This window comes from Acetobacter conturbans, assembly GCF_011516755.1.
GTDB classification, from domain to species: Bacteria; Pseudomonadota; Alphaproteobacteria; order Acetobacterales; family Acetobacteraceae; genus Acetobacter; species Acetobacter conturbans.
The window spans coordinates 112,399-225,360 of sequence record NZ_WOSY01000003.1 but is presented as its reverse complement, the minus strand read 5'-3'; the positions used below and the strand labels follow the sequence as shown (position 1 = coordinate 225,360).

General features: G+C 59.9%; 113 protein-coding genes, 1 tRNA gene and 1 riboswitch (1 of these 115 only partly in view). Of the genes, 82 read left to right on the top strand and 32 right to left on the bottom strand.

Features of this window, described 5'->3' with window-relative positions; genetic code table 11:
- Positions 1–514 carry the final stretch of a tetratricopeptide repeat protein gene (locus GOB81_RS04635; protein WP_173569191.1) on the top strand. The gene continues 1,907 nt to the left of window position 1, outside the view, so 514 of the gene's 2,421 nt are visible here — the last part of the coding sequence; its start codon lies beyond the left edge, outside the window; its stop codon occupies positions 512–514.
- 172 nt (positions 515–686) lie between these two features.
- Complete coding sequence (locus tag GOB81_RS04630; RefSeq protein WP_242010046.1) at positions 687–1,334, top strand: TetR/AcrR family transcriptional regulator; 648 nt, start codon at positions 687–689, stop codon at positions 1,332–1,334.
- 15 nt (positions 1,335–1,349) lie between these two features.
- On the opposite strand, the gene GOB81_RS04625 is transcribed toward GOB81_RS04630, so the two are convergent.
- On the bottom strand, positions 1,350–2,633 hold the full coding sequence (locus GOB81_RS04625; protein ID WP_173569189.1) for an NAD(P)/FAD-dependent oxidoreductase: 1,284 nt from the start codon (positions 2,631–2,633) through the stop codon (positions 1,350–1,352).
- Positions 2,634–2,711: 78 nt separating this feature from the next.
- Entirely contained in the window at positions 2,712–4,217 is a 1,506-nt protein-coding gene (locus tag GOB81_RS04620) for an aldehyde dehydrogenase family protein (RefSeq protein WP_242010045.1), read from the bottom strand.
- A 734-nt stretch (positions 4,218–4,951) separates the two neighbouring features.
- On the opposite strand from GOB81_RS04620, the gene GOB81_RS04615 reads away from it, so the two are divergent.
- The gene (locus GOB81_RS04615; RefSeq protein ID WP_173569187.1) at positions 4,952–5,107 is read left to right on the top strand and encodes a hypothetical protein; all 156 of its coding nucleotides are present in this window, start codon (positions 4,952–4,954) and stop codon (positions 5,105–5,107) included.
- A gap of 722 nt (positions 5,108–5,829) precedes the next feature.
- Here GOB81_RS04615 and speE read toward each other — a convergent pair.
- Positions 5,830–6,699 (bottom strand): polyamine aminopropyltransferase, encoded by an 870-nt coding sequence (speE, locus tag GOB81_RS04610; RefSeq protein WP_173569186.1) that lies wholly within the window; start codon positions 6,697–6,699, stop codon positions 5,830–5,832.
- A gap of 93 nt (positions 6,700–6,792) precedes the next feature.
- Positions 6,793–7,257 (bottom strand): adenosylmethionine decarboxylase, encoded by a 465-nt coding sequence (gene speD / locus GOB81_RS04605; protein ID WP_173569185.1) that lies wholly within the window; start codon positions 7,255–7,257, stop codon positions 6,793–6,795.
- A 301-nt stretch (positions 7,258–7,558) separates the two neighbouring features.
- Positions 7,559–7,647, top strand: a riboswitch (glycine riboswitch).
- A gap of 156 nt (positions 7,648–7,803) precedes the next feature.
- Between speD and gcvT the strand changes: the two genes are divergently transcribed.
- The 4 genes from gcvT (at position 7,804) to GOB81_RS04585 (ending at position 12,766) form a co-directional block, all read left to right on the top strand.
- A complete protein-coding gene (gene gcvT, locus GOB81_RS04600; RefSeq protein ID WP_173569184.1) occupies positions 7,804–8,937 on the top strand; it encodes a glycine cleavage system aminomethyltransferase GcvT in 1,134 nt (377 codons plus the stop codon).
- Between the two features lie 89 nt (positions 8,938–9,026).
- Complete coding sequence (gcvH, locus tag GOB81_RS04595; protein WP_173569183.1) at positions 9,027–9,392, top strand: glycine cleavage system protein GcvH; 366 nt, start codon at positions 9,027–9,029, stop codon at positions 9,390–9,392.
- A gap of 63 nt (positions 9,393–9,455) precedes the next feature.
- Positions 9,456–12,323: an aminomethyl-transferring glycine dehydrogenase gene (gene gcvP, locus GOB81_RS04590; RefSeq protein ID WP_173569182.1), complete on the top strand. Its 2,868-nt coding sequence runs from the start codon at positions 9,456–9,458 to the stop codon at positions 12,321–12,323.
- A gap of 50 nt (positions 12,324–12,373) precedes the next feature.
- Complete coding sequence (locus GOB81_RS04585) at positions 12,374–12,766, top strand: helix-turn-helix transcriptional regulator (protein WP_173569181.1); 393 nt, start codon at positions 12,374–12,376, stop codon at positions 12,764–12,766.
- 141 nt (positions 12,767–12,907) lie between these two features.
- Here the strand turns inward: GOB81_RS04585 and GOB81_RS04580 are convergent, their stop codons facing one another.
- Entirely contained in the window at positions 12,908–14,980 is a 2,073-nt protein-coding gene (locus tag GOB81_RS04580; RefSeq protein ID WP_173569180.1) for a glycosyltransferase, read from the bottom strand.
- The gene (locus GOB81_RS04575; RefSeq protein ID WP_173569179.1) at positions 14,934–15,995 is read right to left on the bottom strand and encodes a class I SAM-dependent methyltransferase; all 1,062 of its coding nucleotides are present in this window, start codon (positions 15,993–15,995) and stop codon (positions 14,934–14,936) included. Before GOB81_RS04575 ends, GOB81_RS04580 begins: the two co-directional genes overlap by 47 nt.
- Before the next feature lie 303 nt (positions 15,996–16,298).
- Between GOB81_RS04575 and GOB81_RS04570 the strand changes: the two genes are divergently transcribed.
- From GOB81_RS04570 to GOB81_RS04560, 3 genes are all read left to right on the top strand, one after another.
- On the top strand, positions 16,299–17,690 hold the full coding sequence (locus GOB81_RS04570) for a beta strand repeat-containing protein (RefSeq protein ID WP_173569178.1): 1,392 nt from the start codon (positions 16,299–16,301) through the stop codon (positions 17,688–17,690).
- Between the two features lie 853 nt (positions 17,691–18,543).
- A complete protein-coding gene (locus GOB81_RS04565; protein ID WP_242010067.1) occupies positions 18,544–20,703 on the top strand; it encodes a glycosyltransferase in 2,160 nt (719 codons plus the stop codon).
- A gap of 158 nt (positions 20,704–20,861) precedes the next feature.
- Positions 20,862–22,079 (top strand): ATP-grasp domain-containing protein, encoded by a 1,218-nt coding sequence (locus tag GOB81_RS04560; protein ID WP_173569177.1) that lies wholly within the window; start codon positions 20,862–20,864, stop codon positions 22,077–22,079.
- On the opposite strand, the gene GOB81_RS04555 is transcribed toward GOB81_RS04560, so the two are convergent.
- Positions 22,043–22,897, bottom strand: coding sequence for a rhamnan synthesis F family protein (locus GOB81_RS04555; RefSeq protein WP_173569176.1), 855 nt, complete (start codon positions 22,895–22,897; stop codon positions 22,043–22,045). The genes GOB81_RS04560 and GOB81_RS04555 overlap by 37 nt on opposite strands.
- 247 nt (positions 22,898–23,144) lie before the next feature.
- On the opposite strand from GOB81_RS04555, the gene GOB81_RS04550 reads away from it, so the two are divergent.
- Positions 23,145–23,414, top strand: coding sequence for an HU family DNA-binding protein (locus GOB81_RS04550; RefSeq protein ID WP_173569175.1), 270 nt, complete (start codon positions 23,145–23,147; stop codon positions 23,412–23,414).
- 51 nt (positions 23,415–23,465) lie between these two features.
- Here GOB81_RS04550 and GOB81_RS04545 read toward each other — a convergent pair.
- From GOB81_RS04545 to GOB81_RS04525, 5 genes are all read right to left on the bottom strand, one after another.
- Positions 23,466–23,540: transfer RNA gene (locus GOB81_RS04545), tRNA-Gln, on the bottom strand.
- Positions 23,541–23,602: 62 nt separating this feature from the next.
- Complete coding sequence (locus tag GOB81_RS04540) at positions 23,603–24,265, bottom strand: TetR/AcrR family transcriptional regulator (RefSeq protein ID WP_173569281.1); 663 nt, start codon at positions 24,263–24,265, stop codon at positions 23,603–23,605.
- A gap of 33 nt (positions 24,266–24,298) precedes the next feature.
- The gene (gene proC, locus GOB81_RS04535; protein ID WP_173569174.1) at positions 24,299–25,126 is read right to left on the bottom strand and encodes a pyrroline-5-carboxylate reductase; all 828 of its coding nucleotides are present in this window, start codon (positions 25,124–25,126) and stop codon (positions 24,299–24,301) included.
- A complete protein-coding gene (locus GOB81_RS04530) occupies positions 25,126–25,629 on the bottom strand; it encodes a type III secretion system chaperone family protein (protein ID WP_173569173.1) in 504 nt (167 codons plus the stop codon). The genes proC and GOB81_RS04530 overlap by 1 nt, the downstream gene beginning before the upstream one ends.
- A 163-nt stretch (positions 25,630–25,792) precedes the next feature.
- The gene (locus GOB81_RS04525) at positions 25,793–26,125 is read right to left on the bottom strand and encodes an accessory factor UbiK family protein (RefSeq protein ID WP_173569172.1); all 333 of its coding nucleotides are present in this window, start codon (positions 26,123–26,125) and stop codon (positions 25,793–25,795) included.
- 134 nt (positions 26,126–26,259) lie between these two features.
- Here GOB81_RS04525 and rfaD point away from each other — a divergent pair, with 134 nt between their 5' ends.
- The 8 genes from rfaD to GOB81_RS04485 all read left to right on the top strand — a co-directional run bounded on the left by rfaD (position 26,260) and on the right by GOB81_RS04485 (position 33,096).
- Complete coding sequence (gene rfaD, locus GOB81_RS04520) at positions 26,260–27,246, top strand: ADP-glyceromanno-heptose 6-epimerase (protein ID WP_173569171.1); 987 nt, start codon at positions 26,260–26,262, stop codon at positions 27,244–27,246.
- A gap of 30 nt (positions 27,247–27,276) precedes the next feature.
- Complete coding sequence (gene lgt / locus GOB81_RS04515; RefSeq protein WP_173569170.1) at positions 27,277–28,116, top strand: prolipoprotein diacylglyceryl transferase; 840 nt, start codon at positions 27,277–27,279, stop codon at positions 28,114–28,116.
- Positions 28,113–29,159, top strand: coding sequence for a class I SAM-dependent methyltransferase (locus tag GOB81_RS04510; protein WP_408736900.1), 1,047 nt, complete (start codon positions 28,113–28,115; stop codon positions 29,157–29,159). Before lgt ends, GOB81_RS04510 begins: the two co-directional genes overlap by 4 nt.
- A complete protein-coding gene (gene pgeF / locus GOB81_RS04505; RefSeq protein WP_408736899.1) occupies positions 29,156–29,962 on the top strand; it encodes a peptidoglycan editing factor PgeF in 807 nt (268 codons plus the stop codon). The genes GOB81_RS04510 and pgeF overlap by 4 nt, the downstream gene beginning before the upstream one ends.
- On the top strand, positions 29,962–30,900 hold the full coding sequence (locus tag GOB81_RS04500) for a hypothetical protein (RefSeq protein WP_173569169.1): 939 nt from the start codon (positions 29,962–29,964) through the stop codon (positions 30,898–30,900). Before pgeF ends, GOB81_RS04500 begins: the two co-directional genes overlap by 1 nt.
- 140 nt (positions 30,901–31,040) lie before the next feature.
- On the top strand, positions 31,041–31,622 hold the full coding sequence (locus tag GOB81_RS04495; protein WP_173569168.1) for a cob(I)yrinic acid a,c-diamide adenosyltransferase: 582 nt from the start codon (positions 31,041–31,043) through the stop codon (positions 31,620–31,622).
- A 311-nt stretch (positions 31,623–31,933) separates the two neighbouring features.
- Entirely contained in the window at positions 31,934–32,587 is a 654-nt protein-coding gene (locus tag GOB81_RS04490) for a hypothetical protein (protein WP_242010043.1), read from the top strand.
- Positions 32,572–33,096: a hypothetical protein gene (locus GOB81_RS04485; RefSeq protein WP_242010042.1), complete on the top strand. Its 525-nt coding sequence runs from the start codon at positions 32,572–32,574 to the stop codon at positions 33,094–33,096. Before GOB81_RS04490 ends, GOB81_RS04485 begins: the two co-directional genes overlap by 16 nt.
- A gap of 1,320 nt (positions 33,097–34,416) precedes the next feature.
- Here the strand turns inward: GOB81_RS04485 and GOB81_RS04480 are convergent.
- Positions 34,417–34,998 carry a DUF4142 domain-containing protein gene (locus tag GOB81_RS04480; RefSeq protein ID WP_242010041.1) on the bottom strand — a complete coding sequence of 194 codons (582 nt, stop codon included), beginning with the start codon at positions 34,996–34,998 and terminating at the stop codon, positions 34,417–34,419.
- 181 nt (positions 34,999–35,179) lie between these two features.
- On the opposite strand from GOB81_RS04480, the gene GOB81_RS04475 reads away from it, so the two are divergent.
- The 3 genes from GOB81_RS04475 (at position 35,180) to GOB81_RS04465 (ending at position 37,082) form a co-directional block, all read left to right on the top strand.
- Positions 35,180–35,557: a DUF423 domain-containing protein gene (locus GOB81_RS04475; protein WP_173569166.1), complete on the top strand. Its 378-nt coding sequence runs from the start codon at positions 35,180–35,182 to the stop codon at positions 35,555–35,557.
- Positions 35,550–36,482 (top strand): SAM-dependent methyltransferase, encoded by a 933-nt coding sequence (locus GOB81_RS04470; RefSeq protein WP_173569165.1) that lies wholly within the window; start codon positions 35,550–35,552, stop codon positions 36,480–36,482. The genes GOB81_RS04475 and GOB81_RS04470 overlap by 8 nt, the downstream gene beginning before the upstream one ends.
- A gap of 78 nt (positions 36,483–36,560) precedes the next feature.
- A complete protein-coding gene (locus GOB81_RS04465; RefSeq protein WP_173569164.1) occupies positions 36,561–37,082 on the top strand; it encodes a thioredoxin family protein in 522 nt (173 codons plus the stop codon).
- 266 nt (positions 37,083–37,348) lie between these two features.
- On the opposite strand, the gene GOB81_RS04460 is transcribed toward GOB81_RS04465, so the two are convergent.
- Complete coding sequence (locus GOB81_RS04460) at positions 37,349–37,957, bottom strand: superoxide dismutase (RefSeq protein WP_173569163.1); 609 nt, start codon at positions 37,955–37,957, stop codon at positions 37,349–37,351.
- Between the two features lie 135 nt (positions 37,958–38,092).
- Here GOB81_RS04460 and GOB81_RS04455 point away from each other — a divergent pair, with 135 nt between their 5' ends.
- Entirely contained in the window at positions 38,093–38,932 is an 840-nt protein-coding gene (locus tag GOB81_RS04455; protein WP_338421305.1) for a squalene/phytoene synthase family protein, read from the top strand.
- Between the two features lie 191 nt (positions 38,933–39,123).
- Here the strand turns inward: GOB81_RS04455 and GOB81_RS04450 are convergent, their stop codons facing one another.
- The 3 genes from GOB81_RS04450 to GOB81_RS04440 form a co-directional block, all read right to left on the bottom strand.
- The gene (locus GOB81_RS04450; RefSeq protein ID WP_173569276.1) at positions 39,124–40,005 is read right to left on the bottom strand and encodes an NAD(P)-dependent oxidoreductase; all 882 of its coding nucleotides are present in this window, start codon (positions 40,003–40,005) and stop codon (positions 39,124–39,126) included.
- A gap of 251 nt (positions 40,006–40,256) precedes the next feature.
- Positions 40,257–40,910 (bottom strand): uracil-DNA glycosylase family protein, encoded by a 654-nt coding sequence (locus GOB81_RS04445; protein ID WP_173569162.1) that lies wholly within the window; start codon positions 40,908–40,910, stop codon positions 40,257–40,259.
- A gap of 68 nt (positions 40,911–40,978) precedes the next feature.
- Entirely contained in the window at positions 40,979–41,572 is a 594-nt protein-coding gene (locus GOB81_RS04440; RefSeq protein WP_173569161.1) for a LabA-like NYN domain-containing protein, read from the bottom strand.
- 135 nt (positions 41,573–41,707) lie between these two features.
- Here GOB81_RS04440 and folK point away from each other — a divergent pair, with 135 nt between their 5' ends.
- From folK to gloA, 20 genes are all read left to right on the top strand, one after another.
- Positions 41,708–42,214 carry a 2-amino-4-hydroxy-6-hydroxymethyldihydropteridine diphosphokinase gene (gene folK / locus GOB81_RS04435; RefSeq protein WP_173569160.1) on the top strand — a complete coding sequence of 169 codons (507 nt, stop codon included), beginning with the start codon at positions 41,708–41,710 and terminating at the stop codon, positions 42,212–42,214.
- Positions 42,215–42,334: 120 nt separating this feature from the next.
- Positions 42,335–42,721, top strand: a complete 387-nt coding sequence (gene rpoZ, locus GOB81_RS04430) for a DNA-directed RNA polymerase subunit omega (RefSeq protein WP_173569159.1) — start codon at positions 42,335–42,337, stop codon at positions 42,719–42,721.
- A 182-nt stretch (positions 42,722–42,903) separates the two neighbouring features.
- The gene (locus GOB81_RS04425) at positions 42,904–45,132 is read left to right on the top strand and encodes a RelA/SpoT family protein (protein ID WP_242010066.1); all 2,229 of its coding nucleotides are present in this window, start codon (positions 42,904–42,906) and stop codon (positions 45,130–45,132) included.
- A 13-nt stretch (positions 45,133–45,145) separates the two neighbouring features.
- A complete protein-coding gene (acpS, locus tag GOB81_RS04420) occupies positions 45,146–45,553 on the top strand; it encodes a holo-ACP synthase (protein WP_173569158.1) in 408 nt (135 codons plus the stop codon).
- 113 nt (positions 45,554–45,666) lie between these two features.
- Entirely contained in the window at positions 45,667–46,467 is an 801-nt protein-coding gene (gene lepB / locus GOB81_RS04415) for a signal peptidase I (RefSeq protein ID WP_173569274.1), read from the top strand.
- A gap of 39 nt (positions 46,468–46,506) precedes the next feature.
- The gene (gene rnc, locus GOB81_RS04410) at positions 46,507–47,220 is read left to right on the top strand and encodes a ribonuclease III (protein ID WP_194299805.1); all 714 of its coding nucleotides are present in this window, start codon (positions 46,507–46,509) and stop codon (positions 47,218–47,220) included.
- Positions 47,217–48,116, top strand: coding sequence for a GTPase Era (era, locus tag GOB81_RS04405; protein ID WP_173569157.1), 900 nt, complete (start codon positions 47,217–47,219; stop codon positions 48,114–48,116). Before rnc ends, era begins: the two co-directional genes overlap by 4 nt.
- A gap of 208 nt (positions 48,117–48,324) precedes the next feature.
- Positions 48,325–49,062 (top strand): UMP kinase, encoded by a 738-nt coding sequence (gene pyrH, locus GOB81_RS04400; RefSeq protein ID WP_173569156.1) that lies wholly within the window; start codon positions 48,325–48,327, stop codon positions 49,060–49,062.
- Positions 49,063–49,186: 124 nt separating this feature from the next.
- The gene (gene frr / locus GOB81_RS04395; RefSeq protein WP_242010065.1) at positions 49,187–49,708 is read left to right on the top strand and encodes a ribosome recycling factor; all 522 of its coding nucleotides are present in this window, start codon (positions 49,187–49,189) and stop codon (positions 49,706–49,708) included.
- 8 nt (positions 49,709–49,716) lie between these two features.
- Positions 49,717–50,481 carry a polyprenyl diphosphate synthase gene (uppS, locus tag GOB81_RS04390; protein WP_173569154.1) on the top strand — a complete coding sequence of 255 codons (765 nt, stop codon included), beginning with the start codon at positions 49,717–49,719 and terminating at the stop codon, positions 50,479–50,481.
- Positions 50,478–51,362 carry a phosphatidate cytidylyltransferase gene (locus GOB81_RS04385; protein ID WP_173569153.1) on the top strand — a complete coding sequence of 295 codons (885 nt, stop codon included), beginning with the start codon at positions 50,478–50,480 and terminating at the stop codon, positions 51,360–51,362. The genes uppS and GOB81_RS04385 overlap by 4 nt, the downstream gene beginning before the upstream one ends.
- 47 nt (positions 51,363–51,409) lie before the next feature.
- Entirely contained in the window at positions 51,410–52,570 is a 1,161-nt protein-coding gene (gene dxr / locus GOB81_RS04380; protein WP_173569152.1) for a 1-deoxy-D-xylulose-5-phosphate reductoisomerase, read from the top strand.
- Between the two features lie 50 nt (positions 52,571–52,620).
- On the top strand, positions 52,621–53,727 hold the full coding sequence (gene rseP, locus GOB81_RS04375; protein ID WP_173569151.1) for an RIP metalloprotease RseP: 1,107 nt from the start codon (positions 52,621–52,623) through the stop codon (positions 53,725–53,727).
- A 224-nt stretch (positions 53,728–53,951) separates the two neighbouring features.
- Positions 53,952–56,399, top strand: a complete 2,448-nt coding sequence (gene bamA / locus GOB81_RS04370; RefSeq protein WP_173569150.1) for an outer membrane protein assembly factor BamA — start codon at positions 53,952–53,954, stop codon at positions 56,397–56,399.
- 7 nt (positions 56,400–56,406) lie between these two features.
- Positions 56,407–57,309, top strand: coding sequence for an OmpH family outer membrane protein (locus tag GOB81_RS04365; RefSeq protein WP_173569272.1), 903 nt, complete (start codon positions 56,407–56,409; stop codon positions 57,307–57,309).
- Between the two features lie 16 nt (positions 57,310–57,325).
- Positions 57,326–58,438 carry a UDP-3-O-(3-hydroxymyristoyl)glucosamine N-acyltransferase gene (lpxD, locus tag GOB81_RS04360; protein ID WP_173569149.1) on the top strand — a complete coding sequence of 371 codons (1,113 nt, stop codon included), beginning with the start codon at positions 57,326–57,328 and terminating at the stop codon, positions 58,436–58,438.
- A gap of 79 nt (positions 58,439–58,517) precedes the next feature.
- Positions 58,518–58,970: a 3-hydroxyacyl-ACP dehydratase FabZ gene (gene fabZ / locus GOB81_RS04355; RefSeq protein WP_173569271.1), complete on the top strand. Its 453-nt coding sequence runs from the start codon at positions 58,518–58,520 to the stop codon at positions 58,968–58,970.
- Between the two features lie 152 nt (positions 58,971–59,122).
- Positions 59,123–59,998, top strand: a complete 876-nt coding sequence (lpxA, locus tag GOB81_RS04350) for an acyl-ACP--UDP-N-acetylglucosamine O-acyltransferase (RefSeq protein WP_242010063.1) — start codon at positions 59,123–59,125, stop codon at positions 59,996–59,998.
- Between the two features lie 6 nt (positions 59,999–60,004).
- Positions 60,005–60,868 (top strand): UDP-2,3-diacylglucosamine diphosphatase LpxI domain-containing protein, encoded by an 864-nt coding sequence (locus GOB81_RS04345; protein WP_173569148.1) that lies wholly within the window; start codon positions 60,005–60,007, stop codon positions 60,866–60,868.
- Positions 60,869–60,965: 97 nt separating this feature from the next.
- On the top strand, positions 60,966–61,355 hold the full coding sequence (gene gloA / locus GOB81_RS04340) for a lactoylglutathione lyase (protein ID WP_173569147.1): 390 nt from the start codon (positions 60,966–60,968) through the stop codon (positions 61,353–61,355).
- Positions 61,356–61,357: 2 nt separating this feature from the next.
- Here the strand turns inward: gloA and GOB81_RS04335 are convergent, their stop codons facing one another.
- The gene (locus tag GOB81_RS04335; protein WP_173569146.1) at positions 61,358–61,747 is read right to left on the bottom strand and encodes a hypothetical protein; all 390 of its coding nucleotides are present in this window, start codon (positions 61,745–61,747) and stop codon (positions 61,358–61,360) included.
- A 165-nt stretch (positions 61,748–61,912) separates the two neighbouring features.
- Between GOB81_RS04335 and rpmH the strand changes: the two genes are divergently transcribed.
- From rpmH to argB, 6 genes are all read left to right on the top strand, one after another.
- The gene (gene rpmH, locus GOB81_RS04330; protein WP_173569145.1) at positions 61,913–62,047 is read left to right on the top strand and encodes a 50S ribosomal protein L34; all 135 of its coding nucleotides are present in this window, start codon (positions 61,913–61,915) and stop codon (positions 62,045–62,047) included.
- Positions 62,048–62,094: 47 nt separating this feature from the next.
- Complete coding sequence (gene rnpA / locus GOB81_RS04325) at positions 62,095–62,439, top strand: ribonuclease P protein component (RefSeq protein ID WP_173569144.1); 345 nt, start codon at positions 62,095–62,097, stop codon at positions 62,437–62,439.
- A gap of 38 nt (positions 62,440–62,477) precedes the next feature.
- The gene (gene yidD / locus GOB81_RS04320) at positions 62,478–62,699 is read left to right on the top strand and encodes a membrane protein insertion efficiency factor YidD (RefSeq protein WP_173569269.1); all 222 of its coding nucleotides are present in this window, start codon (positions 62,478–62,480) and stop codon (positions 62,697–62,699) included.
- Positions 62,700–62,816: 117 nt separating this feature from the next.
- A complete protein-coding gene (gene yidC, locus GOB81_RS04315; protein WP_173569143.1) occupies positions 62,817–64,556 on the top strand; it encodes a membrane protein insertase YidC in 1,740 nt (579 codons plus the stop codon).
- A gap of 4 nt (positions 64,557–64,560) precedes the next feature.
- A complete protein-coding gene (yihA, locus tag GOB81_RS04310; protein ID WP_173569142.1) occupies positions 64,561–65,232 on the top strand; it encodes a ribosome biogenesis GTP-binding protein YihA/YsxC in 672 nt (223 codons plus the stop codon).
- A 57-nt stretch (positions 65,233–65,289) separates the two neighbouring features.
- Positions 65,290–66,195 (top strand): acetylglutamate kinase, encoded by a 906-nt coding sequence (gene argB, locus GOB81_RS04305; RefSeq protein ID WP_173569141.1) that lies wholly within the window; start codon positions 65,290–65,292, stop codon positions 66,193–66,195.
- 400 nt (positions 66,196–66,595) lie between these two features.
- Here argB and GOB81_RS04300 read toward each other — a convergent pair whose 3' ends face one another.
- A complete protein-coding gene (locus GOB81_RS04300; RefSeq protein WP_242010059.1) occupies positions 66,596–68,026 on the bottom strand; it encodes a cytochrome c in 1,431 nt (476 codons plus the stop codon).
- Positions 68,027–68,081: 55 nt separating this feature from the next.
- Entirely contained in the window at positions 68,082–70,313 is a 2,232-nt protein-coding gene (locus tag GOB81_RS04295) for a PQQ-dependent dehydrogenase, methanol/ethanol family (protein WP_173569139.1), read from the bottom strand.
- A gap of 596 nt (positions 70,314–70,909) precedes the next feature.
- Here GOB81_RS04295 and GOB81_RS04290 point away from each other — a divergent pair.
- From GOB81_RS04290 to cyoD, 5 genes are all read left to right on the top strand, one after another.
- The gene (locus tag GOB81_RS04290) at positions 70,910–71,671 is read left to right on the top strand and encodes a Bax inhibitor-1/YccA family protein (RefSeq protein ID WP_173569138.1); all 762 of its coding nucleotides are present in this window, start codon (positions 70,910–70,912) and stop codon (positions 71,669–71,671) included.
- Between the two features lie 480 nt (positions 71,672–72,151).
- On the top strand, positions 72,152–73,075 hold the full coding sequence (gene cyoA, locus GOB81_RS04285) for a ubiquinol oxidase subunit II (protein ID WP_173569137.1): 924 nt from the start codon (positions 72,152–72,154) through the stop codon (positions 73,073–73,075).
- Positions 73,076–73,081: 6 nt separating this feature from the next.
- Positions 73,082–75,073 (top strand): cytochrome o ubiquinol oxidase subunit I, encoded by a 1,992-nt coding sequence (cyoB, locus tag GOB81_RS04280; RefSeq protein ID WP_173569136.1) that lies wholly within the window; start codon positions 73,082–73,084, stop codon positions 75,071–75,073.
- Positions 75,073–75,678, top strand: a complete 606-nt coding sequence (gene cyoC, locus GOB81_RS04275) for a cytochrome o ubiquinol oxidase subunit III (protein WP_173569135.1) — start codon at positions 75,073–75,075, stop codon at positions 75,676–75,678. The genes cyoB and cyoC overlap by 1 nt, the downstream gene beginning before the upstream one ends.
- Positions 75,678–76,010, top strand: coding sequence for a cytochrome o ubiquinol oxidase subunit IV (cyoD, locus tag GOB81_RS04270; RefSeq protein WP_173569134.1), 333 nt, complete (start codon positions 75,678–75,680; stop codon positions 76,008–76,010). The genes cyoC and cyoD overlap by 1 nt, the downstream gene beginning before the upstream one ends.
- A 449-nt stretch (positions 76,011–76,459) precedes the next feature.
- Here cyoD and fdxA read toward each other — a convergent pair whose 3' ends face one another.
- Both fdxA and GOB81_RS04260 read right to left on the bottom strand, forming a co-directional pair.
- Entirely contained in the window at positions 76,460–76,792 is a 333-nt protein-coding gene (gene fdxA / locus GOB81_RS04265) for a ferredoxin FdxA (protein WP_173569133.1), read from the bottom strand.
- Between the two features lie 171 nt (positions 76,793–76,963).
- Positions 76,964–79,549: a helicase-related protein gene (locus GOB81_RS04260; RefSeq protein ID WP_173569132.1), complete on the bottom strand. Its 2,586-nt coding sequence runs from the start codon at positions 79,547–79,549 to the stop codon at positions 76,964–76,966.
- Positions 79,550–79,691: 142 nt separating this feature from the next.
- Between GOB81_RS04260 and GOB81_RS04255 the strand changes: the two genes are divergently transcribed.
- From GOB81_RS04255 to GOB81_RS04245, 3 genes are all read left to right on the top strand, one after another.
- A complete protein-coding gene (locus GOB81_RS04255) occupies positions 79,692–81,104 on the top strand; it encodes a leucyl aminopeptidase family protein (protein ID WP_173569131.1) in 1,413 nt (470 codons plus the stop codon).
- A gap of 262 nt (positions 81,105–81,366) precedes the next feature.
- A complete protein-coding gene (locus GOB81_RS04250; protein WP_242010058.1) occupies positions 81,367–81,708 on the top strand; it encodes a MarR family transcriptional regulator in 342 nt (113 codons plus the stop codon).
- Positions 81,709–81,923: 215 nt separating this feature from the next.
- Positions 81,924–82,370 (top strand): hypothetical protein, encoded by a 447-nt coding sequence (locus GOB81_RS04245; protein ID WP_173569129.1) that lies wholly within the window; start codon positions 81,924–81,926, stop codon positions 82,368–82,370.
- A gap of 65 nt (positions 82,371–82,435) precedes the next feature.
- On the opposite strand, the gene GOB81_RS04240 is transcribed toward GOB81_RS04245, so the two are convergent.
- A complete protein-coding gene (locus GOB81_RS04240; protein ID WP_173569128.1) occupies positions 82,436–83,479 on the bottom strand; it encodes an MraY family glycosyltransferase in 1,044 nt (347 codons plus the stop codon).
- Between the two features lie 82 nt (positions 83,480–83,561).
- On the opposite strand from GOB81_RS04240, the gene GOB81_RS04235 reads away from it, so the two are divergent.
- The 5 genes from GOB81_RS04235 to GOB81_RS04215 all read left to right on the top strand — a co-directional run bounded on the left by GOB81_RS04235 (position 83,562) and on the right by GOB81_RS04215 (position 89,186).
- Positions 83,562–85,577: a polysaccharide biosynthesis protein gene (locus tag GOB81_RS04235; protein WP_173569127.1), complete on the top strand. Its 2,016-nt coding sequence runs from the start codon at positions 83,562–83,564 to the stop codon at positions 85,575–85,577.
- Positions 85,574–86,713 carry a DegT/DnrJ/EryC1/StrS family aminotransferase gene (locus GOB81_RS04230; protein WP_173569126.1) on the top strand — a complete coding sequence of 380 codons (1,140 nt, stop codon included), beginning with the start codon at positions 85,574–85,576 and terminating at the stop codon, positions 86,711–86,713. Before GOB81_RS04235 ends, GOB81_RS04230 begins: the two co-directional genes overlap by 4 nt.
- A 14-nt stretch (positions 86,714–86,727) precedes the next feature.
- Complete coding sequence (locus tag GOB81_RS04225) at positions 86,728–87,198, top strand: hypothetical protein (protein ID WP_173569125.1); 471 nt, start codon at positions 86,728–86,730, stop codon at positions 87,196–87,198.
- A complete protein-coding gene (locus tag GOB81_RS04220; protein ID WP_173569124.1) occupies positions 87,198–87,794 on the top strand; it encodes an HAD family hydrolase in 597 nt (198 codons plus the stop codon). The genes GOB81_RS04225 and GOB81_RS04220 overlap by 1 nt, the downstream gene beginning before the upstream one ends.
- 291 nt (positions 87,795–88,085) lie before the next feature.
- Positions 88,086–89,186, top strand: a complete 1,101-nt coding sequence (locus tag GOB81_RS04215; protein ID WP_173569123.1) for a glycosyltransferase — start codon at positions 88,086–88,088, stop codon at positions 89,184–89,186.
- A 28-nt stretch (positions 89,187–89,214) separates the two neighbouring features.
- On the opposite strand, the gene GOB81_RS04210 is transcribed toward GOB81_RS04215, so the two are convergent.
- On the bottom strand, positions 89,215–89,457 hold the full coding sequence (locus GOB81_RS04210; RefSeq protein ID WP_173569268.1) for a sulfurtransferase TusA family protein: 243 nt from the start codon (positions 89,455–89,457) through the stop codon (positions 89,215–89,217).
- A 231-nt stretch (positions 89,458–89,688) separates the two neighbouring features.
- On the opposite strand from GOB81_RS04210, the gene GOB81_RS04205 reads away from it, so the two are divergent.
- The 4 genes from GOB81_RS04205 to GOB81_RS04190 all read left to right on the top strand — a co-directional run bounded on the left by GOB81_RS04205 (position 89,689) and on the right by GOB81_RS04190 (position 93,157).
- Positions 89,689–90,147, top strand: a complete 459-nt coding sequence (locus GOB81_RS04205) for a Fur family transcriptional regulator (protein WP_338421309.1) — start codon at positions 89,689–89,691, stop codon at positions 90,145–90,147.
- A complete protein-coding gene (locus GOB81_RS04200) occupies positions 90,144–90,992 on the top strand; it encodes a GNAT family N-acetyltransferase (RefSeq protein ID WP_173569122.1) in 849 nt (282 codons plus the stop codon). Before GOB81_RS04205 ends, GOB81_RS04200 begins: the two co-directional genes overlap by 4 nt.
- Positions 90,976–92,601, top strand: a complete 1,626-nt coding sequence (lnt, locus tag GOB81_RS04195; RefSeq protein WP_338421304.1) for an apolipoprotein N-acyltransferase — start codon at positions 90,976–90,978, stop codon at positions 92,599–92,601. The genes GOB81_RS04200 and lnt overlap by 17 nt, the downstream gene beginning before the upstream one ends.
- 67 nt (positions 92,602–92,668) lie before the next feature.
- Positions 92,669–93,157 carry a helix-turn-helix domain-containing protein gene (locus GOB81_RS04190; protein ID WP_173569121.1) on the top strand — a complete coding sequence of 163 codons (489 nt, stop codon included), beginning with the start codon at positions 92,669–92,671 and terminating at the stop codon, positions 93,155–93,157.
- 101 nt (positions 93,158–93,258) lie between these two features.
- Here GOB81_RS04190 and GOB81_RS04185 read toward each other — a convergent pair whose 3' ends face one another.
- On the bottom strand, positions 93,259–93,669 hold the full coding sequence (locus GOB81_RS04185) for a hypothetical protein (RefSeq protein ID WP_173569120.1): 411 nt from the start codon (positions 93,667–93,669) through the stop codon (positions 93,259–93,261).
- Positions 93,670–93,871: 202 nt separating this feature from the next.
- On the opposite strand from GOB81_RS04185, the gene ssb reads away from it, so the two are divergent.
- Entirely contained in the window at positions 93,872–94,435 is a 564-nt protein-coding gene (ssb, locus tag GOB81_RS04180) for a single-stranded DNA-binding protein (protein WP_173569119.1), read from the top strand.
- A gap of 30 nt (positions 94,436–94,465) precedes the next feature.
- On the opposite strand, the gene GOB81_RS04175 is transcribed toward ssb, so the two are convergent.
- Positions 94,466–94,618, bottom strand: coding sequence for a hypothetical protein (locus GOB81_RS04175; RefSeq protein WP_173569118.1), 153 nt, complete (start codon positions 94,616–94,618; stop codon positions 94,466–94,468).
- Between the two features lie 126 nt (positions 94,619–94,744).
- Between GOB81_RS04175 and GOB81_RS04170 the strand changes: the two genes are divergently transcribed.
- The 10 genes from GOB81_RS04170 (at position 94,745) to GOB81_RS04125 (ending at position 102,454) form a co-directional block, all read left to right on the top strand.
- The gene (locus GOB81_RS04170; RefSeq protein ID WP_173569117.1) at positions 94,745–95,743 is read left to right on the top strand and encodes an aldo/keto reductase; all 999 of its coding nucleotides are present in this window, start codon (positions 94,745–94,747) and stop codon (positions 95,741–95,743) included.
- Positions 95,744–95,907: 164 nt separating this feature from the next.
- A complete protein-coding gene (gene atpD / locus GOB81_RS04165) occupies positions 95,908–97,371 on the top strand; it encodes a F0F1 ATP synthase subunit beta (protein ID WP_173569265.1) in 1,464 nt (487 codons plus the stop codon).
- Positions 97,368–97,784 carry a F0F1 ATP synthase subunit epsilon gene (locus tag GOB81_RS04160; protein WP_173569116.1) on the top strand — a complete coding sequence of 139 codons (417 nt, stop codon included), beginning with the start codon at positions 97,368–97,370 and terminating at the stop codon, positions 97,782–97,784. The genes atpD and GOB81_RS04160 overlap by 4 nt, the downstream gene beginning before the upstream one ends.
- The gene (locus tag GOB81_RS04155; RefSeq protein ID WP_198912101.1) at positions 97,784–98,068 is read left to right on the top strand and encodes an AtpZ/AtpI family protein; all 285 of its coding nucleotides are present in this window, start codon (positions 97,784–97,786) and stop codon (positions 98,066–98,068) included. The genes GOB81_RS04160 and GOB81_RS04155 overlap by 1 nt, the downstream gene beginning before the upstream one ends.
- Positions 98,061–98,378, top strand: a complete 318-nt coding sequence (locus GOB81_RS04150; RefSeq protein ID WP_173569115.1) for an N-ATPase subunit AtpR — start codon at positions 98,061–98,063, stop codon at positions 98,376–98,378. The genes GOB81_RS04155 and GOB81_RS04150 overlap by 8 nt, the downstream gene beginning before the upstream one ends.
- A complete protein-coding gene (locus GOB81_RS04145; RefSeq protein WP_173569114.1) occupies positions 98,375–99,091 on the top strand; it encodes a F0F1 ATP synthase subunit A in 717 nt (238 codons plus the stop codon). The genes GOB81_RS04150 and GOB81_RS04145 overlap by 4 nt, the downstream gene beginning before the upstream one ends.
- Positions 99,088–99,333, top strand: a complete 246-nt coding sequence (locus GOB81_RS04140) for a F0F1 ATP synthase subunit C (RefSeq protein WP_173569113.1) — start codon at positions 99,088–99,090, stop codon at positions 99,331–99,333. Before GOB81_RS04145 ends, GOB81_RS04140 begins: the two co-directional genes overlap by 4 nt.
- Before the next feature lie 4 nt (positions 99,334–99,337).
- Positions 99,338–100,075: a F0F1 ATP synthase subunit B family protein gene (locus GOB81_RS04135; RefSeq protein WP_173569112.1), complete on the top strand. Its 738-nt coding sequence runs from the start codon at positions 99,338–99,340 to the stop codon at positions 100,073–100,075.
- A complete protein-coding gene (locus GOB81_RS04130; protein WP_173569111.1) occupies positions 100,062–101,594 on the top strand; it encodes a F0F1 ATP synthase subunit alpha in 1,533 nt (510 codons plus the stop codon). Before GOB81_RS04135 ends, GOB81_RS04130 begins: the two co-directional genes overlap by 14 nt.
- The gene (locus tag GOB81_RS04125) at positions 101,552–102,454 is read left to right on the top strand and encodes a F0F1 ATP synthase subunit gamma (protein ID WP_198912100.1); all 903 of its coding nucleotides are present in this window, start codon (positions 101,552–101,554) and stop codon (positions 102,452–102,454) included. The genes GOB81_RS04130 and GOB81_RS04125 overlap by 43 nt, the downstream gene beginning before the upstream one ends.
- Before the next feature lie 265 nt (positions 102,455–102,719).
- Here GOB81_RS04125 and GOB81_RS04120 read toward each other — a convergent pair whose 3' ends face one another.
- Positions 102,720–104,126, bottom strand: a complete 1,407-nt coding sequence (locus GOB81_RS04120; protein ID WP_194299790.1) for an autotransporter strand-loop-strand O-heptosyltransferase — start codon at positions 104,124–104,126, stop codon at positions 102,720–102,722.
- Between the two features lie 107 nt (positions 104,127–104,233).
- Complete coding sequence (locus GOB81_RS04115) at positions 104,234–104,779, bottom strand: hypothetical protein (RefSeq protein WP_242010040.1); 546 nt, start codon at positions 104,777–104,779, stop codon at positions 104,234–104,236.
- A 138-nt stretch (positions 104,780–104,917) separates the two neighbouring features.
- Between GOB81_RS04115 and GOB81_RS04110 the strand changes: the two genes are divergently transcribed.
- Complete coding sequence (locus tag GOB81_RS04110; protein ID WP_173569110.1) at positions 104,918–105,772, top strand: EcsC family protein; 855 nt, start codon at positions 104,918–104,920, stop codon at positions 105,770–105,772.
- A gap of 14 nt (positions 105,773–105,786) precedes the next feature.
- Here the strand turns inward: GOB81_RS04110 and GOB81_RS04105 are convergent, their stop codons facing one another.
- Positions 105,787–105,942: a hypothetical protein gene (locus tag GOB81_RS04105; protein ID WP_173569109.1), complete on the bottom strand. Its 156-nt coding sequence runs from the start codon at positions 105,940–105,942 to the stop codon at positions 105,787–105,789.
- 78 nt (positions 105,943–106,020) lie between these two features.
- Positions 106,021–106,491: a manganese-binding transcriptional regulator MntR gene (gene mntR, locus GOB81_RS04100; protein WP_173569108.1), complete on the bottom strand. Its 471-nt coding sequence runs from the start codon at positions 106,489–106,491 to the stop codon at positions 106,021–106,023.
- 588 nt (positions 106,492–107,079) lie between these two features.
- Here mntR and GOB81_RS04095 point away from each other — a divergent pair.
- Positions 107,080–108,852, top strand: coding sequence for a putative bifunctional diguanylate cyclase/phosphodiesterase (locus GOB81_RS04095; protein WP_173569107.1), 1,773 nt, complete (start codon positions 107,080–107,082; stop codon positions 108,850–108,852).
- Positions 108,853–108,857: 5 nt separating this feature from the next.
- Here the strand turns inward: GOB81_RS04095 and GOB81_RS04090 are convergent, their stop codons facing one another.
- On the bottom strand, positions 108,858–109,832 hold the full coding sequence (locus GOB81_RS04090; protein WP_173569106.1) for a 2-hydroxyacid dehydrogenase: 975 nt from the start codon (positions 109,830–109,832) through the stop codon (positions 108,858–108,860).
- 267 nt (positions 109,833–110,099) lie between these two features.
- Between GOB81_RS04090 and aat the strand changes: the two genes are divergently transcribed.
- From aat to GOB81_RS04075, 3 genes are all read left to right on the top strand, one after another.
- Positions 110,100–110,771 (top strand): leucyl/phenylalanyl-tRNA--protein transferase, encoded by a 672-nt coding sequence (aat, locus tag GOB81_RS04085; protein ID WP_173569105.1) that lies wholly within the window; start codon positions 110,100–110,102, stop codon positions 110,769–110,771.
- A gap of 76 nt (positions 110,772–110,847) precedes the next feature.
- Entirely contained in the window at positions 110,848–111,534 is a 687-nt protein-coding gene (locus tag GOB81_RS04080; RefSeq protein ID WP_173569104.1) for a DUF4412 domain-containing protein, read from the top strand.
- A gap of 49 nt (positions 111,535–111,583) precedes the next feature.
- The gene (locus GOB81_RS04075; protein ID WP_242010039.1) at positions 111,584–112,183 is read left to right on the top strand and encodes a hypothetical protein; all 600 of its coding nucleotides are present in this window, start codon (positions 111,584–111,586) and stop codon (positions 112,181–112,183) included.
- On the opposite strand, the gene GOB81_RS04070 is transcribed toward GOB81_RS04075, so the two are convergent.
- Positions 112,156–112,755, bottom strand: a complete 600-nt coding sequence (locus GOB81_RS04070) for an acyltransferase (protein ID WP_173569103.1) — start codon at positions 112,753–112,755, stop codon at positions 112,156–112,158. The two genes, GOB81_RS04075 and GOB81_RS04070, sit on opposite strands and share 28 nt — an antisense overlap.
- Between the last annotated feature and the right edge of the window lie 207 nt (positions 112,756–112,962).

Sequence of the window (112,962 nt, the reverse complement as noted above, 5' to 3'; positions counted from 1 at the left end):
TGACGCCAGCAGGGCAGGGTGGGGCGCTGAACTGGCGCAGGCCGATATGGATGCGCACCGGTTGGGACAGGCTCGTCGTGCTCTTGAAGAAACACAGGATCCGGGCGCGGATTCGACGCTTGCTTCCCGGCGCCGGGTTATCGAGGCGAGCTTGCTTGCCCGTGAAGGAAGCCGCGATCAGGCTCTTCAGCTTCTGGCGCAGGATGAAAGCGAAGCCGCTCTGGATCTTCGGGGCAGGATTCTCGAGGAACAGCGGAAATGGCCAGACGCTGTTCTGATCGTGGGTCGTCTTGCCACAAAGCAGATCCCGGAATCGGGTGCCCTCAATCTCGATCAGCAGGAACTCACCGTGAGGCTTGCAACAGATGCGGCACGTGCAAACGACTGGGGAACGCTCGATCGTCTGCGGGAATGGATCGGTGGTCGGCGGATGACGACGGAGCGGCAGCATGTCTTTGATCTGCTCGTGACCTCTCCACAAGAAGATCTGCGTAAACGCGCCCTGAATCAATAAGACTGTTTTTTAAACAGCAACAGGCTTCCCGTTCGGTGGCTGCCCACGTCATGGTATCAGGTAAAATTGAGCCTGCGGTCCTGCTGATGAACATGTTAAGGCATGTTCAATTGACTGATCGCGTATCTGACGCTGGTGAAGATCCGTCCTTATAGAGCGAATGGGAGTTTTTTTGTCTGTTTCCACACCGCCCCTTCGCGCCCGTCGCGCTGTTCCTGCCGATGACCGGGGTAATCTCTCGCGGCGCGAGGCCCGAAGACTGGAAACTCAGGAAGCTCTGATTGAAGCGGCCATGCGGCTGCTTTCTGAAAAAGGCTTCGAAGAAACAACCGTCGATGAGATTGCCGCAGCGGCCGGTATTTCCCGTCGTACGCTGTTTCGTCATTTTCCGACGAAGGCTGATATCGTGACGGCCTGGACGCAGAAAATGACGGATATCCTGACATCGCATGTCGATGAAGGTCGTCCGGATCTGTGTGTACAGGATGTTATCTGCGCCGCCCTGGAAGCCGTCGTCCCGCATATGGCAAAGACTCGGGCAGAGGCACTGGCTTTCGTGCGGCTGATCGAGCGCACACCGGGTCTACGGTCCGTCAGCCTGCAGAAATATGCGCAGTGGGAGGAAAGCCTCGCCAGCGTGATTCTCGATCACCTGCCGCTTTCCGATGACCGGCCTCTTGCAGCCAGAGTGGCCGCAAGGTCAGGCATCGCGGCTTTCAGAACCGCTGTCGATGAGTGGATTCGCGTAAAGGGCCGGATCGGGCTGGTGTCCATCCTGCGGCATGTTTTTGCCTTGCAGAGAGACTGTTTTCGGTCCTGATCCGGCTTTCCCTTATCAGTCGAGACGCACTGACGGACGCACCAGCGTATCGATCCAGTCGGCGAGACACGACATAAGTCCGCGATACCAGCCATAAAGTTCGATCTGGTGCTGCCGGTAGAGCATCTCGTGCCCAAGACGGGCCGTGAGGCCCTTTAGCGCTCCACCGCCGAACACGGTTCCCCCCGGCAGCGTGCCCCATCCATTATAGTCGCCAAGCGCGATAATGGCGCCCTTGTTGCGGAACACACAGCTCGGGATTTCTCGCTGGTTGAGCAACCAGCCGGGAAGATGTCGCGCCAGATGGTGAGCCTGCTGCCGTGCGACCTGCGCCGTGGGCGGCAACGGTTCCGACGCGATATAGCTACAGTCACCCACAGCGAAGATAGCCGGATCATCGACCGACTGTAGGGTGGGATGCACGAGAATCTGCCCCGAGCGGCTGAGGGACAGCCCCCCAAAACCGGTCGTGACCTCAGGCGCCTTCACACCTGCGGCCCACACGCGCAGCCTCGCGGGAATGTGGGTGCCGTCTTTCAGGCTGAAGCCCGTTTCGTCGGCCCCTGACACCATTGCCGATGTCCGCACGTCGACCTTGATGTTTTCGAGCTGCTTTTTCGCCGCCTCCGACACCGCTTCTGGAAATGCAGGAAGAATGCGCGGTCCGGCTTCGAGCAGAGTCACCTTCAGGGATGGTGGTGTCTGAGCGAAGGAGTGCAGCCCGACAATCTCGAGCGCCTTGTGGAGTTCCGCCGCAAGCTGCGTGCCGGTTGCACCGCCTCCGACAATGGCGATATCGAGTTCGTTACCACCGTCATAGGCGCGGAGCAGCTCCATGCGGAACTTCTCATTGAAGCCGTTCGCCTCCACCAGATTGTCGATGAAGAGACAATGTTCCGCGACACCCGGCGTACGGAAATCATTGGCGCAACTGCCGATCGAGAGGATCAGCGCATCATAATTGACAGTCCGGCCTTCGAGAACCAGAGCGCCATCGGATGCGTGAAAGGGACCAAGAACAGCCTGCCGTTTCTCCCGGTCGAGGCCGATGACCTCACCCGGCCAGAACTCAAAATGATGGCGGCTGGCCTGAGCCATGAAGCTGATACGATCGTTTTCGTTCTGTGCCGTGCCGGCCGCGAAACAGTGCAGCATCGGCTTCCACACATGGGAAAAGCTCTTGTCGATCAGCGTGATTCGGGCCTGTCCCAGGCGACCCATGGTTTGTCCAAGGCGAGTGGCGAGGGCTAGGCCCGCGACGCCACCACCAACGATCAGGATTTCGGATTTTTTGTTCATGTCCCTTCCTGGGGTCGTCATGGAAACGTCGGCTCAAGATATGATGGGCGGGATATAAAACGGTCCCGCCCGGCCACATCAAAAGAAACCGAGCTTCTTTTCAGAGTAGCTCGTCAGAATGTTCTTGGTCTGCTGATAATGTTCAAGGACCATTTTGTGGGTTTCACGCCCGATGCCGGACTTTTTATAACCGCCGAAGGCCGCTCCCGCCGGATAGACATGATAGCAGTTCACCCACACGCGACCAGCTTCAAGGCCCTTGGCAACGCGGTGACAGATGTTGCCGTTGCGCGACCAGACGCCTGATCCTAGACCGAATTCGGTGTCGTTGGCGATGGCAAGCGCTTCGGCTTCGTTCTTGAAGGTCGTGACGGTCAGGACGGGTCCAAAAATTTCCTCGCGGAAAATACGCATGGTGTTGTCACCACGGAACACGGTCGGCTGGACATAGAAACCATCATTGAAGGGAGCGCCCAGATCTGGCCTGGCGCCACCGGAAAGCAACTGGGCTTTGTCTTCGTTGCGACCGATGTCGATATATTCCAGAATCTTGTTCTGCTGCATGAGCGAGTTCTGGGCGCCCATCATCGTCTCGGGGTCGAGCGGGTTGCCCTGCCTGATGGCCTTCACACGCGGAATGACGCGTTCGATGAACTTGTCATAGATGGATTCGTGAACCAGCGCGCGGCTCGGGCAGGAGCAGATCTGGCCCTGATTGAGCGCGAACAGGGTGAAACCTTCCAGCGCCTTGTCGAGATAGTCGTCATCATGGTCCATGACGTCGGCGAAGAAGATGTTCGGAGACTTGCCGCCCAGTTCGAGCGTGGCAGGGATCAGATTTTCCGCTGCCGCATGCGCGATCATCTTGCCGGTCGGCGTGGAACCGGTGAAGGCGATCTTGGCGATGCGCGTGCTGTTGGACAGAGCCGCACCAACATCACGCCCGAGGCCGTTGACGATGTTCAGCGTGCCAGCCGGGAACAGGTCGCCGATGATTTCCATCAGCACCAGCATGCTGGCGGGAGTCGTCTCGGCAGGTTTCATCACGACGCAGTTGCCTGCCGCCAGAGCAGGTGCCAGCTTCCATGAGCCCATCAGCAACGGGAAATTCCACGGAATGATCTGACCGACCACACCGAGAGGTTCGTGGAAATGGTAGGCGACCGTATCGTCATTGATATCGGTAATGCCGCCTTCTTGAGCCCGGAGACAGCCAGCGAAATAGCGGAAATGGTCGATGGCCAGCGGGATGTCGGCGTTGAGCGTTTCGCGGATCGGCTTGCCGTTGTCCCACGTCTCGGCGCGCGCCAGAAGGTCGAGATTGGCCTCCATACGGTCGGCGGCCTTGAGGAGAATGTTGGACCGGTCGGTGATGGAGGTATGCGCCCAGCCCTTGAACGCCTTGTGGGCGGCATCCAGCGCCAGTTCGACATCTTCCTTGGTGGACTGCGGAACTTCGCAAAGCGTGCGACCGTCCACCGGCGAGATGTTCTTCATGTATTCGCCCTTTACGGGCGCTTTCCACTCACCACCGATATAATTGCCGTAACGGGGTTTGAAGGGAGGTTCCTGGGTGACCGACATGGGTGACTCCATATGTCTGGTTTTCGGGTCGTCCTGGGACGCGAGGGACTCTAATCAGGACCGATATGGTCTGCTATAACTATATCGTCGGATATATGGTCATGCGGAAAACAGCAACTAAATCGTCGGTCACATGATTGTGAATATGGCACTTGGTGTCATTTAATTAAAAATAAAATGTATATTTATTAGTTAGTTACGTTTATTTTGTCAGAATAAATGTTCTGCGTAACGTGGGTTGCTCAGTCGGGGAATGACTCGATGCATGGCGTTGTAGAGGCCATCGCAAGCTGGGATGTTCAAGTTTCAGGGAGGTTGATAGCTCAGGATCGCCAGCGCAGCCTGCCGGTCAGACACCCCTGACTATGCATGTGCTGGGGTGCCGGAGACTGGCTATCCGCTCCTGCCGGTATTTCGGTCGGCACAGATGGACTGAAGGATCTGTGCCGCAGTCCTTTGTCGAAGCCGAAAGAACCTTGTTGCGGCAGAAGCCGCGTTGTCCGCATGGAGGGGAATCCTGACGGTGAAGAAACGCGGAAGTGAACCCATCACCATCATCTCCGTGTTTGTCATGGACGGAGCCAGCGGTCCCCTCCGTCCAGTTTCACCGCTCTTCCGAAAACTCAACCTACTCAACTTATCCGGACGTGGGACATGATGGGGCTGATCGGTCATTGTCTGCCCTTTGAAGAGGCGAGTGCCGCATTTCCATCCTTCGGTAACAGCATGTTCTGATGAAGCAGAAGATCGACCACCCATGGATCAAGGTCCGTCGTTTTTGCCGAAAGCTGGTGGAAAATTTAATGAACTTTGGCCCATACGCCTCAAAGCCTGCGGCGGTCTCAATGGATGCAATCAACGCGGTGGTGGCGCTTGATCTCTCGCTGTGAACGTTGTGAGGGAAGAGAGGGAAGAGAGGGAAGAGAGGGAAGAGAGGGAAGAGAGGGAAGAGAGGGAAGAGAGGGAAGGGTGCAGTCTTAGAGGCTGTTTCAAAAGCTCTCTGCGGGCGATCCGACGCGCGTTTTTCGCGCTCCGATGCTCACGGTCCGCATGACTGTTTCGCTTCAGTGCTCAACACCCCATACCGGCGCGCGCATCCTCAGAGCGGTCATGCTCACCAGAGAGCTTTTGAAACAGCCTTTTGGTGTCATTCCCCATTGGATGGGGTGAAGCACACCCTTCCATTTTTCGGAGGTTATTTCATGTCCGCGCGCTTGTTCCGCTCGGGGCAAGCTGGAAATTGATTTTCCCGAAGCAGGGAAGCGGGCGTCATGAAGGCGCTTTCGTCAGCATTCGCGCGGAGAGCCGTTCCACTCTTTCGGAATTTCGCCACGCAGCGTTCTGTAAAAGCGATTTATGAATTCAGGGGGCGGCGGACCGCTGGTTGCTGCATACAGAAGGCAGAAAAGCCGATGATGATTCTGATGCGGGAAGCCCCGGTGAAGGCAGACCGGAATTCGGTCGCCTGTCGCCGGGTGTTGCATGTGGGGAAACGTTCTTCACATCGTGAAAATCGTATCCCATCCTTCCGACGCACGCTTTGCCTTTTCTGCCAGAGGAACGTGTTCCCGGCTGGAAAAAGGCAAAGCAGCGTGAAGTCGTGTGTACAGCGTCAGCCTTTTGCGGGCAGATGCTTCGCGATGTAGGGCGGCAGATTGAAGGAGCCGATGTGGATCTCCGGCGTCCAGTATTGCGTATTGCCGAGAATACCGGCTTTTTCCGCCCGTGCCCGCACTTGAGCGACGTCCTGGTGGGTCGGATCTTCGCCCTTGGAGGCAATGCCCAGAGTCATGAAGCCGCCGACATAAGTCGGGACAGCCGCGACATAGGCTGAAACCTGCGGGAAGAATTTTGCCCGACGCACACTTGTCTCATGCAATTCATCGGCCTGCATGAACGGAACACCGCACTGGTTCACAATCAGGCCGTTGGGGCCAAGAATGCGGGCGCAGTGCTCGTAGAACGAGTCCGTGAAGAGAACTTCACCCACACCGATCGGATCGGTGCTGTCGACGATGATGACATCGAACGATGCGTCCGGCGCTTCGGCAACATAGGCGATGCCATCACCGACAATGACGTCGGCGCGTGCGTCGTTCCATGCATCGCCCGCAATTTTCGGGAGGTGCGTCTTGGAAAGTTCGATGACAGCTCCGTCGATTTCCACCATGACGGCTTTCTCGACAGCCTTGTGTTCCAGCACCCGCCGCAGCACGCCACCATCGCCAGCGCCGATGATCAGCACGCGGCGCGGATCGGGGTGCGTGAAGAGCGGGACGTGCGTCAGCATCTCCTGATAGACGAACTCGTCCGCCTCGGTGATCTGCACGACACCGTCGAGCATAAGCACACGACCATGTGAGTCGCTTTCAAAAACGACGATGTCCTGAAAAGGACTTTTGACGCGGGCCAGTTCCTTGCGAACACGGAAACGTTGGCCCCAGCTGTCGTACAGCCCTTCGTTCAGCCATTCTGCAGACATGGCAGCTCTCCACATATCAGCAACGGCAACAGGGCTGGCTCATAACCAAGCCATTCCTGCTGCCGAATACTGGTCAGACCTGAAAGATTTGAGTCAGACCGCAGTCCGACCGCGACGTTGCTCGTCGACGAGCACGCGCTGTGCCTGGAACAGGCGCTGCATCACCGGAATCGACAGATGCGGGTCACATGCACCGCACATGAAGATGTCCACAGCTGCGAAGTCACGCTCCGGCCATGTGTGGATGGAGATGTGGCTTTCGGCCAGCACCACAACACCCGAAACGCCACCATTCGGAGAAAAATGGTGGAAATGGCTATGCAGGATCGTAGCGCCTGCGGCCACGGCTGCTTCGCACAGCGTTGCGTCGATCTTTGCCGGATCATCAAGATTCACGGCTTCCCACAGATCGATGAGAAGATGCGTTCCGGCAAATCTCTCGCCGTCCCGCTCGACGAAATAGTCCGTGCGCTCTTCCTCGTGAGAAGGAGCGATGGCAGAAGTCTGGTTATTGCTCGGGAGTTCCGAGACCATCCCCAGTTGAGCAAGTGCGTTCACGACGTACCCCCAAACCAGTAGACAGCCTGTTGGGCGAAACCGCCCCCTAGGGCCAAGAAGCGCGGTGGATAGGTCGTTTATTGATGAGGTGCAAGAAAATTTTTGGCATTGAAATGTTATATTTTGATGATCGCGGTCTAACCGGCTGAAAACATTTCGGATCAGGAATCATCCAATGACACCCCGAAAAGGGTGCATACAGTAAAGTATTACTGGGAATGACGGCCTGCACTGTCGAAAAACGGTCATTTATGGCCGAAAGATTTATTTGACAGCGACATGTCGGAATGCGAGACAAATAAGTGTCACAGTGGGAGAGACCGGTCCTGAACCGGCGCCGAAGGAGCAACCGCCCTTGGAAACTCTCAGGCAAAAGGACCCTGTGACAGGACATTCTGGAGAGTGGCGCCCTGAGCGCCCGCCGACGGGATAGCGATCTCAGGCAAACGGACAGAAGGGGCGCTGGGCTAAACCGGGTTATCCGGAATTGGAGAGCGTTCTTATGATGTGTGTGCCGTGTATCCTTAGTTCTGTCGAGGCTTGCCGATGAGCGAGCCTCTTCTCCACACCCCCCTCTTTTCCCTGCATGAAGAACGTGGCGCCCGAATGGTGCCTTTCGCCGGTTATGCCATGCCGCTGCACTATGCCGACGGCATCATGACCGAGCACCAGCACACCCGGACATCTGCGGGTCTGTTCGATGTCTCCCACATGGGGCAGGTCGCTCTGCGTCCGATCGATGGCGACATGGCCCGTGTGGCTCTCGCGCTGGAACGGATCGTGCCGGTTGACGTGCTGGGCCTGAAAGCCGGTCGCCAGCGCTACGGGTTCCTGACGAACGACGCAGGCGGCATTCTCGATGACCTGATGATCGTCAACATGGGGCAGTGGTTCCTTGTGGTCATCAATGCTGCCTGCAAGGCGCAGGACATTGCCCGGATGCAGGCCGAGCTTTCTGGCGACTGCACGGTGGAGCCGCTGGAAGACCGGGCGTTGCTTGCACTGCAGGGACCGGCAGCCGAGACCGCGCTGGGGCGTCTGATGCCGGACGTCGCGACCATGAAATTCATGGATGCCAGAAGCGGCACGCTTGAGGGTGCCGATGCGATCGTCACGCGCTCCGGCTATACGGGCGAGGACGGGTTCGAGATCAGCGTTCCGGTGGCGGATGCGGAGCATGTCGCCAGAGCCCTGCTGGATCAGCCGGAAGTGAAGCCGATCGGCCTGGGCGCCCGTGACAGTCTCCGGCTCGAAGCCGGTCTTTGCCTCTACGGTTCCGATCTCGACGAGACGACTTCGCCTGTCGAAGGCGCGCTGGAATGGGCGATACAGAAAGTGCGTCGCAATGGCGGCGCGCGCGCCGGTGGTTTCCCCGGTTCCGACCTTATTCTGACCCAACTGGACAAGGGCGCGAGCCGCCGTCGTGTCGGATTGCTGGCGGAGGGACGCGCCCCGGTGCGGCATGGCGCTGAACTGTTCGCCACGAACGAGGGCGGCTCCCCGATCGGCGTGGTGACGTCCGGTGCGTTTGGCCCGACCCTCCAGTCGCCCGTCGCGATGGGGTATGTCGAAACGGCTTATGTCCCGGTGGGCACGAAAGTTTTCGCGGAACTGCGCGGTCGTCGTATCCCGGTGACGGTGGCATCGATGCCGTTCGTGCCTGCGGGTTTCAAACGCTGATACTGGCTGTATCCGGTGCAGGACTCTCCTGACTGGAAAACATTTTTACACCGAAGCAACAGGCTTCCGGACATTGCGGAGAGAGCGGGATGACGCTTTATTTCACGAAAGAACATGAGTGGCTGCGCGTCGAGGGGGATGTCGCGGTCGTCGGGATCACGAAGCATGCCGCCGAAGAACTGGGCGAGATCGTGTTTTTCGAACTGAATGTCTCGGCGAATGATGTGCAACTTGGTGATTCCATCGCCGTCGTCGAATCCGTCAAGGCGGCATCTGACGTGTATGCGCCAGTCGATGGTGTGATCGTCGAGGGGAATCCGGATCTGGCGAGCAATCCTGAACTCATTAGCAGCGATCCGGAAGGCAAAGGCTGGATGCTGAAGATGAAGCTGACGAAGGAAGCACAACTGGCGGACCTACTGGACGCAAACGCCTACGCCGCGCTGATCGGCTGATCCGGGGGGTATTCCCGATGGTCACTGAACTTTGAAACCTTCTTTCTGATACGGGGAATATCCGTGCCTTCCTGGTCCAGCCTCCTGCCACCGTCCGATGCTTTTGCTTCCCGTCATATTGGTCCGCGCGAGGCTGAAATCGCGGCCATGCTGGAAGCCGTCGGCGTTTCCAGCGAGGAAGCGTTGCGTGAGGAAACGGTGCCTGCATCCATCCGTTCGAAAGAGCCGATGGGGATCGGGCGCGGCTGGTCCGAGGTCGAGGTGCTGGCACGTCTGCGCGAGATTGCCGGACGCAACCGGGTCATGACCTCGCTGATCGGTCAGGGCTATTACGGCACGGTCCTTCCCGGCGTGATCCAGCGGAACATTCTGGAAAATCCTGCGTGGTACACGGCCTATACCCCATATCAGCCGGAAATCAGTCAGGGTCGCCTTGAGGCGCTGCTGAACTTCCAGACGCTGGTGGTGGAACTGACCGGCCTCGATATCGCCAACGCCTCCCTGCTGGACGAGGCGACGGCGGCAGCGGAAGCGATGGCGCTGGCCAAACGTGTGGCGAAAAACAAGTCGAACCTGTTCTTTGTCGATGCCGACACACATCCGCAGACGCTGGCCGTTCTGCGGACCCGCGCCGAACCGTTCGGGTTCGAGATCGTTGTTGGTGATCCGGAGCAGGATCTGGACGCATCCCGCGTGTTCGGCGCGCTTTTCTCCTACCCCGGCAGTTCTGGGGCGGTGCGTGATCCGCGCGAAGAGATCGAAGCCCTGCATGAAGCGGGTGCGATTGCGGTCATGGGAGCGGACCCGCTGGCGCTCACCCTGCTGAAATCTCCCGGCGAACTCGGGGCGGATATCGCCATTGGGTCCATGCAGCGTTTCGGCGTGCCGATGGGTTTTGGCGGCCCTCACGCGGCCTACATGGCCGTGCGTGACGCCTACAAGCGCAGCATGCCGGGCCGTCTGGTCGGTGTGTCAGTGGATTCCGCCGGGCAGCCCGCCTACCGTCTGGCGCTCCAGACGCGCGAGCAGCATATCCGGCGCGAGAAGGCGACATCGAACATCTGCACGGCGCAGGTGCTTCTGGCGGTCATTGCCGGAATGTATGCGGTCTATCATGGCCCGGAGGGTTTGCAGGCCATCGCGGCGCGTATCGCGGGCCTGACGGCGGCTCTGGCGTCCGGCCTGCGGTCGCTTGGCGTGACGATCGAGACGGAAGCGGTGTTCGATACGCTGACCGTGCGTGTCCCGCCCCAAGATGCAGAGGCGATTCACGAACGTGCCGTTGCGGCGGGCATGAATTTCCGGCACGCCGCAGAGGGTGTGATCGGTCTTTCGCTCGACGAAACCACGACACCGGACGTGATCGAGACGATCTGGGGCTGCTTCGATCCCGCCTGTCCGATCGATGCGCTGGCCGCCGCCGCCGATCCCATGCCGGGTCTGTCCTCCGCTGTGCCCGATGGCCTTTGCCGGGAAAAACCGTTTCTGCAACAGGCGGTCTTCTCCTCCTATCGGTCCGAGACGGACATGCTGCGTTACCTGCGTCGTCTTGCCGATAAGGATCTGGCGCTGGATCGCACGATGATTCCGCTCGGCTCCTGCACGATGAAGCTGAACGCCACGGTCGAGATGACGCCCATCACATGGCCGGGCTTCTGCGACCTGCACCCGTTCGCGCCAGCCGATCAGACAGAGGGCTATGCGGAACTGTTCCGTGATCTTCAGTCCTGGCTCTGCGCGATCAGTGGTTACGACGCGGTCTCGCTCCAGCCGAACTCCGGCGCGCAGGGCGAATATGCGGGACTGCTGGCCATTCGTGGCTGGCACCGCTCTCGTGGCCAGCCGCAGCGTGATGTGTGCCTGATTCCGGCCTCTGCCCACGGCACCAATCCGGCCTCTGCCCAGATGGCGGGTATGAAAGTCGTCGTGGTGAAATGCGACGATGAGGGCAACGTGGATATGGCCGACCTGAAGGCGAAGGTTGCGCAGCACGCCGACACACTGGCGGCGATCATGATCACTTATCCTTCCACACATGGTGTGTTCGAGGAATCAGTGCGCGACATCTGCTCGCTGGTGCATGAGGCCGGCGGTCAGGTCTATCTCGACGGCGCGAACATGAACGCACAGGTTGGGCTGTCGCAGCCCGGAAAATACGGTGCGGATGTCAGCCACTTCAACCTGCACAAGACCTTCTGCATCCCGCATGGCGGCGGTGGTCCGGGCATGGGACCCATCGGGGTGCGCGAGCATCTTGCGCCCTTCCTGCCGGGGCGTCCGGAACGCGGCGAGAATCATGCTGTCTCCGCCGCACCGTTTGGCTCCGCGTCGATCCTGCCGATTTCGTGGGCCTATATCCGTCTGATGGGCGACGAAGGACTGGCCCGTGCGACGACGATGGCCATCCTGAACTCGAACTACATCGTGGCACGCCTCGCCAATGCCTATCCGATCCTCTATCGCGGGGCGAACGGTCGTGTCGCTCATGAATGCATCGTCGATCTGCGCCCGATCAAGGATGCGACGGGCGTGAGTGTCGACGACATCGCCAAGCGTCTGGTGGATTTCGGCTTCCATGCACCGACGGTCAGTTTCCCGGTGGCGGGCACGTTCATGATCGAGCCGACGGAATCCGAGGGCAAGCGCGAGCTTGACCGGTTCTGTGACGCGATGCTGGCGATCCGCGAGGAAATCCGGGCAATCGAGAATGGCAAAATCGCTGTCGAGGGATCGGCTTTGCATCATGCACCGCATACGGCGCGCGATCTGGTCGTGGCGGAGTGGGATCGTCCTTATGCCCGGACAGAAGGTTGCTTCCCGTCCGGTGTGGAGCCATTCACGAAATACTGGCCGCCTGTCGGCCGGATCGATAACGCCCACGGTGACCGGAATTTGATCTGCTCCTGTCCGGAACTTTCTGCATATATCTAAGTTTTACCCCGACGGGTGCATAATGATGCGTCTTTCGGGATGGAGATATAATGGCAACACAAGCGCCTTCGGATCTTGGCGCAAGTCTGGGTAGTCACGACACGCTGGGACAACGTATTCGCGCGTTACGGCAGTACGCGGGGATGACACAGGTTGAGCTGGCACGCACTTTGGGATTGTCCCGCAGTGCGATCGCTCACTGGGAGACTGACCGCGACGGTCGCGTGCGGGAGTATCTGCCGCGGCTTGCGGAATTATTCCAGGTGCCGCCAGAAGTTTTTCTGACCGGGATGGCCACGCAGGAAGCTGTGGTTCAGCTTGCGATCGATGAAGTCGATCTCCTGCGGCTTTACCGAAGTCTTGATGTAGGCGAGCGACTGTCGGTTCAGCGTTCGATCGTGCGTTTGCTGAAGCGGCGCAGGCGGCCGAAAAACGAGCCGTAAGAGGTTTCCGGGGCATTTGCTCCGTAGCTTCGTGCCTGCCGTCAGTTCACGCCGACATAGGCAGAACGGAAACCGGACGGCAGGCTTTTCCGTCAGTCGCATGATGGAAAAGCCGTCATCGCTTTCAAAGATTGTGGATCTTTAGAAGCGTCCGCGTGCTTCCGGATGAACCGTGAGCCAGGGGTGACGATTTTTCACGCAAGTCACCACCCGTTTCTTGTGGGCCTGACGTTCAGTGACATTGTTCGTCATGGAATTGCTGTGAATGCGATATTCCGCGACGGGTCTTGCGAGATGCACGCCGGTCAGACCCAGTTCGGTCAGGCTGCACCAGAGATCGTAATCCTCCCAGCCCATTGCATCGCGTTTCACATAATAGCCGCCTGCAGCGGACCAGGCCCACTTGGCGACCAGCGCCATGGCATCGATGGTGTTGGCATTTTTCAGACGCATGGGCGGTGTGGACCGCTCGCCCATCAGGTCATGAGCTGCTCCGAATTGCCGGATGGTCGGATAGACGTAGGCGGTCAGAGGTGTGCTGGCTGCCAGCAGCGATGTGCAGGCCTCGGGCGTCAGCCGGTTGTCGGCATCAAGCGACAGGAACCACGGCGTCTCACTCGCCGAGATGCCGATGTTACGGGCGCCTCCAAGTCCGGCATTGGTATCGGCGGCAAGAATCTGCAGGCGGTTAAAGCGCGCATGATGTTTGCGGGCCCAGTCCACGATGAGATCCTGGGAATTGTCGGTGGAGGCATCGTCCACCACGATCAGATCGAGCGTGAGCAGGGTCTGATTGCGGACCGATTCCAGCGCCTCCAGAATGACATCGCTGTAATTGTGGGAGGTGATGATGACCGTGACCTCGGCCGTCCCGAGGGCGTCATGAGCGAACAGGGTTGTGCTGTCCGGCACCACCGGAACGCCACGTCCCTGATAATGGCCGCGCGCTATGATCTGTTCGGTAGCGCGGGCTGAGGCTGCTGGTTTCCCGAAAGACATGACGATGCTCTCGAAGAGCATGGCCTGACGCTCGGCACCGAATGTCCACAGGACCTGATTCAGAGCATCGCGGGCCATGCGTTTCCGGAGGGCGGGATCGGTGACGAGGCGCGTGAGAGCTTCCTCCCATTCGTCTTCGGTTCCGGCGAGGAAGCCAGTAACCCCGTCCCGGATGCACGCACGATAGGGAGCCGTTGGCGAAACAACAGAGGGAACGCCCGCGAGGGCGGCCTCCAGGTATTTGATCTCGCTTTTGGCCTCACAGAACACATTGCCGACTTCCAGCGGGGCGATGGAGATGTCGAACCGGGCAAACTCGTCAGGCAGTTCTTCGAGCGGCACCTTGTCGCGCCATTCGATCTGATCCGCAACGGAGGCCAGCGCGGGAAACTCGTCCATCAGCAGGATCGGTCGCTTGTTTTCCGCCTCCCGGAACAGGACGAGGCGAACGTGCGGATGGGCCTGCATCACACGGGCAAGGACGTCGGCAACGGCGGCGAAGTCGCGCTGATGCGTGCGCGTCCCGGAGGCATAGCCGATCCGGACAAGATCGTCCTGAGGTCCGGCTGCAAGGATGCGAACGGCACGACGGCTTCTGCGCAGGCAGGCGGCATCGAAAATATTGGGCAGCGTAAAGGCCGGTGAGCGGATTCGGCCCATTTCGAACGCCATCACGTCGGTGGTGCCGAAACACGCATCGGCCCGGTCCATCGTGCCACGCATGTTCTGGAACAGGATGTGCGTCAGGGACTCGGTCGCGGAGTCCACCGTGCGGATGCCGTCGATAATCGTGACGCTGGCGAGAGCCGGGATGAATACCAGATCGTCGGCGTCAAAAATGACGGTCGCCTCTTTTTCTTTGGCCAGACGGATCAGGATAGAGACATGGGCACTGTATTCGACACGCCAGAGAACAATGATATCCGCCCAGTCGACGTCATCGGGTCCGACGGCGGGGCAGGGGAGCACGCGCGTCTGGTGGCCGGTAAAAGCGCAGGCGGCGGCATTGCGGTCGCAGCGATAGAGGGTGCCCGGTGTCGTGGGTTCCCCGCTCACGAAGAGGATATTGCGGCGCAGGGCGCTGGAGGGAACGGTGGCGGTGACAGGGTGCGGCGTGACAATTTCGCTCAGAGCGGGAGGAGCGGAAAGGTTAAGGGCGAGCGGCGCATCATCTAGAAGAGAGGAAGGGCTTCGGCTGCTGCCCTGCTGGCGCATCCGGAGAAAATGCCGGAAAGGACTCGCCCCGAGTGGCCGAATGTGGACCGATGGTCTGCGTTTCTTCGTTCTGGCTGGCCAGTTCCTGACGGAAGGTTGTCAGGTGCTGATTGTGCTCATCAATGGTGCGGGTCGTCGTTGCGATCCAGTCGCGCGTTGCCGACAGATTCTGCTGCACCGTCGCAATGTGGCTATTGGCCAGAGCCAGTTCCACCTTCAGCCGGGCGATCTCCGGGGAGGCATCCGTATGAGCGGCGGCGGCATGATGGGTGCCCAGGGCGGCGCGCTCTTCCGTGTTGGAAAGGGCCAGCCGGGTTTCCGTCAATGATAATTCGAGGGCATGCTGCTGCTGCCTCAGAGCCGTCTGTTGTGCGTCGTTTGCATTCAGACGGGCGGTTTTTGCCCAGAACAGGCCCAGTTGCGCGCATCGGGCGCGCAGCCGACCGAGAGCCGACGGATCAAGCCGGATGCCTTCTGGGCCAAGCAGAGGATGAAGTGCTGGCGGCGTGCTGAGGGGCGCGACGATCCCCAGACCCTCCTCATGAGGGAACAGAAAATGAACGCCCTTTGCGGTAAGGCTCTTCCAGAGGGGGCTACCTGCTGCTGTTTCGGTTCCGTGCAGGAGAAGGACGGCATCCGGTGCAAGATGGGGCTTCAGCCATTCCAGGACGGAGGCGCTGTCTTCAATCCGCGTTGCGTCGAGGTGAAGCAGATCGATCGGTTCAGCAGAGGGCGGAAAGGGAGCTGTGCCGTCCAGAATCAGGACGCGGGTGTCGAGATCCTGCGTGGCGATAAGAGTATGTACGTGCGCGAGGACGCTCGGGGCTGTGGCGATAAAGGCGGCGCAGCGGGGCTTGCGTGCGAGAAAGACGGTCGCCAGCAGGGGAAGGTGGGCATATGTGGCCAGATCTTCCCCCGCGGGAGAGGGAGGGAGGAAGGCAGCATTGAGATCGGGGGTCGAAAGAACAGAGAAAGAACAGGATGCCGTTGATGTTTGGTTGCTGCCTGCATTCATTTAATTGGCCTGTCCTTTAGTAACTTGCTGCACCATAAGTTTATGGCGCGTTAAGCCTTTTGATATTTCTTATCTGCGCTACGTCATCCGTGTAACAAAATGCAAGGTCGGATGATGAGTGCTGCGGATGCGATTTCGCGGGAAGAATGATCCAGATCAGTCGATTGTCACGCTTTTTTTTTGATAGCAGGGTTGTTTTTAGTTGCTTGGATGACGTGCATTTAATACAACTTCCAGTAACTGAATGCTGCCCGCGTGAGTTGCTGCGACGGATCGTGTGGGTGCAACAAGGGAACTGACGAAATGGTATTAGTTACCGTTCAGGGCGCGTCTTCGGGAGCCCAGGTCGTCGTCACGGTTGACGGCGCATTAAGTGATCAGCTCGGACAGCTGGTCACTACTTTTAGCAACACGCTCCAAGGCGAAATTGGCGGCGTGAACGGCATCAATCTGGTGCCGGGATCCACCGCTTTCAGCGGCAACTCAATCGGTTATGGCGTCGCCACTGTGGCCGGCTCCTATTCCGTGACCGGTGGCGTGGACGCCGTCGTTTTCGGTGGGGCCACGGACGCAAAGGCTGTGCCGAGCGTTCACACACAGATCGATCTGACGGGCGTGACGTCCAGCTACGTCAGTGTCGAAGGCGGCACGACGCAGGGCGTTCAGCTTCAGGTCGGTAGCGCATCGGGCACGTTTGTCGCCGGAACAGGCAACAACGCGTTCACCGGCGACCAGATGTCTAACGCAAGCGACTGGTATGTGTTCACCGGCGCCGGAAATGACACTGTCATCGCCGGTGCAGGTCAGAACACGATCAATGCGGGCACGGGTGATAACTTCATCAACGTCAGCAACGGCACCAATACGATCTACTCGTATGGTAACGACACGATCTACGGTACCAGCTGCTCCGCAGACCAGACGGTGTCACTGTATGGTGGCAGCTCCTTCGTGACAGTGGGTCAGGAGTCGTACATCGACGATCTGTCCGGTGGTAACAACGCGGTCACGGTTGGCAGCGGTTCCACGGTCATGGGCGGCGCGGCTGACAAGATCTCCCTGAACGGTGGTACGTCCACGGTTCTCGGCGGATCTTCCGATACGATTTCGGCAAGCGAAAACGCACTTGTGGCGCGTTCCGATAATGCCGATGTCAGCGTCTCCGGCTCGCTGACCTTCATCGGCGGCACGGGCACCAGCACCATTACAGCGGCGCAGAGCACGATCTATGGCGCCAGTGGTCTGGATGCTGTGGTCAACGGCACGGGTACGGGTGAAACGCTTTTCGTTGCCACTACGGGCAATGAAACGCTGGATGCCTCCGGGTCGGTTATGGGCGTTCACGTCTTCGGTAATAACGTGGGCGTGAGTGGTTCGCAGGTTTTCATCGGTGGCACGGGTGCTGACACCCTTGTTGCCGGTGTGGGTGATGCCACGATGACCGGTGGGTCAGGCGCGGCTAACACCTTTGCGTTCCGCGATGGCCTCGCTGGTGGCAACTACGTCATCACTGATTTCAGCTCTTCCGTGGGGAACACTGTCGGTCTTCTGAATTATTCGTCCAGCAGCCTGCAGGCTTCTCTGACGAGCCAGACCACCGCCAACGGCAACACCACGATCACGCTGGACGACAAGACCACGATCACGTTCGATAACGTGTCGAGCCTTAACTCCGGTGACTTCCAGATCTGGTAAGATCTGGCTCAAACAAGTGAAGAAAACCGGGCCTGAAAATGGCTCGGTTTTTTTTTGTCTCGGCTCTTTTTGATAGAAGGGGCGGAGTATTCTATTCACTCAGCAGGTATTCGCTTGTAACCCCCTGTGAGCCTGGAATATCGATTCTCTTCGTTGTTGGACAGATTTTTGCTGGTTGCATATGACCAGACTGTAATGGCCTGTCTTTTACGATAGGATTTTTTTTTCATGAAGATGACAACACATCGGACCTGTCGTGACTGATCCATTGCCGCCAAAAACTCAGGAAGAACGCCTCCGGCACGCCGAATCCCTGCTTGAGGGTTATCGGGTCACTTCCATCCTGCATAGCATGCGGGCCGAGGCTCACGCAGCGGAGGCCGACCGTATCCGGCATCTTATGTTCGAGTGGAACCAGAGTGGTTTTTCACGCCTCGGTCGTGTGGTCCGTGCGGTGTGGATGCTGCGACGCGGGCATATTGGTGGTGGTTTGACTGTCCGGACAGCGGTGCATCGGGCACGGGACATTATTGCCCAGGACGGAGTCGGTAGTCTTTATCGTCGTGTACAGAGAAGGGTCGATCCGGGTCTTGCGCGCTGGCGCAGGAAAAAGCCGTCTCCCGTGAGCCAGCCAGTTGCTCCGGTGCCGGAAGAAAATACTGTCGCTCTTTATCGTCGAAAAGTCCTGACAGCACGGGAAGCGGGCCTCACCCCTAAAATATTGATTGTCGCAGAACTCAGTATTCCGCAATGCGCGAAATATAGAGTCTGGCAAAAGAAAGAAGAACTCGAACTTCTGGGGTGGGAAGTCGAGGTTCTGAACTGGCACGATCCGCAGTCAGCATTGTCGGCCATGCAAACCGCGTGGGAAGTCATCTTCTATCGTGTTCCAGCCGTGCCGGTCGTAAAGACCATCATCGATGAAGCCCAGAGATTCGGCATTTCTCCCTGGTGGGAGGTGGATGACCTGATTTTCGATATCGAGCTTTACAGTCAGAACAGCAATCTTCTTTCACTGAGCAAAAGTGAGCAGGAAGGACTGCTGCACGGCGCGCAGCTTTATCGGGACTGTCTGCAACTGTGTGGTCGCGGAATCGCCTCTACCCGCACGCTTGCGGACATCATGCAGCGTGCGGGCGTGCGGGACGTCTGTGTGATCGAAAATGCCCTGGATGGCGAGACGCTGAAGATCGCCGACAGACTTCTCCAGAGCGCCCCTCACTCTTCTGCTGAAAAAACCGATATTGTCATTGTCTACGGCTCCGGCACGCGGACCCATGACAAGGATTTCGTCGAATGTGCCGTCGGGCTGGCAGAGGCAATGGAAGCCGAACCTCGCCTGAAACTACGGATCATCGGTGAGCTGACCCTCCCTGAGGCATTCGAGCAGTTTGGCGCGCGCGTCGAGTATCTCGAAGGGCGGGATTATGCAGGCTATATGGCGGTTCTGGCCGCTGCGGACCTGACGATCGCACCGCTTGAACCGTCGATCTTCAATGACGCCAAGAGCAACATCAAGTTTCTTGAAGCGGCCATCCTGACGGTGCCGTCCGTATGTTCGCCCTGCGACACGTTCCGCGAAATTGTCGCAGAAGGTCGCAACGGCTTTCTGGCCGATAGTGCAATGGAATGGCGGGATGCCCTGCTCGCCCTCGCGCGCGATCCGGCACTGCGCACGCGGATCGGAACGCAGGCTCGGGAGGATGTGCTGGAGCGTTATCGTCCGGAAGCGATCGCCCGCAATCAGGCCGCGCAGTATTTTCCGCCGCCGCCCCGCCCAGACAGAGACGACCGTCTGCGCGTGATGGCCGTGAATATCTTCTTCGTGCCGCGTTCCTTTGGCGGCGCGACGCTGGTGGCGGAGGAAATGGCGCGTCACCTTTCCAAAGACCATGCAGACGTCGCGATTTTCACGACCTGCTCTCATGTGAACGGCCTCTTCTCCTCCTCCGTGCGTTACGAGGTGGAGGGTATGCAGGTCGTTGCGTCGCCTCTGTCGATGCACATCGACCCCGTCGGCGGTCTGGACAATCCGCGGTGCACGGCCCAGTTCGTGTCATGGCTTCATGCCTATCGCCCGGATGTCGTGCATTTTCATTCCGTGCAGGGCCTGGGGATCGGCATGTTGCAAGCCTGCGTGGAGCAGCGCGTGCCGTTCGTGGTGACGCTGCATGATGCGTGGTGGCTGTGCGAGCGGCAGTTCATGGTGAAGGCGAATGGGCGCTACTGTTTCCAGCGTCAGATCGACCTGAAAGTCTGCCGTTCCTGTATGCCGGGCGCGCTGCATCTGGAAATGCGTCGCGACATGATGAAAGCCGTCTTGCAGGAAGCAGCGCTTTTGCTGTCCCCGAGCGAGTCGCACAGGGCTTTGTATCTCGCCAATGGCTTCGGACCCGACAAGGTAAAGGTGAATCGTAACGGTTTCAGCTGGCCGAAAAAGGCGCGTGGTGTCAGGCAGTCGGATGCGCCGTTGCGCTTCGGATTTGTCGGCGGACAGGAAGCCGTGAAAGGCTTTCCGCTGATGCGCGAAGCGTTCGAGACGCTGGAGAGGGACGACTGGGAGCTCGTGCTGATCGATAACACGATCAATCTCGGTTATGCCTCGATGGATGTTTCCGGATGGAAGGTGAAAGGCAAGATTTCCATTCAGCCGGCCTATGGAGACGCCACACGGGATGCATTCTTCGAATCGATTGATGTGTTGGTGTTCCCCTCACAGTGGATGGAAAGCTACGGGCTGACCGTGCGTGAGGCGCTGGCGCGGGATGTGTGGGTCATTTCCACGGCCCCCGGTGGTCAGGCCGAAGATATCGTCGATGGTGTGAATGGAACGCTCATCCCCCTCGATGGTCGCGTTGAGCCGCTGAAATCAGCGGTGGAGGCACTCTTGGATCGTCAGGATATGTTCCATGCTTATACCAATCCGCTGAAGGATGGGTTGCCGACGTTCGAAGGGCAGGCTGAGGAACTCGCACTGTTCCTCGGCTCCGTCGTGACGAAGGGAAAAGGATGATCGCCGCATCCTGCGTCTGAAAGCGTTCTCTGGATTTTCCAGTAGATGTCTTCAGGTCGGGGGTAAGTTGTTCCGGCCTGAAACAATGCAGGCAGGGTGAGGTTCAAAGGCATGGGCGGTTTACCGGACATTCAACCGTTCGGCGTTAGGCTCCGCTCATGCTTGATCTTGCTGAATTTTCCAATGACCCGTTTCTGGCCCGCGAAACACTGTCGGCCAGACTGAAAAACACAGGCAGCGCGAGCGAGCGGGCCACCCTGCATTATCGCCTCTGGGAAATGTGCCAGGCTTGTGGGGATGAGCCGGCAGCTCTGAAACATCTCGATACAGCGATGACACTGGACCCCGTGCAGCACCCTCGTTGCTCGAATGAGACGGCGAAGCGCCGTGTGGTTGTGCTGAACGTACCGGGCTCGTTCCAGGCGAATGCACCGATTGCCATGTTGATGGATGGCGAAACAGATCTCTATACAATGTGGGTATCCGGCGATCCGGCTAAACGCGCGATGCTGACAGCGACTCTGAAAAAGCTGTGTCCTGAGGCTGTCATTCTGGCAATGGGCGAGGATGAGCGGCAAATGCCTGCCATTCTTGAGGCTGAGGCGATCGCACGTGGCAGTGGTGTGCCGGTCATCAACCGGGCTGGCCCCATCATGGGGGTAGGCAGGTCGCTGGTGCCCAAATTGCTGGCGAGCATTCCAGATGTCATGGTGCCGTCCTGTCATACCATCACGGCGCCATTTACTGATCTTCCTCCATTTCCTTTGCTCGTGCGGCCCGTGTCCTCACATGCAGGAAATGCTTTGGCAAAAATTGACGATCAGATAATTTTTGACCGGTACATGCAGGAAAACGTTACGCATGGGCAGTATTACGTAACACAATTTGTGGATTATGCCAGCGCCGATGGTCTTTATCGAAAGTACCGTGTCGTATTCATTGATGGAGTTCCGTATCCCGTCCATCTTGCCATTCATGCGGATTGGGCAATCTGGTATTATAATGCCAGAATGGAAGTCTTTCCTGAGAGACGCTCAGAAGAATCCCGGTTCATGCAGGATATGACATCCTATTTTCCAGCGACTGTTGTAAAAGGTCTGGAAGAAATCGGTCAAAAAGTAGGTTTGGATTACTTCGGTCTGGATTTTGGCGTTTTGCAGAACGGGACGCTGGTAGTGTTTGAAGTCGAAACTGCCATGATCGTCCACGACAGGGATCCAGCCGATATTTTTCCGTATAAAAAAGCCTGCATTGCGAGAATTCGACAGGCCTTTGAGGACATGATCGATCAGCGGGCGCAGGCATGGGCCATGAACGCAGAGAGGGCTGTTTCCAGCACTCACGATTTGTCGGTGATGCCTTCAACAAGTTTGTAAAGCAATCGGCCTTTCCAGTTCGAGCGTGTCTTCTGGGGGCGTTGTGGCTGCGTCTGAAGGTATTCCACGATCCATTCAGGATTGAAGCCGCTGCTGGCAGGTAAGTTTTCCTTCCAGTGCGTGGCGCTGGAGAGGCCGAAAGGATTGTCTCGTAATAGTTCAGTCTTGATGAAGGGAATGGCGCCAGTACGGAGCATTCTCTGCCAGTTGGAATGCATGGCATTGGTTTTGAAGACGCGATTGACCGGGTGATGGCGGTCGCTCCAGATTGCCTGTGTCGTGAGACCTTCAGCCCGGCAGGCAATCGACAGACCGAGTTCTCCATGCCAGATGAGCTCCTCGCGGCTCATGTGGTCGAACTCCTGCAAAAGCGTTCGCTGAATGGCAGGCGTCTGAAAACTGCTGTGCTCAAAACAGACGAACCAGGATTGCAGATGGGGTGTGACAGAAAGGGATTCCAGTAATCCCCAGACGTCAGCGTCTCTGTTCGCCATACGGTTGAATAGAGGCTTCAGAGAAGTAAAGGGGCCAAAGACGCTGTCATTGGCAAGTAGAATTCGTGATGCTTTCTCTGCGTAGCCATGTAAAATCAGGTCTTTCCACGCTCCGAAATCATGTCCGATATTGGGGCGTGTCCATGGAATTATTTTATTTATAGTGCAGAAATCGAGTGTGCTATTTGCGATATCATCGCATCCTGAGAGCGCTAGGTGGATAGTAAAGCCACATTGAATCAGTTCGGATAAATAATAAACGGTATGAGGCGCTAATTCGCCCTTGGGCGTGTAGGCGGCAAAGAGGCAGACAGAATCAGGCATGAACGTTATCCGGTTGCGATCATGGTAGCTTAGTCCTTGCGAAACGAATGATTTTTCGTGGCAATCGTACAGCACAGTAAGGTTTTTGAGGGATTTTTTATGATGATTTTGCGTTTCTGAGTATTTTTTTCTGGTTTCTTTAGAGGTGGCACGTTAAAAGCCGCATCATTGGCCAGTGGTTTCTTGTGGGCGGCAGCGGTCCGAGAGGCCCTGGTCGCGTGAGGCATTCCAGGAGTGTGAGTAGTCCATGAGTAAAGCTTTTATTGCTGCGGTCATCCAAGATTCCATCAATTGCACAGGGGTGGCTGCCAATCAGGCAGCGGCAGATCTTATGGATGCGATTGTAAAGGAATTGAAGCGTGAAGGTGGTTTCACCCTTCCGTCTTTCGGCACATTCACCGTCAAGAAGACCAAGGCTCGTAAGGCCCTGAACCCGCGGACCGGCGAGCCAGTGAAGGTGAAGGCAGGTAAAACCGTCCGCTTCAAGGCGAGCCCCAACCTGAAAAAAGCTGTCTGAATAAAGGCTGACTTCAAGGTGTGGCGGGCTACGAACCGTCATGCCGAAGTCTGGCTGGGGTGGGAGGGATCGAACCTCCGCATGGCGGAATCAAAATCCGCTGCCTTACCGCTTGGCTACACCCCAGTAGCAGCATGTGCCTGCCGTTCTAATCTGGCTCCACCGCTGCGTAAAGGGGGATTTTCCTATTATTCCCCGTCCGAGAAATCGCTAAAGCTTGCGTCGGCAGCTTCCGGAGCAGGCAGGCTGGACTGTGCGTCAGACGACGTTACTGGCGACTGTTCTGCTGCGTTACGAAAAAGTCCCAGTCTCTCGGCGCGATCAAGGCCGTTTTCCAGCGCCACCATCGTAGTGCCGAGATCTTCGCTTTCGTCCTTTTCCCAAGCCCGAAGAGCGTAGGTCCAGAGCGCGACGACCCCCTGAACACGCAGGATACCCTCAAGGCCAGTCGTCTGCACGTTCGCGGCGCCAGCAATCCAGCGCATGCTGTCCACCGTTGCAGCGCCAAGTATAAGCGTCGTGCCGGGATCAAATGGCAGCGTCCGAAGAACGGCAAGGATGCCAGCGCGGTATTGCTGGAAGACGTCAAAACGCCGCATCAGCAAATCGAAAAGCGTTTCCCGCGGCGTGCCCAGAGAGCCGTCGTCAACCAGAGCCGAACGGTCGGCAAGTCGGCCGAGAAGCAGAAGAATCGACGTCTTGAAAGGATAGCGTCGACGCACCTCTCCAAGATCAAGGCGGGCATGGCGCGCAATCTCCGGCATCGAGATGTTGTGCCATCCCTTGCTGGCCGCGAGCACCATGGCGGCGTCGAGCAGGGTGGAATCGAACTGGTCGTCTTCGTCGTCCATCGGCATGGGAAGTGGCTCTTGGTTGCGGAAAGGTCAGGAGGCCAGTTCGCGGGCCCGGTGACGGGCGGCCGCGACGGCGTCGGGGATATTGGATGGCCAGTTTGCAGGAGCGTTCAGCACCGCGATGGCTGCTGCGGTCGTACCACCGGGGCTTGTGACCCGGCGACGCAGTTCAGCTGCATCCTCGGGGCTCTGCTCCAGCAGTTCGCCTGCGCCGGAAACGGTCTTGCGTGCCAGAAGACGGGCTACTTCATCTGGCAGACCCAGTCCGCAGGCAGCTTTTTCCAGCAGTTCCGCCAGCAGAAAGATATAAGCCGGGCCACTGCCGGAAATGGCGGTGACGGCATTGATCTGATCTTCCTCGTCAACCCAGACAGTCGCGCCGACGGCGGAGAGAAGCGTGTCACACAGGGCTTTCTGCGCCTCGGTCACATTCGGGGCGCGATACAGTCCCGTCATGCCACGTCCGATGGAAGAGGGCGTGTTCGGCATGGCCCGCACAATGGCGGGTGTGGCGTCAGGGGCCTGTGAACGCAGGGTCTCAGCGATTGAAGCGGTGGTGAGGCCCGCCATCACGGAAACGATCACGGCGGAGGACGCTATGTCGGGACGGTGTGCCGCAAGTTCTTCCATGACGGGCTGCGCTTTTTGCGGTTTGACCGCAAGGATGACAGCCGCGGGCACAAAATCAGCCGGTATGTTTTCCAGCGACGACACCACGCGATGGGGGGCGGGAAGGGTCTCGCGATGCCGGTCGATGACGACCGACGGCGCAAGACCTCTCCCAATCCAGGCTTCGAGAAGAGCCCCTCCCATCTGGCCACAGCCGATCAGCAGGAGCGAAGGGAGAGACTCACTCATCAGGCTTCGCCGAGGCAGTCGAGCATGGCGGCTTCAAGCGCCTCACCCGGTGCCTTGCCGCCCCACAGCACGAACTGGAACGCCGGATAGAAGCGCTCGCATTCGGTGATGGCGATGTCCACCATGTCTTCAAGGCTTTCCATGGAGGCGCCCGGTGCGCCCCGCAGCAGAACCGCGTGACGGAACATGGGTGTGCCGCTGTCGATATCGATGGCGAAATGACCGATCCACAGGCGTTCGTTGGCCAGGGCGATCAGTTCGAACAACGCTTTGCGCTGCGCTTCCGGCACTTTCAGGTCGAACGTGCAGGTGAAGTGCATGGCGCTGAGTTCTGACGACCACGAAAAATACAGGCCGTAATCGCACCATTTTCCGGGGGCCTCGGCGGCCATTTCGGAAGAGTTGCGGCGGTCGAATGCCCATTCATAACCGCAGACGATCTGTTCCATCAGATCGAGTGGGTTGGAGTTGGGAGTGGAGGTGGTCATCGTCAGAGCTGGCATGCTGGCCTCCCAAGCCATGAAACCATTCCCGCCAAAGGATGGTTCCGTCTGCGAATCAGAGACGGATCAGGCAACGATTCGTCTCCGGGTTCAGCCTATGGACCCGCGCCGGTCACGGCAAGACAGGGTCATGACTGTTTTTATGACGCCCTCGCCCCTGCTCTCAGTTCGGGAAGGCGCCGCTGTCTCCGCTCCAGCCGAAATTCTGGGTGCCGCCGTTGTTGGTCGGCGCCGTCTGGACGTTTTCAAGATCGGTGACCCGCTGCTCCAGTGCAGCGATGCGCTTCTCGGCTTCCTCGCCTGCCATGCGGGCGTTGGCGGCCAGTTCCTTCACGACCTCGAACTCCTCGCGGCGGACGACCTGCAACTGGCCGAGAACTTCATCAACGCGAGAGCGCACCAGCGCGTTGATTTCTTCCTTCATTCCGGCCAGAGCCGAGATCGCGCCCCCGGCGACACCGGCAAGGTCATCAAAAATACGCGGTCTGTCAGCCATTCCGGTGCTCCTCGGTGTGGCAGGATGGCTTGCGCGATCCTGTTGTGAAGTTTTGCTTATAAGCGTTGAAATGGGATTAATCCAACCCGTCGCCCCTGTCCGGGGGGCAGGCTCGTCGTTATAAGGCTCATCCCATGATTATCGTCACCGGCGGCGCCGGATTCATCGGTTCGTGTCTCGTGGCCGCGCTCTGCGCCCGCGGGTTGGATGTCGTGGTCGTGGATCGCCTCCGCGACAGCGGGAAATGGCGCAACCTCCGGAGGCATGTGCCGGTCCGGCTCGTCGCGCCCGAAGATCTGGACGCCTTTCTGGCCGACGGCACGCAGCCCAAGGTCGAGGCCGTGTTCCATATGGGCGCGATCAGCGCGACGACCGCGCGTGACGGCGATCTCGTGTGGCGCACGAATGTCACCCTTTCGGAGCGCCTGTGGGCCTGGTGTTCACAGCGTGGCGTGCGATTCATTTACGCTTCTTCAGCCGCGACTTACGGAGCGGCCGACAAGCCGGACCTTTTCTCCGACGATCCCGCCCGTCTCGCGGCGCTGGAACCCCTCAACCTCTACGGCTGGTCGAAGAATGTGTTCGATCTGCATGTGAAGCGTCACCTCGAACGCGGTGAGGACCGGCCGCCACAGTGGGCCGGTCTGAAATTCTTCAATGTCTATGGGCCGAACGAATACCATAAAGGCAGCATGATCTCCGTCGTGAAGGTGAAATACGACGACGTGAAGGCCGGACGCCCGGCGCGGCTGTTCCGTTCGGACCGGCCCGATATCGCAGACGGCCAGCAGATGCGTGATTTCATCTGGGTCGGCGACGTGGTGAAGGTGATGCTCTGGTTCTACGATCATCCCGATGCCAGCGGTCTGTTCAACTGCGGTACCGGCGAGGCCCGGACCTATCTCGATCTGGCCTATGCCGTCTGCGATGCGGCCGGCGTGAAGCGCGCGGTCGAGTTCGTCGACATGCCGGAGAGTCTCCGGGGGCAGTATCAGTCCTTCACGCAGGCAGATATGTCGCGGTTGCGAGCGGCAGGCTATGCGGAGCCCTTCACGAGTCTTGAGGAGGGGATCCGGCGCTATGTCCGCGATCACCTCTCGAAGGCCGATCCTTACCTCTGATTGTCCGGCTCCGGCCAGGAAAGGTTCTTCATGCTGCCCGTGCTCATGTTTCCGCAGTTCGACCCGGTGCTGATCCATCTGGGGCCGCTGGCGATCCGCTGGTACGCGCTGGCCTATATCGCGGGCATCGTCATCGGGATTCAGCTTCTCAAGAAACTGGTGAGATGGACGCCCCGTGTCGCAACCGTCGAACAGGCCGACGACTTTCTCGTCTGGGTGACGCTCGGCGTCGTGTTCGGCGGACGGCTCGGATACGTGCTGTTTTACCAGCCGGAGAGTTTTCTGGCCCACCCGTTACAGATTTTCGCCGTCTGGCAGGGCGGCATGTCGTTCCACGGTGGCGCGATTGGCGTCATTCTGGCGATGATTCTGTTTGCGCGCCGGTACCATCTCAGCTTTCTGGCTTTTTCCGATCGTGTGACAACGCTGGTGCCGATCGGGCTGGGCTTCGGGCGTATCGCCAATTTCATCAACGGTGAACTCTGGGGACGCTATGCCGACCCGAGCCTGCCGTGGGCCATGGTGTTTCCCGGAACGGACGGTTATCCGCGTCATCCTTCGCAAATCTATGAGGCGCTGACAGAAGGTCTGCTGCTCTTCCTCGTGATGCTGATGGCCGCGCGAAATCATGGCCTGCGCGAGCGCCCCGGATTTCTGGCGGGCCTGTTTCTCGCGGGCTATGGCTGCGCCCGTATTTTCTGTGAATTTTTTCGCGAACCGGACGCTTTTCTCGGTTACTTCTCCTTCGGCATCACGATGGGGCAGATCCTGAGTATTCCAATGATTCTCGCAGGTGTGGCGCTGATGATCCACGCGTTTCGCGCCCCGGTTTATGCAGGCCTTCCCGATGGAAAACAGGAAAGCGCGTGACGGTGCCGGAACCGAGCGGAATCGAACGGCTGGATGTATTCATGGGGCGCGCCAACGCAGCCTATTACGCCAGCCGAGATCCGTTCGCCGATTTTGTAACCGCTCCTGAAATATCGCAGATCTTTGGTGAGCTCCTCGGCGCATGGTGTGCCGTGGTCATGCAGAATCTGGGGGAAGAGGTGCGGCTGGTTGAGGCCGGACCGGGGCGCGGCACTCTGATGGCGGACATGCTGCGTGTCCTCTCCCGCATCACCCCGGACAGAATGCCCGGTTTGTCGGTGCATCTCATCGAGACGTCACGGCGGCTGCGGGACGTGCAGTGCAAGGCGCTGGATGGAAAAAACGTTCCTGTAAGCTGGCACGACACGCTCGCCGATGTGCCGCCGGGACCGATGGTTCTGGTCGCCAACGAGTTTCTGGATGCCTTGCCGATCCGTCAGTTCGTGCGCGCCGAAACACGCTGGCAGGAGCGGTTCGTGCAGGAAGGCCTCACGCAGCCGAGACAATGGGTATTGTGTGAGTGTGACGACGTCCCGCCAGATGTCGCGGTGCGGCATGTGACGGTGGGAGACGTTGTCGAGACATCGCCCGCATCGACAGCATTCATACGGCAGGTGGCGCAGCGGTTCGAGCAGGCGCCGGGCGTGGCGCTGTTCATCGATTACGGAACATCTGTTTCATGCACTGGAGAGTCCCTTCAGGCGCTGCGTGATGGACGTCCGGTCTCGGCGCTGGCGGAGCCGGGGACGGCGGACCTGACCGCACATGTCGATTTCGCCGCCATGGCGCGGGCCGCGACGGCTGCGGGCGGTGTGTGCTATGGTCCGGTCGAGCAGGGCGCATTGTTGCGAGGGCTGGGCGCACTCCAGCGGGCTGAGGCGCTGTGCGCAGCAGCCCCGGAGCAGGCCGGTACGATCCGCGCCGGACTTGACCGGCTGATCGGGCCGGATCGCATGGGGCGTCTTTTCAAGGCGCTTGCGGTAACGTCACCGAAGATTGGTGGATTGCCGGGATTTCCAGAACAAGCGTGGGGAGACACATGATGAGTGCACGACTGGTGCCGGACTCCGTAGTCCAGAGTCCCTATCTTTCCTTTGTGCGGCATGGGTTCTTCACACGCATCGGTGGCGTGTCGGAAGGGCCTTATGCCAGCCTGAACTGTTCGACCCGTTCAGGAGACGATCCGGCTGCCATCACGGAAAACCGTGCGCGCGTCGCCGGATTTTTCGGACTGCCCGGCGACGCGCTTCTTGGCGTGACCCAGGTGCATGGCGACGGGGTAATCACGGTCATGGAACCGTGGAAGCCCGGCGAAGGCCAATCTGCAGATGCGATGGTCACCACACGCGAAGACGTTGCGCTGGGTGTCATCACGGCGGATTGCGGGCCAGTGCTGTTTGCCTCGAAGGATGGACGAGTGGTCGGCGCGGCTCATGCGGGCTGGCGCGGCGCTGTTGGTGGCGTGCTGGAAGCCACACTATCCGCGATGGAAGCACTTGGCGCGGCGGCGGCGGATGTGGTGGCAGTGGTCGGTCCCTGCATCGCGCAGAAGAGTTACGAAGTCGGTGCCGATATGCGGGACGCGGCACTGGCTGCGGACGGTGAAGCTGGCGCCTTCTTCGCGCCGGGGATCAGAGAGGCACATTTCCAGTTCGATCTTGCCGGTTACTGCATGAATCGTCTGGCGCGCACGGGAGTGACGGCGCTGGCATCGGTCGGACTGGACACGCTCCCTGATGAAAGACGTTTTTTCAGCCATCGACGGCGTACGCTGGCAGGTGGCGGCCAGATCGGTCACCAGATTTCGGTGATCGCGGCAGGAACCGGAGCGGGATTTCAGAACTGATGAAACGGGTTTTTTCGAATTTTCTTTCCTTCTCCACGGTCTGTCTGCTGTCGGGCTGCCTTTCGGTGCCGCATCCTTTCGAGAATCGCGGCAAAGGTGGCAACGGAGGAATCGCAACCGCTCCGACCTCCCGCCTTGATGTCCCAGTGCCTTCGGACAGTGCTCTGACTCCGGAAGGAGATAAGCTCTGGGCTTCTCAGGTGACGCAGGCTCTCCTCGATCAGTCGGTTCCGGCCATCACGCAACCGGTGCGTCGCGGCGACTGGTGGCTCAGGCTCCATACGGAACGGCGCGGCGACATGATCGTGCCGCTTTACTCGGTGATGACGCCGCAGGGTGAGGTCAGGGCGACACAGGAAGGTCCGGCTGTTCCGGCCTCCTCGTGGGCGATGACCAGTCCTGAAGTCCTTAGGGATGCGTCACAGCAGGGGGCCGGACAGGTGGTGAGCATCCTGACCGGCATCATGGCGCAGGATATGGAAGAAGACCCCCACAGTCTGAAGCACCGGGGCGCGAGGATCTGGTTTCAGGGCGTGACGGGCGCTCCGGGCGACGGGGATGTGTCTCTGGCCCGTGCTTTCACGGTCATGTTCCGTGAGATGAAGGACACGATCCAGACCTCGGGAAGCGACGCGGATTTCGTGGTGCACACGACGGTTCACATGACGGACGGGCCTCCCGGCACCCGCAACCATCCCCAGCAGAATATCCGCATCGAGTGGCGGGTGACCGACAAGGCAGGCAATGAAGTCGGCATCGCGACCCAGTTGCACGAGATCCCGGCGCATTCGCTGGATGGGATGTGGGGCGATATCGCTGTGGCGGCAGCAGGGGAAGCGGCCGGTGCCGTCGAGGAGATGATCACGCGCTATTCGAGCCGCGATGCCAAGCCGTTGCCGGATGCGGCGAAGAGCGCGGCAAAGAACAAGAAAAAGTGACGGCAGCCTGAGAGGTTGACAGAAAAGGCGTGCCGTTCTCCATGATCGGCGTCGGATGAGGATTTCTGGCCACCTGTCCTCCTCGCGTGCGGCGGTGTCAGGTGTTTGTTTCCGGGACAATAACGAAGACAGGACGGAATATGGCTGTCAGAATCGATCGGATTGTCACGCGTGGCGGTGACAAGGGAGAGACATCTCTCGGGGACGGCACGCGCCTCAGCAAAGCCGATCTCCATATCGAAGCTATCGGGGTTCTGGACGAAACGAACGCCACGATCGGCGTGCTGCGCAGTCATGTCGATCCGGGCGATCCGATCCTCTCAGACCGCCTGATGGCGGTGCAGAACCTGCTGTTCGACATGGGCGGCGATCTCTGCATGCCGGAGGGATCTGCCCGTGCGAAACGGGTGAGCACGGATATTCTTCCCGCGCTGGAAGCTGAAATCGAGCGGCTTCGTGCGTGTCAGGCACCCCTGAAAAGTTTCGTGCTGCCCGGCGGAACCGTCGCTGCGGCGTGGGCGCATGTCGCGCGGACAGCCGTGCGGAAGGCGGAACGGACGATTATCGCCCTGTCGCAGGAAAAGACGATCAACCCCGCCATGGGCCCGATTTTGAACAGATTGTCTGATTACTTCTTTGTGCTGAGCAGGCATCTCAACGAAGACGGTCGGGCAGACGTTCTGTGGCAGCCGGGCGCGTCCCTGTTTTCCGGTGGCGCGTGAGCAAGGCAGCCCCGGCAGTCGTCATGGTATTTACATATTGTTCATGTCAGTCGATCCGGTCGCTATTCAATAAAAAGTCGCGCTTTGTTTCTTGATGTCTGTATGGCTTCATGTTACGTGCTGGCCTAATCCAATCGAAAGATGAAGTCGGTGCATGGCGCCGACGAGAGGGGCGCCGCAAATTGCGGTGCTCTTATTCAAGCTCCATCTGATGATTTTCATGTTCGCATTGCTTCGGGGCTTTTGCGGAACAGTGACGTCGGGATGGGCAATATTTTGAAAGAATGCTGGTGGAAAGCAGATTATTGAAAATGACTCATCAGAGGCAGGATTCCGTGCAGGATGAGCCTGTCGATCATGATGTGGAACAGGCAGCGCTGCGGGCGCTGAATCGGATGGGTTCCCATAAGGCGAAACCCTCTTCTTCTCCTTCATCATCGGGTGAGCGTCCGAAAGCGAATGATCAGCTTCGCCTCTCGCCGCGTCCCGCTCAGGACAGTTCAGGACAGTTCCGCAAGCGTCGTTTTGTGCGGGATGGCGATATTCCCGTTGAGCACAACCCGTTTTCACGGGCTCCGGCGCGCGCCACATTGTCCGTTTCCGGCGACAGCGATACGAAGGTTGCAAACCGCGCGCTGGAAAATGAAAAGCGGGCGAGAGCTGAAGCCGAGCGTCTGGTTCACGAACTGGAAATGAGCCACCGGTCTCTGGAAACGCGCCTCGGTCATGCGGAAGTTCTGGTTTCGGAACTGAAACAGGCTCTGGCCACGCGGGACATGGAACTCGCAGAACGGACTGTCGAACTCGAGAATGAGCGCGCTGCGGTAAAGCTGGCTCACGCCGAGATCAAGGCATTCCGGCAGCAGACCAAATCAACGTCGGTAAAGCCTAAATCCGGCTCCAACGATGCAGAGATCGCTGTGGACGAAGACGGACAGCAGCCTATCAAATGGTGGAAGGACTGAAGGTCCTTCCTTCTACCTCTTCTGGTTCCCGAGCGGTGGAGGGCGCGCGACTTCTTAAGGCCGTCGTTGCGATATCGTGCGCCTGTACACTCGCTGTTCTTCTGGTTCCAGACCTGCTCTCAGGCTTTCTGTTTCTGCTCCAGAGTGTTCTGGAAGCGCTTTTTCTCCCTTTCAGGCTTCTGTTCGATCTCGCCCTGTGGCTGACCACCGGCCGTCAGATCGGAGATGCTGTCGCGGGGGTGGGACATGCCGTGGGTGCCCGGCCATTTTCCCATACGGTTATTTTCCGGTATGCGCCGGCTTTTCTTGCTGTATGCGGCTTGCTGAGTTTCATTGCTGCGGTTGATGGCAGGACAAAATCGTTTCTATGGTTATCGTTTGCCCTGCATGGCATCGCCGGTGTCGTCATAGGTCTGCCGATGGCCAGTTGCCTTTTTCCTGCACTCATCTCTGAACTTGTAGCGGTCCGGCGTTTTTCGGTGATCACCGCAGATGACACGCAGGTTTGAAAATTGCCTGACATATCAAAGAGACTCAGGGTTGCCCTTCAAAAGTTAAACTGACAGCTCCTTTGTGGTGCAGAAGAAGCGTTATTCTTTGTATTACTTGCGGTTGTGATGTTTAAACTGTAAATCGATAGCAAGCAGCACTTATGAGTGACGTTTTTTACGTCGCAATTTAACGCTCATGGCACGAGCGAAGGGTAACGCATGTCCATGTTGTATTCTCCATAAAAACTAGCCTTACGTCATATTGTAAATACTGGCTGTACGACGCCTGATATCATGAACATTATCAAATTTCTCGACATTGTAAGCCTGTTGTGGAAACGGCATTCAGGCCATTCATGCGTATATTGAGATAAAATCTGATTCGAAGCTGCGGGAGTGCAGCCAACTGGTATTTGCATTGCCAAGCGTTTCGCAGGGCATGCCGATTGGTAAAACATCATGCCTGTTGGTTGACGCGGACGTCCTGAAGAACGCGCATGATTAAAAAGAGGCCATCAGGAATATTCATTATTCCGAAAGATCACGGATTAGAAATATGATTTTCTGATGCGCGCGTTGCTTCATATCGGGTGACGAACACATTCTGATGGGCGGCGACCATGATGCTTTACCGGCAGGATGGGTGACCGGAATGGTAAGAGTCTTTTTGGAAATTCCTGTTTCAGACTGGAAGCCCCCACGTGGTGCAGAGGTGAAACATGGAACCGGCCGGAAACAGTCAATCTGGCGGTTAAGCGCCTTGCGGACAGCTTGCCTTTGAAAGCGAACAGCAATTTCCAAAAGGGCTCTAAAGCCTGTGGCGTGATTGTCGCTGTCTGAATGTGGTGGGTGGTCCAGCATAGCATGAAGGGTTGCTCACTAGGGGAGGCGCACCATAAGGCGAAAACCCGCGGTAGTCTGGATGAGATCCCGTTTTTCTCAACAAGAACGTCAGTTCATGCGGCAGAGACATCAGACATGTGCCCGCTATCAGCTCTCTCTGCGGATGTATTTCGGCCGATGCAGATGCCGTAAGTAAGAAAACCATACTTATTACGAAAAACAGCACCAGAACAGATGACGTTCGATTGGTTTTAGAAAAAAATTCGTGAAGAATTCGAGTTGAATAAAGAGCTGAGATAAACAGTTCATATCCCGAATTATCATGTAGCACCGGAGGAGGCGGTAACAGGGTGTTCCGGTGGAGGCGTATTGGCTCGGACGTGCAGAAATGACCTTGCTGCGTAAAGGACTCTGTCAGAGCACATCATCAGGCAGGAGCGTATCCTGCGAAAACGGTTTCGGGAGCGGTCATAGCTCCCGAAACGGCTTTTGGACTCAGTGCGTGTGCGCGTGGCGATGCCCGCGATAGACACCTGTATGACCACGATGGTTCTTGAGAGCTTCGGCAGCTTCAAGATGCGCCTGTGCCGTCTTCTGGAAAGACTGTGCAAAGGACTTCAGGTCCGCATCCGTTGTGGAAGCGGCTTCGTCGCTGGCGAGCTTGACCGCCTTGGTGTGGCCGGTGATGGCGTTGGCGACATAGGCACGATCAAAGGTGGCGCCTTTTTCGGCTCCCAGTGTCTTGATCGTCTTCTGATCGTCAGCATTCGGATCGGTGGGAAGCGTGACACCATGACCCGATGCGATGGTCGTCAGCTGATCTTCGGCTGCGGTGTGATCGGTCACCATGTGCTGTGCGTAGTTTTTGACGCCAGCCGTGCCGGCATTAGTGGCTGCAAGCTTGCCCAGCGCCGTTTCGGCAAGGTTGATCTGGGCGACAGTCTGCACGAACGTCGCGTCCGTGTCGGACAGGGCAGCCGGCGGCGGCGGAGCGGGAGGAGCAGGCGGCGGAGTGGTGGCGCAGGCGGCAAGGCCAGTCAGGGCGGCGACAGCTGCAATCTTGCTGAATGTTTTCATGGTCATACTCTTTGTTGCGGGTATTTCCCGTGGAAACCGTGTCACGCCATTGATTGGTTTTCTTGCCGGTTTCCTTTCTCGCGGTTACCACGAGGAAGAGTATCGGCACAATCGGCAAGCGCTCCGGGGCACGGATATGACGCCTCTTTGACGGGGGCGGTTCCACGAAAGAAGGATCACTATGAACATCGCGCGAATTTGGCGGCTTCTGGGCGCCTGGATGGCAGCGGCCGCCGTCGTGATGGGAGCGGTGGCAGCTCACCTTCCGGCTGAGCGGTTCGGGTTGCCGGAAGGGCGGGATATTGTGCGCGAAGCCGTGCAGATGCAGATGTGGCACGCTCTGGCTTTGCTCGCGCTGGGTGTGGGCCTGCGCAAGCCATCACGGGTGCAGGCGCTGGCGGGAAGCATGATGCTTCCGGGCACAGCCCTCTTCTGCGGTGCGCTCTATGCGACGGCTTTTTCAGGCCACCATTTCGGTGCGGTCGCTCCCACGGGGGGATCCTTGCTGATCCTGTCATGGGTTGTTCTTGGAGTGGGGTTCCTGTTCGATCATGACTGAGACAACGATCGGCAGCGTATACGTCGCACCTCCCGGCTATGAAGTCGTGCTCCATAGAGAGCTTGAGCGGCTCGGTGCACCTGCCGTTTCATGGTGGGGACGACTGGCCCTTTGCGCTGCGCCACCCGTTCAGAGCGTATGGGCGCTGGACGTATGGACCGCCCCCGAGACACAGACGATCGCATCGATCGGGGAGGCCGCGCGTCTCCTGAAAAGCCGCCAGCGGAACTGGGCCGCCGTGCCGGTGGATTTTTTCCGCCGCGCTTCGCTGATCTCCGAAAAATTGCCGCCGGTGAAAGCAGCACCACTGGCCTTTCCGCAACAGCCTCCTGCCAGTCCCTTAGGGGCGTGGACGCTGCTGGCGCCGGACAGGCTGCTTTTTTCGCAGTCCAAGACAAGTCCGTTTCCGATGGGCGAACCGAAATTCGTCGAGGATCGGGAAGGTCCACCGTCACGGGCCTATCTGAAGCTCTGGGAGGCCTGCACCCGGCTGGGGCGCTGGCCTCACCCCGGCGAAACCTGTTTCGACCTGGGAGCCACGCCGGGCGGCTGGACATGGGCCATTGCGGCCCTTGGAGCCTCGGTGACGGCCGTGGATCGTGCGCCGCTGGCACCTTCCGTCGCAGCGATGCCGGGTGTGTCCTTCCGGCAGGAGAGCGCCTTTGGTCTTGATCCTCAGAACGAACCTCGTGTGGACTGGCTCTTTTCCGATGTGATCGCTTATCCGGAGCGGCTTCTGGCACTTGTCAGACGGTGGATCGAAGCAAACCGAACGGCGCGGATTGTGATGAGCATAAAGTTTCAGGGCGAAACCGATTTTGCCATTCTGGATGAGTTCGCCGCCATTCCGGGAGCGCACATCGCCCATCTGTACCACAACAAGCATGAGGTGACGTTCTTCTGGGCAGAAGACGGAATGTTCTGAAAGAAACATTCTGTTGTTGCGGATGTCCGTTGTGACAGAGAAAAGACGACATCACGGTCCATGGAGAGAGGAGCTGTGATGCGTTTGAATACACTGATGTTGCGGGCGATGATGGGCATCGTCGCGGGGGGGCTGACCTGTTCCGTTGCCCTGGCCCGAACCATGACGCCAACCCCGACTTTGACGAATGAGCCTGTGCGGCCGGTTGTGGTGCCTTACGCAGCCTCGCAGGGGGCGTCCGCTGCTGTTGCCGGGGCATTCAGTCGGGCGAAGGTGAGTGGCCGTCCCGTCCTGCTGATTTTTGGTGGGAACTGGTCTCCGGACTGCTGGGCTGTGTCCGGTGTGCTGGCTCTTCCTTCGGTCTCTGCCTGGGTCGCCCAGAACTTCGAGGTTGCGCTTGTCAACGTTGCCCGTCGCAATGAGAACATGGATATTTCGCGACAGTATGGGGCGGAAGTCGAAGCCGTGCCAGCCGTTCTGGTTCTGTCCGCAGATGGCAAACTGCTGAATGGGGGAGCGGTGCTCGCTTTGTCACATGCGCGACAGATGACCTCACAGGCGATCGTCGATTTGCTCGCCGCGTGGGGAAGCAAAGGCTGACCTGATCATTTGAAGAAAGTATTTCGCGCCATTCATTGGCAATGAAGATGCCGGGATGTGCGCTTTCCATTTAAGAAAAAGATATTTCTGTACTTTATTTTGATTCTGTCATTTTCAGAATCATGAAATATATTGAAACTGGAAGTATATATTCCTGATTTATTGAAAACTACTTTATTGCAAGCCGACATTGTGTCGGGTGTTTTGCCTGCTGAATTGACATCATGAAAAGGGCCGGAAATTACTCCGGCCCTTTTTTTGTCTGCTCAGGCAGCCTTCAGCTGAGCTTCGGCAAACTCGTAATTGGCAAGCTTGTCGAGATAGTTGGTGATGTAGTCCGGACGACGGTTGCGGAAGTCGAGGTAGTAAGCGTGCTCCCACACGTCGAGGCCCAGCAGGGTGGTGCCCTGACCTTCGGCCAGCGGGTTCGAGCCGTTGGCGGTCTTGGTCACGGCGAGCTTGCCGCTCGGAGAAAGAACCAGCCACGCCCAGCCGGAGCCGAACTGTGAGATGGCGGCTTTCTTGAATTCTTCCTTGAACGCCTCGACGCTGCCCAGATCTTCCTTGATCTTGGCTTCAAGGGCCGGCGGAATAGCGCCACCGTTCGAGGACAGGTTCTGCCAGAACAGGATGTGGTTCCAATGCTGACCGGCATTGTTGAACACGGGAGCCTGTGCTGCGTCACCCTTGACGGCAAGGATGATCTCGTCGAGCGACTTGCCCTGAAGTTCCGGCTTCGCCGCGACGAAGTTGTTCAGAGCCGTCACATAAGCCTGATGATGCTTGTCGTGATGGAGTTCCAGCGTCTCCTGGCACATGCCTTTCGAGGCAAGCGCGTTATAGGAGTAGGGAAGGGCAGGCAGTTCAAACGCCATGATAATCTCCTTGGAATGCAATCACGATTGCAGGGCGAGACGATGTCGCCCTCAACAGCTATGTGCCGTCAGGATGGTCGTCAAGAGACCCTTCCGTGATAGGCGGCGTGTAGCTTCTCTAAAAGGTTCAACGGTGTGAGCGCGCAAAAGGATCCCACGCATTCCGTAGAAAAGTCATGCGGGTCGATCGCACAACTCTGTGATCCGGACCGCTTTTTCTGCGCGATGTTCCTCCCTCCAGCCACGCGGGAGGCCGTCTTTGCGATCATTGCCCTGAATTGTGAGCTGTCGAAAGCACTGGTGCTGCCGGTTTCGGCGTCGGTGACAGGCCCGATGGCGGGCCTCATCCGTCTGCAATGGTGGCGGGATGTGGTGGAGAACCCCAATGTCGGGCGACAGGCGCGTCATGATGTGGCGATCGCGCTGGCGGATCTGCTGGAAAGTGGAAGAATCGCCCCTTCTTCCCTGCTGACGCTCATCGACGCACGGGAGGCCGAACTCTGTCGGCTGCCGGACTGGACGGCATGGCGAAAGGCGATGCGCGACGGTGCCGGTGAGATGCAGCGGATCGTAGGGCATCTGCTGGGCATTCAGGACAAGACCCTGCTTGATGCGGTCAGTCAGGCTGGTGCCGCGTTTGGTGTGGGGTCGCTCATCCGCCATCTGCCGCAGGTGCTGCTGAGCGGACGTATGCCCCTTCCCGAAGAAGCCCTTCAGGATGCGGGGTTGCCTCATGACTCCGATGGAGTGGCGTTGCTGAACGATGATCGCCTTGGCGCTCTGCTAAAACGGCTTTCCATTGAGGGAGAAGCATTCCTGCCCGACCGGTCCCTGATTCGACGAGCACGGCTGGCGACGCTGCCCGTCGTGCTGGCCATGCGGGATTTGAAGCGTGGTCCTGTGGGGCCGGACACGCCCGGTCGGGGGAGTGGCGACCGACTTGCGGTCATGATCTCCGGTCTGCGCGGGCGATGAACCCTTTATAAGAAGCGTGTTCAAAGTTCCCTACTGGCGATGCGACGTGCGTTGTCCGCTCTTCGATGCGCACGACCTGCATGACTGTTTCGCTTCAATACTCAAGAACCCCCGCCGGTCGCGCGCACCCTGAGGGGCGGTCGCGCTCAGCAGAGAGCTTTTGAAACAGCCTCTAAAATGCCGACTCTGCCTCAGTCGTCATTCGCGACGATTTTTTCCATGACACGAATAAGCGAGGAGTAGTCCTCATTCGGCGAAAGGCGGCGTGCCAGTGAAAGTTGTTGCGTCGCGGCGGCAAGCGTCGGAACGGGCACGACTTCCCGTGCTGCCGCGTCAAGGAGCAGCCGCATATCTTTCTGCATGAGACGCGCCGGAAACTGCGATGCGAAATCGCCTTCCTTTGCGGCCCGGAGCTTGCGTTTGTGATGCGGGGAAATGACCGCCACCTGATCCAGTGCGTCGAAAAGCGTGGAACGGTCGAGGCCCGAAGCCAGTCCGTAACCGACGGCTTCAGCAAGGGTCGTCAGGCCAGCGCCCATGATGCCGTTGATGACCAGCTTCAGGCGCGTGCCGCTTCCGGGCGGACCTGCATGAAGGGTCAGCTTGCCGATCGCGTCGAAGATCGGCGCCGCCTCGGCAACATTTTCGGGGTCGCCACCCACGAGAATCACCAGATTGGCGGTCTCCGCTTCTGGCGTGCTCCCCGATACGGGAGAATCCAGAACGATGACGCCCGCCTTCCTGCCCGACGCGAAGAGTTCCGTACTGGCCTCAGGTGAGACGGAGGATGTGTTGAGGAGCATCGTGCCGGGTTTCATCCCGGCCAGCGCGCCGTTGTCGCCATACATGGACGCGGCAAGCGCCTCGTCATCAGGAACACAGACCAGAATGGCGTCTGCCTGCTGTGCAAGTGCGCGCGGCGTCGCCAGCATGCTGACGGTGGGGTCGGGACTTCTCCCGGAAGGCGTATAGGCGCTGATGGTGTAACCGGCCGCACGAAGGTGATCGCCCATGCGGCTGGCCATCGCACCGTAGCCGATGAAGCCGATTCGGGGCGTATTTTCAGGTGTCAGGTGGGGCATGGCTGTGGTCTCCGGGCCGGGATGGGAGCGTGTCTCTGAGTCTTAATGCCTCATACGCACGGAGGGTTTCCCATCCGGCACCGCTCGTCCAGTCACAAGGAAATAACCATCAGATTTGGGGATCGTTTCTTTCATTCCTGTTTGTGGCAGGCCGAAAGAAGAAGGGATCTGCTGTCAGGCAGATCTTCTGGTCAAAGTTTCGCTATTGACCGGAGGATTGCGGGTGCGACGGCGCAGAGCAATCAGGACGCGTTGTCGAGTTCCTGGCGGACAGCCGTCATGAGATTGCGAAAATGTGCGGGGCTGACCTGCCCGGTGTTCAGGGTATGGCGGGAAAGGTAGTAGCTGTTCGCGATCTTGAGGCCATCGGGCATGCCGGTGATCTGCCCGTTCTGGAAACTCACGCGGGAAAGCGGCACGCCGCAGGCCGCCAGTGTGGCATTATGAGCAAGAACGCCAAGGGTCACGACGATCCGCAGATTGGGCATGGTTTGCAGTTCTGAACGCAGGAACTGGTTGCATGTCGCCACTTCGGAGGGCTGAGGCACGCCAGCCGGAGCAGGGCATCGTATGGCACTGACGATACGGCTTTCGACAGGGATGACGGTTGCCTCTCCATTGTCGTTGACGCGGGTTTCGGCAAACCCCAATTCGGTCAATGTTGCGTAAAGAAGGGCTTCAGCCTCGCTGTCGAGAAACGACAATTGCGGTCCGCGCTCATGATCGGGCGCTAGGCTGACAATCAGAACACGTGCGTGGCTCGGGCCAAGGGGAGTGGCTGGTAGCGCGATATCTGTCTGCGACCGGCACAGTACAAGACGCGGGCATAATGAGCAGTTGTCGACAGGCTCACTGGCATGGGGAGCATCAATAACGGGCGAAAGTGCGACTCCCATGCTGTGGGTGCTCCTGTGGCAATCTCGTGCTCGCCCTCCTGATGAAGAGCGAGCAAAATGCAAAGAATTTATTCCGGCTCGCTCAGTTGATCGGCGGGATGACGGATGGGTGTCTGGCGCGGGCGCGGCTCGGCCTGACGGCGGGTGATTTCATCGGCAATATCGGCCAGATCAACGAACTGGTCAGCCTGACGGCGGAGTTCATCGCCGATCAGGGGCGGAGAAGAGCGCATGGATGACACGACGGAAACGCGGACGCCCTGCCGCTGCACGGCCTCCACAACCCGGCGGAAATCTGAATCGCCCGTGAAGAGAATTGCGTGATCAATGCGAGGCGCTGCTTCCATCATGTCCACCGCGATTTCGATGTCCATATTGCCCTTGATGCGACGGCGGCCGTTCTGGTCAGTGTATTCCCGGGCTGTTTTCGTAACCAGAAAGTAACCGTTATAGGACAGCCAGTCTGTCAGCGGCTTGATCGGAGAATATTCTTCCGTATCGAGGATCGCGGCATAATAATGAGCCCGCAGAAGATTGCATCGATTTGAGAAAAAATCGAGCAATTTGCGGTAATCGACATCGAAATTGAGACCCCGCGAAGCTGAATAAAGGCTTGATCCGTCAATAAAGAGGCAGGTTCGTTCTGTCTTGTGGATAATCATTAAGTCTGGTTTCCTTTAATGCTGGCGAGTATATGGCAGAGTAGTTAAGGCTTGGTTATGCATCGTCGAAAAAGTCATGCTGAATTTCCGGCCGGACGGCATGGGGACAAGATAGGGTCGGGCGGGGATGAAGCAATGTTCGTCGTGATTGCTGTCGGTGCCAATCTGGCTGGCCGCGATCCGGTGTCCGGCCACGCGCTGGAACCTGCCGCAACCTGCAACGCAGCCGTCGAGGCGCTGAGCGGCCTTGTCGGGTTGCATGTGGATGCCGTTTCCCCCTGGTACGAGAGCGAGCCTGTTCCGCCCTCTGGTCAGCCTCCCTACATAAACGGTGTCGTGGTGGGCAAGTCTTCTTTATCGCCGGAAATGCTTCTTGGTGCACTGCATGGCATCGAGGCGGCATTCGGACGTGAGCGCGGCGTTCCCAACGCGGCCCGCACCCTCGATCTCGACCTTATTGATATGGGGGGTCTGATCCGCCAGCAACAGGCCCCGCTTCTTCCCCATCCCAGGGCTGCGGAGCGGGCTTTCGTCCTGCTTCCCCTGCGCGATGTGGCCCCGCAGTGGAAGGATGCCGTCTCGGGACACAGTGTGGACGAGCTGATCGTCGCTCTCCCCCCCCAGACAATCCGGCGGTTGTGATGGGCATGTGCGATGCGGAAGCGTGCCGCCTGATGTGTGGAGCAGTGAGACACGTCTTCCCAATGTAGGCGGCTGATGCTATAAAACTTCTTTAATCAGAATTTCGGGAGGCCATGGGCCATGGCACGCGTCACAGTTGAGGATTGCGTTGAGAAAGTACCGAACCGTTTCGAGCTGGTTCTGCTTGCGGCTCAGCGGGCGCGCAATCTTTCGCGCGGCGAGGAACTGACAGTCGACCGCGACAACGACAAGAACCCCGTCGTTGCCCTGCGTGAAATCGCTGACGAAACGATCCAGCTCGAGCCCCTGCGCACCGACCTGATCCGCTCGCTGGCGCGTGCGCCTGAGCCTGAGCCTGCGGATGAAGAGGTCATGGATCTTATCCCGACCGAGCAGAATATCTTTGGCCTGCAGGAAAGCTCGGCTGAAGAAGAAGTGACGGATCTTTCCCCCGAGGAAATGAAGGCCGCTTTCGAAGCCGAAATGTCGGGTCGCGGTAAGCGCTGATCCATGTGCTCCTGTCCGGCGGTGCTTAAGCCGGACAGATACAGTGTCACCGCCAGCCGTGGAGACGTTGCTATCCCCGTGTCTCTTTCCGTCATGCCGCCCGGCTGTTCCGGAGTGCTGGAGAGGCGGGCATGAGTATGGGGCAGGATCCCCGCATCCTTTCTCCGCACGGGGGCGCGGTGATGCGGGATACAGATGATGAGAGTATCGAGATTTCGCCGGATCGCCTGATTCAGCGCATTCTCCGATACAATCCGGACGCGGATGTCGATCTGGTCCGGCGTGCCTTCACCGTCGCGCGTGATGCCCACGAAGGGCAGCTCCGCGATGCGGGCGACCCCTATATCACCCACCCGCTGGCCGTCGCGCTGATTCTGGCGCGTTTCCGAATGGACGTTCCGTCCATCGCGACCGCCCTCCTTCACGACACGATCGAAGATACCGGCATCACCGTCGAGGTGCTGCGGGAGCAGTTCGGCCCGACCGTTGCCGAACTGGTCGATGGCGTCACCAAGCTGACACGGCTGGAACTCCAGTCCGACCGCACCAAGCAGGCCGAAAACTTCCGCAAGCTCGTGCTGGCGATGTCGCGCGACATCCGTGTGCTCATCGTCAAGCTGGCGGACCGGCTGCACAACATGCGCACGCTGCATTTCGTGCAGCGCGAGGACCGCCGCCGTATCGCCCGCGAGACGATGGATATCTATGCCCCCCTCGCCGGGCGCATCGGTATGGACCGCGTCAAGACGGAGCTCCAGAACCTCGCCTTCGCGCAGCTTGAGCCTGAAGCCGACGCGACGATCCGGGCACGGCTGAACTATCTGCGTGGACAGGGCGCGGACGTCATTGAGGACGTGAAGAAGGACCTGATCCGGCTCTGTCTTGAAGCCGGCATTACCCATGTCGAGGTGAAGGGGCGCGAGAAGTCACCTTATTCCATCTGGGAAAAGATGCAGCGTCGCAACGTGGCGTTCGAGCAGTTGTCCGACATCATGGCATTCCGCATCATCGTGGAGTCCCGTGAGTCCTGTTACGCGGCGCTGGGCGCCATTCACGGCGCGTTCCCGATGATTGTCGGACGCTTCAAGGACTATATCTCCACGCCGAAGGCCAACGGATATCAGAGCCTGCATACCGGCGTGACGCTGCGGCACCCGCGTAACCAGAAGATCGAAGTGCAGATCCGTACGGCGGACATGAACGACATCGCCGAGAACGGTGTCGCGGCGCACTGGGCCTACAAGCAGCTCCCTCCCGGCAGCGCCCCGGGCGAGGCTGTCGGCAGGATGAAGCGCCCGCGCTGGGTGCAGGATCTGCTGGAAATCCTCGAAGATTCTTCCGCACCGGATGAGTTCCTCGAAAATACCAAGCTCGAACTCTATCAGGATCAGGTCTTCTGCTTCACGCCGAAAGGGCAGCTGATCCCGCTTCCAGCCGGGGCGACGCCCGTTGATTTCGCCTATGCCGTCCACAGTCAGGTCGGTGATTCCTGCGTCGGCGCAAAGGTGAACGGGCGGCTGGTGCCGCTGCGCTACGAACTTCAGAACGGCGATCAGGTCGAGATCATGACCGCGCGCGGCGGAGCGCCGTCGCCATCATGGGAACGATTCGTCGTCACCGGCAAGGCGCGGGCGCGTATCCGCCGTTACGTGGCGCAGCAGCAGCGACAGGTCTCGCTCGATTCCGGCAAGGCGACGCTGGCGAAGGCATTCCGTCAGGAAGGCGTGGATGGCTCCGAAAAGGTGCTGGAGACGCTGCTCAAAGACCTCAAGCAGTCTTCCGTCGAGGATCTCTACGTTGCTGTCGGCACCAGCAGTATCGGCCCGCGCGACGTGGTGCATGCCGCCTACCCCGAACTTCGGAGGACGGCGCGCGGTCCGCGCATGATCCCCGGTCTGGTCGCACGGCCCCCGATGCCGAAGCCGAAGACCAGCGGTGGCGCAACGCCTCTTGTCGGGCTGGGCAGCGGTATCGCCGTGCACTTTGCCGGCTGCTGTCACCCTCTGCCGGGCGATCGGATCGTCGGTGTCGTGGCGACCGGCAAGGGCGTCACAATCCATACCGCGACGTGCCAGACCCTAGAGTCCTTCGCCGCCACCCCGGAGCGTTTTCTGGATGTGGACTGGGATTATGCCGCTCTGGGAAAAACAGGCAGCAGCGTGGCCAGCGAGCCTTTCGTGGGCCGTGTGACCGTGATCGCCGCCAATGAACCGACCATGCTGGCCACGATCACCAACGCGGTTTCAAGGCAGGACGGGTCGATCGTCAACCTGAAGATCGTGCACAGGCAGCTCGATTTCATGGAAGTGCTGGTGGATGTGGAAGTCCGCGACCTCAAGCATCTTTCCAGTGTGATCGGGGGATTGCGTTCGGCTGAAGGGATCTCGCAGGTCGAGCGGGCGCGGTCGTGACAGAGACCATGTCATGATCATCGGCACCGGGATGGACCTGTGCGACATGCGGCGCATCGAGCGCGCCATCGAACGGTTTGGCGACCGGTTTCTTCTGCGCGTCTTTACCGAAACCGAGCGCGCCCGCGCCGACCGGCGCAACGGTCAGGCGCGGATCGGTGCCTACGCGAAGCGCTGGGCAGCCAAGGAAGCCTGCGCCAAGGCGTTGGGGACGGGATTTGCCGACGGCGTGTTCCACAGCACCATCGGCGTGCAGAATCTCCCTTCCGGTCAGCCGACCCTCACGCTCGTCGGCGGAGCCGCGGCGCGGCTGGCGACGATGGTGCCTGAAGGCATGACGGGTCGCCTCCATTTGTCGATGACAGACGACGAACCCTACGCTCTGGCGCAGGTCATGATCGAAGCTATTCCCGCCGTCTGAGGCGGTTTGTCTTGACAGGGACCTGCCTCCCCGGCTTCATCCGCCGTCGTCCGATCAGGGGCGAAGGATAATCCGCCCGGAAATACCGGGCGATGAAGAAGACAGGGAACGGAATGAAGCGGACGGACGAAACAGCACGGGACCAGCAGCCTGCGCCGAAGAAAGAGGGCCTGTTCGATTTCGTCCGCTGGCTTGTCAGTGTCGTTCTGCTGGTTCTGGTCGTGCGCACGTTTCTCTATGAACCGTTCAATATTCCCTCCGGTTCGATGATCCCGACCCTGCAGGTGGGCGATTATCTGTGGGTCTCGAAATACAGCTACGGATATTCGAAATATTCCTTCCCGCTGTCGCCCAACCTGTTCGAAGGCCGTATCTGGGGCGCCGAGCCTCATCGCGGTGACGTGGCCGTCTTCCGCTTCACCAAAGATCCTTCCATTGATTACGTGAAGCGCATCGTCGGGCTGCCCGGCGATCATGTGCAGGTGCGTGGTGGCCAGTTGTATCTGAACGGTGGCGCCGTGAGTTGCGTCCCGGAAGGCGATTACACGGAAGAAGACGAGAACCACCTGAACCGGGCCGGTCACCGGTGCCTGGAAACCCTGCCGGGCAGCGAAGGCGCATCGCCGGTGGAGCATCAGGTGCTGCGTTTCCCCGAGGACGGCCTGCGCAATGACACCCCCGACTATGTCGTGCCGCCGGGCTATTTCTTCGCGATGGGCGATAACCGCGATCACAGCGCGGACAGTCGCTTCATGGGCGAAGGCGACGAGGATCTCGGCTTCGTGCCGATGGAGAATCTCGTCGGACGGGCTGGTATGATCTTCTTCTCGGTGGATATGCGCCATCCGTTCTGGCAGTTCTGGGCATGGCCGACGGAAATCCGGTGGGCCCGGCTTTTCCATGTCGTGCACTGAACGATTGTGACGAACGGACATCTCGTGGACCAGACGGCGTTGGATAACCTCCAGAAGCGGATCGGATATCGCTTCAGCAAGGTGAAAATCCTTGAAGAGGCGCTGACGCATCGCTCGGCCGCGCATCAGCGGAGTTCCGGGCGCGGTCGGCGGCAGGCCAAGGGCGCGGGGTCCAACGAGCGGCTGGAATTTATCGGCGACCGCGTGCTCGGGCTGCTCATGGCGGAATTGCTGCTCGAACGCTATCCGGACGAGCAGGAGGGCGCGCTGGGTTCACGTCATGCCCATCTCGTGTCCCGCAATGCTCTGGCCACGGTTGCCGAGGATGTCGGGCTGCCGGAAGCTCTGGATGTCGCGGAGCACGAAGATCGGGCTGGCATCCGTGGCACGGCCAATGTTCTGGCGGATGCGCTGGAAGCCGTTCTGGGCGCCCTGTACCTTGATGGAGGTCTGGACCCGGCACGCAAGCTGGTGCGGCAGTGGTGGGGCAGCGCGATCATCGCTCAGGCCAAGCCACCGAAAGACCCGAAAACGGCATTGCAGGAATGGGTGCTGGGGCGTGGTCTCGCCCTGCCGGTTTACGAGACGGTCAGCGCGGATGGTCCATCCCATGCGCCCTGTTTCGTCATTGCAGTCCACGCCGCGGGCATGGTGGGCGAGGGCGAGGCAGGCAGCAAACGCGCCGCTGAAAGTGCCGCCGCCGCCAATTTACTGATGAGATTTAACGCCGCACCGGGAGCAGGACGGAAATGACTGAACAGACACGGTGCGGGTTCGCGGCCCTTGTGGGTGCGCCGAACGCCGGAAAATCGACACTTCTCAACCGGATGGCGGGCGCGAAACTCTCCATCGTCAGTCCGAAAGCCCAGACGACACGTTTCCGCGTGCTGGGTATTCTGGTCCGGCACGTGACGCAGATCATGATCGTGGATACGCCGGGTATTTTCCGCCCAAAGCGCAAGCTGGACCGGGCAATGGTCGCCGCCGCGTGGACAGGCTCCCAGGATGCCGACATCACATTGCTGCTGGTTGACGCAAAATCCGGCCTCAATGATGCGACAGTGGCCGTCGTCGAACAGCTGGCCAAGGCTGGTCGCCGCGTGTGGCTCGTGCTGAACAAGACCGATCTCGTGACGCCGCAGTCGCTCCTGCCGCTGACCGCATCCATCGCCGAGATGATTCCCGTCGAGCATGTTTTCATGATCAGCGCCAAAAGCGGCAACGGCGTCGAGGACCTCCTCGACCGTCTTGCCGAGACGCTCCCCGTCGGGCCGTATCTTTATCCCGAAGACGACATGACCGATCTGCCTGATCGGCTGCTGGCGGCAGAACTGGTCCGCGAGCAGATCTTCCTGCAGACTCACGAAGAAGTGCCTTATGGCGCGACCGTCGAGACGGAAAGCTTCGTCGAGCGGCCTGACGGATCGGTTCGCATCGATGTGACGGTTTACGTTTCCCGCGCCAGCCACAAGGCGATTCTGATCGGGGAGCGGGGGCGCCGTATCCGTGAGATCGGGCTGAAGGCGCGCCTTCAGCTTGCTTCGCTGCTGGAACGCCCCTGCCACCTGTTTCTCAATGTGAAAGAGCGGGCTGGCTGGGACGAGGAGCGGGCGCGTCTGCGCGCGATCGGGCTGGACGACACGCTCTGAAACGGAGCGCCGGGCCTGCCTGCCGTTCTTTCGGGGAAATATCGCTCTCGTTTGCCAGCATCGCGGAATCCGCACTCATGTGCGGGTCTCTTCTTGTGATACACGCCGGTGAACGATAAGAGATTGCCTCGGGTTCCGTGTCCGACGGTCCGAGAGGGCAAGGGAGGGCGCGGACAGACATCCGATCACCCGCTCTCATTGAGGTACCATGAATACCACCGCTGAAGGCTCCGTCGCACCTCGTCGCGCACTCCTCAAAATTTCCGGGGAAGCGCTGATGGGCACCGGTCAGTACGGTGTCGACGCCAATACGGTCGATCGTATTGCCTCGGATGTCGCCGCCGTGGCGCAGAGTGGGGTGCAGGTCTGCCTCGTGGTCGGTGGCGGCAACATCTTCCGTGGCCTGACCGCGGCCGCTCGCGGCATGGATCGCGCTCAGGGCGACTACGCGGGTATGCTCGCGACCGTCATCAACGCCCTCATGGTGCAGAATGCACTGGAGCGCGAACAGGTGCCGACCCGGGTGATGTCTGCCATTCACATGTCGTCAATTGCCGAGCCCTATATTCGTCGGCGCGCCGTGCGCCATATGGAAAAAGGCCGGGTGGTGATTTTCGCGGCGGGCACAGGCAATCCGTTCTTCACGACGGATACGGCCGCGGCCCTGCGTGCGGCGGAAATGGATTGCGACATCCTGCTCAAAGGCACGCAGGTCGATGGCGTCTATTGCTCGGACCCGCGCAAGAATCCGGATGCGAAGCGTTACGATCATCTGACCTATCTTGAAGTCCTCTCCCGTGATCTCAATGTCATGGATGCGGCGGCTATCAGCCTTGCGCGTGAAAACAGGCTCCCGATCGTGGTCTTCAACATTCACGAGGCCGGGGCGTTCCAGCGTGTCATGCGCGGTGAGGGACTGTTTACCCGTATCGAAGAAGCCAGTTGATACAGCGCAAGGACGCGCACTGAACATCTATGGTTAACCCGGCAGGGAACGCGCCTGCCGGTTTTGTTGTAGGAGAGCCACTGTGGCTGAACTGAACACGCTTACTGAGGATCTGACCCGCCGCATGGATGGCGCGCTGGAAAGTCTGCGCCGGGATTTCGCCGGCCTGCGCTCTGGCCGGGCCAATGCAGCGCTGCTGGAGCCGGTCCGCGTTGAGGCCTATGGCGGCGAAGTCCCGCTGTCACAGGTCGCTACCGTCGCAGCGCCTGAAGCGCGGATGCTGACCGTGCAGGTCTGGGATCGTTCGCTGGCCGGACTGGTCGAAAAAGCGATTCGCGATTCGGGTCTGGGACTGAACCCCGCCGGCGAAGGGCAGATGATTCGCGTGCCGATTCCGCAGTTGACGGAAGAGCGCCGCAATGAACTCGCCAAGGCAGCCGGACGCTATTCGGAAGGCGCTAAGATCGCCATTCGCGGCGTGCGGCGCGACGGTATGGACAAGACAAAGACGCTGGAAAAGAAGAGCGAGATCGGTGAGGACGACGTGAAGACGTGGTCCGAGGTGATCCAGAAGCTTACCGACCAGTACGTCAAGAAAATCGATGAGATGCTCGCGGAGAAAGAACGCGAGATCAAGCAGGTCTGAGTTCCGCGATGCCCCTTCCCCTGGCAGCGGCTACCGCGGGTGCGAACCCGGTCGGCACGTCCTCGGGCGGATCCGTTCCACGGCATGTCGCCATCATCATGGACGGAAACGGACGCTGGGCGGCCTCCCGGGGTTTGCCGCGCATTGCCGGTCACCGGGCAGGGGCCGAGGCCGTCACGCGTTGTCTGAAGGCGGCGCGTGCCAGCGGGCTTGAATATCTGACGCTGTATACGTTTTCTTCGGAAAACTGGCGGCGTGGTCCTGCCGAAGTGGCGGACCTGACCGGATTGCTGCGGTTCTATCTGCGCCACAAGGTTGCCGAACTGCACAGCCAGCAGATCCGGATTCTCTTCGTGGGTGAAATCCACCGCTTCGGACCCGATCTCTGCGCGGAACTCGCGCGGGCCGAACGGCTTACGGCGAACAATACCGGCCTCACGCTGCTACTCGCCCTGTCTTACGGTGGCCGAAGCGAGATCGTGCAGGCGACGAAGGCCATCGCGCGCGCCGTCATGCGGGGTGAACTCGATCCGGACGCCATCGACGAAAACGTGGTGTCACGGCATCTGCTCACGGCGGGCATCCCTGATCCGGACGTGATCGTCCGTACGAGTGGCGAGCACCGCCTGTCCAATTTTCTGCTGTGGCAAAGCGCTTACGCCGAACTGGTTTTCCTCGAGGAACTCTGGCCCGATTTCAGTGAGGCCAGTTTCAATCATGTGCTTGAGATTTATGGTCGTCGCGAGCGTCGCTTCGGTGCCCGTCCGGCGTGAACGGTCAGGTTTCCAAGCCCTCATCGTCGGGTTCCGGGTCCAACTGGCAGGACCTGCGTCCGCGCCTGACCTCGGCGGCTGTCCTGGTCGTCGTCGCGGCCACGGCGATCGGGCTCGGTGGCTCCGTCTATAAGGTCCTCATCACCCTAACGATGACCGGCCTCGCCATGGAAATGGCGGATATGTTCGGCCTCGCCAGAAAAACCTGGCGTCACATCCTCTATCTGCTCTGGGCTGCCTGTGCCGGAATCGTGGCGTCGCAGGGACACTGGACCCAGCTTCCGATCTTCCCGATGAGCGCCTTCGTGTTCGGACCTGCACTGTGGTGTGGCAACGCGGTAATCGTGGCGGCGGGGGCGGCCCTTCTGTGGCTGCGGCTGGGCACGGAAACCGGCATCTGGTCGGTTGTGTTTGTCATCGCTGTCGTGGTGTCGAGCGATTCCTCCGCCTACATGGTGGGACGCCTGATCGGCGGCCCGAAGCTGGCTCCGAGCATATCTCCCGGTAAAACCCGGTCTGGTGCAGCAGGCGGCCTCGTCGGCGCTGTACTGGCGGGCGTGGTCGTAGCGGTGTTCGCTGATGCCGACGGTGGCCTTTCGACATCGACCCTGCTGCTCCGTAGTGCCTTCTGGGCTGCGCTGCTGGGTGTCGTGGCCCAGACAGGCGATCTGATTGAAAGCGCGGTGAAGCGCAGGCGAGGCGTGAAGGATTCCGGGACATTGCTGCCCGGACATGGCGGCCTGCTCGACCGGTTCGACGCACTGCTGGCGGTTGCGCCACTGGCGGCTCTCATTTCGCTGGCGGCCGGGCAGGGAGCAGGATTCTGGGCAGTCGGCCCCGACGATATCATGGCGGCTTTGTCGCGGTGGATCGGGCGCTGAAGAGTGGGTTCGTTTTCCTGACGAAATGCGGGTAGGATAGGGCAAGAATGAAAACGGTGACGGTTCTGGGCTGCACAGGCAGCATTGGGTGTTCGACGGTCGATCTGCTGCATCAGGCGGGCGAAGACGTTTCGACCCGTGTTCTGGTCGGTGGCCGGAACGTGATGCTGCTGGCCGAGCAGGCGCGAGCCCTGCGCGCGGAACAGGCCGTGATCGCGGATGAGACGCTCGTTCCCGAACTGAAATCCCTTCTTGCCGGAACCGATGTGCGCATCAGTGGCGGCCGGTCCGCCGTCATCGAGGCAGCGGGTGTTCCTGCTGACTGGACGATGGCCGCCATCACGGGCGCCGCCGGTCTGGAGCCGACGCTGGCAGCCGTTCGCAACGGTCGCACGATTGCGCTGGCCAACAAGGAAGCGCTGGTCTGCGCGGGCGACGTCATGCTGCGCGCCGTCAGGGATGCCAAGGCCACGCTCCTCCCTGTCGATTCTGAGCATAACGCCGTGTTTCAGGCGATGGCTGACCGACAGGAAGATCAGGTCGAGAAGATCATCCTGACGGCATCCGGCGGACCGTTCCGCACAGCGACAGCCGAGCAGATGGAAGCCGCCACGCCAGCGCAGGCTCTCAAGCATCCGACATGGAGCATGGGGGCGAAAATCAGCATCGATTCCGCATCCATGTTCAATAAAGGGCTGGAAGTGATCGAGGCCGCCCGCATCTTCGGTCTGACCGAAGACCGGATCGATGTGCTGGTGCATCCCCAGTCTGTCGTGCATGGCATGGTGCAGTACACGGATGGCAGTCTGATCGCCCAGATGGGCTCTGCCGACATGCGTATTCCCATCGCGCACTGTCTCGCGTGGCCGAAGCGCATGGCGACCACCTCGCCCCGGCTCGATCTGGCCACGTTCGGCACGCTGGTGTTCGAGAAGCCGGACCCTGTTCGTTTTCCGGCCCTGCGTCTGGCCCGGCAGGCGCTGCGCGAAGGCGGTGCGGCCTCCACGATCCTGTCCGCCGCCAATGAAGTCGCCGTCGAGGCGTTCCTGAACAACAGGATCGGCTTTGTTGATATTTCACGCATCGTCGAGTGGGTGATGGAGGCGCTTGGTGCCCCTCCGATCGACACTCTGGATGCCGTGCTGCACTGGGACGCCGAGTCCCGCCGCGCTGCGGAAGAGCGTGTTCTGAAGCGGGCCGCCGCCTGAAGGTGGTCCGGAATTTCACGCTGTGACAGGCGTGCAGGAGGAGTTTGACCATGCATGACCTGATCCGGACGATTCTGGCTTTCTGCGTCGTGCTCGGGGTGCTGGTCTTCATCCACGAGCTTGGCCACTACCTTGCCGCCCGCTGGCGCGGAGTGAAGGTGGAAACCTTTTCCATAGGCTTCGGGCCACCGCTGCTGCGCTGGACTGACAGGGCCGGAACCGAGTGGCGTATCGGACCGATTCCGCTCGGTGGCTTCGTGAAGCCGCATGGTTTCGAAGGGCCCGATGAAGCGACAGAGGAGCAGAAGGCAGCGTGGGAGCCGGGGCGGACGTTCCACGACAAGCCGGTGCTGTCGCGGGCAATCATCATCCTCGCAGGGCCTGTCTTCAATTTTGTGCTGGCCTTCGTGCTGTTCGTGCTGCTGTTCGCGACCTGTGGCCAGCCCATCGTCCGCAACGAGGTTTCTTCCGTAAAGGCGGGAAGTGCGGCTGATACGGCCGGTCTGAAACCTGGCGACACTATTCTTGATCTCGGCGGCAAGACGACCCCGGACGCTGCATCCGTCCAGAAACTGGTGGCGTCAGAGCCGGGCGAAAAGACGACCATTCACGTGAAACGTGCCGGAGAAGATATGACACTTCCGGTTACGCTGGATCGCGTGACGCCGTCTGTCCATGTGGCCCCGATCGGTCAGCTCGGCATCGAATTCGCAACGTCGGCGGGTTCTCCCCAGTCGTTGCCGAAGGCGGTGGTAAGCGGAGCGCAGGCGACCTGGGTGACGACCGTGCAGACGCTGGATGGCCTGTGGCAGATCCTGACGGGGCGTCATACGGCGAAGGATCTTGGCGGTCCGCTGCGGATTGCGCAGATGTCCGGGCAGGTCGCGCAGTATGGATTTGCCAGCCTGCTGTCTTTCATGGCGCTCCTGTCGGTCAATCTGGGACTGATCAATCTTTTCCCCGTGCCGATTCTCGATGGTGGTCGGCTGGTTTTTTATCTTGCTGAGGCGATTCGTGGCCGACCTGTGCCGAAGAAGATTCAAGAGGTGGGTTTTCAGGCAGGGTTTGCGCTTCTGGCCGGGCTTTTCCTGTTTTCCACGTTCAACGATCTTTCCAATTTCGGCCTGTTCAAGTGGCTCGCAGCCCTCGGTGGTTGAGGGGCATCGGTCGATCTGGCCCGGATATTGATGAAAAACCGTTTGCATGACGCGGAAAAACCGTCGGCATGACTTGCGGGAGGGCCGCTAGTTCGGATAGTTCCCCAAGATGGGATAAGAAGCTGCGTTTGTGGCGGTCATCCATGCTGGCAGCCTCCGTTCAGGCTTCTGGCGATGACGGTTCGGAAAGGCTGCCTTGATGGCGACGCTTCAGGACGGAAAGGGTGCTGGTGTTGAAGAGTAAACGTTTGGCTCTGCTTGCATCGGCTTGCGCGCTGCCGGCCCTGTGCGCCCAACCGACTTTTGCCCAGTTCACGCCTCATCGTCAGCATGTGACTCCCGTCCGCAGCACTGCGGATGACACGGCGCTGGAACGCGGGCAGCGGATCGAGGACATTGAAGTCCATGGCAATGACCGCATCGAGACCAGTACGGTGCTGTCGTATATGGTGGTCCGTCCCGGAGACAGCTTCAATCAGGACGATCTCGATCGTTCTCTGAAGACGTTGTACGCAACGGGGCTGTTCAAGGACGTGACGCTTCACCGCACGGGCAACACGCTTCAGGTGCAGGTCGTCGAGAATCCGATCGTCAACCGGATCGTCTTCGAAGGAAACAGCGCCGCGAAGGATGAGGACCTGCACAAGGTCATCTCCCTCCGTCCGCGCGCCGTGTTCTCGGCTGACACCGTGGCGGCCGACCGCCAGAAAATTCTGGAAGTCTACGCGCAGAAAGCCCGTTACGGCGCTGAAGTGACGCCGCAGCTGATCAAGCTGGCGCATAACCGTGTGGACGTGGTCTTCCAGATCAATGAAGGCCCGCAGACGCTGATCAAGCGCATCGCCTTCGTGGGCAACAAGTTTTACAGCGAAGCCCAGCTCGCGAGCGTCGTCTCCTCCAAGGAGACGGCCTGGTATCGGTTCTTCTCTTCGGCGGATCAGTACAACCCCGAGCGGCTGCGCTATGACGGCGAACTGCTGCGGCGTTTCTATCTGGCGAACGGTTTCGTCGATTTCCAGATGGTGAACGCGACGGGCGAGATGTCGCCGGACCGCAAGTCGTTCTTCGTGACCTTCACCATCAAGGAAGGGCCGCGTTACCGACTGGGTAAAATCGATCTCCGTTCCAGCCTGCGGCACATGCCGGCGCTGAAGCTGCGTAAATATATCGAGCTCTATCCGAACCAGTGGTACGACGGGAACGCCGTGCAGCAGAACGCGACCAACATGGAGGAGACCCTTCAGTCGGAAGGCATTCCCTTCGTGATGGTGCGGCCTGAAATCGCCCGTAATCCTGAGAAGCGGATCGTCAACCTTCTGTTCGATGTCAGCGAAGGGCCGCGCATGTATGTCGAGCGCCTCGACATCAACGGCAACACGGTCACGCGGGACAACGTGATCCGTCGTCAGTTGCCGATGTCAGAGGGCGACCCGTACACGCCGGTTCTCAAGAAGTATGCCAAGCAGTCGATCGAGGATCTGGGCTACTTCAAGTCCGTCTCGATCTCGCAGGGACAGGGTTCAGCAGCGGACAAGGTCAATGTTTCGACCAACGTGGTTGAGAAGCCCACTGGCGAGTTCTCGCTGGGTGGTGGTTATTCGACGGACGTCGGCATCATCGGCAATATCGGGCTGAAGCAGCACAACCTGCTCGGCACGGGCGTGGATGCCGGTATTTCGGGCACCATGGCGTATTATGAACGTCAGGTGGATGCTTCGATCACCGACCCGTACTTCCTGAACAGGAACCTCGTGGTCGGCGCGGACATCTTCTACATCAATAACCGTTACCAGACGTACCAGAACTATTCCGAAGGCCGTTACGGTATTTCGCTGCGTATGGGCTATGCCTATACCAACCATCTGTCGCAGTCCTTCAACTACTCGCTGATGGAACGTCATATCGGCGGCGTCTGGGAATATGCGTCGCAGTACGTGCAGGACAACGTCGGTCATTCGTTGCTGTCCCAGATCGGCACCGTGCTGCAGTATGATACGCGAGATCGCCGTCTCATGCCGCACAAGGGCTTCATCATTCGCCTCGGCGGTGACTTCGCCGGTATCGGTGGCGATGCGAAATATGTGCGCGGCAAGTTCGATGCGGCCTACTACCTGCCTCTCGACGACCTCATGGGCAACCATGACTGGACCGTCGAGTTCAAGGCGGGCACAGGCTTCATGAGTGACTGGGGCCACGGCAAGGACTGGATCATCGATAACTTCTATCTCGGTGGTAACAACCTGCGTGGCTTCCTCGACGGCGGTGCCGGTCCGCGTGCCGTGGCTGATCCGAGCCCCAGCTATGTCGGCCCGGACGGTCATGCCCGTGCAGGTGAGGATCTGCTCGGTGGCCGGTTCATCTACACCGGGTCCGCGACAGTTCACTTCCCGATCCCCTACGGATCCGCGATGGGGCTTCGGGGACGCGCCTTTGTCGACACCGGCAGTCTCGCCGGACTCCGTGTGGCGCGTCGCTTTACGAACAAGGCAAAAGACGGTGCCTATTATGAAGCTGTGAGTGGTGATTCCATATCGCCACGTATCAGCGCCGGTGCCGGTTTTTCATGGAAAAGTCCTTTTGGCCTGCTGAATATCGATGCGGGCATTCCGATCCGTCGCAGCTGGAACGACCGTACGCAGGTTCTGCGCTTTGGCTTTGGTCAGCAATTCTGAGGTGATGATGTTTCGTTTTTCGCGGGCCGCTGTTCTGGCCTCTTCAATGTTGCTCTGCGGTAGTGTCCTGACTTCCGGTAATGCCTTCGCTCAAGCGGCCGGTGGTGGCAGCGGCTGGTTCGTGCCCAAGGCCTCCCATCCGGTCGCCCCGCCGCCAGCTCATGCACCGGCTCATTCCAGCCGCCCTGCAGAGGCGCCGGCACAGATGGCGGATGAGGGCGGAGAAGGCGCAGAGGAGGGCGAAGGTTCCTCGCGTCCGCCACCGGTCCTGCCCCAGCCAGCCATCCCGCCCGCTACGCCGCTGCCGAAAGGCTCGGCGCCTCCGACAGCCGTCATTGGCATGATTAGCGTTGCTGATGTCATGCGCCAGTCGCTGGCCGGACAGCAGGTTGAGCGTGAACTCGGTGGTCGTCGCGATGAACTGGCCCGGGACGCTCAGCGCGCCCAGTCAGGTTGGCGCGAAGAGCAGCAGAAGCTGCAGGCCAACGCCAAGAGCATGACGGCGGAGCAGATCCAGTCGCAGGAGCGTGCGCTTCAGTCCAAGGTGATGAAGGCGCAGCGTCAGTTCCGTGACCGCAACCGCATCATTCAGGAAGCAGCGCAGGTTGCTCTCGGACAGATCGAGCGCGAGCTTGTTCAGGTGATCCAGCAGGTCGCTGGCAGCCACGGCATGAATCTCGTGCTGCATAGTGAGCAGGTCGCGCTGCATGTGGACGGTCAGGATGTCACCAACGAGGTGGCGAAACAGCTGAATCTCGTGCTGCCGAAAGTCTATATCCCCGCAGCAAACGAAGATCCGGAATTGCTCGCGAAGTCCGGGAAAATGCCGACAACGGCCTCGCCGCCGCCGGGCCCGGCTCCGACGGTCAGCCAGGCTGCCGCGCCTGCTGCCGCACCCGCACATAACTGACGCCGGGAGAGGCTGAATGGCTCGCAGTCAGGAAACAGCAGTTTCCGGCGATAAGCCGGGTGCGGTGGCGGATGCACGCTTCTTCACCCGGAGTGGGCCATTTACCGGTGAGGCGCTGGCGGAAGCGGCTGGCGGGGAGTTTCTGCCACCTCGTGAAAAAGCGGAAGCTGGCCGGGAATATGTCGGTATCGGGCCTTTGCAGGCGGCTGGACCGACAGAGGTCAGTTTTCTTGATAACCGGCGTTATGCTCCCCTGCTGGATGCGACGCGCGCCGGTTTGATCATCCTTGCCCCGGCATTCGCCAAACGTGTGCCGCCGACGACTGCCGCCATCGTCTCATCGACACCCTATCTGGCATGGTCCCGCATCGCGCGGATGTTCCATCCAGCACCCCCGGCGAAACCGGGCGTGCACCCGATGGCGGTCATCGGGGAAGGGACAATCGTTCCCTCGTCCTGCGAAATCGGACCGTTCGCAGTCATCGGAAATGGCGTGGAGATCGGCGCGGGCACCATCATCGGGCCTCACGCCGTGATCGGGGATGCCGTTTCGATCGGCTCTGGCTGCCGTATCGGGGCGCATGTTGTCGTGTCGCACGCGACGCTGGGCGACAGGGTGACGCTCTTCCCGGGAGCCAAGATCGGGCAGGACGGGTTCGGTTTTGCCGTGGGTCCGAACGGTTTCGAGACAGTGCCTCAACTCGGGCGGGTCGTGCTCGGGAATGACGTGGAAATCGGTGCAAATTCAACCGTTGATCGCGGGTCGGTGCAGGATACTGTGATCGGCGCGGGCTCACGGCTCGACAATCTCGTGCAGATTGGCCACAACACCCGCCTTGGCCGATGCTGTATTGTCGTGTCGCAGGCCGGCATTTCAGGATCGACCGAACTGGGCGATTTCGTGACGGTGGCGGCGCAGGCCGGATTGATCGGACACATCAAGATCGGTGCCAAGGCAAGGATAGGCGCGCAGTGCGGCGTCATGTCCGACATTGAAGCCGGTGCGGATGTCATTGGCAGCCCGGCCATGCCGTTTCGGGAGTTTTTCCGGAACGTGGCTACGTTGCGCAAGCTGTCGAAGAAGCCTGACACGGGAAGTGGCAACACTTCCGGGTCGGCTGGGGAATGACTGGAACCGGGCGCATTGCGCGCACGTTTGAAATGGTTTGAGAGACGTGGATCAGAAATCTGAAACGCAGGCTCCGGATATGGAGCGGAAACATATCGATGCCGTGGACATCATGCGGATCATGGAAGCGATTCCTCATCGCTATCCATTTCTGCTGATTGACCGGATGGTGGATGTCGAGCTGGGCGAATCAGCGGTCGGCGTGAAGAACGTCTCCGTCAACGAACCGTTCTTTCAGGGGCATTTTCCGGCCCGACCAGTCATGCCCGGTGTTCTGATCATCGAGGCGATGGCACAGACGGCGGCCACTCTGGTGGTCCTCACGCTCGGGGCCGCCTTCGAAGGCAAGCTGGTTTATTTCATGACGATCGAGAACGCCAAGTTCCGGCGTCCCGTCGCGCCGGGCGACCAGTTGCGTATTCACGTCGAAAAAGAGCGCCAGCGGGCCAATGTCTGGAAGTTTAAAGGCGTGGCGCGCGTCGAAGGCGTGTCCGTGGCGGAGGCTACCTTCAGCGCCATGATCATGGAATGAGCGACGGCGCTTGAGGGTAACAGGGGTCTTGGGGGCGTGCGGTCCCTGTGCAAAGAATAAAGACCTGCGGGTTTTAATGTTGCAGGTCCACGAATTGCCGCAAATGCGTGGATATAAAAACGGCGGCAATGGAGGCAGTTCTGGCTGAGTCGATGAAAACGGCGGAAACCGCTCTCTCCGGAAGTCTGGAATCGTCTCCCAATGCGATTCATCCAACAGCCATCGTGGCTCCCGGGGCAAAGCTGGGTAAAAATGTGCGGATCGGGCCATGGTGCTCGATCGGTCCCAACGTGGTCGTTGGAGACGGTGTCGAGATGGTCGCCAATGTGGTGGTCGACGGATACACGCGTCTGGGTGAAAACTCCTGTTACTACCCGTTCACAACGGTGGGGCTGGCCCCGCAGGACCTGAAATATCAGGGCGAGCCAACCCGCTGTGAGATTGGCGCGCGGACTGTGGTGCGCGAGCATGTGACGATCCATCGCGGCACGGCGACGGGCACCGGCCTGACGCATGTCGGGTCCGACTGCCTGATCATGGCGAATGCTCATGTCGCCCATGACTGCGTGCTCGGTGACCGGGTGATCATCGTGAATAATGTGGTGATGGGTGGTCATGTCTCCATCGCCGATGATGCTCGTGTCATGGGATCGGCAGCGATTCATCAGTTTGTGCGAATCGGTCGCGCGGCTCTGGTCGGCGGTGTCGCCGGTGTCGAAGCCGATGTAATTCCGTATGGAAGCGTTCTGGGGAACCGGGCGCGTCTCGTCGGACTGCACTGGATCTGGCTGCGCCGTAATGGCGTGAAATCGGAAGAGCGCCATCGCATGCGGCAGGCGTTCCGGCTGCTTTACCCCCGTGATTGTGAAGGGGGCGTGTTCGCGCAGCGTCTGGAGCAGGTGCGTGCCGAATTCGGTGATGATCCGAAAATCGCTGAAATCCTTGAATTTATTGATGCTCCTACCCGTCGTGGGCTGGTGCGTGTGGCCTCGGTTGGCTTTACGACAAGTGAGACCGAGGCTGGCTAGTTGGCCGTGACCGCGGCAGGGGACGAGAGGCACCAGGACGGCTGCGTCGGTATTCTTGCCGGCGGTGGCCCCCTGCCGGGGCAGGTCGCCGCCGCCGTCTCCGAAACGGGTCGTCCTGTTTTCATTGTGGCATTCCAGGATTTCGCCGAGCCGTCCGTCGTGGAACGCTGGCCCCACGCGTATGTCCGGCTTGCCGCCGCCGGAGCGATTCTCTCTCACTTACGCGCCCATAAATGCCGGGATATCGTGCTGATCGGCCCCGTAAGGCGGCCGTCTTTTCGTGACATCCGACCTGACGCCGAAGGTGCCCGCATACTGGCCCGGCTGGGACGAGCCCTGTTCGCAGGCGATGACGGGCTGCTCGGCGCTCTGGTGCGGGTCCTCGGTGAGGAAGGCTTCACTGTGCGGGGGGCTCACGAGTTCCTCTCCCGCTCTCTGGGGCACGCAGGACCTCTTGGACGTTGTGTGCCGGATGAAAATGCAGAAGCGGATATAGTGCGGGGCATCGAGGTGGTGCGGATGCTGGGGCGGCTCGATATCGGGCAGGGCTGCGTCGTGCAGAACGGCGTTGTCCTCGCTGTCGAGGCCATGGAAGGGACGGACGCCATGCTGGCCCGTGCAGGCACATGTCGGCAGCCGGGTGACGGCGGCGTTCTCGTGAAGCTGTGCAAGCCCGGACAGGACCGGCGCGCGGACATGCCCACCATTGGGCCACGAACGATTGAGGGCGCGGTCCGAGCAAAGCTGGCAGGTGTTGCGTTCGAGGCCGGTGGCACCCTGCTCACCGATCCGCAGGCGTGCGTTGCCGCAGCCGATGCGGCAGGTCTTTTTCTGTATGGGATTTCCGGGACGAACGCACCCGGGTCCTGATGCTCGCAGAAGGGAACTACGGAGTTACGTCGGGCTTTGTAGCTATAGCGGTTTTGCGCAACCCGATCATTGTCTGGTCATTGCAAGGAGAAAGTCTGTGGGAACATTTCTGCACACGATGCTGCGCACAAAGAATCTTGATGCGAGCCTGAGTTTCTACAAACTGCTGGGTATGCACGAACTCCGTCGCCGCGACGTCCCCGAGGGGAAATACACCCTTGTTTTCATAGGCTTCGCCAGCAATGCGGACGGACAGGCCGAAGTCGAACTCACCTACAACTGGGGGCAGGACGACGGTTATGAGGTCGGAACCGGGTTCGGGCATCTGGCTGTAGGTGTGCCGGACGTTGCCGCAGCCGTGGAAAAGGTCCGCAGCGGCGGCGGCAAGGTCACACGGGAAGCTGGCCCTCTCAAATTTGGAACCTCGATCATAGCGTTCGTCGAAGATCCGGACGGCTACAAGATTGAGCTGATCCAGAAAGCCTGACCTCAGGTTCGGGCTGCCTTAAGCCGGTCGGTGGCGCGATCCAGCGCATCGAGAATCTGACCGGCGCGGGTGCGGGTCGTCTCATCCGGGCTGAGCGTAAGCTGGTCGGCACACAGAACCGCAGGCGACAGAATGCCCCGCAGATCGTGCCGAAGTGTGGGGCTGATTTCCACCGCCGTGACGGGCTGCCGGAGAGGAGTTGGGGGTGCGTGAATCTCTTCCGCACCCTGTGCAGCATGCGCCGATAACGTCAGAAGAGCGCCGGTCGAGACGAATCCACCCGCGATGACCAGTAGGATTCGCGCCGGGAGAGGCAGGGGAACGAGCAGGGCGACCAGTCCGGCTCCCGTGACGAGAAAAAAAACGGCAAGCGCTGGCATAGTGCGGGTCATGACGGGTTCCTGAAGGCGACAATAGCATTGATGACCCGGCTTCGCTGCGAAAGCGTTGACGGGAGAAGGTCAGATGACTATAAGCCCGCGATCTAGACAAGGCACGGAACGACTCCGGCTTTGTTCTTTGTGAAGCCGAGTCAGAGATTTTAAGGGAGTGTCGCCGTGAAGCGCACGTATCAACCTTCCAAGCTGGTCCGTAAGCGTCGTCACGGTTTCCGTGCCCGCACTGCTACGGTTGGTGGTCGCCGCATCCTTGCGAACCGTCGTTCCAAGGGCCGCAAGCGTCTGTCAGCCTGAGGCTTCCGCCTCAGGACTATCGAGGCGAAGCGGCGGGGAATAAATCCATGAACCGGCGCTCGACCCGACTGAAAAAACGCTCCCAGTTTCTGGCCGTCGCGGCAAAAGCCCGCAAGGCGCCCATGCCGGGAGTTGTGTTGCAGGCGCTCCGTCGTGATGACGACGAAGCCGCCCGCATCGGTTTTACCGTTACCAAAAAAGTTGGCAATTCCGTCGTCCGTAACCGGGCGCGCAGACGCCTGCGTGAAGCGATTCGCGCCGTCGAGCTGGATACGTCCCTTGCAGGGATGGATCTCGTGCTGATCGGCCGCGCTGGCACGGGGGGGCGTGTTTTTTCCGACCTCGTCGAGGATGTGCGTCGCGCTCTCCAGAAGACAGGCGCGGTGTCGTGAAGCCCGGTGGCGGAAGCCGGTTCGCTTCCGCCTGCCTGATGAGGGGAATGCGGTTCTGGCAGGTCGCCATCAGCCCTGTCACAGGGCCTAACTGCCGTTTCCATCCGTCGTGCAGCTGTTACGGCATCGAGGCCGTCCAGAGGCATGGTCCGCTGAAGGGAAGCTGGCTCGCTCTCCGGCGCATAGGGCGCTGTAATCCATGGAATGCGGGGGGATATGACCCTGTGCCGCTTCCTGAGCCCACCAAAAACCGCATATAGTTTGCCCCGACATCTGGCAATCGGGCGCAATTCCGCTATGAGATACCGCGATTGTTGTGCCGGGTTCCGCAGTGACCCGGGAATGTTCCTTCAAAACAGAGAGGCCAGCCGGTCGGTATGGATATCAGACGCGTAATATTGGCGACGATTCTTTCGGCGCTGGTACTGGTCGGCTTTGAGTATTTCATGCCGGCGGAACACAAGAGTCCGGCAGCGATCGAGGGCAAGACAACCACCCTCGCAGCCCCGCCCGTAGCGGGTGACCAGCCAGAGGTGACAAGCCGCGCGGAAGCTCCGGCTCGCCTGCCCATCGACGCGGTCGATGTGAAAGGCTCCGTGAACCTGCGGGGCGCCCGTCTCGATGATCTGGTCCTGCGCGGCTATCATGAGACGGTGCAGCCCAACAGCCCGCTGGTCCGCCTGCTGGAATCCCGTAGCGAAAAAGAGCCGACCTATATCGAGTTCGGCTGGTACGGTGCACCGGGCGAGACGCTGAATCTGCCCGATGCCCATACTCTGTGGACCACCAGCGCGCAGAAGCTGGGTTCCGATGCCCCGGTCGTGATGACATGGGACAACGGCGCTGGCCTGACCTTTGAAATCGATCTGGCGATCGATCGTGACTACATGTTCACGGTCACTCAGAAAGTCCGTAACGCGACGGGCGCGCCGGTATCGCTGGTGCCATTCTCCCGCGTCGTTCGCGCCTACACCCCGGTCGAGACAGGCGGCATGCTGGTGCATGAAGGCCCCATCTCCGTGATCGGTGGCCGTCTGGGCGAAGAGTCCTACAAGTCCCTGCGTGAGGGCTCGACGGCTCCGAATTACGTCTCGTGGTCGAAGACCGGAACAGGAGGCTGGGCCGGTATCACCGATAAATACTGGCTGGCAGCCGTCGTGCCGGCGCAGGCTTCGGCAGTGACCGGCACGTATGGCTTCGATACGTCCGCCGGAGCCTATCAGGTTGGCTTCACGGGGCAGACGCCCCTCGTGGCCGCTCCAAACGGCGAAATCCAGATGACCGCGCATGTTTTCGCCGGCGCCAAGGAAGTCCGTCTGCTGGAGCGTTACCAGCATGAAATGAACATCCCCGATTTCTGGAAGGCCGTCGATTTCGGCTGGTTCGCCTTCCTGACCCGGCCAGTGTTCTTCGTGCTGGACTGGCTCTACCAGTTCTTCGGCAATTTCGGTCTGGCGCTGCTCACCTTCACGCTGATCGTCAAGGCAGTGTTCTTTCCGCTGGCGTCCAAGGGCTTCCGCTCCGCCGCCGCCATGCGCGATGTCGCACCCCGCATGAAGGAACTGCGCGAGCGCTATAAGGATGATCCGGTTCAGATGAACCAGCAGGTCATGCAGCTCTACAAGAAGGAAGGCGTGAATCCGGCCAGTGGCTGTCTGCCCCTGCTGATTCAGGCGCCGGTCTTCTGGTGCCTCTACAAGGTGCTTTACGTCACCATCGAGATGCGTCAGGCACCCTTCATCGGCTGGATTCATGATCTGTCCGCGCCGGACCCGGCCAATCTCTTCAATTTGTTCGGCCTGCTGCCATTCGACCCGACACAGTTCTCTTCATGGCTGTGGCTGGGCGCGTGGCCGATCCTCTACGGCATCACCATCTGGCTGATGCAGCGCCTCAATCCGGCGACGATCGATCCGGCCCAGAAGCCTGTGTTTATGATGATGCCGTTCATCTTCACATTCTTCATGGCGCGTCAGCCAGTCGGTCTGGTGATCTATTATTGCTGGAATAACCTGCTGACCATGTTGCAGCAGTACGTGATCCTGAAGACGCATGCGCGGAAAAAGAATGAGCCGGAAATCATTCCGCCCGTGAAGAAGAGCGGAAAGAAAGGCTGAATCGATGTCAGATGAACGGGACTTTTCCGCATCCCTTGAGCTGTCTCCCGAGCAGCTCGAAACGGGACGCTTCCTGTTCGCTGGGTCCTGCGACTTCTTTTATGGCGCCCAGCAGATCGGGCAATTGCCCGATCCGGGTGCGCCGGAAGTCGCTTTTGCCGGTCGTTCGAACGTTGGTAAATCCAGCCTCATCAATGCGCTGACAGGCCGGAAAAGCCTCGCCCGCGCATCCTCCGAGCCGGGGCGGACCAAACAGCTCAATTTCTTCGATCTGGCTGGCCGACTGGTCCTGGTGGATATGCCCGGCTACGGCTTTGCCAAGGCCGCCAAGGCCGTGAAAGAAGACTGGCAGGGGATGATGTTCGATTATCTCCGCGGACGCCCAAATCTGCGTCGTGTCATCCTTTTGCTGGATGCACGCGTCGAGACGAAGGCCTCCGACCGTGAGGTGATGGAACTGTTCGATAAGGCCGCCATCAACTTCCAGGTGGTGCTGACCAAATGCGACAATGTGAAGCCGAAAGCGGAAGAAGCGCGTTATCGCGAGGTCGTCGCTGAAGTCAGCCGTCATCCTGCCGCGCATCCCCTTATTTTGCCGACCAGCAGCCAGACCGGACGCGGGATGCCGGAGTTGCGCGCGGAACTCGCAGCATTTGCCCTGCCCGTTCAGGGCTGAGGCACCTTCCGGTCCCGGCAGGGCGTTTCTATTGTTCACAGGACAGGCGGAGTTGACATGACGGATCAGGGACTTCCCACAGCCGATGCCCTGCAGCAGGCGACGACGCTTGCCGGAGCACTCCCTTTTCTGCGGCGATATGCCGGTGACACGATTGTCGTGAAATATGGCGGCCATGCCATGGGTGACGCAAAACTGGCCCAGACCTTCGGCAAGGACATCGCCCTGCTGAAGCTGGTGGGGATCAATCCGGTCGTCGTTCATGGCGGTGGTCCGCAGATCAATCAGATGCTGGAGCGCCTGCAGGTCCACTCGTCTTTCGTGGACGGTTTTCGTGTGACCGACGCCGCAGCCATCGATGTTGTCGAGATGGTCCTGTGTGGGTCGGTGAACAAAGAAGTCGCGACGCTCATCAATGAGGCGGGTGCGTTGGCAGTCGGCATCTCGGGCAAGGACGGTGGCCTCGTGAAGGCCAGCAAGCTGCTGCGCAAGGTGAGGGACCCGGCCAGCGGGGTGGAGCAGACCATCGACCTCGGCTTCGTGGGCGATCCCGATGAGATCAATCCACAGGTGCTTTACGCGCTTTCCGGATCGGGTCTGATTCCGGTCATTGCACCAGTAGCAGGCGGCCATAACGGCGAAACATTCAATGTAAACGCTGATTCAGTCGCCGGCGCCATTGCTGGCGCGATCCATGCGTCCCGCCTGCTGATGCTGACGGATGTTCCGGGTGTGCTGGATAAAAACGGCAAACTGATCTCGGAACTGACGGCGGAAGAGGCACGCAAAGGCATTGAAACCGGCATGATCACCGGCGGCATGATCCCGAAGGTGGAAACATGCCTCAAGGCCGTACAGGCGGGCGCTAAAGCCGCTGTCATCGTCAATGGCCGCGTGCCACATGCCTGCCTGCTTGAACTCTTCACGAAGTCGGGGTCCGGGACTTTGATCCGCGCTGACTGATGCGCCCTTACTGGGGTGAGATGATCTGACTGTCGGTTTGTGATGGGGTGCCTTGTAAAAGGCACCCCATTTTTTATGTCAGCGCAGACGATCAACCGATTTCGGAATGAGAGAACGGTCTTCGCTGCTGACAGCGCTCTCTCTCCGGCTGCAACTTGTCGAGAAATAATGGAAGCGCATACCCCGTTGGAGGAGGTGGCTATTCCCTCGGTCCAGCAAGCGCCTCTCTTCCCTCTCAATGCATTGCGGGTAAGAGGCTGCGGCTTTTCCGATCAACTGCGTCATCCATAACCGCCTGTTCCGGCCGAGACGGCAAACGCCATAAAAAAAAGCCACGGAGAAAATTCCCCGTGGCTCTCTTTTTGCTTCCCGAAGAAAGCTGATGGATCAGACCATCAGCTTATTGCGGGTTGTCCACACCAGCATGGGTAGCCGGAGAGAACGTCCAGCCCGGACCATAAGGCTGCGGGATAAACACACCCCAGGTGGAGTCCTTGGTCGGCGCATCGTTCCAGCCACGAACGTTGGCAATAGCCTGACCACCACGCACCTTGGCAACGTCGCCAGCGGTGAGATTGGCCGGAGCTTTATTGCCCCACGATGTGCGGATGAAGTTCACGACGTCAGCAATCTGCTGATCGTTGAGGACCTTCTGATACGCAGGCATCGCAACAGCGGACGGGCCCCAGTTGGTCGGCGGAAGAACGCCACCTGCCGCCACAATGTGAGCGACGGATGTCGGGTTGTCAGACACGACGACCGGGTTGCCAGCCAGCGGCGGGAACATGCGATCCACCGCACCACCATCATTGCGATGGCAGATCGAGCACTGTTGCACATAGATGTCGGCGCCCGTCATGCCGCTGGTCTTGCCTGCATCCAGAGCCTGCGCAGTCGCAGGATCGTAGGTGTAGTCACCCTTGGCTTTCGGCACTTCCGGCAGGCTTTTCAGATACTTCGCCGTGGCACGAAGATCGTCCTCGGACCAGTACTGGGTGCTCCAGGCGACAACGTCGGCCATGCCACCGAACGCGGCGGAATGGTCAAGACGTCCGGACCGGAGGAACATCACAAGATCGTCCTCGGACCAGCGGCCAAGACCCATAACCGGGTCGCTGCGCAGGCTCGGTGCGATCCAGTTGTCGATCGGTGCGCCACCGGCAAGGAAGTCGGCTCCACCCGTTGCATCGTAAGACTTCTCCTGCATGGAGAAGCCGCGAGGCGTATGGCAGGCACCGCAGTGACCCGGACCCGTGACAAGATATTCACCGCGGGCAACCACGGGGTCTGTGCCCGAAGCTGGCGTGAATGCCTGGGGAGCAGGTGCGAACATCTTGCCCCACAGCGCCAGCGGCCAGCGCATGGAGAGCGGCCAGGAGATGTCGGCAGGCTTGTCAGGCTGTTCGACCGCAGGCACGCCATGCATGAAGTAGGCATAGAGCGCTTTGATGTCGTCATCCGACATGCGGGAGAACGACGGATACGGCATTGCCGGATACAGCGATGCACCGTCCTTACGGACGCCCCGACGGATCGCCTTGTCGAAATCTTCCAGAGTATAGTTGCCGATACCGGTCTTGGGATCCGGCGTGATGTTGGTCGAATAGATCGCGCCGATTGGCGTCTTGATCTGCAGACCGCCCGCAAAAGCCTTGCCATGCAGGTCGGTATGACACGCCACGCAGTCGCCGAGACGGGCGACATACGCACCTTTTGCGACCAGATCGCTGTCGCCAGCGTCCTGGGCATAGGCCGGAGCAGCACTCAGCGCTGTTCCCGCAAGAAGGCCGGCCACAGCTGCGCCAAGCGCAGCCTTGAGTCCCTTGATCATGGTTTCACCACCGCGTCGCTTTTGTTCCAAGGATGTCATTGTCAGAGACTCCCATTCACGGCGTGATGCCGAGCGCAGGAACGGTCGGCATGTTGCCCGGGTTCTTTCGGGCTTCTACTTCACGGTCATACGTCTCGTTGGCGCGCTTGATCAGGTACTGACGGATGGAGTCGACTTCCTCCGGGTTCATGGAGGTGTCGAAACGATCCATGCCATAGGCAGTCAGAGCGCCACGACCGACAACATTGTAGAACGCATCCTTATGACGGATGGCGCCCGACCAGCGAAGATCCGGCAGCATGCCGCCACCTTCCGCGTTATCGCCATGACAGGTCTGGCAGTAGGTCTGATACTGGAAGTAACCCGCGTCGACCGCTTTCTCGTCGAATTCGGCCGGCGGCTTAACGGGCAGGAAGCCCATGCTGTTCCATGTCGGCAGCTTCGCTTTGCCGTCGAGAGAGAACACAGCGATGTAGGAGTGGTTGACCGTCCATCCGCCCGTGCGGCTCATGCCACCCATGGAGATCGGATAGATGCCGCCCCAGCCCACTTCAATCGCGACATACTGCTTGCCGTTCACACTGTAGCTGACTGGCGGGGCGATGATGCCGCTCTGAAGGTTGTACTTGAACAGGTCTTTGCCGTTCGTGTCGTCGTAGGCATGGAATTCACCATTGGCCAGACCCTGGAAGACGAGATCGCCGCCTGTGGCGAGAACACCGCCATCCCAGCCGCCTTCACGTTCGATCGACCAGCTCGCCTGCAACTTCACCGGATCCCAGGCCAGGAGCCAGCCCTTCAGATCTTTCATGTAAGCCGTACGAGCTTCCGGGGTGTCCGGCAGACCCGTCTTGGTCATGTCGAGACCAAGGTTCCAGGAGTCAGCGTGAGGCTTGAAGCCACCCGACTGGTTCTTGTAACCGAACGGAATCTGGTGAGCCGGAAGATACACAAGGTGGGTCTTCGGGCTGTAGGCCATCGCCATGAAGTTATGCGCGCCCAAAGGACCCGGAATGCCATACCATTCCTTGCCGTTCAGCGTGTACAGAGCCTCAGGATTGTAGATCGGACGACCCGTCTTCGGATCCAGACCATAAGCCCAGTTCTCGTAGACGTAGTTCTTGCCCTGAATGAACTCGCCGGTCTTCGCGTCGATGACGTAGAAGAAGCCGTTCTTCGGAGCATGAACGATCACGTGGCGCGTCTCGCCGTTGATCGGCAGGTCAAGCGTCATGATCTGCTGGACCGAGGTGTAGTCCCACTGATCCATCGGCGTTGCCTGGAAATGCCAGACATATTCGCCGGTTTCCGGCTTCACAGCCACGATGCTGCCCAGGAACAGGTTATCGCCGATACCATTCGAACGATACTTGTAGTTCCAGGGAGACCCATTGCCGACGGCGATATAGACGAGATCCGTCACCGGATCATAGACGAGGGAATCCCATACGGTTCCGCCGCCGCCCTGACGCGTCCATGCGCCCGTCGGGCTCCATGTCTTATAGGCCTTGGTCATCAGCACGCTGTCGGATGCGGCATGATCAGGCTCGTTCTTCGCGTTCGGAACCGTGAAGAAGCGCCAGTCGAGCTTGCCGGTCTCTGCATCGAAAGCAGAGATGAAGCCACGGGCACCGAACTCGGCACCACCGTTGCCGATCAGGACGCGGCCTTTGGCAATGCGGGGCGCGCCGTCAACCGTGTAGGAACGCTGTTTGCCGAGAGCAGCTTCTTTGGGGATCGTGTTGACGCTCCAGACCAGCTTGCCGGTCTTGGCATCCAGCGCGATCAGACGGCCATCGAAGGTGCCGAAATAGATCTTGCCGTTCCAGTAGGCGATACCGCGGTTGACGGTGTCACAGCAGCCGCGGACGGCCACATTGCCCGGAACTTTCGGGTCATAGGCCCACAGCAGTTCGCCTGTGTCGGCTTTCAGGGCTTTGACCTTGGACCAGTTCGTTGAAGCGTAGAGAACGCCATCAACGATCAGCGGGGTACCTTCCTGGCCACGGTTGGAATCGAAATCGTAATACCAAGCCAGCTTGAGGTTGCCGACGTTGTCACGATTGATCTGGTCGAGCGGGCTGTAACGCTGCTCGGAATAGGTGCGGCCATAGGTAAGCCAGTTTTCCGGGTGATCATCGGCATGGATGATCGCTTCTCCGGTGGCTCCCTGCTCATCAGCTGCGCGGGCAATGCCAACGGGCTGACCAAGGGTGGCGGCAAGGAAGGTTCCTGCCGCGAGGAAGCCAAGAAGGGAAGTCTTCTTGGCAGGTGCGGGACGGCTCATATCGTATGTCCTCGAACTCACTGATTGCAGCTTAACTCGGCAAATCAATGCGGAATTACCGTTGTGTCGCAGTCAGCCGAGATGAACCAATGATGTCAATCGTGTCATCTGGGAACGCCCTATGCGTCTCCGGAAGGGGGGCGAGCGAGAGGCAGTATGAGGAATTGGGTTGAAGCCATCATTTGTAACGCAGGAAAAATCCGCTTTCACGTTGCGAAATCAGGGGCTGTGCGGGATGCGCAATGGTTCGGCATCCTCCGTTCCCATGCTGACCCACCGTTCGAAACAGATGAGTTTTCGTCCATATTTTGGGCTTTTGAAACGGCAACACTCACGGAAAGGTGAAATATCTGGGGGAGTTATTAAGGGGTGACGCACAAGGAATCGTCCGGACGCGCAGAGCGCAAAGCAGACGATGAAATGATGTTCATGAATAAAGCCGCGGATATGAGAGTGCTGTGACCGGAGCGTTTCTGTGTTATGATGCCTTATATAAGATACCCGCAGGTGGGAGCGGTCCTGCTTCTTGAAGTGTTTCCGACAGAGACACATATGAGTCGCAGATCGAGAAACCTGACTTGAAGTAAGGAGAAGGCATGTCATTCAGTCGCGACTTTCGTTCGTCGCCTTTCGCCACCGGAGCTCAATCCGCGACTGTGGATGCCGGGCTGCGGGCGTACATGCTCCGCGTCTATAACTGGATGGCGTCGGGGCTGCTGCTTACGGCCGTCGTTGCTTATATGATTGCCGAAACGTCCGCCCGCTCGCTCTTCTTCCATGTGCAGGGTTATCAGGTGGCGCCTACCGGTCTCGGCTGGCTGGCGATGATCGCACCCCTTGGCTTCGTCATGGTGATGTCATTCGGGGTCAACCGTCTTTCCCGTGCAACCGTTCAGACGCTCTTCTGGCTTTTCTGCGCCGTCATGGGCGCCAGCCTGTCGAGCATTCTGCTGCTCTATACAGGCGTGTCAGTCGCACGCGTCTTTCTCGTGACCTCGGCCACATTCGGTGCGACGTCCCTGTGGGCCTACACCACCGGCGCCAATCTGGTCCGCTTCCAGTCCTTTCTGATGATGGGACTGTTCGGTCTGGTCATCGCAGGTCTGGTCAACATGTTCATCGGCAGCCCGGCGCTCTATTTCATCTACAGCGTGGTTGGTGTCTTCCTGTTCATCGGACTGACGGCCTTCGATACCCAGCGTATCAAGGTCACATACCCGCAGTTCGCGTATTACGAAGGCCCCGAAGGCGCAGCCAAGCGGTCCGTGTATGATGCCCTCAACCTCTACCTGAACTTCATCAACCTCTTCCAGTTCATGCTGCAGTTCATGGGAACACGGAACAGCAACAGCGAGTGATGCTGTTGGCCTCACGGCCCCTGTGAAATATCCGTCGCGAGTCTGCCCCCGCTTTCCTGAGAGAGCGGGGGCTTTTTTTTGATATCCGCGGAACGCAGCAGGCGGGCGGGTCCGTCGCACATAATGCATGGCACGGATGAAAAATAACATTTATGCGAAAATGGTATTGAGCTTTCAGGAATCTGTGAGTTCTCAGAATGTCGGAACTTGGCGCCACATGTGGATAAAAATCCCGTGGGGTAGGTGTCTGAAATTTATAGAAACATTGCGTGATCGCTCATTCATGAGCAAGACATCCGTAAACAGCGAAAAACAGCGCCTCAGACCCGTTTATGATGCATTGTGATAACCATCTTGTGGGATTATTGAATCGTTGTAATGCAGCATGGCCGGAAAGTGGCCGTGGCCCTTCGGGGTGGCACGGTGTGAAACGAGCTTGCTGGAGAGGACTATGAGTATGTCAGAACCGAGGGGCGTACGATGAGAAACAAGTACCTGAAGGGGACAGCCAGACTGGCTGGTCTTGCTTCGGTGCTTCCACTGGCGGGATGTGACTGGGACGTCCTGGACCCGAAAGGGCCAGTGGGAGACCAACTGAAACACCTGATCGTTGAATCGACGATCGCAATGCTCATTGTGGTTGTCCCGACAATCATTATGGTCTGCTACTTCGCCTGGAAGTACCGCGCTTCGAATACCGAAGCAGAATACCTTCCCAAGTGGAGCCACTCGAACAAGATCGAAGTGGCGATCTGGGGTATCCCTACCCTGATCATCATTTTTCTTGCCGTGATCACCTACCAGACCTGCCACTCGCTGGACCCCTATCGTCCGCTTGATGCAGAAGCGACCACCAAGCCGCTTGAAGTCGAAGTTGTTGCTCTCGACTGGAAATGGCTGTTCATCTACCCGAACGAAGGTATCGCGACGGTCAACCAGCTCGCCATTCCGGTGAACACGCCGGTTCACTTCGTGATCACCTCCGACGCCGTGATGAATTCTTTCTTCATCCCGCGCCTCGGTTCGATGATCTACGCCATGGCCGGCATGCAGACACAGCTGCACCTGATGGCGACCGAAGCCGGTGACTATCTGGGTGAGTCCGCCAACTACAGCGGTCGTGGCTTCTCCGACATGAAGTTCCGCACACTCGCGATGCCGCAGGATCAGTATGCTGCGTGGGTCGAGAAGGTGCGTTCATCATCCGATCAGCTGGACGACCAGACCTATCCGCGTCTGGCAGCGCCTAGCGAGGCGGAGCCGGTCAAGTACTATGCTCACGTCGAGCCGAACCTCTTCGACGAGATCGTGGCGAAGTACAATAATGGCATGGTCATGGACAAAAGCACGGGCAAGATGATCCACGTCCAGTCCGCGATGTCCGACATGAACATGAAGGAGTAGGATCAAATGCTAGGGAGATTATCATTCGCGGATATTCCGTTGGATGTGCCGATCCTGGTCGGCACGTTCCTCGGTGTCGCGGTTATGGGTATCGCCGTTCTTGGCCTCGTCACTTATTACGGTAAGTGGGGATACCTCTGGAAAGAGTGGCTGACTTCGGTTGACCACAAGCGTCTGGCGGTGATGTACGTCGTCGTCGCTCTGCTTGCCCTGGTGCGCGGCTTCGCCGACGCCATCATGATGCGTACCCAGCTTGCGCTGGCCTACGCGGGTAACCCCGGTTATCTGCCACCTCATCACTATGACCAGATCTTTTCGGCCCACGGCACGATCATGATCTTCTTCATGGCGATGGCGTTCATGACAGCGCTGTTCAACTTCGTGGTGCCGCTTCAGATCGGTGCGCGCGACGTTGCCTTCCCGTTCCTGAACAACCTCAGCTTCTGGATGACGGCAGTCGCCTTCGCCCTGGTCAATGTCTCACTGTTCATCGGTGAGTTCTCCCAGTGCGGCTGGCTGGCTTATCCCCCGCTGTCGGAAACCCAGTTCAGCCCCGGTGTCGGTGTCGACTACTATATCTGGGCTATTCAGATTTCCGGTGTCGGAACGCTGCTGACGGGTGTGAACTTCTTCGTCACAATCGTTAAGATGCGCGCTCCGGGCATGACCTGGATGAAGATGCCTGTGTTCACATGGACGGCTTTCTGCTCTTCCGTGCTGATCATGGTCTCCTTCCCGGTTCTGACCGTGGCTGTCGCCCTTCTGGGCCTTGATCGTTATTTCGGGATGCACTTCTTCACGAATGACGGTGGCGGCAATCAGATGCTCTACCTCAATATGATTTGGGCGTGGGGTCATCCGGAAGTCTACATTCTCGTTATCCCCGCCTTCGGTGTGTTCTCGGAAGTCGTCCCGGCGTTCTCCCGCAAACCGCTGTTCGGTTACGCAACAATGGTCTACGCGACCTGCGCCATCATGGTGCTGTCGTTCGTCGTGTGGGTTCATCACTTCTTCACCATGGGTGCCGGTGCTGACGTCAACGCGTTCTTTGGTATCGCGACGATGATCATCTCCATCCCCACGGGCGTTAAACTCTTCAACTGGCTGTTCACGATGTACAAGGGGCGCGTTGAATTTCACGCCACGATGTACTGGGCTATCGGCTTCATGATCACCTTCACCATCGGCGGCATGACCGGCGTGATGATGGCAATCCCGGCTGCTGACTTCGTCCTCCACAACAGCCTCTTCCTCATCGCCCATTTCCATAACGTCATCATCGGCGGTGTGTATTTCGGCTATATCTGCGGTATGAACTTCTGGTTCCCGAAGGTCTTCGGCTTCAAGCTGAACGAGGCCTGGGGCAAGCGGGCGTTCTGGTGCTGGTTCGTTGGCTTCTACTTCGCGTTCGTTCCCCTTTATGTCCTCGGCTTCGAGGGTATGACGCGTCGTCTGAACCACTACGACAACGCGCAGTGGCACCCGTGGCTGCTGATCGCGGAAGTCGGCGCCGTCATGATCATGTTCGGTATCGTCTGTCAGGTTACGCAGCTCTATGTCTCGGTTCGTGACATGAAGCTGGCTGAAAATCGCGATGAGACGGGTGATCCGTGGAACGCTCGTTCGCTCGAGTGGTCAACGTCTTCACCGCCGCCGCCGTACAACTTCGCTATCGTTCCTCACGTTCATGAACTCGATGCGTTCATGCATGACAAAGAGAACGGTATCGATACGCGTCAGGCAGGTGGTCCGTACCAGCCGATCCACATGCCGAAGAACACCGTTGCCGGTTTCTTTGTCGGTGCGTTCAGCTTCGTGCTCGGCTTTGCTGCGATCTGGTATATCTGGTGGCTTGCAGTGATCGCTCTTGTGGGCATCTTTGCCACCGTGATTGCGCGTAGCGCTAATCAGGATGTCGATTACTACATCCCCGCCGAAGAGGTTGCCCGTATCGAGAACGAGCATACTCGCAAACTTATGGCACAGGCGGCTGAGTAATGGCGCACGACACAACTCTCTCTGACGCGCACGCGGAACACGAACACCACGAATTGCCGACGGTGTTTGGGTTCTGGGTGTACCTGATGACGGACTGCATCATCTTCGGATCGCTGTTCGCCGTCTTCGCTGTCCTCCGGAACCAGTTTGCCGGTGGACCCACGGGTAAAGAGTTGTTCGAACTGTCGGGGCTTGCGCTGGAAACAGCGCTCCTCCTGGTTTCGAGCATCACCTATGGCTTCGGCATGATCGCCGCCCACAAAGGCGAGATCAAATCGGTCCAGATGTGGCTGGGCGTGACTTTCCTGCTCGGCCTCGGGTTCGTATTCCTTGAACTCAAGGAATTCTCCCACATGATCGCCGAGGGTGCCGGCCCGGATCGCAGTGCGTTCCTGTCCGCGTTCTTTACTCTGGTCTCAACCCACGGTCTGCACGTCAGCTGTGGTCTGGTCTGGATCATCGTCATGATTGTCCAGCTTTCGGGCGTGACCGCGATTAATGAGCGCACAATGAACAAGCTCACGATGCTGAGCCTGTTCTGGCATTTCCTCGACATCGTGTGGATCTGCGTGTTTACCTATGTCTACCTGGCGAGCATGATCTGATGAGTACTGACCATTCAGCCCATGGGGGCTCAAGCCACGGCAGTGCAGGCTCGTACGTTATCGGGTTTGTTCTTGCCGTAATCCTGACCGCCGCAGCGTTCATGGTGGTGATGGGCCATAGCCTGTCACCCTCCGCGACGCTGACGACAATTGCAGCGCTGGCAGCAGTTCAGGTGGTCGTTCACCTGGTCTTCTTCCTGCACATGAACACGACCTCCGAGCAGGCGTGGAACAATAAAGTGTTCCTCTTCACGCTTGGTTTCGTCGTGATCCTCATTGTTGGCACGCTGTTCATCATGGGCAACACAGCCGCTCATATGATGTCGCGCTAAAACTCTTTGTCCGGGGCACTTCGGTGCTCCGGCATGAGGTGCAAAAAGCCCTCTGTCCGCTTGTCGGGCAGGGGGCTTTTTGTTTGGGGTTTCATGATTGTTCGAGCTTCAAACCTGCGGCTTTTATTTTAGGGCCCGGAAGATAATAACGGCTGTTTCACCGGAGATCTCTCCGCTTGCCCTACCCATCCGTACAGGCAGCCGACCCGTCACCGGACAAACTGTAAGCAGAGCGAGTTCTCCGGAACTCCAAAAGAAGCGGCACATTTCTTCGTCCACGAGTTCCGGAAAAACAGCCCAAAGAAATTGCCGTTTCTTGGAAATTTCAGGAGCAGCTTCAAAAGAGCCCTCTCATTGAAGCACGATGTATTTATAAAACCGCCCGCAAGCCAAAAAAAAGGCCCACCCCTAAGGGCAGGCCTTCTTCTGAAGCAGCGCTCTTTTCGAACTCAGCCTTTCTGGGGCTCGCTGGAAAGCAGTTCTTTCTTGTTCGGCTTATCTTTCCACTCTTCAGCATCAGCCGGAGCCTCACCCTTGCGGGTAATGTTCGGCCAGACCGCAGCATATTTCGAGTTGATTTCGGCCCAGGCGGTGGCGCGATCGTCACTGTCCGGGAAGATGGCCTCGGCAGGGCATTCCGGTTCGCAAACGCCGCAGTCGATGCACTCGTCTGGGTTGATGACGAGAAAATTCTCGCCAGCGTAGAAGCAGTCTACCGGGCAGACTTCCACGCAATCCATGAACTTGCAGCGAATGCAGTTTTCAGTGACCACGTAGGTCATAGTCATCTCCGAGTGTCAGGGCCTGACCCCAGGGTCAAAGCCGGGTGTGCGCGGACGGTCGGAACGCGGTCCGCAAATCGAGGCGCACCTATGCGGCGGATTTCCCGCAGACGCAAGCCATTGTGCCTGAAATCTTGTCAATGCGCAGGAATGGTTCCCATGCGGGGAAGTTCACGCCGCAGGCGGTCGCAGCAAGAGCACGGAGAGCGCCGCAAAAGGACTGTCCTTCATCCGGGGAGGGAGGGATTGTCGCTTTGAACTGCCGTTTCTGGCCTTGGCGGGACGGTTCTGCGCCAGCATCCAGAAAGGGCTGGGGCCAGCCATAGCGGCGGGCAGAGGGCGAGGAGCGGTGACGCGCAGCCCAAAGGAGCGCAGGATAGCTGGTATGTCCGCACTCTTTGTGCCGAGCCAGGGAGCGAAGTCCGCTGGTAGCGCAACATCGTGCTCACGAGAGCGGGTGGAAAGCAGCCGGATAAGCCGTTCGGCCATGTCGATGCGCAGGCGCACCGGTCCACAGGCAGGCCAGCCGAGCTGATCGAGTTGGGAAAAGGGAAAGCTGGCGATCGGGACCGAGACGGCGGAAGGCGGCGGCAACATTACCGGCGGCAGAGTCTGATGGACTGCAAGCAGGAGTGCCCGGAATTTCAGCGCACGAGGCTTCAGCAACGCAGGAAGATAAAGCTGCCCCAGCGTGCAGCGGACGCCGAGCCGCAGAAGGGGATGTTTTTTCGCCAGTGGAAAACGGGCCTGAGCCTGTCCCGCGCCCTCCATCATCTCGTGGAGCGCTCCCCGTGTCTCGGGATTGGCCGCCGCCCGACCCTGCGCCTGAAACAGAGGCGCCAGTTCGTGCTCGATATGACGCATGACGAACGCGGTGAGACGACTGCGCACAGTCTCACGTTGGCGCGTATCCAGCAGATCATCACCCTGTAGCTCTATGGTGGGATGCAGGGCATCGCGCCCGGCCCGTAGACGACCGATCACCGTGCCATCCCACTGGATCGCACCAGTGTCATGATCCAGTGCGAAAACCGTGTCATTCCCCGTCACGCAGGCGCGCACCCGCGCTGGAATTTCGGTGCGCATGGCGCGGCGTGCGGCCCGGGCAAGGGTAGCGCGGTCGGATTGCGGCAGGTCGCCATCAAGCCGCAGATGGAAACCCTCCATGTGTCCCACCGCATGCCCTTCGACAATCACCTCGCCACTGGCTTTGACGGCGGACAGCAGAGGAGCGTTGCTCTCGTTCTCCAGCAGCCGGATCAGATGAGCCGAGCGCCGATCGACAAAGCGGGCAGTGAGACGCTCATGCAGGGCATCCGAAACCTTGTCTTCCACGACACGCGTGCGGTCCCGCCAGAGCGAGGCATTCGCGAGCCAGTTGTCCCGGTTGGCGATGTAGGACCAGATGCGAATCCCCGCCAGCCGCTGCATGAGCGTGTCCACATCGCCATCGACGCGATCATGGCGGGCAAGCTGCTCCTCCAGCCATTCAGCAGGCAACCGACGCTGTTCAACAAGAAAACTGAAGACCCGTGCGCAAAGCTGCGCATGACTCCGCTCGCCCAGCTTCCGGAAATCGGGAATCTGACAGACGTCCCACAACAGCTTCGTCCGCGCGCGTCCGGTCGCCGCTGCGAGGATCTGTGGCTCATTGAGAAGGGCTGCGAGCGTGAGGGCATCGCTGGTCGGTTCGCTCGCCTGAAGCCCCCGCATCGGCGGAGGAAGAGACAGGCTCGCCATCAGCGCGCGAGGGCTTGAGAAATCCAGCGCGTCATTGCGCCAGATCAGCCGCTCCAGCGGATCGAACTGGTGGGTCTCCACCGCCTCTATGATGTTGTCGGGGATCGGAGGACATCGCCCCGTCGTGCCGAACGTGCCGTCCCGTGTGCCCCGGCCCGCACGCCCGGCGATCTGCGCAACTTCGGCGGCAGCCAGCGGGCGTCGTCGCGAACCATCGAACTTGGACAGCCCCGCGAAGGCGATATGGGCGATGTCCATGTTCAGCCCCATGCCGATGGCATCCGTCGCGACGAGATAGTCCACTTCCCGGTTCTGGTAGAGTTCCACCTGCGCGTTGCGGGTGCGCGGAGACATCTGCCCCATCACCACCGCACAGCCCCCGCGACGGCTGCGGATCAGTTCCGCGATGGCATAAAGTTCGGCTGCGGAGAAAGCGACGATGGCTGAACGCGGAGGCAGTTTCTCCAGCCGGATCGCACCCGAGCAGGTGAGGGCGGACAGGCGCGGGCGCGTATCAATGGTGATGCCCCCAATCAGACGCCTCAGCACGGGCGCAATGGTCTCCGCACCGAGAAAGAGCGTCTCCTCCGTCCCGCGTGCGTGCAGAAGACGCGATGTGAAGACATGGCCGCGTTCCGGATCAGCACAGAGCTGGATCTCATCGACGGCGAGGAACGAAACGCGCCGGTCCACAGGCATGGCTTCCACCGTGCAGGAAAACCACCTCGCGTCCGGCGGCACGATCTTTTCTTCGCCGGTGATCAGCCCAACCCGGCCCGCGCCCTTCCGCGCCACCATGCGCTCGTAGTTTTCCCGCGCCAGAAGACGCAGCGGAAAGCCGATGATGCCCGATGGATGCGCCAGCATGCGCTCGATGGCGAAATGCGTCTTGCCAGTGTTGGTGGGGCCGAGAATAGCGTGAAGATGATGGTCCGCGCCGCCGTAAGGCATGGCGAAGGAACCATCGGCGTCCGCAGGGGCACGGGCCGGAAGCGGAAGGGCGGGAAACCCTGACATGCAGCCATGGTCTGATGGCTCAGTGAGAAATGCAAGGGGGTGTCGTGTCCGGCGCGAATATTGCACCCACCCCCATTCGGGCGCAGCTTTGCAGCAATAAACAAGCCACTGTCTGCATCGTTGAACAATCAGGAGAAGCCGCATGAGCGCGAAGGGACTGGAATGCATCGTCACGGGCCGCGTGAAGGAACCGGTGCGCCTTGTGCATGGTGTCCGCGACGCCAGCGCGAAAACGCTGGCGGCTCTGGTGGGCGACATCGGAGCACAGTTCGCGTCCGCAACCGGCTTCACGGCGAAGCCGGGCCAGCTCACGCTCGTCCCCAATGCGTCAGGAGTGGTGACGGGCCTGCTCGGTCTCCCACCCGAAGGAAAAGACGATCTGTTCGTGTTCGGTGGCCTGGCGAAAGCCCTGCCCGATGGAGTGTGGAGACTTGAACTCCCCGAGGATGTCAGCCGACGGGATGCCGTGCTTGGCTTCGCCCTCGGCGCCTATCGCTACAGGGTGGGCAAGACGATCCCCGCACGGGTGAAGCTGCACGAAAAGGCAGCAGACCCGGTGGCACTGGAAATGGCCCGCTCCATCTGGCTCGGACGCGACCTGATCAACGCCCCCGCGAACCTGATGGGACCGGAGGAACTGGCGGATGCGGCGCTGGAGGCGCTGGAACCGTTCGGGGCGAAGGTCAAAATCATCAAGGGCAAGGCGCTTGATGAAGCCTATCCGCTGATCGCTCACGTGGGGAACGGCTCGGAGCGTCGCCCCCGCGTGGTGGTCGCTCACTGGGCGGGTTCGAAGGCAAAGAAAGACTCGCCGCTGCTGTCGCTGGTGGGCAAGGGCGTCTGTTTCGACTCCGGCGGCTACGACATCAAACCAGCCTCCGGAATGCTGCGGATGAAAAAGGACATGGGCGGCGCAGCCACAGTGCTGGCGCTGGCCCGCCTCATCATGGCGCGAAACCTGCCCGTCCGGCTCGAGGTGCGGCTGGGCTGCGTGGAAAATTCCGTGTCCGGTTCGGCAATGCGACCGCTGGACGTCGTGCGGGCGCGCAACGGCCTGACAGTCGAGGTCGGCAACACCGACGCGGAAGGCCGCCTCGTTCTGGCCGACCTGCTCACCGAGGCCAGCGAGGCCAGACCAGCTGCCCTTCTGGATGTGGCGACCCTGACAGGCGCGGCCCGTGTGGCGCTGGGTCCGGATATCCCGGTGCTGCTCGGAAACGACGACGATGTGGCGAATGCACTGCTGGAGGCAGGAAAGACTGTCGGTGATCCCCTCTGGCGGCTGCCTTTGTGGGATGGATACCGTGACTGGCTGAAGAGTTCTGTCGCCGACCTGAACAACATCTCGTCAAAACCATTCGCAGGTGCCGTGACTGCCGCTTTGTTTCTTGAGCGTTTTGTTGGAGCTGACGTGCGCTGGGCACATATCGATAGTTACGCATGGAATGATTCGACCCGTCCGGGACGGCCGGAAGGCGCAGAAATCCTAGGATTAAGGGCAATGTACGCCGCCCTCCCGCATGTGCTGCGCATGTCGGATTTATTAAATTCGTGAGAAGAACGACCTGACAATGCAACTATTCATTTGTTACGGGTGTAAATCGGATACGGACGGCTTATATGTCGTCTCAACATGAAGCAGCAGCCGGTGACAAACCGGCAGGCAGGGCGGTTATCTCCCTGTCTTTACAGCACAGGGAATGATTTCGATGGCGCAGGCCAAGACGACTCTTCGGACGACAGCAGCCGCGAAGGCGGCAAGCAAGGCCCCGACAAATGCGACGGCTGACAAGCTGGTCGGCACGCTCCGCGATACGATGGTCTCGCTCGTGCGCCGTGATGGTCCGGATCTGTCCGCTCGTCAGCTTGCCGTCTTCCTCACCTGCTACCTGCAGGAAGAGGGCCACACGGTGCGTGGTCTCGCAGCCGAACTGAATGTGTCCAAGCCCGCCATCACCCGTGCGCTCGACCGCCTCGGTGAACTCGATCTCGCACGCCGCAAGGTCGATCCGCTGGATCGTCGCTCGGTGCTGGTGCAGCGCACGCTGAAAGGCGCCGCTTACCTCCGTGAAATCCGTTCCATCATGGGCGAGACCAGCACGGTGGCCAAAAAGGAAACAGAGACCCGCGTCGTGCGCGCTACCCGCCGCGCTGCCTGAACGTCCGTCAGAGCTGTTTTAAAAAGGCCGTCTCCCACCCGGGAGGCGGCCTTTTCTTTTTTCGCGGAGCACGCATGCGCTGATACGCTTGGCGGGTGAAAAACCTTGTGCCTCAATACCCCGAGATGAACCGGAGCCCGGGTGGCGTGTTAGGCTACATAGCGAGCCTTATCGTTACATCTCTGGTTCCGCTGGGAAAACACGAGGAGTCCCACATGCGCTTTGCACCGTTTGCCGCAGTTGCGGTCCTTTCCGCTGCGACGTTCGCCCTGCCTGCTCACGCGGCTGACACGGCGCTCGGGGAGCAGTCCGGTACGATTACGATCACAGTGAAATCAGCCGATGTCGGTGTTGGTTACACATGGGGCGATGCCCAGCTTGTCTTCCACAAGCACGTTTATCATTACAAAGTGACGGGCGGGGAAATCGCTGCCGTCGGGTTCTCCAACTCGGTCAGCAAAGGCACCGTCTATAACCTTCACAAGGCCGCGGACATGGCCGGCACGTTCGCCGCAACCAGCGGAGAAGCCACGCTCGGCGAGGGTCTCGGAGGAGCCGTTCTGGAAAACAAGAATGGTGTCCGCCTGAAACTCGAATCCAGCACCACGGGCGCACGCCTCTCCGCAGGAGCCGGTGGCCTGAAGTTCGAACCCCTCAAATAAGACGTCACGACCTGACGACGACAAACCGGAAGCTGAAAGGCTTCCGGTTTTTTTGTGTCAGCCGGTCACCATTTGCCGACGGGATGTCGGCTGGCGCGCCGGATGACAAACGCCGTCCAGAGCAACTGCGGCAACGCCACACAGAAAATGGTCAGCGCCGTTGCAGCCTCGGGCCGCAGACAGAGCAGCGCATAGGTCCCGGCGCCCCACAGGACAAATGCCCAGTGCAGGAGCGTGATGGCGGGCATCGGTACGCCGGAACGGAAAGCGATCTGGTAGAGATGCCCCCGATGCGCCTGTAGCAGCTTCTCCCCGGCGCACCCCCGGCGCACGAGGGTGAAACCGACGTCATACAGCAGCCCGGCCGTCAGGCAGGGGACCAGCAGGGCAGCATGGAAGTCCGGCATGGTCGGCGCGAAGTCAGGGGTGGCGAGCAGCAGGGCAGAAGCCGCGACCAGCAGGCCGCAGGGCTGACTGCCGACATCCCCAAGAAAGATCCGTGCGTGGGGAAAATTCAGCGGCAGGAATGCCAGAAGCCCAAAGCTCAGCAGGGCTGCGATGAGGCGCAGTTCCGGCGTGTCGGACGGCCAGAACGGCAGCGCCAGACACAGGAACACCAGACAGAGCGTGCCCGAAACAAGCCCGTTGAGCCCATCCATGAAGTTCACCGCATTGGTGACGAAAACAATCCAGATCACCGCGCAGAAGCCCGCGAAAAGGGCAGTCATCGTGCTGTCGAATGTGCCGACGGGCAGGGTCGCGGCAGTGACCAGAACGGCGGAAAGACACTGCGCCCCCAGCTTGATGAGCGGAGACCACTGATACACGTCGTCCAGCCAGGAAACGGCCGCCAGCAGGGCGGCCGCCACCCAGATGGCCATGCTGTCAGGCGTGAAAGCCTCCAGCCCGCAGACATGCCGCATCGGAAAGAACAGCAGCAGGAACGCCCCCATCACCCCGATGCCGCCGCCCTTGGGCGTGGGGATGGTGTGCGAACTGCGGTGTCCCGGCGTATCGAGCACCGCCACGGAGATCATCCGGCGGCACAGCAGGGCCGATACAGCATAGGCGAGGAGCAGCAGGCCGAAAGAAGGAGACAGATGAAACATCACGACGCCGGAACCGGAATTGAAAAAACCTCGGCCTCATTAGCTTCTAGCCGACGCATAGCTGGGCTATAGGGCGAGCGTGATGGTCTCGCAACGCCCGCCGGAAGCCGCGCCGAAGAGCACCCGGCTGCGGCCCCTCAACCGAATACTGGTCAACGTCCTGCTCGATGGCAGCGTGGCCGCTGTCGCCGCGCCACTGGCGCGCTGGCTCGCCGCCCCCCGTGACGGCCTGTTGCATCCGCTGTGGTTTCTCGCCGGAGGGGCAATCACCCTCCTCGTCAGCGGCCTGCCGTTCCGGATGCCACAGCAATACTGGCGGTTCTCCGGAATCTCGGACCTGCTCGGCATCGTCGGAGCCTCCGCGGCCAGTTCGGCCCTGTTCACCGCAGGACTCTGGGCCACAGGCTTTCCGCTCCCCAGCCCGACCTTCCCCATCATCTACACCCTGACCCTGATCGGTATGCTCGGCGGCCTCCGCACGGCCTATCGCCTGATCAACGGCATCACACGCCGCAGCGTGACCCAGAAACGCATCATGCTGGTGGGCGCCGACCAGATCGCGGACCTCTATCTGCGCGCCCTCGACCGGACGCCGGAGTCGGGCATCCGGGTCACGGGCCTGATCGGGCAGGGAACGCATCAGGCCGGGCGTCGCATCCATAACGTGCCGATCCTCGGGCATGTGACCGATGTCGCAGCACTCCTCGACGGACTGGCACGGCGTCAGGGGCTGCCGAACACGCTGGTCATCACCGATTCCAACTTTCGCGGCGAGAAGCTCGCCCGCGTGCTGGAAGCGGCGGAGTCTCACGGTATCGAGGTCATGCGCGCGCCGGTGCTCACGGCTCTGACGCCCGCCGACAAGATCGAACTCCGGCCCGTGGCCATCGAGGATCTGCTCAACCGTCCACAGGTGCCGCTCGATCACGCGGGCATGGAACGGATGATCCGCAATCAGGTCGTGCTCGTCACCGGCGCGGGCGGCACCATCGGGTCGGAACTGGCACGGCAGATCGCCGGCTTCGGACCGCGCCACCTCGTGCTGCTCGACCACGGCGAATTCGCCCTGTGGCAGATCGATGTCGAACTGGGAGAAGTCGCCTCCGCCGTGCCGCGCAGCGTCGTGGTGGCCGATGTGCGCGATATCGAGCGCATCGACGAGGTGTTCGCACAGTTCCGTCCGGCTCTCGTATTCCACGCGGCAGCGCTCAAGCATGTGCCGATCGTCGAGGCCAATGCCTGCGAGGGCCTCCTCACCAACGTGCTCGGCACGCGCATCGTGGCGGACGCGGCCCGCCGTCACGGCGCGCGGGCGCTGGTGATGATCTCCACCGACAAGGCCGTCAATCCGTCCAGCCTGATGGGCGCGAGCAAGCGGGCGGCGGAGATGTACTGTCAGGCGCTGGACATCGCCACCCGCAACGCTGGCGAGGCATTGCGATGCGTCACGGTCCGGTTCGGCAATGTGCTGGGCTCAACCGGCTCGGTCGTGCCGCTGTTTCGCAGGCAGCTTGAACGGGGCGGCCCGCTGACGGTCACGCACCCCGATATGCGCCGCTATTTCATGACCGTGCCGGAAGCGGTCGGACTGGTCCTTCAGGCCAGCGTGCGCGGAACGGACGGACCCGGATTCGAGCATGACGCACCCGGCGGCGTGCAGCCAGAACGTATCGCGGGCACCGACGCCCTGCTGCGTGACGGCGGCATCTTCGTGCTCGACATGGGAGAGCCGGTAAAGATCGTCGATCTGGCGCGCCAGATGATCCGCCTCGCCGGACTGCGCCCCGATGAGGATGTGAGGATCAGCTTCACCGGCCTTCGCCCCGGCGAAAAACTGTTCGAGGAACTGTTCCACGGTCGCGAAGCCCCCGTGCCGACCGACGCACCCGGCCTGCTGATGGCCGCCCCACGGGTGGTGGATTACGCCGAGGTGGCGCAGACAGTGGACCGTATCGCCGTTCTGGCGCATGCCGGGGATGCCGCTGCGGCCATTGTGGTTCTCAGGAATCTCGTGCCGGAATTCGATCACAACGCGACCGGTGAAGTGCGTGGAGTCGTGTCCAGCGCCGATCAGGACAGGGAGAGACTGACCTCATGACCACGACAGGCGGCGAAAAGCCGATTGCGTTTCTTGACCTGCCCGCTCAGCAACGCCGTCTGGGCGCGCCCCTGCGGCAACGGATCGACACGGTTCTGGAGCATTGCCGCTTCGTCCTCGGCCCGGAAGTGACCGAACTGGAAGAGCGGCTCGCGCAGTGGGGCGGGGTGGCCCACTGCGTGGGCGTGTCGTCCGGCACGGACGCGCTGCAGATCGTCATGATGGCGGAGAATATCGGACCGGGCGACGCCGTGTTCCTGCCCGCCTTCACCTACACGGCAACCGCCGAAGTGCCGCTGCTGCTGGGCGCGACACCCGTTTTCGTCGATGTCGATCCCGCGACCTTTCAGATCGATCCGGCTAACCTGCGCCAACGGATCGAAAAGGTGCGCAGCGACGGCATCCTGCGCCCCCGCGCGCTGGTCGGCGTCGATCTGTTCGGCCAGCCCGCCCCATGGGACGCCCTGCGCAGTATCGCGGCGGATTACGACCTTTTCCTCATGGATGACTGCGCCCAGTCCTTTGGGGGCGCGTATCACGGACGCAAACTCGGCGCGGAAGCCACGGCGACCACGCTGTCCTTCTTCCCCTCCAAGCCCCTTGGCGGCTACGGAGACGGCGGCGCGATCCTGACCGACGATGCCGAGCGCGCCGATCTGTACCGCTCGCTGCGGACGCATGGCGAGGGCAAGACCCGCTACGAGGTCCTGCGCACCGGCATGAATGGCCGCCTCGACACATTGCAGGCCGCCGTGTTGCTGGCCAAGCTGGACGTGTTCCCGGAAGAACTGGCGCGGCGTGACGCCATCGCCGACGCCTATGACGCCGGTCTCCGCGGTGTGGTGACGGTCCCGGCCCGCGTGCCGGACAGCGCCAGCGCCTGGGCGATCTATTCAATTTTGTTCCGGAATTCGGCGGAACGGGCAGCGACACAGGAGCGGATGAAGGCGGTCGGTGTGCCGTCGGCAATCTACTACCCGTTGCCGTTGCACCATCAACCGGCCTATCAGCCGCATCATGACGGGGTAGCGCTGCCGGTGGCGGAATCGCTTTCCCAGCGGATTCTGGCGTTGCCGATCCACCCGGAACTGACAGATGCGGAGGTCGCCCGGGTGATCGCCGCCGTACGTGGCTGAAGGACAGACTGTATATGAGGAAGGAAACCGCGTTCATCATCGCCTTTCTGACGTTCACGATCGGAACGTCACTGGTGATCTGGATGTTTGCGCTGCCGAATTTCGTGTCCGTCAGCTTTCCGGAGGTGACAGGGGGCAAGGTGGTGACAGGACCCATGCGGGATACCCGTCCGCTCACGCAGGACGAGGTCGCCATGCTGAACGAGTGGTTCAAGCACCACCCCGGCGGCTGGGGCCCGCTGAGCCAGACCCCGCCGTCCAGCGGCGACGCCCGCGTGGAGCTTGACGGCACACGCGACGGCAAGCCCGATCCGATTGTGCTGACCCTCTGGACCGGCATCAGCGCCGCCGACTGGAACAACACCGTGTTCGTGGAGACCCCGGACGGCTCGAAGGTGCGGACGGAAAGCTTTTCGGACAAGGAGTTCACCCCTCTCCGCAAGCTGGCTGACGGACAGGTCTTTCCCCGTTCGGCTTTCCCCTGATGTGGGTGAGCGCCGACACGAAGGCTCTGATCTTTGACTGTGACGGAACGCTGGTGGACAGCCTGCCGCTTTATCTCGCGGCATGGCTTGAGGCGCTGAAGACAAAAGGCGGCCTCGACGTGTCGCCCGAATGGTTCGTCAGCCGTCGCGGCTATTCCGAGGGCATGGTCCTCTCGGAACTCGAAAAGACCCACGCGATCACGCTGAACCGCCCCGCCATCATGGCGGCAACCCGCGAAGGCGTGCGGCAGCGTCTGTCCAGCGTGAAGGCAAACGCGCCGGTCGTGGCGCTGGTGCGCGAATGGGCGGGCCGACTGCCGCTCGCAGTCGCATCCAGCGGTTCGCGCGAGGTGGTCGAGGCGGAACTGGCGGCCATCGGTCTGCTGGAGACGTTTTCCGCCATTGTGACCATCGAGGATGTGACACGACCCAAGCCCGCTCCGGATATCTATCTGCTGGCGGCCCGGCGTCTGGGTGTCACACCCGAATCCTGCCTCGTGTTCGAGGACAGCACCGAGGGTCTGGAATCGGCACGCCGTGCCGGAATGCGGGCCGAGGACGTGCGCCCCTGGTCCGATTTTCGCAGTGCTCCATGAGCCCGACGCATTGCGCCTCCTGTGGCGCACCCATGGAGTGTCTGGGGTCCGGGGAGTGCTGGTGCATGCAGCTTCCGGCAGTCCTGCCCGTGCCGCAAGGCGACGGTGCGTCCGGATGTCTGTGTCCGGCCTGTCTGGGCAAAATCGCTTCCCAGAGCACTGCTGACACAAACGATGTCTCCAATTAGCTCATTTTTTGGAATTTTTCATTGAAAAAGGCAGCGCGTGAACGCGGCATGACCGGTTGCCCGTATTTCCCCATAATCGACTCAGGGAATGAGGCGTGATCCGGTGAAAGTCTTCGTCCATCTGGCGAGAGGCTTCGGGAGCGCCGCGTGGCGCGAGCGATGCAGACGCGGACACGTGCTCGGCCTCAATGAAGAGGCAGCATATGGCTACAATCATGCCGCCTCCGATGAGGTGCTGATCACCTATGCGACGGATTACCCGGAGAATTGCCTCCAGAAGCTGGCGCGATATGCCGGACGCTTCATCCTCGGGTTCGATGTCGTGCATGCCTGGCGCAACCGGCATGAGTTGCTCGACGCCGATGTCGTGTGGACCCACACGGAATCGCAGACTCTGGGTGTGTTGCTGCTGTTTCGGCTCGTCGAGGCATTTCATCTGTCGAGGAGGCGGTTGCCGAAACTGATTGGCCAGACCGTCTGGTTGCTGGATCGCTGGTCGAGCCAGCCCCTATGGCGACGGTGGCTGTTTCGAAGCCTGTTGCGGCGTCTGGATGTTCTCACCGTGCATTCGCAACTGAACTGCGCGGATGCGCGGGCGCTGTTTCCGTGGCTGCGCGTGGAGAGGATTCATTTCGGCATCCGCGCCGAAGGTATGTATCCAGCACGAGCACCCCATTCGGCTGACAGCATCGCCGTGCTGTCACTGGGGAATGATGAGCACAGGGACTGGGGAACCCTCTGTCGCGCCGCGGACGAGTTGCCGTCCGCAGCCTTTCGAATCGTCAGCCGGGCCAGCGCGGCCAGACGGGCGGCGAAAGGGCATCGCAACGTCACCCTGATGCGTGTGAAGAATAACAGGGAGTTATTCGCGACTTATGAGCAGGCCGATGTGGTCGTCGTGCCCCTCAAGCTGAACCGGCACGTTTCAGGCATCACGGTCATCCTTGAAGCGACATATTTCGGAGTTCCGGTCATAGCGACGGCGTGTGGTGGCCTTGAGGATTATCTTGATCCGTCTGCGGTCCTTTATGTGCCTCTCGGCCGTCCGACGGCGCTGGCTGATGCGATCCGCGCCATCAAGGCTGATCCGGAAGCAGCTCGCAAGCGGGTGGAAAAGGCGCAGCACCGCATGCGAACCACGCTCAATTCCATGGCCTATGCGGAGGCGCATGTGGCCCTGTCCCGTGAGTTGCTGGGGGAATAAACAACCTCTCCAGAAACTTTTTTCCGGGTCAGTGCTTTCGGATCGTCAGGATATGGGTTCCGTCCGGACCGTTTTCCGTGGAAAGAAGGGTATGACCGAGCGATTCGGTCGAGCGCGTAACATTTTTCAGGGGTTCCGACCCTCGCAGGGTGACGCGCAGCACCGCCCCGGAAGGCAGACCGTCGAGGGCGAGGCGGGTGCGCACGAAGGTCATCGGGCAGGTTTCGCGCGTGATGTCCAGAAGGGTCGGAGCGGCAGCGGAATTTTGCATGGCGATAGAGTGAACGGATGCGTGAAGGTCTTCAAGCGTGAGCGTAACCTTGCGATGTTTCAACCAGAAAGTGTTGCCCGTGAGTGGACAAGTTGCCCGTGAATCAGCTAGGCGAGGACATATGGTTGTGCATACACAGGCAGCAGGAAGCATGCCGTGAGTCCGGCTTCGACGTCGTCCCCTCTCCGCCCGGCGCGTAAAGCGAAGGCGGAAGACTATTCCGATTCCCGGATCGCGCGCCTGTGCGTGGAACGTGGACTCAAGATGACCGGCCAGCGCCGGGTGATTGCCCGCGTCCTCTCGGATGCGGAAGATCATCCTGACGTTGAAGAGCTCTATCGCCGCTCTGCCGCACTCGATCCACGGATCTCGGTCGCCACGGTCTACCGCACGGTGCGTCTGCTCGAAGAGAAGGGCATCCTCGAACGCCGGGATTTCGGTGGTGGCCGCGCACGCTATGAAGCGAGCGAGCATGGGCGTCACTATCATCTCATTGATGTAGACACCGGCAAGGTGCTGGAATTCGAGGATGAAGAGCACGAGGCGCTGATGCGCCGGATTGCGAATCGTCTGGGCTTCGAGCTTATTTCGATGCGACTGGAGCTGTTCGGTCGTCGGCTGCCGCAGGAGAGCGCCGCGAAGCCCTCTGGGAAGGCCACGAAGAAAGCCAAGGGAACCAAGGAGAAATGAGCGCCGAGAAGCCGAGCACTGGTGGTCTTTCCGCCCTTGATCTGGAACGGAATGGTTTCCACGAACTGCGGGGCGGTAATCTCGGAGTGCGCATCGCCTCGACCGCAGAGGAAATCGACGCGGCTCAGGCCCTGCGCTATCGCGTGTTTTTCGAGGAAATGGGCGCGCAGCCGGACGAACGGACGGCACGCCTGAAACGCGATATCGACGAGTTCGATGAATATGCCGATCATCTACTGGTGATCGATCATGCCATCTCCTCCGGTGCTGCCGGGGTGGTGGGGACCTATCGTCTCATGCAGGGCGACGCGGCATCGAAACTCGGTCGCTTTTACAGCGAAAGCGAGTTCGACATCGCGGCGCTGAAAAAGTTTCCGGGACGTTTGCTCGAGGTCGGTCGATCCTGCGTTGATGTGCGCTATCGCGGTCGTGCGGCGATGCAGCTGCTCTGGCGCGGCATTGCCTCCTACATCTTCCTTCACAAGATCGACGTGCTGTTCGGCTGCGCGAGCCTGCCCGGCACGACCCCCGATGATCTGTCCGAGGAACTGACCTACCTCTATCACAACCATCTCGCTCCCCCCGCTCTGCGCGTTAAAGCGCTTCCAGAGCGCCGTGTGGAAATGCTGCGCATGGAGCCATCCACCGTCGATCGTCGCCGGGCGCTGACTCGCCTGCCACCGCTCGTCAAAGGCTATCTGCGTCTTGGCGGTTATGTCGGCGACGGCGCTGTGATCGATCCCCAGTTCAAGACGACCGATGTGGCTGTCCTCGTGAAGAGTGAACTGCTGGCCGACAAATATTACCGCCATTACGAACGACGTCTGCGTGACGCACTCGACTGAGGCGGGTGCGCGCTTGCCGCGTGACACGCTTCTGATGAGTGAGGTGGGAAAGCCCTCTCGTTTCAGACGGCTGATCCTGACCCTGAAGTCCATGGGTGGTCCGTTGCTCGCGGGCGCGGCGGCGGCGTTCACTTTCCCGCCGCTGCATCTCCTGCCGATCCTGCCTTTCGCCTTTCTCGTACTGATGCGGGGCATCGACCGCGCGCAGACAATGCGGCAGGCGGCGTGGGCAGGTTTCGCCTTCGGATTCGGCCTGCATGCAGTCGGGCTGTACTGGCTGATCAACGCGATCCTGATCCGTGCCAGCGAGTTCTGGTGGTTCGTGCCGTTCCCGTCGATGGGATGCGCCCTGATTCTCGCTCCGTTTGCCGCTGTTCCGGCCGCATTGTGCCGTGTCGTTCCAGCCGGATGGCGTCGGGGCGTGCTGTTCGCAGCGCTCTGGACCCTCTGTGACATGGGGCGGCTGTTCCTGTTCAGCGGTTTCACATGGAATCCGCTGGGAAGCGACTGGGCATTTCACGGACTGGCTGGCGACGTGATGATCCAGCCCGTCGCTTGGATCGGTGTTGACGGACTTACGCTGCTGACTGTCATTCTTGCTGTGACGATGCCGCTGGAGCGCCGCGCCATGGTGGGGGGCGGCATCGTGCTGGTGGTCTGGGCCAGCCTCGGCGCAGCACGTTTTTATGGCCTTCAGGCTCAGGAAAGCGTGGCTTCCGGTAATGCCACGTCTCCGACAGTTGTGCTTGTGCAGGGTAATGTGCCCGAACAGGAGAAGATCAGCCGCGCCGACATGCAGGCGGTATTCGAGCGTTATTTGCGCCTGACCCGGCAGGGCGTGGTACAGGCGGTCGAGGAGACAGGCAGGGCGCAGGGCCCAGCGCATCCAGTGGTCTATGTCTGGCCCGAGACCGCTTTTCCCGGCGTGCTGGAGGAAGATGCCTTTGCCCGTTCGATGATCGCCCGTACGGCCAGCGGGGCGACGGCCGGTGTGATCGGTACGTTGCGGATCGGGAGCGATCAGCACTGGCGAAACTCAGTCGTCGCGCTGGATGAGGATGGCAAGGTCGAAGGCGTCTATGACAAGGCGACGCTCGTGCCATTCGGAGAATATCAGCCTCGTTTTCTGCCGCTGCAGGTGGTGCCGGGTGGCGGTATGACACCGGGGCCTGGTCCGTTGAGCTGGCATCTTTCCGGTTTGAGCGCCGTCGGTCCGCTTGTCTGTTATGAAGTGATCTTTTCCGGGCATGTGGTGGATCGTCATGATCGCCCCGACTGGCTGGTGAATGTCACCAACGATGCCTGGTATGGCAACAGTGCCGGCCCGCGCCAGCATCTCGCGGCTGTCAGATTGCGGGCCGTCGAGGAGGGGTTGCCGATCGCGCGTGCTGCCAATACCGGCGTGTCGATCGTCTACGATGCACGGGGTCATGATCTGGGGCGACTGGAGTGGGGTGTGACAGGTGTGCTGATCCGGGCTCTTCCGGCTCCCTTGCCTCCGACTCCTTTCGCGCGTTTCGGACAGGCGATCCCTGTTGGGCTTTGTCTTTTTGCGGCTTTGGTTACGTTTCCATGGCGCCCCCGAAAGAGTTATGGCCGTGGCAGTTAACAAATTCATCTTCTGGTTGTATGTTGATTAATTCTTAATCCACAGATGGTCTGTCGGGGGATGGCGCATGACAACGACGGCAGACGGCAGCGGAACACGAATCACCGACCTTGATCTGCATGTGGGGGCGCGGATTCGTCTGCGTCGCACAATGCTTGGAATGTCCCAGGAAAAGCTGGGTGAGGCGATCAGCCTGACCTTTCAGCAGATCCAGAAATATGAACGCGGTGCGAACCGGGTCAGTGCGTCCCGGCTGTTCGAAATCGCCCGTGTGCTGGATGTGCCCATAGGCTTTTTCTACGACGACATGCCGCTCGATCCGGCTGCGATTCCCGCCCCGGCTTCCCATGCGTCTCCCGTGATGGGATTTGCGGAGGCGCAGCAGGGTTTTGGCGGGCCGCCCGTGTCAGGTGCTCCTGCGACGGCATCGATTGACACCAGTGTAATGTCCCGGCGTGAGACGATGGAACTTGTGCGGGCTTATTACAGAATCCCCGATGCGGGGGTGAGAAAGCGGGTGCTGGATCTCATCCGGTCGATGGCCCCGTCTGAATAGACGCGCGGGGCATTCGCGCTATGCGCATGTCCCCTTAAGGTTCAGCCTGTTTGATCTCTTCAGGCAGTTCCATGAAGGTGTGGTGTCTGCCCGAGCCCCGCTCAGGGATGAGGCGGTGCGGGGAGCGGCGTCCAGTGGGTCGGTTTTGCATGGGGCGCCAGCCGCCAGCGCCCATCCTGATGATCCCAGCGATCCAGCCAGATGTAATCACCCCGGTTCTTCATGTGCAGAAAAAGCAGGATGGCGCTTCCGTCACGCGGAACGGTTGCAATAGGGCGCCACATGCGCTCGGCGAAGGCGTCAAGCGCGAGCTGCATGCGGATGCGATACAGGTTCTGCGCCTGCGGAGCGAGGTCGTCCCATGGTGCGCCGCAATAGGTATAATAGGCATCGGCGGCGGCTTCGAGCTGCTCCCCGGAGACGACGGGGGACGACCGGCGGGGGGCGGTGGTTGCCGGTCTGGTCGAAGAAGCCGGGGGCGGAGCGCCTGAGGGGAGAGTCGGTCGGGTCAAATGCGGTTCGTGCCTGAGAGTGAGAGGGCATTAAGGTCCGAGATGGACTCTTGTTCAAGGGGCGATGAACGCGCTGTCCCATTAATACCAATTGCAGGGTATCGGGCCGGGTTGTAACCAGAGGCAGATGCTCGCGGCTTTGGTCTGTCCATAAAAGGGCCAGAGACGCCCATTACGACGGAACGGCAACGGGGAGGCTGCAATGGCAGGCAGTGTGAACAAGGTTATTCTGGTCGGAAATCTCGGACGTGATCCGGAAATTCGGACCAGCCAGAGCGGCCAGAAGATCGCATCTCTTTCAGTGGCGACAAGCGATACGTGGAACGACCGCACTTCAGGTGAGCGCCGCGAACGGACGGAATGGCATCGTGTCGTCGTCTTTAACGACCGTATTGCCGATGTCGCCGAGCGTTTCCTGCGCAAGGGCCGCAAGGTTTATGTGGAAGGCACGCTTCAGACGCGCAAATGGACGGACCAGTCCGGACAGGAAAAATACACCACGGAAATCGTGCTCGATCGTTTTCGGGGAGAACTGGTTCTGCTGGATGGCCGCGGTTCCGGTGAAGGTGAGGAAGGCGGCGGCGGAAGCAGCGGCTACGGCGGGGCGGAATCGGACGGCGGGTTCGGCGGTGGCGGTGGCACTCCGCGTCGGATAGGCGGCGCGAGCGGTGCTGGGGGTGCCGGTGGTGCACGCAAAAGCGCCCCGGCCTCGCCGGGCGGCTGGGATGCACCGAGCGGTGATCTCGACGACGAAATTCCGTTCTGACCTCAGAAACCATCCGTCGCGCAGGATCGTTCAGCCTGTAAGGGGCATGAACGGTCCTGAGCCGGTGGCCGCCAGCGCGTTTGAAAAACGGCCACGCAGGCAGAGGCAGACCATGCCTCGCCTGTCCAGCGTGTTGCTGAAATCCGGATGACATGCAGGTGTCGTTCGTTTGACACGCATCATTGCGCATCAGCACAGCAGAGAGTTTAGCTTTTACTCCGGCAGGGTTCCGAACCGTTCATTCGCCTGCAACCACATCCAGCATGCTGCTGCCGACAGGCAGGGCAGCGGGCTTGAAGGGGTAAAGCAATGGAAGACATCAAAATCGGTCAGAGCGGCGTGACGGCTTCACGCATCGGCCTCGGCACCTGGGCCATCGGTGGATGGATGTGGGGCGGCTCGGATCGCCAGCAATCCCTTGAAACCATTCGCACCGCCGTGGATATGGGTGTCACCCTGATCGACACGGCGCCGGTTTACGGGTTCGGAAATTCAGAAGAAATCGTGGGCGAGGCGATTGCGCAGGGTGGTCTGCGGGATCGGGTGCAGATCGCAACCAAGCTCGGCCTGAACTGGAAGGACGGGAAACCGTTCAGAGACTGTCGCCCTGCGCGCATCCGGCAGGAAATCGAGGATTCCCTGCGGAGGCTCCGGACCGACCGGATCGATCTCTATCAGGTCCACTGGCCCGATCTCGAAAGCGATCTCGCGGAAACCGGACGTGTGCTCGAAGACCTTCGCAGCGAGGGGAAAATCCTCGCCATTGGCGTGAGCAATTTTTCTCCGGAACAGATGGACCGGTTTCGGGCCGGGGCCACACTCGATGCCATCCAGCCGCCTTACAATCTGTTCGAGCGGGATATCGAACGCGATGTCATGCCGTACGCGGAAAAGAGCGGCCTGACGATGCTGTGCTACGGCGCGCTCTGTCGCGGACTGCTGGCGGGGAAGATCACCGAAACGACGCAGTTCTCAGGTGATGACCTGCGCAAGAGCGATCCGAAATTCAGGGAACCGCGTCTGGCGCACTATGTTGCTGCCGTGAAGGAACTGAGCGCACTGGCGCAGGAACGATTCGGAAAGTCCGTGCTGGCTCTGGCCGTGCGCTGGGTTCTCGATCAGGGCCCGACGATCGCGCTCTGGGGTGCGCGGCATCCGGGGCAACTGGACGCCATTCGGGATGTCGATGGATGGCATATCGATGACAAGACCAAGGCGGACATCAACGAGATTCTGACGCGGTGCGTGCCTGATCCCGTTGGTCCGGAATTCATGGCGCCTCCCACGAGCCGTCCGGCAGGCGTGTAAGGCGAGAGCGGGCTCGCTTTCTGTCGGGAAGACGCAGGGACCATTTTCTGCGGTCTTCCGACGCGGGTAATTTCCCTCTGACGTCAGATTGTCATTTGTTTCATCAGGCGTTTTTTGAATAGGCTTCCAGCAGAGTTCTGAACGCAGGAAAGGCGGGCTGAATGATGGTTACCAGCACCGGAGAGCAGAAGGTCGATCCGGTGCGCGCCGTCGCGGGCGAAATCGTGGCGGTGCGGGAAGCGGTGATTGACGTCCGTTTCGCCGCGGGATGTCTGCCAGAGATCAACACTGCGCTCGAAGTGCTTCGCAGCGATGCGGAGTCGCTGGTTCTGGAAGTGCACAGCCATCTGGACCTGCAAACGGTCCGGGCCGTTGCGCTGTCCTCCACTTCCGGACTTGCCCGTCATATGCCTGTCCGGTCCACAGGCGCGCCGGTACGTGTCCCGGTGGGAGACGGAGTGATGGGTCGCCTTCTCGATGTGACCGGGATTCCACGGGATAATGGACCGGCATTCCCGCCTTCAACGCCGTTTCGCACCATTCATCACCCGCCCCCGGCCATGAGTGTGGAAACAGGCAGCACCGATCTTTTCGATACAGGCATCAAGGTGCTCGACCTGCTGACCCCTATCGCTCACGGCGGCAAAGCCGCGATGTTCGGTGGCGCGGGAGTCGGGAAGACAGTGCTGATCATGGAACTCATCCATGCCATGGCGGCGAAGTATCAGGGACTTTCGATTTTCGCCGGTGTGGGAGAGCGGACCCGTGAAGGCCATGAGATGTTGTCCGACATGCAGTCCTCCGGCGTTCTGAGTCATGCCGTGCTGGTGTATGGCCAGATGAACGAACCGCCCGGAGCACGCTGGCGGGTGCCGCTCACGGCCCTCACCATCGCCGAGGATTTTCGTGACCGGGCGCACCGCAACGTCCTGCTTCTGATGGATAATATCTACCGGTTCGTACAGGCGGGCAGCGAGCTTTCCAGCCTGCTCGGCCGCCTCCCCTCGCGGGTGGGCTACCAGCCGACGCTCGCGACCGAGGTGGGGGAGGTCGAGGAACGGATCGCCTCCGTCGCCGGAACGGCTGTGACGGCCATTCAGGCAGTGTACGTTCCCGCCGACGATTTCACCGATCCGGCCGTCACCACCATTTCCACACATATGGACAGCCAGATCGTGCTGTCGCGGAACCTCGCCGCGCAGGGGTTCTATCCCGCCGTGGACCCGTTGGCCTCATCATCCGTGCTGCTCGATCCGCTGGTGGTGGGTGAAGAGCATTGTCAGGTCGCGGAAGATGTCCGGGAGGCGCTCGCCCGCCTGAAATCGCTGAAAGATGTCATCGCCCTGCTGGGCGTCGAGGAACTGGGCACCGAAGACCGGCAGGTCGTGACACGGGCGCGTCGCCTGCAACGGTTTCTCAGCCAGCCCTTCACCGTGACCGAGAAATTCACCGGCCAGCCGGGTCGCAGCGTGAGCCGGGCCGATACGGTCGCGGGCTGTCGCGCCATCCTTGCGGGCGAGACGGACGACTGGGCGGAAAGCTCGCTCTATATGATCGGCACGCTTGAAGAGGCGCAGCAGAAGGAAAACGCCACCCGTAAAGACAGCGCGAAAAAGGCGACGGCATGAGGGTGCGCGTCATCACGCCTTTGACGGTCGTCGCGGATGAGAAAGGCGTCCTGTCCGTCAGGGCCCAGGACGAAAGCGGCAGCTTCGGTATTCTGAAGGGCCATGCCGATCTGCTGACCAGTCTCGTACCGACGGTCATAAGCTGGAAGCGCTCGGACGGCAGTGAGCGTTACTGCGCCGTGCGTCACGGTGTCCTGACAGTGAAGGACAAGGGGGAGGCGGTGGACATCGCCACGCGGGAGGCGGTGGTCGGCGACGATCTTGCGAGCCTCAGCACGCTGGTCCGCGATCATTTCGAGGCGCTGGAAGATATCGGACGCAACGCCAATGTCGCGGCGGTCGGGTTGCAACTCGCGGCCGTCCGTCTGATTGCGGGACGTCTGAAGCCCGGCGACATGGGGATGTTTCAGTGATGGCGCCTTCTCCGCGTGAGGAAATGGAAGCGGCTGTGCGCCAGCAGACAGACAGACGGACCGGTGTGAGTGATCAGGAGGTCAATGTCACAACTCACCTCGCCCATATCGGTGCGCTGGGATGGACCATCGTCACGCCTCCGCTGGGTGGCATGCTGGCGGGACGCTGGCTCGACCATCACCTCATGGGAAAGGGCGTTCTCTTTTCGGCGGCGTTGCTGCTGCTTGGTTTCGGAGTGGGCGGATGGAGCGCGTGGAACTGGATGAACCATCCCCATGCCTGACGTGATGCCCTTTTCCTCCGCTTTGTGGCTGGCCGCGGGCCTCCTTGCCGGGGTCGTGCATGTCATGGCGCTCTGGACCAACGTTCAGTGGCTGGTCTCGCCGGACAGACGGCTGGCCGCTGTCGCGATTATGGGGGTACGCTTCATCGCACTGGCCGTGCTGCTGACCCTTGCCGCCCGCAGCGGCACACAGCCCCTGCTGCTGGCGGGGGCCGGTATCCTGATTGCCCGTCCGCTGACGCTCCGGTTGATGCGTCGGAGGCTGAACGAAACCGACCTTTCCGCCTCACGGAAGGGAGCGATTTCATGAATTCGCCTCTCGTCACTCCGCCACTCTTTCATATCGGCCCCGTTCCGGTCACCGAGCCGGTGGTGACGACATGGGGGATCATGGCGCTGCTTGTCGTGGGAAGTCTCGCCGTCTCCCGTCATCTGACCAGAAATGTTCCGGGCCGGTTACAGGCTTGCCTGGAACTGCTGGTGACCACGCTGGACACGCAGATCACCAGCACGATGCGGGTCGAAGACCCGGCTCCCTACCGCGCCTTCGTGGGCACCCTGTTCGTGTTCATTCTTGTCGCCAACTGGTGCGCCCTGCTGCCCGGGATCGCTGCGCCGACAGCGACACTGGCGACGGACGCCGCGCTGGCAGGGCTGGTCTTTCTCGCCATCATTGTTTTCGGCATCCGATCGGGCGGTGTGGGCGGCTATCTCCGCACGTTCCTGTGGCCCAGCATCGTGATGGTACCGCTCAATCTGCTCGGCACCGTGACGCGGACCTTTTCCCTGATGGTGCGTCTGTTCGGGAATGTCATGGCGGGCGCGTTTGTCATCGGCATCGTGTTGTCGCTGGCCGGGTTGCTGGTACCCATCCCCCTCATGGCGCTCGACATGCTGACCAGCGCCGTACAGGCCTACATCTTTGCGGTGCTGGCCATGGTTTTCATTGGAAGCGCACTCAGCCGCCCCACGGCGTCGCCTGCGGCTTCCACCAATCCAGATCGAACAGGAGTCTCCCCATGAACTGGCTTGCGCTTGCCAGCATCGTTTCAGCGGCCTTCGCCGTGTCCTGTGGGTCCATCGGTCCCGCGCTGGCGGAGGGTCGCGCCGTGGCCGCCGCCATGGATGCCATCGCCCGTCAGCCCGAGGCGGCCGGGACCATCTCGCGCACGCTCTTCGTCGGACTGGCGATGATCGAGACGATGGCGATCTACTGCCTTGTCATCGCGTTGCTGCTTCTGTTCGCCAACCCGCTGCTGAAGTGACATCGTGAATATCGACTGGTGGACGCTGGGTTTTCAGCTCGTCAATCTTGGCATTCTGATCTGGCTGCTGGGCCGCTTCTTCTGGCGTCCTCTCTCCGCCATTATCGCGGGACGACAGAATGATGTCGCCAGACGTCTGGACGCTCTCGCCGAGAAAGAGAAACAGGTGGAAGCGGAGCGTGTTGCCCTGTCCGCCGCCAGGACTGGGATCGCGGGAGAACGCGCAGAGGTATTGCGAAAGGCGGACGTCGAAGCGCAGGCCGGGCGTGTCGCCACCCTCTCCCGCGCCCAGCAGGACGCCGCCGCGTTGCAGGAAGCGACCCGGCAGACTCTTGCCCGTGAGGAGACCGAAACGCGGACGGCATGGGGCGATCAGGCGGCCAGTCTCGCCGTCGATATCGCCCGGCAGATCCTTTCCGCCACAGGCATTTCGTCGGAGGCTGTCCGTGACACGTTGTTCGCACGTCTTGAACAGGCCGTGACGGCTCTTCCGCTTCGAGAGCGGACGCAGTTGCAGGCAGGTTTCATCCTGATGGCTGCCGTTGCGCCGGAGGACGCTGATCGCAGGAAATATGAGACGCGGCTGGCCGGGATTCTTGGGACGCAGCCGGTCATCACATGGACGACCGATCCCACGCTGATCGAAGGGTTCGCCGTTATCACGCCCTCTCTGTCCGTCGCTTCCAGCTGGAAGGCCGATCTGGACCATATCAGGGATAACCTGACCCATGCTCGAAGCTGACTCCACTTCAGACTGGCTCACCGCTGCCCGGACGCGGCTGGGCGACATCGTATCCGGTCCTTCCACCGAACGGATCGGGCGTGTGGAAGATGTTGGGGATGGCGTCGCCCTCGTGTCCGGCCTGCCGGATGCGCGGCTGGACGAACTTCTGTCGTTCGGAAACGGGCGCTACGGCTTCGCGCATAGTCTGGAGGAGAAACGCATAGGCTGCGTGCTGCTCGACGATGACAGCACCATCGAGGCAGGGGCACCGGTTCATGGCACGGCGGAGGTCGTCAGTGTGCCGGTCGGGGAGGCGCTCCTTGGCCGCGTTGTCGATCCGCTGGGACGGCCGCTTGATGATGGTGGTCCCATTGACGCTCAGGCGCGCCTTCCCATCGAACGTCCGGCTCCGGGTATCATCGACCGTGCGCTTGTCGTGCAGCCTATCCAGACCGGCACGCTCGCCATCGACACGCTGTTTCCACTCGGTCGCGGGCAGCGTGAACTGATCGTGGGAGATCGGGCGACCGGCAAGACCACGGTGGCGGTGGATACGATCCTCGCGCAGAAATCCAACGAGATGATCTGCGTTTATGTCGCAGTGGGGCAGAAAACGTCGAGCGTCCAGCGCGTCATCGATACGATCCGCAAGCGTGGCAACCCGGAACGGTGCATCATCGTGGTCGCCCGTCCCGCCGAGACGCCCGGCCTTCGCTGGATCGCGCCATTTGCCGGTTTCAGCATGGCGGAATATTTCCGCGATCGTGGTCAGCATGCCCTTATCGTCATTGACGATCTTTCACAGCATGCCGCGACCCATCGCGAGGTGTCGCTACTGACCGGTCGTGCGCCGGGTCGCGAGGCTTATCCCGGCGATATTTTCTATGTCCATGCGCGGCTGCTGGAGCGCGCCGCGAAACTGTCGCCGGAAAAGGGTGGCGGTTCACTGACGGCCCTGCCGATTGCCGAAACGGAAGCGGGCAATCTCAGTGCCTATATTCCCACCAATCTCATCTCGATCACGGATGGGCAAATCGTTCTGGACCGCACCTTGTTCGATCAGGGGCAGAAACCGGCCGTCGATGTCGGCGTCAGCGTGAGCCGCGTCGGCGGGGCGACACAGGCGCCCGTCCTGCGGAACGCCGTGAGCACGCTGCGGCTCGATTATGCACAGTTTATCGAGCTGGAATCGTTCACCCGTTTCGGCGGCCTGCCCGATGCCCGCGTGCGCCAGCAACTCACGCGGGGCGCCCGCATCAGGGAGGTCCTGCGTCAGCCACCTCATGCGCCGCTGGATCTGCTGGAGGAAACCGCGCTGGTGACTGCATCGCAAGCGGGGCTTTTCGATCCGTTACCGGTGTCGGCCATTCGGACTCTGCGGGGAAAATTTGGAACGTGGGTGCAGGACAAAACGCCGGAACTGGGCGTTGCGATCAGCGCGGGCGGCGCATTGTCCGCTGATCAGAAAACCGCTCTCATCAATGCCCTGAAGGCGTGCCTGACCGCTCAGCCATCACCGCCGCCACCAGCGTCATGACGGAACGGCTGCAGGAAGTCACCGCGCACATCAACAGTGTCAATGATCTCGACGGTGTGGTGAATTCCATGCGCGGGCTTGCCGCCGTGCGGGTTCAGCAGGCCCGCAAGGCGCTTGTGGCCGTGGATGCCTATGCCGCTACGATCCGTTCGGCGCTGGTGCGCGTAGCGGCCCTCATCCTGGACCGGGAGCGTGCCAGACTGTCGGAACGGGATGGCGGCACCGGCGTGATCCTTTTCTGCGCCGAACAGGGATTTGCCGGACTGTTCAGCGAACACATGCTGGATGCGGTCAGTGCTGACGAGAAGAATCATATCTTCCTGATCGGCACACGGGGAGCAGCCATAGCGCGGTCACGGGGACTGAAGCCGGTCTGGACGACAGCCGCTGCCCAGCACCCGGCTGCCATTCCGGCAGTAGCCGATACGATAACGACCGAAATTTCCCGGCAGGTGCTGGACGGGCGGCTGGCAACGGTCTCGACCGTTTTCTGCCGCTGGGAACCGGGACAGGGGGCGTGCATGACGCGGCAGTCGCTGTTCCCGCTCGATCCTGCCCTGTTTACGTCCGAACCGGTCGCGGAACCTCCGCTGCTGAATGTCCCGCGTGAGACGCTGATTATGGATCTGACGGCCGATTACCTGTTCGCCCAGCTCTGTCAGGCCGCCCTGCATGCTTTTGCGGCGGAAAACGAGGCGCGCAGCGAGCGTATGACCGCCGCCCATGACGAAATCAGCCGACAACTGGCCACGCTCGAACAGCAGCGCCGCACCGTCAGGCAGGATGAGATCACGGCGGAAATCATGGAACTGGTCTCCGGTCCCACGCTCGCGCGTCTGAAACGTTTTTCGGGAGAGTAAGCTCGGGGCAGTCCAAAGCGACGCGCCCCGCCTCTCCTTGTGGTGAGACATGGCCGCTTCAGGAGCCGCTCCCGCCAGTAAAAGATGGAGCGGCTGTTTCAAACGTTTTCTGCTGGCGCTCTGATGCTCACGGCCCGCATGGCTGTTTCGCTTCCACGCTCAAAAACCCACATCGGTCGCGACCCCTTTAGGGCGGTCGCGCTCAGCAGAGAGCTTTCGAAACAGCCGCTGAACCCCTTCGCAGGAAGGAGATCAGTTCACTGCTTTATCTTTTTTTCTTGCTCTTGTGCTGCGTTGGCTCCTCAGCAGCCTCGGAAGCAGGCTGCTTCACGGGAAATCCGGGGATCGTGCCGATCACATGCTTGACGTGATCCACCGTGATCAGGCGCGTGCATTCGAACTGGCGCGGGGTTCCCTTCTGGCGCGGGCACCAGAGGAAATCCTTGTGGTCGAAACGGTGAGTCGGATCGTTCCAGCAGGAATTGCAGGCGTGCCAGTTCACCACACGCCAGGGGGTGTGGAACTCATTGGTCGGGTGGGTGAAGCCCGCGATCATCACCACCTTGCATCGTGCCGCCCAGGCCAGCCATGACAGGCCGCTTGAGAGACCAATGAAGAAATCGGCATGCCGGAGCCAGCGGACCCGTTCCGAAAGCAGCCGGTCGCCCGTCTGGTCTTCCGCACCATACGGAATATGGTTCCACATAATACCCGTGCCGTGGACAGGCTTCTGGTCGATGCAGATGACCCGGTAGCCGCATTCCTGGAGGTAGGCGACCAGCTGGCGCCAGCCATCGGGATTGTTCCAGTATTTGCACTGCGAGCTGCTCTGCGCCGCGATGCAGACATAGGGCTCTTTGATAGGGCGGCTTTTGTCCTCGTCCGGTGCAAGAACCGGAGGCTCTTCGGTCGGATCGACGCCGAGAATGTAGCCAGCCGTCCGGTGCAGCCCGACGAGACGGAAATCGCAGGGTTGCCAGATATTGTTCTTGTCGTCGAAGAACAGTCCCAGCGTGTAGGTGGCGTAGAAGGTCTTCAGCAGGTCGCCGTTTTCAAGTTCTTCAGGGGTGATGAACCTGATGTGTGGATAGGAGTTGCGGAACAGGGGAATGATGGGAGCGGCCATCACGCAGGTCAGTTTGCAGTGATGCTGTGCTGCGAAGCGGGCGACATAGGGGAACCATCCCAGCGTGTCGCCAAGGGTTCCCACGGGAAGCTGGACGAGGACATGCTGGTCACGGCAATCAAGGCGGTGGGAAAAGATGACGTTCCCGGTTTCGTCTTTGATCTGGATTCCGAAGCGGACATAAAAACGCTTGGAACTGTTGACGTTTGCCTTGCCCGCCGTCGTTTCGAACAGGATGTTGCCCGTATCGAGATCGGTGAGGCGAATGGTCCATTTGCCCTCTGGGAGCGCGACACGGCAGCCCAGATTGAAGTCGTAGCGGATGCCCGCTGGTCCTTCCTGCGTGGGGATCGGGCTCGCGCCTGCAAAGGCGGGCTTCTCCTCCTTCTTCTCCCCATCGTCTTTGGCCTTCACCGTGATGTCCCCGGCATTGTCGCTGTCGTTCCCGCCATCTCCGACACCGGTTTCCTGTGGGGGAGACGAACTGTTTTCAGAAAAAGATGTGGATGCAGGAGCGACGGGAGAAGCGACTTCAGACTGGGACATGCCGTATGTTTACTCGCGGTGGCTAAAATAATTCTTCCGCAATAGGACCAAAGGAGTGTGGAAGAAAGCAGGTCATTAAAATTTCAGAAAACTATTCAGCGGTAATCTTAGGGTTCTCCGGCTGCTGAAGCCGCTCCCACCGCGTCCTGTCCCCGTCCGGATTGCCCCGCATAGGTGCGATAGGTCGAGGCTGCGTTATAGGGGGCCGCGACCGGTGCGATGAACTTCACGGGCACACCGAACACATCGAACGGGGTCGCACCGTTGTTTGCATCCCGTGGGATCTGTTGCGCCTCGATGGAGGGGAGCGACGAACCATGCTGAGCCTTGCGGATATCCAGCGAATAATGAGCCTCAATGGTCTCATCAATGTCTTCGACGGGTTCGTATCCATCCGGCGGGGGTGGCGCCTGCTCCTGGGATTCGAGTGACTTCGGATGGGAAGTCCGCGACGTCACGCCCGAAGACAGGTCTGTCATGTCGGCATTCTGCTTCGCCTTGTGGCGCGGGGCATGGGTGGCTGCCGCAATCGGGCCTGCCACGAATGTCAGGGTTGAGCTGAGCGCAAGGCCAAGGAGGGTTGTCTTCAGGATGTCGCGCGTGATTTTGCGAGGGAACGGAAGCCGCGTGGCGGCGAAGCGGGGTGTGATCATCGAATGCCTCCCTGACGAGGATGGTGCTAGAGTCGATCTTATGACGCTTGCGGGCAATGAGTGTTTCAGCAACCCTGCGCGCATTGAAGCGCTCTGAATGGTTAACAGAAAGCGTCAGGTAAAACGGGACAACGGCAGATGACTTTAAGCACAGGAAGCGCGCTTGCTCCATTGGCTCTTACGGACGGGCAGATCCTGGAGCTTGAGCAGGCGCTGAATCAGGTGGAAGCGGGCCGTGGCGTGCTGGTCCGGATGGCGGACCTCATGGGCGGTGCCGTTGGTCATGCAACACGACTCGGTCTGCGCGGTCTGGGCATGACGCCCCGGATACAGGAAAAACTTCAGGGCATTGCCGAGACGGCCATTACCCGGGCGTTCGATATCGCCGTGGTCGGCATGTCCGGCCCCATTGATGCGCCGAGCAGCGGCGAAGCGACGGATGCCCCTGCCGGGAAGTCGATCCGTGACCGGGCGTTGCAGGCTGCTGTCGCTGTATCAGGCGCGGTGGGTGGTTTCGCGGGTATTGCCGGACTGGCACCGGATATCGGTTTCACCACGGTGACGATCATGCGGGAGATCGCCCGCATCGCCCGTCAGGAAGGAGAGGATCTGTCCGATCCGGATGCGCGTCGGGCCTGTCTTGAAGTGTTTGCTCTGCGGGCCTTCCCGAATATCGGCGAAGGACGTGAAAGCGAACTGGGATATTTTTCCGCCCGCACCGTCCTGCGTGGTCGTCCGGTGGTGATGCTCATCTCCGAAGTTGCGTCCCATTACGGACTGGCGCTCGGACACAAGATCGCGCTTCAGATCATGCCGGTGGCAGGCGCGCTCTGCGGCGCATCCCTGAACGCTGCGTTCCTCGCGCATTATCAGGCGCTTGCCCGTGCGCACTTCACCATTCGCCGTCTTGAGCGCGAACATGGCCCCGTGGTGCGCGATACCGCTGTCGTGCTCCGCGATCAGGTCGCAGCGCGGACTGCCGCCGGCCTCTGATCGTCTTTTTCAGATCACGGTTCTTCGTGGACCGTGATCCAGCACCCTAATACCCCGATCAGCGCGAGGCAGATTGCCAGTGTCTCTGCCGCAGGGGTGTAATGCGGGGTGACGATGCTTAGGATGCCGCAAAGCGCCAACCCCGCGAGGCAGATGATCAGCATGTGCATGGTCGGTTTCCTTGATTCGGGCCGCGTGGATATTGGCCCGCCCATGTGAGGGAACGGTAGAGGCAGGAAACGCTGCGTTCAGAGACGCTTCATGAATTCTGCCAGCCCGCCATCCAGAGCTTTCTGGAAAGTCGCGAGCGTTTCCTCGCTGACATAATGCTCAATCCCTTCAGCGTCGACCAGAACGCAGTCTTCGCTGACGCCGAGCGCCCTCAGAAACGATTCCACGATCCGATGTCGCAGCCGGGCTTTTTCCGCCAGATTTTTGCCTGCTTCAGTCAGGAAAACCCCGCGATAAGGTTTCTGGACAACAAACCCGTCCGCGACGAGGCGGCTCAGCATCTTCGCCACGGTGGGCTGTGAGACCCCAAGACGGGCAGCAATGTCGACCTGTCGCGCTTCCTGCGATGCAGCCAGAAGGTCTGAAATCAGCTCGACATAATCCTCGATAAGCACTTTTCGACGCGCTTCGCGGTTTGCTCTGAAACTTTCAGACTGTGCCTCAGGAGCGGGCAGGGACGGGGAAAATTTTCTTGTTCGAGGGGACATAAGGGGTGCTTCAGGGGAGTGCAGGGTTGGATTATTCGTGGGGGAATAGAGTATTCTTGTGATTTAATCCACCATGCAGACCTGCTGTATTGTACTATGTTACATATCCGGTGGATTATACCTTGAGGCTACAGACTCCAGTATGAAAAATGTTTGTTTTAATCAAACGTTTTTCGGATTCTTGCCGGGTCTGCTGCCGACATGAAGACGCGTGTTCATAAGAGGCGCGTTGAATGCGCGGAAAAAAGAAGCGTATCCCGATGGATTTAAAGGGAAAACGGTTTTGAATTGATCATTATTATTCAACATTTTTCCTGAATTTTCTTGTTTTCAGTGTTCAGATATTTGGTCGCATTTTTGACAATAAATTATTTTTTAGGGCTTGTTCTGTCGGGTGGTTTTTGAAATCTGTCCATCCATGTTTTTTGTATTTACTGTGATACATGCAGGAACATGATTGAAAAGGAAGACTTTCCGCCGGTCTGAGCGGAACGTGATCAACGCAGAATGATCGCATTATTGGGTTACATTTGATTAACCCACGTGCCGCATAGACCGGCGCTCTGCATCAAAGGGATAGACGTTGCTATGATAGAGCAAACGGTTCGTATTCCTGAGGGCGATCCGGCAGGACAGAACATAAATTTTCTCTGGTCGGCGATCGATGAAGTTCTCATTGTCGCCATTACCGATCTTAATGGCGTCATCACGCATGTGAATGACCGCTTCTGTCACATCAGTGGCTATGATCGTCATGAACTGATTGGGCATACCCACAGAGTTTTGAATTCCGGTTATCACAGCCAAGCATTTTTCGTTGCATTGTACAGGACGATTTCAGCCGGAGAGATCTGGCGCGGAAAGATCTGCAATCGCGCCAAGAACGGATCGCTTTACTGGGTGGCGACAACCATCATTCCGCGCAAGGATGAGGCAGGCAGAATTCTTTCCTATGTGGCTTATCGGTTTGATGTCACACCGCTGGTTGAAGCCCGCAACAAGATGAAGAGGCTTTCACGGCAGGACCCGCTGGTCGATGGCCTGAACCGCATAGGCTTTGCAGAGGCTCTGGCGGAGTTTATCCAGCAGTCCGTCATATCCGGTGAGAACCGGCTGCTTGTGATGATCGATCTGAACGGTTTCAAGGAAGTCAATGACATATACGGGCACGATGTCGGCGATCTTGTTCTGATCGAAGCCGCCCGCAGACTGCGTCGTTTCGCCGGGACTGATGCCGTTATCGGTCGTCTGGGGGGCGATGAGTTTGCCGTGCTCATGCGCGTGCCGACGAATTGCATTGAAACCAGCCTGTATCTGCAAAGACTTCTTGATCTGATCGAGCAGCCGATCCTGACGGGTGTGACAGCGGTGTCCGTCTCCGCGTCCATTGGTTATACGAAGATCGAGCATCGGCTTTCTTCGGGTCAGCAATTTCTCAAAGACGTCGATGTCGCTCTTCTGCAGGCTAAGCATGAGAGCGATCGCAGCATCGTCGCCTTCACCCCTTCGCTGAGGAGCAGGGCCAGACGACAGCAGCAGATCCTGAGCGATGCCCGTCTCGGCATCGAACGAGGAGAGTTCGAACTCTATTACCAGCCGATCATCAATCTTTCGCAGGGCTGCGTGATCATCTGCGAATCCCTGCTTCGGTGGCATCATCCGCAGCAGGGACTGCTTACGCCAGCCGTTTTTTCTGAAGTGTTCAATGATTTCCGCACCGGTCTTGCCCTGGGGAAATTTGTCAGGGAAGTGGCTATCAGGGATGTCGCCTTATGGATGAAGAACGGCACATATGACGGTGGCGTCTCCATCAATCTCAGTGTGTCCGATTTTGGTGTGGACTCTCTGGCCCGCGAACTCAGCGAACTGACGGACAATGCCGGGGTTCCACGAAGCAAGGTCTGGATTGAAATTACCGAAACGATTTTTCTCGGGACGTCCCGATCCGACCGGGTGCGGCGTGAAATAACCAGTCTGGCGAACCATGGTTTTCGGATTGCCTTCGATGATTTCGGCACGGGGTATGCCGCCATCAGCCATTTGCGGGAGTTGCCCCTCACGGACATCAAGATAGACCGGAGTTTCGTGGCGAACATCGAGCAGGATGGGCGCGATCGTAAGATTACCGCCGGGCTGCTCGGGTTGGCCCACAGCATCGACCTGTCCACGGTGGCGGAGGGTGTCGAAACCGTGGAGCAGTTTAGGATCCTGAATGGTCTTGGATGCACGGCCTGCCAGGGTTATCTCTTTGGACATGCCGTGCCTGCTGTCGAAGTGCCTTCCGCAGTCATGCAGGCATGCTCCGTTCTCGATAATATCAGCAACTCCGCCGATCCTGTCGTTTCCCGCAAAACAGCCTGAACGCCTTATCCTTCGACAGGTGTAAGTAGCGGTTTTCCAGAAGCCTGAGCGGTCGCATTGTCCAGCGCCAGCATGCCCATCTCCGTGCGTGTTTCGACGGTGGCACTTCCCACATGCGGGGTCATGAAAAGATTGGGAAGGGCCAGAAGGCGCGGGTCGGGATGAGGTTCGTTGCGGCAGACATCAAGACCGGCCCCCGCGAGCTGGCCACTGCGGAGGGCGTCGATCAGGGCGTCCTCGTTCACCAGTCTTCCCCGCGCGGCATTGACGAAGATCGCGCCTTTCGGGAGGCGTGAGAGGAAGGCGGCATCGACGATGCCGTCCGTCTCATCGCTGCCGGGCAGGTGGAGACTCACGATCTGGCAACGCGGTAGCATGTCGTCCAGCTTTTCCACCCATGTGGCACCCTCTTCATTCTCGGATGAAAGACGGCGCCGGTTGTTATAAAGCACCGTCATGCCGAAACCGCGCGCCCGTCGGGCCACGGCCTGCCCGATCCGTCCCATGCCGATGATGCCGAGGGTCTTGCCGGTCACGCGCATGCCCAGCATCTCGTCCATGGCCAGATCCCGTCCCCAGCCCTTGCGGACAAGAGCGGTGTATTCCGCAGCGCGTCGGGCGGCGGTGAGCAGCAGCAGCATTGCCATATCCGCGTTGCAGTCGGTCAGCACGTCCGGCGTGTTGGAAATAGCGATGCCGCGGGCGCGAATGGCCTTCACGTCGAGATGATCGAGACCCACGCTGACCGTGGCGATCAACTGCACGGAGGCTGGAATCCGGGCCGCTGCCGCCGCATTGATGGCGGCATGATGGGTGACGAGCATGACCTGCGCCTTCGTTTCCTCCGCAAGCTGGAAGAGCGCCTGCGTGTCCAGAGGCGTATGAGGTGGCGGAGGCGCAGTGAATTCTTCACGGATGCGGTCTTCAACGGCTGCGGGCAGGCGCACGCTGCGGACGAGGCGTGGACGTGAAGCGGACATGTCAGGCTCCCTTCTGTGTATGTCGGAGAGGCGATTTTTCGGTGAGGGCATGGATGATGCTCTTGCCCTTCCTCTTTCGACAAGAGGCATTGAGGTCACGAACGTTTCAACGCGATCATGGTCTTGCCTGCTGTGTTGAGGAGACCGCAGGGCCGCTGACTGCGTGGCGCTATTGTACTGTTCATCAGGCTGAACGAGCGGATTGTGAAAGCCGTTTGCTCCCTGTTAGGAATAGGGGAAACCCGAAGAGGGATGAAAAGGCCGCGCATGAACAGCAAGATCGAACTGACACCGGAGTTGATGCTCGGAGCCTATTCGATCGGCCTTTTCCCCATGGGCAGCAATGACGATCCGGATCGCCTCGACTGGTATGACCCCGATCCGCGTGGCGTCATGCCACTTTATGGGTTCCATCTGTCGAAGCGCCTCACCCGTACGGTCCTGAGCGGCAAATTCACCATTACGGCAGACACGGACTTTGAGGGCGTGATGCGGGCCTGCGCGATGCCTGCGCCGGGACGTGAAACCACATGGATCAGCGAGACGATCATTGGGCTGTTCTGTCGGCTGCATGATATGGGCTACGGCCATAGCATCGAGACATGGCGAGACGGAAAACTGGTCGGAGGGCTGTACGGGGTGGGGCTTGGATCGGCCTTTTTCGGCGAAAGCATGTTCAGCCGTGAGGCGGATGCGTCCAAGGTGGCGCTGGTCGATCTCGTCGCTCGCCTGCGACTGTGTGGTTTCGATCTGCTCGACACACAGTTCGGCACGACGCACCTCTCTCAGTTCGGTGGCGAGGAGATCGATGCGGATGAATATAAGGCGCGCCTCCATCGTGCAGTGTGCAGTGAGTGCCGCTGGACGAACCCTTCCCAGACGGAAATCATCTCTGAAATCAATCTGATGCGTTCTGAAACGTGCGCCTCGGGTGGTTGACGGGCCGGGACTTATCGGGTGCTGTCCCCTTCCCGCCGCAGGGTGGGAAAGACGTCAGGCAGGAAGGACGGGTTCGATGAACGCACGCGGACAATGGAAGCAGCGGCTGGTGGCAGGACTTGCTGTCGGGATGATGCTGGGAGCATCGGCGGCCTGCGCTGCCGAGGGTGACCATCCGCCCCTGATGCCTCTGAAAGACGCAGTCGTGACGTATGATGTCCAGCCTGATGGAGCCCCGCAGGCGCAGCAGGTGAAGGTCTGGTTCACCGCTGAAGGCGCGCGGATGCGGATTGATTCACCCGATGGGTCGGCCTCCACCATTCTCAACAGGACAACGCAGGCCGTCACGATCCTCCTGCACAAACAGCGGGTCTACAGCCGACTGGAGCAGCGCGGCGGCATCCGTAATCCGTTCCTGCTCGATGTCTCGATGCAGTTTCACAAACATGGAACGCAGAATATCGCGGGGATCGCCTGCACGGAATGGGATGTTACGTCCGGACAGGGTCAGGCGACCGCCTGTGTGACATCTGACGGACTGATCCTGGCCGAAAGCGGAGTGGACGCGGACGGCGCCAAGGGAAAATTGACGGCAACATCCGTGTCTTATCAGACCATTCCTTCTGCTACCTTTGAGCCGCCATCTGATTATCAGGAGGTCGTGCGGCGTCGCGTGAGCGGAGGGGGCGGTGATGCCCAGGCCCCTGCGCTGGGGCCCAATGCGGGGACCGCGCCTCAGGACAGTGATGCTGCTGGTCATTGAGGACATGCACGGTGGGGAGCGGGAAGAAAGGCAGAGGAGCCATTTCGGCATGAGTGCGGTCAAAGCACGTTTTTTTGTTCTCGTGGCGGCCTTGTCGAGCCCATTCTGCCTTGGCAGCACGGCTGTCCGTGCTGAAGAGAGCGCCTCTGCGGCAGGGCCATACGTCACGCCCTCCGTCGATGTGTTCGTGCGATATGAAATGGTGAGGCCGGATGGTGCCGGGCTGGTGCATCAGGACATGCACTGGCAGGTCGCCTCGCTCAGACAACGGATCGATCCGGAAAACTCGGCTGTCTACATGCTGACGTCCTGGCGCGATCACACGCTGACGGTTGTGGACACGCTGAGTCATCGTCGTAGCGTCATGCCCGCACCGGGTGGCGCTCTCTCCATGCCCGGACAGGTACCGTCCGGCTCTTTCCAGCGACTTGGGACGGCCATTGTGGCGGGTCAGTTCTGCACGAACTGGCGCACGGCAGATGCAGACGGCCGTTCAGGGGATGCCTGTTATACGCAGGATGGAATCCTGATGCAGGTCATGCAGAAAGGTCAGGTGGTGGTCCGTGCGGTCTCTGTTGACCGAATAGCGCAGCCCGATTCCCTGTTCGTCGTGCCCGAAACTTATAAACTGGTGGCACCGGCACGCTGAAAAGAAGGCAGCGGGGAGGGCATCGGTCCCCGTGGTTTTTTCTTTTCCTTCACCGGGGCGTCCAGCGGCAGATCGCGGACGCGTTTCGCGGGGGAGCCGACATAAACGCCGTTCGGCTCCGTGCTGTCACGGACCAGCGAGTTGGCGCCGATGACGCAGCCCCGACGAATCCTGACGCCGGGAAGAATCGTCACGTTGGCCCCGATCCAGCACCCATCTTCAATGATTACATCGCCGAGTACAGCCTCAATGAGGCACCGCTGATTTTCCGGTCCGATGTTGTGAGTTGCCGTGACGACCTTGAAAAACTGTCCGACGCGGACATTTTTGCCGATGACCAGAGAAGCAGCGCCATCGAAAAAGAAGCCGACATTGATGAAACTGCCCGGCCCCATCACGATCTTGCTGGAGCGAATCCGGCATCCCGACCAGATGCAGGCGCTGAAGGCAAGTTTCGCTCCCATTTTATTGAGCATTCTGGTGCGAACAAAAGCCGGAACAAGTTCACTGCCGAGGCCGGCCAGACAAATTCTGCGCAGGTGGCGCATGATCGCGTGGTCTGGAAAAGGCATGAGACATTCTCTTTTGTTGCGCTGCCAGAGTGAAAGTAAAATTGACAGAGTGAAATTTAATGTTTCTCCATATAAGTTAATAGCGCCATTGTTCAAAAATACAAAAAGAATTTTGTGATAGTGTGTCAAAAAATCCCATAAATGTCCACAATTTTATACGATATTTCTATTTCTATAGATTAATAGAAATATTTTATTCTTGAGGCA

Excerpts from the sequence above, each read along its gene's own strand:
- uppS (WP_173569154.1), top strand. The coding sequence starts at position 49,717 with ATGCCCCTTCCCCTGGCAGCGGCTACCGCGGGTGCGAACCCGGTCGGC.
- GOB81_RS04080 (WP_173569104.1), top strand. The coding sequence starts at position 110,848 with ATGAACGCACGCGGACAATGGAAGCAGCGGCTGGTGGCAGGACTTGCT.
- GOB81_RS04425 (WP_242010066.1), top strand. The coding sequence starts at position 42,904 with ATGCGGGATACAGATGATGAGAGTATCGAGATTTCGCCGGATCGCCTG.
- yidC (WP_173569143.1), top strand. The coding sequence starts at position 62,817 with ATGGATATCAGACGCGTAATATTGGCGACGATTCTTTCGGCGCTGGTA.
- GOB81_RS04145 (WP_173569114.1), top strand. The coding sequence starts at position 98,375 with ATGAATTCGCCTCTCGTCACTCCGCCACTCTTTCATATCGGCCCCGTT.
- mntR (WP_173569108.1), bottom strand. The coding sequence starts at position 106,491 with ATGTCCCCTCGAACAAGAAAATTTTCCCCGTCCCTGCCCGCTCCTGAG.
- cyoB (WP_173569136.1), top strand. The coding sequence starts at position 73,082 with ATGCTAGGGAGATTATCATTCGCGGATATTCCGTTGGATGTGCCGATC.
- GOB81_RS04220 (WP_173569124.1), top strand. The coding sequence starts at position 87,198 with ATGTGGGTGAGCGCCGACACGAAGGCTCTGATCTTTGACTGTGACGGA.
- GOB81_RS04210 (WP_173569268.1), bottom strand. The coding sequence starts at position 89,457 with ATGCAAAATTCCGCTGCCGCTCCGACCCTTCTGGACATCACGCGCGAA.
- GOB81_RS04555 (WP_173569176.1), bottom strand. The coding sequence starts at position 22,897 with ATGCCTGATTCTGTCTGCCTCTTTGCCGCCTACACGCCCAAGGGCGAA.
- GOB81_RS04565 (WP_242010067.1), top strand. The coding sequence starts at position 18,544 with ATGCAAACCGCGTGGGAAGTCATCTTCTATCGTGTTCCAGCCGTGCCG.
- GOB81_RS04300 (WP_242010059.1), bottom strand. The coding sequence starts at position 68,026 with ATGATCAAGGGACTCAAGGCTGCGCTTGGCGCAGCTGTGGCCGGCCTT.
- GOB81_RS04560 (WP_173569177.1), top strand. The coding sequence starts at position 20,862 with ATGCTTGATCTTGCTGAATTTTCCAATGACCCGTTTCTGGCCCGCGAA.
- GOB81_RS04500 (WP_173569169.1), top strand. The coding sequence starts at position 29,962 with ATGAAACGGGTTTTTTCGAATTTTCTTTCCTTCTCCACGGTCTGTCTG.
- GOB81_RS04170 (WP_173569117.1), top strand. The coding sequence starts at position 94,745 with ATGGAAGACATCAAAATCGGTCAGAGCGGCGTGACGGCTTCACGCATC.
- gcvT (WP_173569184.1), top strand. The coding sequence starts at position 7,804 with ATGAGCGAGCCTCTTCTCCACACCCCCCTCTTTTCCCTGCATGAAGAA.
- GOB81_RS04090 (WP_173569106.1), bottom strand. The coding sequence starts at position 109,832 with ATGTCCGCTTCACGTCCACGCCTCGTCCGCAGCGTGCGCCTGCCCGCA.
- GOB81_RS04620 (WP_242010045.1), bottom strand. The coding sequence starts at position 4,217 with ATGTCGGTCACCCAGGAACCTCCCTTCAAACCCCGTTACGGCAATTAT.
- gcvH (WP_173569183.1), top strand. The coding sequence starts at position 9,027 with ATGACGCTTTATTTCACGAAAGAACATGAGTGGCTGCGCGTCGAGGGG.
- argB (WP_173569141.1), top strand. The coding sequence starts at position 65,290 with ATGACGGATCAGGGACTTCCCACAGCCGATGCCCTGCAGCAGGCGACG.
- rfaD (WP_173569171.1), top strand. The coding sequence starts at position 26,260 with ATGATTATCGTCACCGGCGGCGCCGGATTCATCGGTTCGTGTCTCGTG.
- ssb (WP_173569119.1), top strand. The coding sequence starts at position 93,872 with ATGGCAGGCAGTGTGAACAAGGTTATTCTGGTCGGAAATCTCGGACGT.
- GOB81_RS04365 (WP_173569272.1), top strand. The coding sequence starts at position 56,407 with ATGTTTCGTTTTTCGCGGGCCGCTGTTCTGGCCTCTTCAATGTTGCTC.
- GOB81_RS04580 (WP_173569180.1), bottom strand. The coding sequence starts at position 14,980 with ATGCGCCAGCAGGGCAGCAGCCGAAGCCCTTCCTCTCTTCTAGATGAT.
- frr (WP_242010065.1), top strand. The coding sequence starts at position 49,187 with ATGGATGGCGCGCTGGAAAGTCTGCGCCGGGATTTCGCCGGCCTGCGC.
- cyoA (WP_173569137.1), top strand. The coding sequence starts at position 72,152 with ATGAGAAACAAGTACCTGAAGGGGACAGCCAGACTGGCTGGTCTTGCT.
- GOB81_RS04095 (WP_173569107.1), top strand. The coding sequence starts at position 107,080 with ATGATAGAGCAAACGGTTCGTATTCCTGAGGGCGATCCGGCAGGACAG.
- GOB81_RS04335 (WP_173569146.1), bottom strand. The coding sequence starts at position 61,747 with ATGACCCGCACTATGCCAGCGCTTGCCGTTTTTTTTCTCGTCACGGGA.
- GOB81_RS04175 (WP_173569118.1), bottom strand. The coding sequence starts at position 94,618 with ATGATGCGTGTCAAACGAACGACACCTGCATGTCATCCGGATTTCAGC.
- GOB81_RS04120 (WP_194299790.1), bottom strand. The coding sequence starts at position 104,126 with ATGTCCCAGTCTGAAGTCGCTTCTCCCGTCGCTCCTGCATCCACATCT.
- GOB81_RS04130 (WP_173569111.1), top strand. The coding sequence starts at position 100,062 with ATGCTCGAAGCTGACTCCACTTCAGACTGGCTCACCGCTGCCCGGACG.
- folK (WP_173569160.1), top strand. The coding sequence starts at position 41,708 with ATGTTCGTCGTGATTGCTGTCGGTGCCAATCTGGCTGGCCGCGATCCG.
- yidD (WP_173569269.1), top strand. The coding sequence starts at position 62,478 with ATGAGGGGAATGCGGTTCTGGCAGGTCGCCATCAGCCCTGTCACAGGG.
- GOB81_RS04585 (WP_173569181.1), top strand. The coding sequence starts at position 12,374 with ATGGCAACACAAGCGCCTTCGGATCTTGGCGCAAGTCTGGGTAGTCAC.
- GOB81_RS04615 (WP_173569187.1), top strand. The coding sequence starts at position 4,952 with ATGAAGCAGAAGATCGACCACCCATGGATCAAGGTCCGTCGTTTTTGC.
- GOB81_RS04070 (WP_173569103.1), bottom strand. The coding sequence starts at position 112,755 with ATGCCTTTTCCAGACCACGCGATCATGCGCCACCTGCGCAGAATTTGT.
- GOB81_RS04490 (WP_242010043.1), top strand. The coding sequence starts at position 31,934 with ATGACTCATCAGAGGCAGGATTCCGTGCAGGATGAGCCTGTCGATCAT.
- GOB81_RS04200 (WP_173569122.1), top strand. The coding sequence starts at position 90,144 with ATGAGCGCCGAGAAGCCGAGCACTGGTGGTCTTTCCGCCCTTGATCTG.
- GOB81_RS04485 (WP_242010042.1), top strand. The coding sequence starts at position 32,572 with ATGGTGGAAGGACTGAAGGTCCTTCCTTCTACCTCTTCTGGTTCCCGA.
- GOB81_RS04525 (WP_173569172.1), bottom strand. The coding sequence starts at position 26,125 with ATGGCTGACAGACCGCGTATTTTTGATGACCTTGCCGGTGTCGCCGGG.
- rpoZ (WP_173569159.1), top strand. The coding sequence starts at position 42,335 with ATGGCACGCGTCACAGTTGAGGATTGCGTTGAGAAAGTACCGAACCGT.
- GOB81_RS04295 (WP_173569139.1), bottom strand. The coding sequence starts at position 70,313 with ATGAGCCGTCCCGCACCTGCCAAGAAGACTTCCCTTCTTGGCTTCCTC.
- GOB81_RS04470 (WP_173569165.1), top strand. The coding sequence starts at position 35,550 with ATGACTGAGACAACGATCGGCAGCGTATACGTCGCACCTCCCGGCTAT.
- yihA (WP_173569142.1), top strand. The coding sequence starts at position 64,561 with ATGTCAGATGAACGGGACTTTTCCGCATCCCTTGAGCTGTCTCCCGAG.
- GOB81_RS04110 (WP_173569110.1), top strand. The coding sequence starts at position 104,918 with ATGACTTTAAGCACAGGAAGCGCGCTTGCTCCATTGGCTCTTACGGAC.
- lpxA (WP_242010063.1), top strand. The coding sequence starts at position 59,123 with ATGAAAACGGCGGAAACCGCTCTCTCCGGAAGTCTGGAATCGTCTCCC.
- fdxA (WP_173569133.1), bottom strand. The coding sequence starts at position 76,792 with ATGACCTACGTGGTCACTGAAAACTGCATTCGCTGCAAGTTCATGGAT.
- GOB81_RS04480 (WP_242010041.1), bottom strand. The coding sequence starts at position 34,998 with ATGAAAACATTCAGCAAGATTGCAGCTGTCGCCGCCCTGACTGGCCTT.
- lepB (WP_173569274.1), top strand. The coding sequence starts at position 45,667 with ATGAAGCGGACGGACGAAACAGCACGGGACCAGCAGCCTGCGCCGAAG.
- atpD (WP_173569265.1), top strand. The coding sequence starts at position 95,908 with ATGGTTACCAGCACCGGAGAGCAGAAGGTCGATCCGGTGCGCGCCGTC.
- GOB81_RS04575 (WP_173569179.1), bottom strand. The coding sequence starts at position 15,995 with ATGAATGCAGGCAGCAACCAAACATCAACGGCATCCTGTTCTTTCTCT.
- GOB81_RS04290 (WP_173569138.1), top strand. The coding sequence starts at position 70,910 with ATGTCATTCAGTCGCGACTTTCGTTCGTCGCCTTTCGCCACCGGAGCT.
- GOB81_RS04540 (WP_173569281.1), bottom strand. The coding sequence starts at position 24,265 with ATGGACGACGAAGACGACCAGTTCGATTCCACCCTGCTCGACGCCGCC.
- GOB81_RS04190 (WP_173569121.1), top strand. The coding sequence starts at position 92,669 with ATGACAACGACGGCAGACGGCAGCGGAACACGAATCACCGACCTTGAT.
- GOB81_RS04115 (WP_242010040.1), bottom strand. The coding sequence starts at position 104,779 with ATGATCACACCCCGCTTCGCCGCCACGCGGCTTCCGTTCCCTCGCAAA.
- GOB81_RS04240 (WP_173569128.1), bottom strand. The coding sequence starts at position 83,479 with ATGTTTCATCTGTCTCCTTCTTTCGGCCTGCTGCTCCTCGCCTATGCT.
- GOB81_RS04550 (WP_173569175.1), top strand. The coding sequence starts at position 23,145 with ATGAGTAAAGCTTTTATTGCTGCGGTCATCCAAGATTCCATCAATTGC.
- GOB81_RS04625 (WP_173569189.1), bottom strand. The coding sequence starts at position 2,633 with ATGAACAAAAAATCCGAAATCCTGATCGTTGGTGGTGGCGTCGCGGGC.
- GOB81_RS04460 (WP_173569163.1), bottom strand. The coding sequence starts at position 37,957 with ATGGCGTTTGAACTGCCTGCCCTTCCCTACTCCTATAACGCGCTTGCC.
- GOB81_RS04235 (WP_173569127.1), top strand. The coding sequence starts at position 83,562 with ATGGTCTCGCAACGCCCGCCGGAAGCCGCGCCGAAGAGCACCCGGCTG.
- lgt (WP_173569170.1), top strand. The coding sequence starts at position 27,277 with ATGCTGCCCGTGCTCATGTTTCCGCAGTTCGACCCGGTGCTGATCCAT.
- GOB81_RS04160 (WP_173569116.1), top strand. The coding sequence starts at position 97,368 with ATGAGGGTGCGCGTCATCACGCCTTTGACGGTCGTCGCGGATGAGAAA.
- pgeF (WP_408736899.1), top strand. The coding sequence starts at position 29,156 with ATGATGAGTGCACGACTGGTGCCGGACTCCGTAGTCCAGAGTCCCTAT.
- rnpA (WP_173569144.1), top strand. The coding sequence starts at position 62,095 with ATGAACCGGCGCTCGACCCGACTGAAAAAACGCTCCCAGTTTCTGGCC.
- GOB81_RS04465 (WP_173569164.1), top strand. The coding sequence starts at position 36,561 with ATGCGTTTGAATACACTGATGTTGCGGGCGATGATGGGCATCGTCGCG.
- GOB81_RS04245 (WP_173569129.1), top strand. The coding sequence starts at position 81,924 with ATGCGCTTTGCACCGTTTGCCGCAGTTGCGGTCCTTTCCGCTGCGACG.
- GOB81_RS04445 (WP_173569162.1), bottom strand. The coding sequence starts at position 40,910 with ATGGGAGTCGCACTTTCGCCCGTTATTGATGCTCCCCATGCCAGTGAG.
- proC (WP_173569174.1), bottom strand. The coding sequence starts at position 25,126 with ATGAGTGAGTCTCTCCCTTCGCTCCTGCTGATCGGCTGTGGCCAGATG.
- cyoD (WP_173569134.1), top strand. The coding sequence starts at position 75,678 with ATGAGTACTGACCATTCAGCCCATGGGGGCTCAAGCCACGGCAGTGCA.
- GOB81_RS04440 (WP_173569161.1), bottom strand. The coding sequence starts at position 41,572 with ATGATTATCCACAAGACAGAACGAACCTGCCTCTTTATTGACGGATCA.
- GOB81_RS04570 (WP_173569178.1), top strand. The coding sequence starts at position 16,299 with ATGGTATTAGTTACCGTTCAGGGCGCGTCTTCGGGAGCCCAGGTCGTC.
- lpxD (WP_173569149.1), top strand. The coding sequence starts at position 57,326 with ATGGCTCGCAGTCAGGAAACAGCAGTTTCCGGCGATAAGCCGGGTGCG.
- GOB81_RS04230 (WP_173569126.1), top strand. The coding sequence starts at position 85,574 with ATGACCACGACAGGCGGCGAAAAGCCGATTGCGTTTCTTGACCTGCCC.
- GOB81_RS04225 (WP_173569125.1), top strand. The coding sequence starts at position 86,728 with ATGAGGAAGGAAACCGCGTTCATCATCGCCTTTCTGACGTTCACGATC.
- era (WP_173569157.1), top strand. The coding sequence starts at position 47,217 with ATGACTGAACAGACACGGTGCGGGTTCGCGGCCCTTGTGGGTGCGCCG.
- speE (WP_173569186.1), bottom strand. The coding sequence starts at position 6,699 with ATGTCTGCAGAATGGCTGAACGAAGGGCTGTACGACAGCTGGGGCCAA.
- GOB81_RS04475 (WP_173569166.1), top strand. The coding sequence starts at position 35,180 with ATGAACATCGCGCGAATTTGGCGGCTTCTGGGCGCCTGGATGGCAGCG.
- GOB81_RS04075 (WP_242010039.1), top strand. The coding sequence starts at position 111,584 with ATGAGTGCGGTCAAAGCACGTTTTTTTGTTCTCGTGGCGGCCTTGTCG.
- GOB81_RS04250 (WP_242010058.1), top strand. The coding sequence starts at position 81,367 with ATGGTCTCGCTCGTGCGCCGTGATGGTCCGGATCTGTCCGCTCGTCAG.
- aat (WP_173569105.1), top strand. The coding sequence starts at position 110,100 with ATGAACAGCAAGATCGAACTGACACCGGAGTTGATGCTCGGAGCCTAT.
- GOB81_RS04255 (WP_173569131.1), top strand. The coding sequence starts at position 79,692 with ATGAGCGCGAAGGGACTGGAATGCATCGTCACGGGCCGCGTGAAGGAA.
- rseP (WP_173569151.1), top strand. The coding sequence starts at position 52,621 with ATGCATGACCTGATCCGGACGATTCTGGCTTTCTGCGTCGTGCTCGGG.
- acpS (WP_173569158.1), top strand. The coding sequence starts at position 45,146 with ATGATCATCGGCACCGGGATGGACCTGTGCGACATGCGGCGCATCGAG.
- cyoC (WP_173569135.1), top strand. The coding sequence starts at position 75,073 with ATGGCGCACGACACAACTCTCTCTGACGCGCACGCGGAACACGAACAC.
- pyrH (WP_173569156.1), top strand. The coding sequence starts at position 48,325 with ATGAATACCACCGCTGAAGGCTCCGTCGCACCTCGTCGCGCACTCCTC.
- GOB81_RS04155 (WP_198912101.1), top strand. The coding sequence starts at position 97,784 with ATGGCGCCTTCTCCGCGTGAGGAAATGGAAGCGGCTGTGCGCCAGCAG.
- dxr (WP_173569152.1), top strand. The coding sequence starts at position 51,410 with ATGAAAACGGTGACGGTTCTGGGCTGCACAGGCAGCATTGGGTGTTCG.
- GOB81_RS04495 (WP_173569168.1), top strand. The coding sequence starts at position 31,041 with ATGGCTGTCAGAATCGATCGGATTGTCACGCGTGGCGGTGACAAGGGA.
- GOB81_RS04105 (WP_173569109.1), bottom strand. The coding sequence starts at position 105,942 with ATGCACATGCTGATCATCTGCCTCGCGGGGTTGGCGCTTTGCGGCATC.
- GOB81_RS04140 (WP_173569113.1), top strand. The coding sequence starts at position 99,088 with ATGAACTGGCTTGCGCTTGCCAGCATCGTTTCAGCGGCCTTCGCCGTG.
- fabZ (WP_173569271.1), top strand. The coding sequence starts at position 58,518 with ATGGAGCGGAAACATATCGATGCCGTGGACATCATGCGGATCATGGAA.
- GOB81_RS04150 (WP_173569115.1), top strand. The coding sequence starts at position 98,061 with ATGCCTGACGTGATGCCCTTTTCCTCCGCTTTGTGGCTGGCCGCGGGC.
- GOB81_RS04260 (WP_173569132.1), bottom strand. The coding sequence starts at position 79,549 with ATGTCAGGGTTTCCCGCCCTTCCGCTTCCGGCCCGTGCCCCTGCGGAC.
- GOB81_RS04530 (WP_173569173.1), bottom strand. The coding sequence starts at position 25,629 with ATGCCAGCTCTGACGATGACCACCTCCACTCCCAACTCCAACCCACTC.